The sequence below is a fragment of the Microtetraspora malaysiensis genome (assembly GCF_001528665.1).
GTDB classification, from domain to species: Bacteria; Actinomycetota; Actinomycetes; order Streptosporangiales; family Streptosporangiaceae; genus Microtetraspora_A; species Microtetraspora_A malaysiensis.
Map to the genome: position 1 here is coordinate 1 of NZ_BBYJ01000027.1, position 115343 is coordinate 115343.

General features: G+C 70.9%; 100 protein-coding genes, 1 rRNA gene, 1 pseudogene and 1 riboswitch (1 of these 103 running past the window's edge). Of the genes and pseudogenes, 60 read left to right on the forward strand and 42 right to left on the reverse strand.

All coding sequences use genetic code 11. The features are described from left to right. Positions 1-29: 29 nt before the first annotated feature. Positions 30-146: ribosomal RNA gene (gene rrf / locus AWQ71_RS31025) — 5S ribosomal RNA — on the forward strand. A 333-nt stretch (positions 147-479) separates the two neighbouring features. Then, positions 480-890 (forward strand): VOC family protein, encoded by a 411-nt coding sequence (locus AWQ71_RS31030; RefSeq protein WP_067140059.1) that lies wholly within the window; start codon positions 480-482, stop codon positions 888-890. Positions 891-937: 47 nt separating this feature from the next. On the opposite strand, the gene AWQ71_RS31035 is transcribed toward AWQ71_RS31030, so the two are convergent. Then, positions 938-1741: an aminotransferase class IV family protein gene (locus AWQ71_RS31035; protein WP_067139792.1), complete on the reverse strand. Its 804-nt coding sequence runs from the start codon at positions 1739-1741 to the stop codon at positions 938-940. A 108-nt stretch (positions 1742-1849) separates the two neighbouring features. On the opposite strand from AWQ71_RS31035, the gene AWQ71_RS31040 reads away from it, so the two are divergent. Beyond that, a complete protein-coding gene (locus tag AWQ71_RS31040; protein ID WP_067139795.1) occupies positions 1850-2194 on the forward strand; it encodes a MerR family transcriptional regulator in 345 nt (114 codons plus the stop codon). 41 nt (positions 2195-2235) lie between these two features. Here the strand turns inward: AWQ71_RS31040 and AWQ71_RS31045 are convergent, their stop codons facing one another. Next, positions 2236-2622: a winged helix-turn-helix transcriptional regulator gene (locus AWQ71_RS31045; protein ID WP_157570680.1), complete on the reverse strand. Its 387-nt coding sequence runs from the start codon at positions 2620-2622 to the stop codon at positions 2236-2238. 100 nt (positions 2623-2722) lie between these two features. Here AWQ71_RS31045 and AWQ71_RS44025 point away from each other — a divergent pair. Next, positions 2723-2998 (forward strand): annotated as a pseudogene (locus AWQ71_RS44025) (NAD(P)-binding domain-containing protein); the annotation flags it as partial. Positions 2999-3273: 275 nt separating this feature from the next. On the opposite strand, the gene AWQ71_RS31050 reads toward AWQ71_RS44025, so the two are convergent. After that, complete coding sequence (locus tag AWQ71_RS31050; RefSeq protein WP_067139800.1) at positions 3274-4173, reverse strand: PhzF family phenazine biosynthesis protein; 900 nt, start codon at positions 4171-4173, stop codon at positions 3274-3276. Positions 4174-4340: 167 nt separating this feature from the next. On the opposite strand from AWQ71_RS31050, the gene AWQ71_RS31055 reads away from it, so the two are divergent. Further along, positions 4341-4721 (forward strand): cell division protein SepF, encoded by a 381-nt coding sequence (locus AWQ71_RS31055; protein ID WP_067139803.1) that lies wholly within the window; start codon positions 4341-4343, stop codon positions 4719-4721. Between the two features lie 130 nt (positions 4722-4851). Here the strand turns inward: AWQ71_RS31055 and AWQ71_RS31060 are convergent, their stop codons facing one another. The 4 genes from AWQ71_RS31060 to AWQ71_RS31075 all read right to left on the reverse strand — a co-directional run bounded on the left by AWQ71_RS31060 (position 4852) and on the right by AWQ71_RS31075 (position 9863). Continuing rightward, complete coding sequence (locus AWQ71_RS31060; RefSeq protein ID WP_245658652.1) at positions 4852-6165, reverse strand: hypothetical protein; 1314 nt, start codon at positions 6163-6165, stop codon at positions 4852-4854. Between the two features lie 210 nt (positions 6166-6375). Then, positions 6376-8097 carry an arginine--tRNA ligase gene (argS, locus tag AWQ71_RS31065; RefSeq protein ID WP_067139806.1) on the reverse strand — a complete coding sequence of 574 codons (1722 nt, stop codon included), beginning with the start codon at positions 8095-8097 and terminating at the stop codon, positions 6376-6378. A 51-nt stretch (positions 8098-8148) separates the two neighbouring features. After that, positions 8149-9195 carry a phosphate acyltransferase PlsX gene (gene plsX, locus AWQ71_RS31070; RefSeq protein WP_281196334.1) on the reverse strand — a complete coding sequence of 349 codons (1047 nt, stop codon included), beginning with the start codon at positions 9193-9195 and terminating at the stop codon, positions 8149-8151. A 74-nt stretch (positions 9196-9269) separates the two neighbouring features. Further along, positions 9270-9863 (reverse strand): DUF1707 SHOCT-like domain-containing protein, encoded by a 594-nt coding sequence (locus AWQ71_RS31075; RefSeq protein WP_067139812.1) that lies wholly within the window; start codon positions 9861-9863, stop codon positions 9270-9272. 189 nt (positions 9864-10052) lie between these two features. Here AWQ71_RS31075 and AWQ71_RS31080 point away from each other — a divergent pair, with 189 nt between their 5' ends. After that, entirely contained in the window at positions 10053-11372 is a 1320-nt protein-coding gene (locus tag AWQ71_RS31080; protein ID WP_067139815.1) for a KamA family radical SAM protein, read from the forward strand. A gap of 375 nt (positions 11373-11747) precedes the next feature. Then, positions 11748-12704 carry a hypothetical protein gene (locus AWQ71_RS42095; RefSeq protein ID WP_067139818.1) on the forward strand — a complete coding sequence of 319 codons (957 nt, stop codon included), beginning with the start codon at positions 11748-11750 and terminating at the stop codon, positions 12702-12704. A gap of 161 nt (positions 12705-12865) precedes the next feature. On the opposite strand, the gene AWQ71_RS42840 is transcribed toward AWQ71_RS42095, so the two are convergent. The 4 genes from AWQ71_RS42840 to AWQ71_RS31100 all read right to left on the reverse strand — a co-directional run bounded on the left by AWQ71_RS42840 (position 12866) and on the right by AWQ71_RS31100 (position 15483). Then, complete coding sequence (locus AWQ71_RS42840) at positions 12866-13027, reverse strand: hypothetical protein (RefSeq protein WP_169806678.1); 162 nt, start codon at positions 13025-13027, stop codon at positions 12866-12868. A gap of 64 nt (positions 13028-13091) precedes the next feature. Continuing rightward, positions 13092-13628, reverse strand: a complete 537-nt coding sequence (locus AWQ71_RS31090; protein ID WP_067139821.1) for a YbhB/YbcL family Raf kinase inhibitor-like protein — start codon at positions 13626-13628, stop codon at positions 13092-13094. A gap of 90 nt (positions 13629-13718) precedes the next feature. Continuing rightward, on the reverse strand, positions 13719-14450 hold the full coding sequence (locus AWQ71_RS31095) for an ABC transporter ATP-binding protein (RefSeq protein ID WP_439650381.1): 732 nt from the start codon (positions 14448-14450) through the stop codon (positions 13719-13721). A gap of 127 nt (positions 14451-14577) precedes the next feature. Continuing rightward, complete coding sequence (locus AWQ71_RS31100) at positions 14578-15483, reverse strand: ABC transporter permease (protein ID WP_067139825.1); 906 nt, start codon at positions 15481-15483, stop codon at positions 14578-14580. Positions 15484-15956: 473 nt separating this feature from the next. On the opposite strand from AWQ71_RS31100, the gene AWQ71_RS31105 reads away from it, so the two are divergent. The 5 genes from AWQ71_RS31105 (at position 15957) to AWQ71_RS31125 (ending at position 21727) form a co-directional block, all read left to right on the forward strand. Further along, positions 15957-17651 carry a peptide ABC transporter substrate-binding protein gene (locus AWQ71_RS31105; RefSeq protein ID WP_067139828.1) on the forward strand — a complete coding sequence of 565 codons (1695 nt, stop codon included), beginning with the start codon at positions 15957-15959 and terminating at the stop codon, positions 17649-17651. Positions 17652-17843: 192 nt separating this feature from the next. Next, positions 17844-18770: an ABC transporter permease gene (locus AWQ71_RS31110; RefSeq protein ID WP_067139831.1), complete on the forward strand. Its 927-nt coding sequence runs from the start codon at positions 17844-17846 to the stop codon at positions 18768-18770. Further along, complete coding sequence (locus AWQ71_RS31115; protein ID WP_067139834.1) at positions 18763-19677, forward strand: ABC transporter permease; 915 nt, start codon at positions 18763-18765, stop codon at positions 19675-19677. Before AWQ71_RS31110 ends, AWQ71_RS31115 begins: the two co-directional genes overlap by 8 nt. A gap of 12 nt (positions 19678-19689) precedes the next feature. Continuing rightward, positions 19690-20724 carry an ABC transporter ATP-binding protein gene (locus tag AWQ71_RS31120; RefSeq protein ID WP_174550776.1) on the forward strand — a complete coding sequence of 345 codons (1035 nt, stop codon included), beginning with the start codon at positions 19690-19692 and terminating at the stop codon, positions 20722-20724. Beyond that, the gene (locus tag AWQ71_RS31125) at positions 20708-21727 is read left to right on the forward strand and encodes an ABC transporter ATP-binding protein (RefSeq protein ID WP_067139837.1); all 1020 of its coding nucleotides are present in this window, start codon (positions 20708-20710) and stop codon (positions 21725-21727) included. Before AWQ71_RS31120 ends, AWQ71_RS31125 begins: the two co-directional genes overlap by 17 nt. 17 nt (positions 21728-21744) lie before the next feature. On the opposite strand, the gene AWQ71_RS31130 is transcribed toward AWQ71_RS31125, so the two are convergent. Together AWQ71_RS31130 and AWQ71_RS31135 are read right to left on the reverse strand one after the other, a co-directional pair. Continuing rightward, positions 21745-22833, reverse strand: coding sequence for a S8 family serine peptidase (locus AWQ71_RS31130; RefSeq protein ID WP_067139840.1), 1089 nt, complete (start codon positions 22831-22833; stop codon positions 21745-21747). Positions 22834-22942: 109 nt separating this feature from the next. Next, on the reverse strand, positions 22943-23764 hold the full coding sequence (locus AWQ71_RS31135) for an SAM hydrolase/SAM-dependent halogenase family protein (RefSeq protein WP_245658633.1): 822 nt from the start codon (positions 23762-23764) through the stop codon (positions 22943-22945). A 94-nt stretch (positions 23765-23858) separates the two neighbouring features. Between AWQ71_RS31135 and AWQ71_RS31140 the strand changes: the two genes are divergently transcribed. From AWQ71_RS31140 to AWQ71_RS31150, 3 genes are all read left to right on the forward strand, one after another. Then, positions 23859-24161, forward strand: coding sequence for a DUF3263 domain-containing protein (locus tag AWQ71_RS31140; protein ID WP_067139846.1), 303 nt, complete (start codon positions 23859-23861; stop codon positions 24159-24161). 25 nt (positions 24162-24186) lie between these two features. Beyond that, complete coding sequence (otsB, locus tag AWQ71_RS31145; RefSeq protein WP_067139849.1) at positions 24187-25020, forward strand: trehalose-phosphatase; 834 nt, start codon at positions 24187-24189, stop codon at positions 25018-25020. A 184-nt stretch (positions 25021-25204) separates the two neighbouring features. After that, positions 25205-25693 (forward strand): hypothetical protein, encoded by a 489-nt coding sequence (locus AWQ71_RS31150; RefSeq protein ID WP_157570682.1) that lies wholly within the window; start codon positions 25205-25207, stop codon positions 25691-25693. Here the strand turns inward: AWQ71_RS31150 and AWQ71_RS31155 are convergent. Beyond that, entirely contained in the window at positions 25671-26846 is a 1176-nt protein-coding gene (locus AWQ71_RS31155) for an MFS transporter (RefSeq protein WP_067139854.1), read from the reverse strand. The genes AWQ71_RS31150 and AWQ71_RS31155 overlap by 23 nt on opposite strands. 65 nt (positions 26847-26911) lie before the next feature. Beyond that, the gene (locus AWQ71_RS31160; protein ID WP_067139857.1) at positions 26912-28339 is read right to left on the reverse strand and encodes an alpha,alpha-trehalose-phosphate synthase (UDP-forming); all 1428 of its coding nucleotides are present in this window, start codon (positions 28337-28339) and stop codon (positions 26912-26914) included. 101 nt (positions 28340-28440) lie between these two features. On the opposite strand from AWQ71_RS31160, the gene AWQ71_RS31165 reads away from it, so the two are divergent. The 5 genes from AWQ71_RS31165 to groL all read left to right on the forward strand — a co-directional run bounded on the left by AWQ71_RS31165 (position 28441) and on the right by groL (position 33491). Continuing rightward, entirely contained in the window at positions 28441-28992 is a 552-nt protein-coding gene (locus tag AWQ71_RS31165) for an RNA polymerase sigma factor (protein ID WP_067139860.1), read from the forward strand. A gap of 145 nt (positions 28993-29137) precedes the next feature. Beyond that, positions 29138-29277: riboswitch (SAM riboswitch) on the forward strand. A gap of 14 nt (positions 29278-29291) precedes the next feature. Continuing rightward, positions 29292-30554 carry a threonine synthase gene (gene thrC, locus AWQ71_RS31170; protein ID WP_067139863.1) on the forward strand — a complete coding sequence of 421 codons (1263 nt, stop codon included), beginning with the start codon at positions 29292-29294 and terminating at the stop codon, positions 30552-30554. A 38-nt stretch (positions 30555-30592) separates the two neighbouring features. Next, entirely contained in the window at positions 30593-30868 is a 276-nt protein-coding gene (locus AWQ71_RS31175; protein ID WP_067139865.1) for a MoaD/ThiS family protein, read from the forward strand. A gap of 360 nt (positions 30869-31228) precedes the next feature. Then, positions 31229-31432 (forward strand): cold-shock protein, encoded by a 204-nt coding sequence (locus tag AWQ71_RS31180; RefSeq protein WP_067139867.1) that lies wholly within the window; start codon positions 31229-31231, stop codon positions 31430-31432. A 433-nt stretch (positions 31433-31865) separates the two neighbouring features. Next, positions 31866-33491 (forward strand): chaperonin GroEL, encoded by a 1626-nt coding sequence (groL, locus tag AWQ71_RS31185; RefSeq protein ID WP_067139870.1) that lies wholly within the window; start codon positions 31866-31868, stop codon positions 33489-33491. 62 nt (positions 33492-33553) lie between these two features. Here the strand turns inward: groL and AWQ71_RS31190 are convergent, their stop codons facing one another. From AWQ71_RS31190 to AWQ71_RS31210, 5 genes are all read right to left on the reverse strand, one after another. Beyond that, a complete protein-coding gene (locus AWQ71_RS31190; RefSeq protein WP_084259490.1) occupies positions 33554-34393 on the reverse strand; it encodes a DUF4190 domain-containing protein in 840 nt (279 codons plus the stop codon). A gap of 566 nt (positions 34394-34959) precedes the next feature. Beyond that, on the reverse strand, positions 34960-36981 hold the full coding sequence (locus tag AWQ71_RS31195; protein ID WP_067139875.1) for a HelD family protein: 2022 nt from the start codon (positions 36979-36981) through the stop codon (positions 34960-34962). Between the two features lie 437 nt (positions 36982-37418). Then, positions 37419-39083: a DNA repair helicase XPB gene (locus AWQ71_RS31200; RefSeq protein ID WP_067139878.1), complete on the reverse strand. Its 1665-nt coding sequence runs from the start codon at positions 39081-39083 to the stop codon at positions 37419-37421. A gap of 312 nt (positions 39084-39395) precedes the next feature. Beyond that, complete coding sequence (locus tag AWQ71_RS43090) at positions 39396-39884, reverse strand: MgtC/SapB family protein (protein ID WP_067139881.1); 489 nt, start codon at positions 39882-39884, stop codon at positions 39396-39398. A 199-nt stretch (positions 39885-40083) separates the two neighbouring features. Beyond that, positions 40084-42513 carry a helicase C-terminal domain-containing protein gene (locus AWQ71_RS31210; RefSeq protein WP_245658635.1) on the reverse strand — a complete coding sequence of 810 codons (2430 nt, stop codon included), beginning with the start codon at positions 42511-42513 and terminating at the stop codon, positions 40084-40086. A gap of 275 nt (positions 42514-42788) precedes the next feature. On the opposite strand from AWQ71_RS31210, the gene AWQ71_RS31215 reads away from it, so the two are divergent. Continuing rightward, on the forward strand, positions 42789-43394 hold the full coding sequence (locus tag AWQ71_RS31215; RefSeq protein WP_369407226.1) for an HAD family hydrolase: 606 nt from the start codon (positions 42789-42791) through the stop codon (positions 43392-43394). Positions 43395-43483: 89 nt separating this feature from the next. Further along, positions 43484-43882, forward strand: coding sequence for a cold-shock protein (locus AWQ71_RS31220; protein WP_067139884.1), 399 nt, complete (start codon positions 43484-43486; stop codon positions 43880-43882). Between the two features lie 66 nt (positions 43883-43948). On the opposite strand, the gene AWQ71_RS31225 is transcribed toward AWQ71_RS31220, so the two are convergent. After that, positions 43949-45679, reverse strand: a complete 1731-nt coding sequence (locus AWQ71_RS31225) for an MFS transporter (protein ID WP_245658637.1) — start codon at positions 45677-45679, stop codon at positions 43949-43951. A gap of 89 nt (positions 45680-45768) precedes the next feature. Here AWQ71_RS31225 and AWQ71_RS31230 point away from each other — a divergent pair, with 89 nt between their 5' ends. Beyond that, positions 45769-46635, forward strand: coding sequence for a DUF3027 domain-containing protein (locus AWQ71_RS31230; RefSeq protein WP_067139887.1), 867 nt, complete (start codon positions 45769-45771; stop codon positions 46633-46635). Between the two features lie 182 nt (positions 46636-46817). Continuing rightward, positions 46818-49910: a sacsin N-terminal ATP-binding-like domain-containing protein gene (locus tag AWQ71_RS31235; RefSeq protein WP_067139890.1), complete on the forward strand. Its 3093-nt coding sequence runs from the start codon at positions 46818-46820 to the stop codon at positions 49908-49910. 61 nt (positions 49911-49971) lie between these two features. Here the strand turns inward: AWQ71_RS31235 and AWQ71_RS31240 are convergent, their stop codons facing one another. Continuing rightward, positions 49972-50196: a DUF2530 domain-containing protein gene (locus AWQ71_RS31240; RefSeq protein WP_067139893.1), complete on the reverse strand. Its 225-nt coding sequence runs from the start codon at positions 50194-50196 to the stop codon at positions 49972-49974. A 177-nt stretch (positions 50197-50373) separates the two neighbouring features. Between AWQ71_RS31240 and AWQ71_RS31245 the strand changes: the two genes are divergently transcribed. The 5 genes from AWQ71_RS31245 to AWQ71_RS31265 all read left to right on the forward strand — a co-directional run bounded on the left by AWQ71_RS31245 (position 50374) and on the right by AWQ71_RS31265 (position 55326). Continuing rightward, positions 50374-50901 carry a GNAT family N-acetyltransferase gene (locus AWQ71_RS31245; RefSeq protein ID WP_067139896.1) on the forward strand — a complete coding sequence of 176 codons (528 nt, stop codon included), beginning with the start codon at positions 50374-50376 and terminating at the stop codon, positions 50899-50901. A 192-nt stretch (positions 50902-51093) separates the two neighbouring features. Further along, the gene (locus AWQ71_RS31250; protein ID WP_067139899.1) at positions 51094-52566 is read left to right on the forward strand and encodes an NCS2 family permease; all 1473 of its coding nucleotides are present in this window, start codon (positions 51094-51096) and stop codon (positions 52564-52566) included. Between the two features lie 147 nt (positions 52567-52713). Next, positions 52714-53175, forward strand: a complete 462-nt coding sequence (locus AWQ71_RS31255; protein ID WP_067139902.1) for a MarR family winged helix-turn-helix transcriptional regulator — start codon at positions 52714-52716, stop codon at positions 53173-53175. An 80-nt stretch (positions 53176-53255) separates the two neighbouring features. After that, positions 53256-54572, forward strand: coding sequence for an MFS transporter (locus tag AWQ71_RS31260; RefSeq protein WP_084259493.1), 1317 nt, complete (start codon positions 53256-53258; stop codon positions 54570-54572). 88 nt (positions 54573-54660) lie between these two features. Next, on the forward strand, positions 54661-55326 hold the full coding sequence (locus AWQ71_RS31265; protein ID WP_067139905.1) for a 2'-5' RNA ligase family protein: 666 nt from the start codon (positions 54661-54663) through the stop codon (positions 55324-55326). A gap of 94 nt (positions 55327-55420) precedes the next feature. Here AWQ71_RS31265 and AWQ71_RS31270 read toward each other — a convergent pair whose 3' ends face one another. After that, positions 55421-56389: an aldo/keto reductase gene (locus AWQ71_RS31270; RefSeq protein ID WP_067139909.1), complete on the reverse strand. Its 969-nt coding sequence runs from the start codon at positions 56387-56389 to the stop codon at positions 55421-55423. Between the two features lie 190 nt (positions 56390-56579). Here AWQ71_RS31270 and AWQ71_RS31275 point away from each other — a divergent pair, with 190 nt between their 5' ends. Then, complete coding sequence (locus tag AWQ71_RS31275) at positions 56580-57740, forward strand: hypothetical protein (RefSeq protein ID WP_245658639.1); 1161 nt, start codon at positions 56580-56582, stop codon at positions 57738-57740. A gap of 289 nt (positions 57741-58029) precedes the next feature. Here AWQ71_RS31275 and AWQ71_RS31280 read toward each other — a convergent pair whose 3' ends face one another. After that, complete coding sequence (locus AWQ71_RS31280; protein WP_439650380.1) at positions 58030-58425, reverse strand: hypothetical protein; 396 nt, start codon at positions 58423-58425, stop codon at positions 58030-58032. A 74-nt stretch (positions 58426-58499) separates the two neighbouring features. On the opposite strand from AWQ71_RS31280, the gene lhgD reads away from it, so the two are divergent. The 3 genes from lhgD (at position 58500) to AWQ71_RS31295 (ending at position 61975) form a co-directional block, all read left to right on the forward strand. After that, the gene (gene lhgD / locus AWQ71_RS31285; protein ID WP_067139912.1) at positions 58500-59681 is read left to right on the forward strand and encodes an L-2-hydroxyglutarate dehydrogenase; all 1182 of its coding nucleotides are present in this window, start codon (positions 58500-58502) and stop codon (positions 59679-59681) included. A 69-nt stretch (positions 59682-59750) separates the two neighbouring features. Beyond that, on the forward strand, positions 59751-60464 hold the full coding sequence (locus tag AWQ71_RS31290; protein WP_067139915.1) for a response regulator transcription factor: 714 nt from the start codon (positions 59751-59753) through the stop codon (positions 60462-60464). A 2-nt stretch (positions 60465-60466) separates the two neighbouring features. Next, the gene (locus tag AWQ71_RS31295) at positions 60467-61975 is read left to right on the forward strand and encodes a sensor histidine kinase (RefSeq protein ID WP_281196343.1); all 1509 of its coding nucleotides are present in this window, start codon (positions 60467-60469) and stop codon (positions 61973-61975) included. A 65-nt stretch (positions 61976-62040) separates the two neighbouring features. Here AWQ71_RS31295 and AWQ71_RS44490 read toward each other — a convergent pair whose 3' ends face one another. Continuing rightward, positions 62041-64086, reverse strand: a complete 2046-nt coding sequence (locus AWQ71_RS44490) for an efflux RND transporter periplasmic adaptor subunit (protein ID WP_157570684.1) — start codon at positions 64084-64086, stop codon at positions 62041-62043. 165 nt (positions 64087-64251) lie between these two features. Between AWQ71_RS44490 and AWQ71_RS44495 the strand changes: the two genes are divergently transcribed. The 9 genes from AWQ71_RS44495 (at position 64252) to AWQ71_RS44045 (ending at position 75049) form a co-directional block, all read left to right on the forward strand. Beyond that, positions 64252-65442, forward strand: a complete 1191-nt coding sequence (locus AWQ71_RS44495; RefSeq protein ID WP_067139930.1) for an efflux RND transporter periplasmic adaptor subunit — start codon at positions 64252-64254, stop codon at positions 65440-65442. A 77-nt stretch (positions 65443-65519) separates the two neighbouring features. Beyond that, on the forward strand, positions 65520-66302 hold the full coding sequence (locus AWQ71_RS31320) for an ABC transporter ATP-binding protein (RefSeq protein WP_067140082.1): 783 nt from the start codon (positions 65520-65522) through the stop codon (positions 66300-66302). Next, positions 66299-67552 carry an ABC transporter permease gene (locus AWQ71_RS31325; RefSeq protein WP_067139933.1) on the forward strand — a complete coding sequence of 418 codons (1254 nt, stop codon included), beginning with the start codon at positions 66299-66301 and terminating at the stop codon, positions 67550-67552. Before AWQ71_RS31320 ends, AWQ71_RS31325 begins: the two co-directional genes overlap by 4 nt. A gap of 42 nt (positions 67553-67594) precedes the next feature. Beyond that, the gene (locus AWQ71_RS31330; protein ID WP_067139937.1) at positions 67595-68272 is read left to right on the forward strand and encodes a hypothetical protein; all 678 of its coding nucleotides are present in this window, start codon (positions 67595-67597) and stop codon (positions 68270-68272) included. Between the two features lie 75 nt (positions 68273-68347). After that, complete coding sequence (locus tag AWQ71_RS31335) at positions 68348-69037, forward strand: response regulator transcription factor (RefSeq protein ID WP_067139940.1); 690 nt, start codon at positions 68348-68350, stop codon at positions 69035-69037. Continuing rightward, positions 69021-70514: a sensor histidine kinase gene (locus tag AWQ71_RS31340; protein WP_245658645.1), complete on the forward strand. Its 1494-nt coding sequence runs from the start codon at positions 69021-69023 to the stop codon at positions 70512-70514. Before AWQ71_RS31335 ends, AWQ71_RS31340 begins: the two co-directional genes overlap by 17 nt. A 236-nt stretch (positions 70515-70750) precedes the next feature. Continuing rightward, on the forward strand, positions 70751-71335 hold the full coding sequence (locus AWQ71_RS31345) for a hypothetical protein (RefSeq protein WP_067139945.1): 585 nt from the start codon (positions 70751-70753) through the stop codon (positions 71333-71335). A 133-nt stretch (positions 71336-71468) separates the two neighbouring features. Beyond that, positions 71469-73241: a GTPase family protein gene (locus AWQ71_RS31350; RefSeq protein ID WP_245658646.1), complete on the forward strand. Its 1773-nt coding sequence runs from the start codon at positions 71469-71471 to the stop codon at positions 73239-73241. Further along, positions 73238-75049 (forward strand): GTPase, encoded by a 1812-nt coding sequence (locus AWQ71_RS44045; protein ID WP_169806681.1) that lies wholly within the window; start codon positions 73238-73240, stop codon positions 75047-75049. Before AWQ71_RS31350 ends, AWQ71_RS44045 begins: the two co-directional genes overlap by 4 nt. Before the next feature lie 62 nt (positions 75050-75111). Here AWQ71_RS44045 and AWQ71_RS31360 read toward each other — a convergent pair whose 3' ends face one another. The 7 genes from AWQ71_RS31360 to AWQ71_RS31390 all read right to left on the reverse strand — a co-directional run bounded on the left by AWQ71_RS31360 (position 75112) and on the right by AWQ71_RS31390 (position 81835). Continuing rightward, positions 75112-76200 carry an SPFH domain-containing protein gene (locus AWQ71_RS31360; protein ID WP_067139949.1) on the reverse strand — a complete coding sequence of 363 codons (1089 nt, stop codon included), beginning with the start codon at positions 76198-76200 and terminating at the stop codon, positions 75112-75114. A 14-nt stretch (positions 76201-76214) separates the two neighbouring features. After that, complete coding sequence (locus tag AWQ71_RS31365; protein ID WP_067139952.1) at positions 76215-76646, reverse strand: NfeD family protein; 432 nt, start codon at positions 76644-76646, stop codon at positions 76215-76217. A 52-nt stretch (positions 76647-76698) separates the two neighbouring features. Continuing rightward, entirely contained in the window at positions 76699-77997 is a 1299-nt protein-coding gene (locus tag AWQ71_RS31370; RefSeq protein ID WP_067139955.1) for a L,D-transpeptidase, read from the reverse strand. A gap of 188 nt (positions 77998-78185) precedes the next feature. Further along, entirely contained in the window at positions 78186-79349 is a 1164-nt protein-coding gene (gene fahA, locus AWQ71_RS31375) for a fumarylacetoacetase (RefSeq protein WP_067139958.1), read from the reverse strand. A 59-nt stretch (positions 79350-79408) separates the two neighbouring features. Then, positions 79409-80581: a homogentisate 1,2-dioxygenase gene (locus tag AWQ71_RS31380; RefSeq protein ID WP_067139961.1), complete on the reverse strand. Its 1173-nt coding sequence runs from the start codon at positions 80579-80581 to the stop codon at positions 79409-79411. 252 nt (positions 80582-80833) lie between these two features. Then, positions 80834-81541, reverse strand: coding sequence for an IclR family transcriptional regulator (locus tag AWQ71_RS31385; RefSeq protein WP_245658648.1), 708 nt, complete (start codon positions 81539-81541; stop codon positions 80834-80836). Positions 81542-81619: 78 nt separating this feature from the next. Beyond that, positions 81620-81835, reverse strand: a complete 216-nt coding sequence (locus AWQ71_RS31390) for an EF-hand domain-containing protein (protein WP_067139964.1) — start codon at positions 81833-81835, stop codon at positions 81620-81622. 193 nt (positions 81836-82028) lie between these two features. Between AWQ71_RS31390 and AWQ71_RS31395 the strand changes: the two genes are divergently transcribed. Then, positions 82029-85082 carry an AfsR/SARP family transcriptional regulator gene (locus tag AWQ71_RS31395; RefSeq protein ID WP_067139966.1) on the forward strand — a complete coding sequence of 1018 codons (3054 nt, stop codon included), beginning with the start codon at positions 82029-82031 and terminating at the stop codon, positions 85080-85082. Here AWQ71_RS31395 and AWQ71_RS31400 read toward each other — a convergent pair. Together AWQ71_RS31400 and AWQ71_RS31405 are read right to left on the reverse strand one after the other, a co-directional pair. After that, positions 85044-86564, reverse strand: coding sequence for an FAD-dependent monooxygenase (locus AWQ71_RS31400; RefSeq protein WP_084259504.1), 1521 nt, complete (start codon positions 86562-86564; stop codon positions 85044-85046). The two genes, AWQ71_RS31395 and AWQ71_RS31400, sit on opposite strands and share 39 nt — an antisense overlap. A 91-nt stretch (positions 86565-86655) precedes the next feature. Further along, positions 86656-87549: an alpha/beta fold hydrolase gene (locus AWQ71_RS31405; protein WP_067139969.1), complete on the reverse strand. Its 894-nt coding sequence runs from the start codon at positions 87547-87549 to the stop codon at positions 86656-86658. Positions 87550-87648: 99 nt separating this feature from the next. Between AWQ71_RS31405 and AWQ71_RS31410 the strand changes: the two genes are divergently transcribed. From AWQ71_RS31410 to AWQ71_RS31465, 12 genes are all read left to right on the forward strand, one after another. Further along, a complete protein-coding gene (locus AWQ71_RS31410) occupies positions 87649-88479 on the forward strand; it encodes a TetR/AcrR family transcriptional regulator C-terminal domain-containing protein (protein ID WP_067139972.1) in 831 nt (276 codons plus the stop codon). 644 nt (positions 88480-89123) lie between these two features. Then, positions 89124-89648 carry a DUF6609 family protein gene (locus tag AWQ71_RS31415; protein ID WP_067139975.1) on the forward strand — a complete coding sequence of 175 codons (525 nt, stop codon included), beginning with the start codon at positions 89124-89126 and terminating at the stop codon, positions 89646-89648. Positions 89649-90462: 814 nt separating this feature from the next. Then, positions 90463-91833 carry a cytochrome P450 gene (locus AWQ71_RS31420; protein WP_067139978.1) on the forward strand — a complete coding sequence of 457 codons (1371 nt, stop codon included), beginning with the start codon at positions 90463-90465 and terminating at the stop codon, positions 91831-91833. A 3-nt stretch (positions 91834-91836) separates the two neighbouring features. Continuing rightward, the gene (locus AWQ71_RS31425) at positions 91837-92745 is read left to right on the forward strand and encodes a terpene synthase family protein (RefSeq protein WP_067139981.1); all 909 of its coding nucleotides are present in this window, start codon (positions 91837-91839) and stop codon (positions 92743-92745) included. A gap of 11 nt (positions 92746-92756) precedes the next feature. Next, entirely contained in the window at positions 92757-94367 is a 1611-nt protein-coding gene (locus AWQ71_RS31430) for a prenyltransferase/squalene oxidase repeat-containing protein (protein ID WP_245658650.1), read from the forward strand. Between the two features lie 187 nt (positions 94368-94554). Continuing rightward, a complete protein-coding gene (locus AWQ71_RS31435; protein WP_067139984.1) occupies positions 94555-96993 on the forward strand; it encodes a sensor histidine kinase in 2439 nt (812 codons plus the stop codon). A gap of 46 nt (positions 96994-97039) precedes the next feature. Next, positions 97040-97471 carry a roadblock/LC7 domain-containing protein gene (locus tag AWQ71_RS31440; protein ID WP_067139987.1) on the forward strand — a complete coding sequence of 144 codons (432 nt, stop codon included), beginning with the start codon at positions 97040-97042 and terminating at the stop codon, positions 97469-97471. After that, positions 97468-97851, forward strand: coding sequence for a DUF742 domain-containing protein (locus AWQ71_RS31445; RefSeq protein WP_067139990.1), 384 nt, complete (start codon positions 97468-97470; stop codon positions 97849-97851). The genes AWQ71_RS31440 and AWQ71_RS31445 overlap by 4 nt, the downstream gene beginning before the upstream one ends. Then, positions 97832-98431: a GTP-binding protein gene (locus AWQ71_RS31450; protein ID WP_067139993.1), complete on the forward strand. Its 600-nt coding sequence runs from the start codon at positions 97832-97834 to the stop codon at positions 98429-98431. The genes AWQ71_RS31445 and AWQ71_RS31450 overlap by 20 nt, the downstream gene beginning before the upstream one ends. Before the next feature lie 90 nt (positions 98432-98521). Further along, a complete protein-coding gene (locus AWQ71_RS31455) occupies positions 98522-99034 on the forward strand; it encodes a DUF1275 family protein (protein ID WP_084259496.1) in 513 nt (170 codons plus the stop codon). A 79-nt stretch (positions 99035-99113) separates the two neighbouring features. Further along, positions 99114-99347 (forward strand): hypothetical protein, encoded by a 234-nt coding sequence (locus AWQ71_RS31460; RefSeq protein WP_067139999.1) that lies wholly within the window; start codon positions 99114-99116, stop codon positions 99345-99347. Between the two features lie 225 nt (positions 99348-99572). Further along, positions 99573-100679 carry a calcium:cation antiporter gene (locus AWQ71_RS31465; protein WP_067140002.1) on the forward strand — a complete coding sequence of 369 codons (1107 nt, stop codon included), beginning with the start codon at positions 99573-99575 and terminating at the stop codon, positions 100677-100679. 75 nt (positions 100680-100754) lie between these two features. On the opposite strand, the gene AWQ71_RS31470 is transcribed toward AWQ71_RS31465, so the two are convergent. After that, complete coding sequence (locus tag AWQ71_RS31470) at positions 100755-102677, reverse strand: AfsR/SARP family transcriptional regulator (protein WP_067140004.1); 1923 nt, start codon at positions 102675-102677, stop codon at positions 100755-100757. Between the two features lie 169 nt (positions 102678-102846). Between AWQ71_RS31470 and AWQ71_RS31475 the strand changes: the two genes are divergently transcribed. Together AWQ71_RS31475 and AWQ71_RS31480 are read left to right on the forward strand one after the other, a co-directional pair. Continuing rightward, a complete protein-coding gene (locus tag AWQ71_RS31475; RefSeq protein ID WP_067140007.1) occupies positions 102847-104064 on the forward strand; it encodes an MFS transporter in 1218 nt (405 codons plus the stop codon). A 115-nt stretch (positions 104065-104179) separates the two neighbouring features. Further along, the gene (locus AWQ71_RS31480; protein ID WP_169806682.1) at positions 104180-104803 is read left to right on the forward strand and encodes a pentapeptide repeat-containing protein; all 624 of its coding nucleotides are present in this window, start codon (positions 104180-104182) and stop codon (positions 104801-104803) included. 77 nt (positions 104804-104880) lie between these two features. Here the strand turns inward: AWQ71_RS31480 and AWQ71_RS31485 are convergent, their stop codons facing one another. Continuing rightward, entirely contained in the window at positions 104881-105336 is a 456-nt protein-coding gene (locus AWQ71_RS31485; RefSeq protein ID WP_067140012.1) for a carboxymuconolactone decarboxylase family protein, read from the reverse strand. 142 nt (positions 105337-105478) lie between these two features. Between AWQ71_RS31485 and AWQ71_RS31490 the strand changes: the two genes are divergently transcribed. Next, complete coding sequence (locus AWQ71_RS31490; protein WP_067140015.1) at positions 105479-106351, forward strand: sigma-70 family RNA polymerase sigma factor; 873 nt, start codon at positions 105479-105481, stop codon at positions 106349-106351. 185 nt (positions 106352-106536) lie between these two features. On the opposite strand, the gene AWQ71_RS31495 is transcribed toward AWQ71_RS31490, so the two are convergent. The 5 genes from AWQ71_RS31495 to AWQ71_RS31510 form a co-directional block, all read right to left on the reverse strand. Further along, positions 106537-108084 carry an amino acid permease gene (locus tag AWQ71_RS31495; protein WP_067140017.1) on the reverse strand — a complete coding sequence of 516 codons (1548 nt, stop codon included), beginning with the start codon at positions 108082-108084 and terminating at the stop codon, positions 106537-106539. 10 nt (positions 108085-108094) lie between these two features. Then, positions 108095-108349 (reverse strand): hypothetical protein, encoded by a 255-nt coding sequence (locus AWQ71_RS42115; protein WP_157570687.1) that lies wholly within the window; start codon positions 108347-108349, stop codon positions 108095-108097. 266 nt (positions 108350-108615) lie between these two features. Next, positions 108616-109530, reverse strand: a complete 915-nt coding sequence (locus AWQ71_RS31500; protein WP_067140020.1) for a sugar kinase — start codon at positions 109528-109530, stop codon at positions 108616-108618. 328 nt (positions 109531-109858) lie between these two features. Then, positions 109859-110746, reverse strand: coding sequence for a hypothetical protein (locus AWQ71_RS31505; protein WP_067140023.1), 888 nt, complete (start codon positions 110744-110746; stop codon positions 109859-109861). Between the two features lie 198 nt (positions 110747-110944). Beyond that, positions 110945-111490 (reverse strand): type 1 glutamine amidotransferase domain-containing protein, encoded by a 546-nt coding sequence (locus AWQ71_RS31510; protein WP_067140026.1) that lies wholly within the window; start codon positions 111488-111490, stop codon positions 110945-110947. Between the two features lie 93 nt (positions 111491-111583). On the opposite strand from AWQ71_RS31510, the gene AWQ71_RS31515 reads away from it, so the two are divergent. Beyond that, a complete protein-coding gene (locus AWQ71_RS31515; RefSeq protein WP_067140029.1) occupies positions 111584-112330 on the forward strand; it encodes a DUF72 domain-containing protein in 747 nt (248 codons plus the stop codon). Between the two features lie 40 nt (positions 112331-112370). Here AWQ71_RS31515 and AWQ71_RS31520 read toward each other — a convergent pair whose 3' ends face one another. Next, positions 112371-114218, reverse strand: a complete 1848-nt coding sequence (locus AWQ71_RS31520; RefSeq protein WP_067140032.1) for an AAA family ATPase — start codon at positions 114216-114218, stop codon at positions 112371-112373. A gap of 161 nt (positions 114219-114379) precedes the next feature. On the opposite strand from AWQ71_RS31520, the gene dnaK reads away from it, so the two are divergent. Beyond that, positions 114380-115343 carry the 5' portion of a molecular chaperone DnaK gene (gene dnaK, locus AWQ71_RS31525; RefSeq protein WP_067140035.1) on the forward strand. The gene runs 923 nt beyond the window's last position, so the window shows 964 of its 1887 coding nt (coding positions 1-964); its start codon is at positions 114380-114382; its stop codon lies beyond the right edge, outside the window.

Genomic DNA, 115343 nt, shown 5'->3' on the forward strand with positions numbered 1-115343 from the left:
TGGGTGGCTGGTTGTGTGTTTCATAGGGTTACGGCGGTTATAGCGGTTGGGAAACACCCGGTTACATTCCGAACCCGGTAGTTAAGCCTTCCAGCGCCGATGGTACTGCACTCGGGAGGGTGTGGGAGAGTAGGACGCCGCCGGACAATTTTTGTGAGGAAGGGCTGCCCCCTTGGGGGTGGCCCTTTCTTCGTTTTCGGGGTTGTTTCCTCGTGGTTGGTTGGTTGGGGTTGTGGTCGCCGCTCGGCTGGCGGTTGTGGGTGTTTTGAGGGGTCCGGTGGGGCCCCTTTTTTGTTTTGGGGCTGTTCCTTCCGGGGTGGTGCTGCCCTTAGCCGGAGCGCAATGGTCGAGCGGCTACGGCAGTGGCTTTGTGGCGGGGGTATGCATCCTGGGAAGGAACCGTCTGGTGAGGACGTCGTGGTGCTGAATGGCTGAGACGGGGTACCAGGCGCAGGCAGAGAATGACGGAGGGAACGCTCATGGCTGATCCGCCGACGACCGGGATGATGCACCACGTCGAGCTGTGGGTGCCGGATCTGCGCCGAGCTCTGGTCGGTTGGCAATGGCTGCTGGAAGTCATGGGCTACACGCTGTTCCAGGAATGGCCTGAAGGCCGTAGCTGGCGGCTGGGATCCGCCTACATAGTCCTGGAGCAGTCTCCTGCCCTCACTGACGGGCGTCATGATCGCTGGCGGCCTGGCCTGAACCACCTGGCCTTCCACGTCGAGAGCCAGATCCTGCTTGACGCTCTGGTCGAGCAGGCACCCGCGCACGGCTGGACGCTGTTGTTCCCTGAACGTCACCCCTACGCAGGCGGCGGTCAGCACTACGCCGCGTACTTGGAGGACGCGGACGGGTTCGAGGTGGAGCTCGTCGCCGGCGATTTCTGAGGCCCCGTTGTCACCCGGTGGAGACCGACACGAAGCGGGTTGGTGCCTCACGGTGCGGTGCGTGGCTCGGCGTGCCAGGCCTGGTGCAGCACTTCTTGGAACGACGGCGCTTCAGGCATGGGCACGGTGCCGATCCGGTGTACCGGCACCCCCGGCGTCCATGAGTTCATCACCACGGCCCCGGCCAGCCGCGGCAGGTCAGCGGGCGTTACCTCCTGGACACGCTGGGGTATGCCAAGGAGATCCAGCTGGCGGCGAACGATGGCCATCGTGGTCCCGATCAGCATCTCGGCCTCCGGCCACACCACCGCCGTGCCGTCCCAGAAGGCCAGATTCCAGATTGTCCCCTCGCTGAGCCGGCCCCGGCGGTCGACGAAGGCGGCGTCATCGAAGCTCTGCCCGACGGCCTGCCGAAGGAGGTAGGTCTTGGCCACCTCTCCGACGTGCTTCACCGCTGGGAGTACCCGTTCGTGCTCGACCACCGCCAGCGCGAGCGGGCCCTGTGGACCGTCTGCCGCCGGTCCGGTGCGTACCAGCAGTTCGGGCTCCAGAGCAGCGTCGGCTGCGGTGAACTCGCCCGCCGACGAGTACACGGTGGCCGTCAGCGAGAGGTCGACGGGTCCTGCCTCCAGGGCCTTCCGTAGGAGGGCCCGCACTCGGTCGTGGGGCAACGCGCGCCCGAACAGCTCCACAGAGGCTGAGCGCAGCCGGTCCAGGTGGAGGTCCAGTCCCCGGACCCGGCTCCCGCGTACCTGCATGGCGGTGAAGTGGGCGTAGCCCGCGAAGGCGAGCGGCGCCAACTCCGCAGCGCTCGCGGCCTGGCCGTTTCGTTGTACGACAAAAGACGGCATACCTCGCTCCAGTGGTACAGATTGCTTATGCGGACGGAATGCCCGCTCACGAGGTGACGTTAGGGCGTGACATCGGTGGCAGGGTCAACCGCAGGTGGAGTGAGCCGCATGCTGATCGGGGAGTTGTCCCGGCGTACCGGGGTCAGTCGGCGGCTGCTGCGCTATTACGAGGCGCAGGGCCTGCTTGATACCGAGCGCGGTTCGAACGGCTACCGCTACTACGACGAGGAGTCAGTCGTCACTGTGCGGCAGGTGCGTGGGCTGCTGAACGCGGGTCTGTCGACCGAGGTGATCCGTTCGGTACTGCCATGTGCGCGGGGCGAGCGCCCGGACTTCGAATGGTGCGCGGAACTGTGGGACATCCTGAACGGGGAGCTCGCGGTCATGGACGAGCGCATCGACGGCCTCCAACGTAGCCGCGGCAGGCTGGCCGACTACCTGACGCGCTCCTGATCATCAGGACAGCGGAGCCGGCCGTGGGTGCGCCCCTGTGGCTACCCGGGCGTCGACTGCGTCCGTGCGGCGTGTTCTTGGGCGTCGGAAAGCTCGTCACCGTGCTCGAGAATCCAGCGCCCGAGCGCCCGCATGGGGCCGTCAACCAGGCTCTCGCCCAGGTCGGTCAGGCCGTAGTCGACGCGAGGCGGGGCCGCGGAGTAGGCCCGTCGGTCGACCAGGCCGTTGGCGAGCAGGCGGTGCAACGTCTCGGTCAGCACCTTGTCGCTGATGCCGCCGATCGCGGAGCGCAGCTCGCGGCGTCGATGCGGACGCGAACGTAAGGCCGCGAGTACGACGGGATCCCATGTGTGGGCGAAGAGGTCGATGGCCGCGCGCAGGCGGCAATCGGCGACCAGTTCGTCGCAGTGCGCCTCGTGATCACTCATCCTGCCTTCTATTGTCGTGCGTTCGTCATGCACTGATCGGTGCGTAACGGGCTTACTACCGTGGCCCCAACGATCTCTGCTTGGGAGAGGAGAGAGACCGATGCGAATCGGGATCTTGGGGACCGGAACACTGGCGGAGGCGCTGGGTGAGGGCTGGGCCCGCGCAGGACATGAGCTGGTGATCGGTGGGCGGTCGCACGCCAAGGCGCGGACGCTCGCTGATCGGCTCGGCCGGGACGTACGCGCTGTCGCGCCGCGTGAGGCGGTCACCGGACGGGATGCGGTGCTGCTCGCGGTGTCATGGGACGGCGTCGATGAGATGCTGCGAAGCGCGGGCGCGTCCGAGGGCTTGTTGGCGGGGACCCCGTTGATCGATCCCACGAATGCCGTCGAGCACGGTGTCGGTGTGTCGCTGCCTGGTCGTGGTGAGGCGATGGCTGAGCGAATCGCCGCACTCGCTCCGGGAGCACATGTCGTCAAAGCCTTCCACCTGTTTCCGGCTGAGCAGTGGACCGGGGCGCCCGGCAAGGACGAGCGTCCGGTGACGGTGGCGATGTGCGGCGACGATCCGGCGGCGTTGCAGGTGGTCAGCACGCTGGTGCGTGATGTGGGCGGGGTGCCGGCCGTTTTGGGCTCGCTGGATCGTGTCCGTCAGCTTGAGGAGGTCGCGGGCTTCGTCATCGGGCTGGCCTTCGCGGGCGTTGATCCCGCCTCCGCCGTTCCGCGTGTCCCGTCACCGGCAACGCCACCACCTGCCACGGAATCTCTTGGGTAAGTCCGTGTCCCAGCTCGTAGTCCCGCCATGGGCTCAACGCCCATGGCGGCTCCGGTCGTGCGCATCGTGCCGGTGCGCGGCGAGAGCTGCTTGGCGAGGAGGCTCTCCTGTCCCAGCTTCGCCGACCAGTAGGGCGCCAGGACGCAGTGGGCCGAACCCGTCACCGGGTCCTCCGGGACGCCCACCCGAGGGGCGAAGAATCGGGAGACGTAATCAGCCTCGTCGGCGGGGCCGGCGGGAGCGGTGACGATGACGGCTCGGACGTCGAATGCGGACAGCGCGTCGATGTCAGGGGTCAGATCGCGTACCACTTGTGATGACTCGACCTCGGCGAGGAGATCGGTACGGCCCATTCCGGTCCACCGTACGGGCACTCCGAGGGCCTCGGTCAAACCGTTCGGCTGGGTGATTTCCGACGGGGAATGCGCCGGGAAATCCATCGCTATGGAGCCGCCTTCCGACTGACTGGCGGCGAGAATTCCACTCAGCGTCGTAAATTCGATCGTGTTTTCGGCGAGGCCGGTCGAATAGAGCACATGCGCCGCGGCGAGGGTGGCGTGCCCGCAGAGCGCGACCTCCACCGTCGGCGTGAACCAGCGCAGCGAGTAGCGTCCGTCAGCGTCCGGGCCGAGCACGAACGCGGTTTCCGAGTGGCGCATTTCGGCGGCGACGGACTGCATCCAGGAATCAGTCGCCGAGGCTTCCAGCAAACAGACGCCCGCCGGGTTACCCTTGAAGGGTTGGTCAGTGAACGAATCGACGGTGAAGACGCGCATAGGGGCGATGCTATCGACGCCTCGAATGCGGCCTGGCGCGGGGGCGTACGCCAGACAAAAAGAAATGCAAGTCGGGCGTGTCGCCCGGCTGGGGCCGAAATGGTTGGTTACCGTCCTTTCTATCGGGGTAGCCCAGTGCGGCCGGATCTCGGGGAGGGGATGTACCTATGGGGGCAGTGCGCAAGGTGGCGAGCTACCTTGGCCTGGGTGGCGTTGAGCAGTACGACGAGCCCTATGGCGACGAAGAATACGAGGATGACTGGATGCCGGCCTCGGAGCGGGCGGCCAGGCGCTGGCAGCCTACGGAACAGCCCGCGCGGATCGTGATGGTGCGTCCGCAGAAGTACGACGACGCCTTGACGGTGGGACGGCATTTCCGCGAGGGCCACACGGTGGTCATGGACGTGGTCGGTATGTCGACGGCCGAGGCGACGCGGATGGTGGATTTCGCGGCCGGCCTCGCGTACGGCTGCGAGGGCCGGATCGAGCGCATCGCGGAGAAGGTCTTCCTGTTGACCCCCGCCAACGTCGAAGTCTCCATGATCTGACGCCGAGCCGGGAACCCGGGCCGTACATTCGCCCGTCCCGGCTCGGCCGTACGGCTGGTGCGCAACCAGAAGCCCAGAGATCAAGCGCCCGCCGACGCACGACCCACAGAGACCCGAAACCCCGACGAGATCAGGCGGCCCGGGGGCCGCGGCGGAGCAGGCGGGTCAGCTCCGTGAAATCCTCGGTGGCGGCGTCGGCACGCTTCATCGACTCTCGCGCGTGCTCGTGCAGTGCCCACACCGCGCCTTCGGCGGTCTCATGAAGCTCGGCGAGCCGGGCCTGGACGTGGTCGAGATCGGCCTGCTCCTGGGCCCTGCGCCGCCACAGTAGGAATCCACCCCACAGCGCGATGGCGACCCCGGCGAGCGGGGCCGCCAGCGAGATCGCGAAGCCGACGCCGAGCAGGACGACGCCGACGGCGATCAGCACGTACCCCAGCCAGTTGCCGCGCCGTTCCGGCACTGACTCGGTGACGATGCCGTGCTCGGCCGCGTGCATGGAGTCGCGATCGGGCCCCTCGGGACGGAGGATCACCGAGTGCCCCAGCACGGGGACGGTCATCGTGTCGGGCGGCGGCTCCTGGGCGGCGCGCAGCAGCGTCTCCGCCGCCTCCTTCACCGCGGGAGCGGCGACGTGGAGGGCGAGCGCGGCCAGGTGGGGCTCGGCGCCGGGCTGGACGTCCTGGAGCAGATGGCCGCGAAGCGAGCTGAGCGGCCCCTCGTGGCCGTCCTGCCCGATCAATGCGCGGAGCACGGCGAGCGGCTCGGCGTCCGGCCACACGGAGCCGGACACGATCTTGGAGGCGGTGGCGGGCTGCCGGGAGGCGGTGATCTCGGCGCAGCGCTCGCGCAGCCGGTTCAACCGGCCGGCGGCCCTGACCGGGCCGCAGATCTCGGGGAGCTCGGCCAGTTGGGGAAAGCCGGTGAGCGCCTGCGGCACGACCGGCGCCGGCTCATCGGGGACGAGGGCCTCCAGCCAGCGCTCGTCACCGGCCGGTACGGCCACCGCGTCGAGCTTGCGGAGCACGAAGATCTTGCCGACCGGCCCGTACGCGCCGCGCGCCGCGGCGAGCCACACCGCGCGCTGGCCGGAGGTCACCGGGTGGTCGTCGCTGAGGTCGCCGAAGGCGGTGCCGAGCCAGGAGGCGTGGATGCGGTCGCCGTGACCGGCGACGGCGAGGGCGAGGCAGAGGAACAGCGCGGTGCGTCCCTCGTCGAGACCGGCGGCGCGGGAAAGCGGCTCCATGGCGTCCTCGCCGGCGAGCGTGAGGATGAGGGCCTGGACGGCGGGGGCGAGCCAGTAGCCGGGCATGTCGGCGATGTCGGGCGGCAGGCTGGGCGTGCTCCCGTCGGCGGCGAGGTGGACCAGGAGCGCCTCAGCGTACCGATGCAGCTCGGTGGTGTCGGCGAGACCCGCGACGTCGGGGTTCTTGCTCAGGTCCATGCTCAACGCAGAACGCTCCCCGAGAAGGTGACGAAGTGCCGCCGACTGACGACCGCTCCTGGCGATGGCCACAGGTTGCGGGATCGGAGGACACTCCCTTGACCGGGTCAAGACTAGACCGTCGTGGCGGCATATCTGGACGAGACGCGCCGAACGGCGACGCGGACTTGCGCCCCGCCCGGGGCTGGTCGCTCCGGGCGGGGAGGAGCGTCACATCCGCTCGGGGACCTCGATGCCGAGCAGGTGGAGGCCCTGGAGCAGAACGCGCAGGGTCAGGGCGGAAAGGGCCAGACGCGACTGCCGTACGGTCTCGTCCTCGGCCTTGAGCACCGGGCAGCTCTCGTAGAACGACGTGAACGCCTGGGCCACGTCGAAGAGGTGGTTGCACAGCCGGTGCGGCTCGGACAGCTCGGCGACGGTCTCGACGACCGAGCCGAAGCCGAGGAGCTGCAGCGCGAGGGCGCGTTCCGCGGGCTCGCCGAGGACGATCGGCCCGTTCACCGTGGCCGGGTCGATCGAGCCGTTGCGGAAGATCGAGCGGATCCGGGCGGTGGCGTACTGCAGGTACGGCCCCGTGTTGCCGGTCAGGGCGAGCATCCGGTCGAAGTCGAAGACGTACTCGCTGTCGTGGCTGACCGACAGGTCGGCGTACTTGACCGCGCCCATGCCGACCTGCTGCGCGATCGAGCGGCGGGTGGCGGCGTCGTAGCCGCGGTCGGCGATGACGGCCTCGGCCCGGACGACGGCCTCTTCAAGCAGCTCGGTCAGCTTGACCGACTCGCCGCTGCGGGTCTTGAACATCTTGCCGTCGCTGCCCAGCACGCTGCCGATCTGGATGTGCTCGGCGCTGGTGTCGTCGGTCAGCCAGCCGGCCATGCGCGCCGAGGCGAACACCATCTGGAAGTGCAGCGACTGTGTCGCGCCCACGACGTAGAGGATGCGGTCGGCCTTCAGGTCCCGTACGCGGTACCGGATGGCGGCCAGGTCGGTGGTGGCGTAGCCGTACCCGCCGTCGCTCTTGCGGATGATCAGCGGGAGCGGCTGGTCGTCGCGCCCGGTGAAGCCGGGCGGGAAGACGCACAGCGCGCCCTCGCTCATGACTGCGACGCCCGCGTGCTCCAGCTCGTCGCAGGCGTCGGTCAGCATCGGGTTGTACATGCTCTCGCCGGCGATGTCGTCGTCGGTGAGGGTGACGCCGAGCTGCCGGTAGACGCGGTTGAAGTAGCGCTGGGTGTATTCGATGAACTCGCGCCAGAGCCGGAGGGTGTCGGGGTCGCCGCCCTGCAGCATCGGCACCCGGCGGCGGGCGCGCTCCTCGAAGTCGGGGTCGCTGTCGAACTTGCGGCGGGCCTCCTGGTAGAAGGCGTTGCCGTCACCGGCGGCGAGCCGCTCCAGGGACTCCTCCTCGCCGATGTCGAGCAGGTGCTCGATCAGCATGCCGAACGGCGTGCCCCAGTCGCCGAGGTGGTTCTGCCGGATGACCCGGTCGCCGAGGTGCTCGTGGGTGCGCGCCAGCGTGTCGCCGACGATCGTGGTGCGCAGGTGACCGACGTGCATCTCCTTGGCCGCGTTGGGCGCGGAGTAGTCGATGACGACGGTCTTGGGAGCGGGCTGCGGCACGCCGCTCCGCTCGTCAGCGAGGAGGTGGTCGGCCTGTGCGGCGATCCAGCCGTCGTTGAGGGTCAGGTTGAGGAATCCGGGGCCGCTGATCTCGACGCGGATGTCGGTGGTGTCGAGCGCGTCCACCAGGGCCTGGGCGACCTCCCGCGGCGCACGTCGCAGCCGCTTGGCCAGGCTGAGTGCGACGTTCGCCTGGTAGTCGGCGAACTGGGAGGGCCTGATCAGCGGGTCTTCGCCTGAGTACTCCTGGCCGAAGGCGGTGCCCAGCGCCTGCTGGACCCGCGCGGCGAGTACGTGCTGCGGGTCGGTCATGCGCCAAGTTTATCGATGGTGGTCCACCGGTTTTCCAGGTCGCGAGGCCGTTCACCAGAGCCGATGGGATCTCGGGATCGAGGCGATCCGCTCTCCGATGCGGGTGACGATCTCTCCGGCGGCGAGCCGGGCGGCCAGCTCGCAGGCGGCGGCGATGCCCGCGGCCCTGGACGAGCCGTGCGCGATGACGACGGTTCCGTTCAGGCCGAGCAGTACGGCACCGCCGGTGGCCTCGGGGTCGAGCCGGCGGTAGAGGCGGCGCAGCCGCGGACGTTGAAGCACGCCGCCGAGCCGGGCCACGGCGCTCTCGTCGATCGTCTCCCGGAGCTGGCCGAAGGCGTATTTGATGCTGCCTTCGAGGGTTTTCAACGCGACGTTGCCGGTGAAGCCGTCGGTGACCACGATGTCGGCGCGGCCGATGAGGAGGTCGTGACCCTCCACGTTTCCGACGAAGTCGATGCCGGGCGTGGCGGAGAGCAGTTCGTGGGCCCGCTTGACGAGCTTGTTGCCCTTTCCGGCCTCCGAGCCGATCGTGAGTAGCCCGACGCGGGGGTGGGGGAGGTCGAGGGCGACCTGCGCGAAGGCCACGCCGAGGTGCGCGAACTGGACCAGCATCTCCGGCTTGGCGTCGGCGTTGGCGCCCGCGTCGAGGAGCACGGTGGGCGTCGGCTGGGTGGGCAGGGTGACCGCGATGGCCGGGCGTCCGACGCCCTGCTGCCCGCGCAGCCGCAGCTTGCCGGTGGCGACCACCCCGGCGGTCGAGCCGGCCGACACGAGGGCCGACGCGTCGCCGCGTTTCAGCAGGTGACAGGCGACCGCGATGCTGGAGCGGGGGCGGCGCAGGCTGGCGAGCGCGCCCTCGTCCATGGAGAGGGTCTCCTCCGCGCGCACGATCGGGATCTCGGAGGTCGCGTCGTGCGCGGCCAGCGCCTCGTAGAGCAGCCGCGGCTGGCCGACGAGGACCACCGAGACGCCGCGTTCCCTGACCGCCTGGACGGCTCCGGCCACGATCTCACCGGGGGCGTTGTCGCCGCCCATGGCGTCGAGGGCCACCGGAAGCCTGCCGACTGGAGCCGGGTCTGGCGCAACGCGGTCCAATCGGTTCACCTCACGAGTCTGCCACCTGCGCGGATCGTTGGCGCGAGCGTAGACCTTACGTGGGGGTGGGACGGTCAGCTGTGCCAGGGGGAGTGCACGTCGGTGACCACCCGGGACAGGATGATCTTTCCGAATCTGGCCTTCCCCGTCACCCGGATGAGCGGCCCGTCTCCCTCGTGGCCGCCCGAGACGTGGCGCTTGGAGAACAGCGCGCTGCCCTCGTCCACGATCCGCGCGTTCTCGGGGACGCGGACGATGAGCTTGCCGCAGAACGAGTCGAGCTCGAGGGTGATCTCGCGGCCGGGAAGCACGGCGTCACGCAGGTCCACGATCAGGGCGCCGAAGGTCGAGCGAAGCCGGGTGTGCCGCCCGGCGACCCAGCGGCCGCCCCGGATGACCTTGCTGAAGACCGCGGCCACTTCCTGGTGTTCGGTGGCCGGTGCCGGTGCCCGGGAGGCCTCGGTGAGGTCGGGGATGTCGCGGGTCAGGGGGACGAGGTCGCCGATCGTTACGGCGCGATAGGCCGCGTCGAGCCGGTCCGCGTGCTCTGTGGAGGTGAGACGACCGGTCGCCAGCGCCTCCCCGAGGGCGGCCGCGACCCTGTCCCGGTCGGCGTCCGAGGCCCGCTGACCTGCGTCTCTGTCGCCATGTGGGGTTAAGGAAGTCACATCCGCACGATACCCCTTTTCGCGATATGTCGCGAGATCTCGCCGGATGTGGCAGAACCTCACAAGGAAGTTTCCCGGGTGTGGAGCCTGCGGTGAGGCGGTCCCCTGGGGTTATATGAGAACCTCAGACGCGCGACGGGGGTAGTTGGTTTACACAGTTCCCAAAACCTACCTAGAAAGGAAGGCCGAGTGATCTTTAGCGAAGGCAGACGCGGCTTCCGGGCCTACACCACCAAACATCTCGACGAGCTTCTCGGCCGCGGCGGCCTCGACGAGCAGGCCCGATTGCGGGTGCGCGCCGTGGCGACGGTCCTGCCGTTCCGCACGAACGCCTATGTCGTCGACGAGCTGATCGACTGGTCGTCCATCCCCGACGACCCGATCTACCGGCTCGTCTTCCCGCAGGAGGACATGCTGCCCGAGGCGGACGTCTCGCGGTTGGCGGCCCTGCTGCGCGACGGCGCGCCGGCGGCGCGGGTCCAGGAGGCGGCCCGCGAGGTCCGGATGCGGCTCAACCCGCACCCGGCCGGACAGCTCGAACTCAATGTGCCCCGGGTGGACGGCGAGTCCGTCCAGGGGCTGCAGCACAAATACCCCGAGACTGTCCTGTTCTTCCCCAAGCAGGGACAGACTTGCCACGCGTACTGCACCTATTGCTTCCGCTGGGCGCAGTTCATCGGTGAGCCCGACCTCAAGATGGCCTCCGACGACATCGGCAACCTCGTCGAGTACGTCAAGGCCCACCCCGAGGTGACGAGCGTCCTCTTCACCGGCGGCGATCCGATGATCATGAGCGAGGCGGTGCTCCGCCGGTACATCGAACCGCTGCTCGGGCTGGAGCAGCTCGAGTCCATCCGCATCGGCACCAAGTCCCTGGCGTACTGGCCGGACCGGTTCGTCGGCGACCCGGACGCGGACGCCACTCTCAAGCTCTTCGCCGAGGTGGTCGCCTCGGGCAAGAGCCTCGCCTTCATGGCGCACTTCTCCCACCCCCGCGAGCTCGAACCCGACGTCGTGCAGAAGGCCGTCGAGCGGATCCTGGAGAGCGGGGCGACCATCCGCACCCAGGCGCCCCTCATCCGCTCCATCAATGATCGGCCCGATGTCTGGGCTCACATGTGGCGGCGGCAGACCACCATGGGCATGATCCCCTACTACATGTTCGTCGAGCGGGACACCGGCCCCCAGGACTACTTCGCGGTCCCCCTCGCCGACGCCCACCGTGTCTTCCGCGACGCGTACGCCCAGGTCTCCGGGCTGTGCCGTACGGTCCGGGGGCCGTCCATGTCGGCCACCCCCGGCAAGGTCTGCGTCGACGGCGTCACCGAGGTCGCCGGTCAGCGCGTCTTCGTCCTCCATTTCATCCAGGCGCGCGATCCCGAACTGGTCGGGCGTCCGTTCTTCGCCCACTACGACCCGGACGCGGTCTGGCTCAGCGACCTGAGACCGGCCTTCGCGGACCGTTTCCCCTTCGAGACCCCCGGCGCCCCCGGCCCGCTCAGCGCCTGATTCCGTCCGGATTCGGCATCGAGGGCGCTCCGTCGCGGGCCCTCGTAACGGCCTGAATCATCAAGCGCGAGGAAAATCTGTTCGCCCGGCCTGGGAGACGCGTTTACCGTGCCTTTCTCCCAGGCCGGGGATCGCTTCCTTTGATATCCCGATGAAACGGGATTCCTGGTGATGACTGGAAGGTGATCGCTAGTCCTCTGATTTCCGGAAATTCCGGTCATTTGCCCTGGTAGAGCCCTGGACCTGCATGACGGACCGATCGCCGAGAAGGGTGATAGAAATTCCGTCCGTAGCTGAGTCCTGACCGGCGACGTACGCCGGCACACGAGGGATAAATTCCCGCTCTCGTGAAATGGGCTATGAACCGGGGGAATTATGAATCGAATCATTAAGGCTGCCGCGGTCCTCATCACCGCCGGCATCGCGGGCATGTCCGCCCTGCCGGCCCAGGCCTCGGCCGCTGACACCGGCGACGCACAGCTCGCGGCCGTCACGAGGGTGCTCGCCGACGTCCGCGCCGACGTGGTCGCCGGCGCGACCGGCTCCCTCCAGGGCCAGCTCGCCGCCGTGGCGAACATCGCGGCCCACGCGGACGCGACCGTCAACGCGACGGTGGCGGCCCAACTCGCCGCGACGGCCAACGTGGCGCTCGGCGCGGTCGCCAACGTGAACGCGAACGTACAGGCCCAGCTCAACGCCGCCGCCAACCTGACGGCGGGCGTCTCCGCCGCGCTCGCCGCCAACGTGAACGCGAACGTGCAGGCCCAGCTCACGGCCGCCGCGAACATCTCCGCCGGCGTCGCCGCCACCCTCACCGCGAACGTCAACGCCGCCGCCCATGTCGCGGTGAACGCGCACGCATTCGTCGCGGCCCAGCTCGCCGTCGCCGCCAGCGCCGCCGCCAACGTGGCCGCCACCCTCTCCACCGCCGCCACCGTGCCCCTATCCGCCGGTGTGGCCGTCGTCGCGGGCGTCAGGATCCCCGTCGTCGTCCTCGTGGGCGACGTGCGGGCCTTCGTCGCCGCCCACGCCGCGCTCGCCGCCAACGTGAACGCGGCCATCAACGTCGGCCTCGTGGCGAACCTCAGCGCCCTCCTCAACGTGAACGTCTCCGTCAACGCCCTCGCCGGGGTCAGGGTGCTGGTCCCCGGCACGGCCACCACCCTCAACACAGTGAAGTCGACCTCGTCGACCGCCATCACCCGCGCCAACGGCTGGACCAGGACGGTGACCACGACCGTCGTGCCGTGGAACGCGGTGACCGTGGTCAAGAGCACCGAGACCACCACCCGCACCTCCCGCACGCCGACCTACATCCGGTCCGGCAGCTGAGCGATGAGGGAGTGCTGACAAGGCACTGAGAGCACGAGAGAGCCGGTCGGCGCCATCCAGGCGCCGACCGGCTCTCTCTTTGCCGCCCGCCTCGGCGGCGCCGTCCCCGGCCGTGATGGAAGAGCGGGGACGGCTACCGCGACGACGGGCGCGGGATCAGATCAGTTGTACGAGCCGCGCAGGCAGGTGCGCCGCCCTATCTCCGCCTGCAGCCGGGCCATCTGCCAGTGCAGGTCGATGAGCTGCTCGGCGATCAGATTGAACGGAAGCTCCGAGGGGTCTTCGTCGGCCAAGTGGTCGATCGCCGTCGCGAGGTCACCCATCCCGCCCTCCGATGTCCTGGTCGAATCTACGTTCGAATCATAGTGGAACGCCGGGCCGGCCGCATCAGGTTTCGTACGTCGGCGCGATGTAGCCGCGGGCGAGCGTGTTCGCCGTGATGTTGAAGCCCACCACCGCGGGCGGCGTGTCCTCGTCCACCCCGAGCTTCTCGACCTTCAGCGCGTGTACGGCGAAGAGGTAGCGGTGCGGCCATCCGGGCGGTGGGGCGGCGCCGCCGTACGTCCGCTGGCTGTAGTCGTTGCGCCCCTGCGCGGCACCCTCGGGGAGGCCCGCGAAGGCGGGGGCCGTCCCCGCGCCGGTCGGCAACTCGGTGACGTCCGCCGGGATGTCGTAGACCAGCCAGTGCCAGAACCCGCTGCCGGTGGGCGCGTCCGGGTCGAAGCAGGTCACCGCGTAGCTCTTCGTGCCCTCGGGCGCCCCCGACCAGCGCAGGTGCGGCGAGAGGTTCTGCCCGCCCATGCCCCAGTCGTTGAACACGTGGGCGTCGGACAGGCGCGCGCCGTCCCGCACGTCGTCGCTCTCGACGGTCAGGCTGGGCACCTGCGGCAGGTGATCATAGGGAATCGGCGGCTGCGTCGGCACGATCCGTCCTCCGATGGTGAGACGTCATGGTCGTCTCCCATCCTGGTACGGCCGCCGCCCCGGCCGCCACTGACCGCGCTCAGCGGCCGATCAGGCCTTGTTGTACGCGGCGAGGACCTCGGTTGGGTCGCCATCCATCTTGATCTTGCCCTTGTGCAGCCAGATCACGCGGCTGCAGGTGTCCTCGATGACGTCGAGGTTGTGGGCCACGAGGAAGACCGTGCCGGCGGACTCGCGCATCTGCTTGATGCGCTTCTGGCTGCGCTTCTTGAACTCGCGGTCGCCGGTGGCCAGGGCCTCGTCGATGAGGAGGACGTCGTGGGTCTTGGCCGAGGAGATGGCGAAGCGGAGCCGCGCCCCCATGCCCGAGGAGTAGGTGGACATCGGGAACTGCACGAACTCGCCGATGCCGGAGAAGTCGACGATCTCGTCGTACTTCTCACGCAGCTCGTCCGGGGACATGCCCATGGCGTAGCAGCCGAGAACGATGTTGCGCTCGCCGGTGAGCTCCTTCATCAGGGCCGCGTTGACGCCCAGCAGGGACGGCTGGCCGTCGGTGTAGACCGCGCCCTTGTGCGGCGGGAGGAGGCCGGCGATCGCCCGCAGCAGGGTCGACTTGCCGGAGCCGTTGCGGCCGACGATGCCGATCGCCTCGCCGTGCCGGGCCACGAAGGAGACGCCCTTGACGGCGTGGACCTCCTTCATCTGGGGACGGCCCTGGCGCCGGACGATGCGCATGAGCGCGTTGGCGGCGTTGCCCTTCTGGGAGTCGCTGGCGGCGCCGTAGACCTTGTAGACGATGTGGAGGTTGTCCACGATCACCGTGGGGGTCCCGAGCTCCTGGGCGGGCTTGGGCGCCGGTGGCTCCGAGGGCTTGGGCGCGGGTTTCTTCGAGGGCTTGGGCGCCGGGGATTCTTCCTGGGCCACGTGGGACGACTCCTTGGTCAGCTCAGCCACGTCCGTACCTCTCCTCGGCCCGCCAGAAGTACCAGAAGCCGACGATCAGTGCGAACACCGCCCAGAATACGCACGTTATCCAGGCCCAGCGCTCGGGGAACCTCTGGTAGATCAGCAGATCGCGCATGAACTCGATGTAGCCCGCGGCCGGGTTGAACTCCAGGGCCCAGCGGAGCACCTGCGGCAGGTTCGCGGTGCGCTCCGTGATGCTGTAGAAGACGCCGGAGGCGTACAGCCAGGTGCGGGTGATGAACGGGAGGAGCTGGTTCATGTCGCGGACGAACGCGCCGACGCGGGCCATGAGCAGGCTCACGCCCATGTTGAAGACCAGTTGCAGGGCCAGCGTGACCGGGATCAGCAGCCAGAGCCAGGTGATCGGCATCCCCATGAGGAGGATGAGCAGGAAGAGCACGCCCATCGACCAGGCGAGCTGTTGCAGCTCCTGCACCGCATAGGCCAGGGGAAGCGAGGCGCGGGGGAAGTGCAGCGCCCTGATCAGCGACAGGTTCGACGAGATGGACTTCGCGCCGCCGGTCACCGTCCGCTGGGTGAAGGTGAAGACCATGACCCCGGTGATGAGGAACGCGGGGTAGTTTTCGATGTGCTTGCTCTGCCCGAGGATGACGCCGAACATCAGCCAGTAGACGGCGGCGTTGAGCAGCGGGGTGAGCACCTGCCAGAGCTGGCCGAGCGCCGACTCGGAGTACTTCGACACGTTCCTGGACGTGGCATACGTCAGGATGAAGTGCCTTCGCGTCCACAATTGGCGCAGGTACGCGGGCAGGGTGGGGCGCGCGATGGCGCGTCGCAACCCGTGGCGCTTGGCGAGCGCGGCCAGCGACTCCGGCGCCCCGCCGCCCGCCTGGGCGTCCGCGACCGCGGAATCCGGCTGGCTCATGGGATGGACTCTATTGGATGGTGATGAGTAAGAGACCGGTGATGGTCATCCGTTGGTCTCTCATGGATGTCGGCCACGACCGTCGCGGGGTGCGGGGCCGCGGCTTGGTCAAAGGTAGCCCAGCGAGTCATGGTATGGGCGCAACGGCACGACGTCCGGTGCCATGAGGCGTCCGATGCCCCACCAATCGCGTCCTATGTGTACCTTATAGGGTGATTTAGGCTTCATAGCGGCATTTGGCCAGGCCTTGTTGGTATGCGTATGACGCCCCGCCGACGCACGTGTGACCGAACTGCAATGCGCCAGAGACTCCTCTGGTGCGCGGAGTGAGGGATGCTCGCGAACGACTGGCAGGGTGTCAGCAGGTTTGGCCATGTGTGCAATCGAGGGAACCTCGCCACCATCAGAGGGACCCCCGCGGGTGACGGGGCAGGCCCGCCAACGCCCATCCTTAGAGGGAGGATCAATCCACTATGCGCGTAGCTAAGGGCGCACAGATCGTCGCCGGCACTGCGCTGCTTGCGCTGGGTGTCGCCGCGTGCGGCGGTGGCGGCAGCAGCACTGGCGGCAGCGGTGGCGGAAGCAACCCGCGCGCGGCCGACGGCACCGTCTTCATCCGCGGGTGTGAGCCCCAGACCGGCTTCGTCCCGGGCAACATCAACGAGGTGTGCGGCGGTACGATCAACCAGTTCGTCTTCGACCAGTTGATCAAGTACAACAGCGACACCGCCGCCCCTGAGCTGAGCCAGGCCGAGTCGATCGAGAGCCCGGACAACAAGGTCTGGACGATCAAGCTCAAGCCGGGCCTGAAGTGGAGTGACGGCTCGCCGGTCACCGCCAAGAACTACGTGGACGCGTGGAACTACACGGCGTACAGCCCGAACGCGCAGAACGGCGGCTGGTGGTTCGGTGGCGTCGAGGGCTACTCGGACGTGGCGACCGAGGACCCGGACGGCCCGGACGGGCCGAAGGAGGCCCCGAAGCCCAAGAGCGACAAGATGTCCGGCCTTGAGGTCATCGACGACCTGACCTTCAAGGTGACGCTGACCGCTCCCGAGGCGGTGTTCCGCACCAAGCTGGGCTACACCACCTTCTCCGCGCTCCCTGACGCGTTCTTCAAGGACCCGAAGGCGTTCGTCAGCAACCCGGTCACGAACGGCGCCTTCAAGTTCGTGAAGTGGGACCACAACTCGCAGATCGTGGTTGAGGCCAACCCGGACTATGTGGGCACCGAGAAGCCCAAGGTCAAGAAGATCGTCTACAAGATGTACAAGGACGACGACGCGGCCTACGCGGACCTGGTCTCCAACAACCTCGACTTCACCGAGCTCATCCCGCCGTCGGCCCTCGCCGGCGACAAGTGGAAGAGCGACCTCGGCGACCGCGCCATCGAGGGCCAGCAGGGCGTCATCCAGACGGTCACCTTCCCGCTGTACGACAAGGAGTTCGGCGGCAACGCGGACTTCCGCAAGGCCGTCTCCATGGCGATCGACCGGAAGACGATCACCGAGAAGATCTTCAACAAGGGCCGCACCCCGCTGGACGGCTGGATCTCCCCGCTGGTCGACGGCTACAAGACGCCGGGCGCCTGTGGCGAGTTCTGCGCCTACGACCCGGCCAAGGCCAAGGAGTACCTCGACAAGGCCAAGGCCGCGGGCTACACCCCGCCCAAGGAATACCCGATCTGGTACAACGGCGACTCCGCGCACAAGGAGTGGGTGGACGCCACGGCCAACAGCATCAACCAGGCCTTCGGCCCGGACGCCGGCGTGACCTTCGTCGGCAAGGCGGTCCCGACCTTCGCCGAGTTCCGTGACATCATCACGACGCACAAGATGAAGGGCCTGTTCCGCACCGGCTGGCAGATGGACTACCCGCACATCGAGAACTTCCTGAACCCGCTGTTCAAGACGGGCGCGGGCTCGAACGACGGACTGTTCAGCGACAAGGAGCTCGACGCCAAGCTGCACGAGGCCGACACCGCGACCGACCCGGCCGACTCCATCGCCAAGTACCAGGAGGCCGAGGCCATGCTGACCAAGGAGATGAACGCCATCCCGCTGTGGTCCTTCGGTCTGCAGGCCGGCACCTCCAAGTGGGTGACCGGGGTTAAGGTCACGCCGTTCGGCGTCCTCGACCCTCTCTCCATCGCGATCAAGGAAGCGTAGGCTCGCCTCGCATGCGCCACGAGGCCGGTTCCTGACCGGGGCCGGCCTCGCTGGCTGTTTGTAATGATCACGCAACGTCACGTGATCATCACCGTCCAGCCTTCCTTCGGTCACCCGCACTCATCTACCTGCGGCATTGTGGACCGGTAGGGGATTGCGTGCACGACCTTTAGCGTCAGAGTGGAGGTGCGCATGGGCCGATATGCGATCCGGCGCCTGCTGCAACTCATACCCGTGCTCCTTGGCACGACCTTTCTCATCAATTACATGGTTTGGCAGCTTCCCGGCGACCCGTTCGCCGCGCGCTGCGGTCAGCGTCCCTGCCCGGACGCCTACATCAACGCCATGCGTGCGGAGTTCGGCCTCGACCAGCCGATCATCGTGCAGTACTGGCACTTCCTGAAGAACCTGCTGACCGGTGACCTGGGCGTCAACTTCAACAACGTCTCCGTCGCGTCGCAGCTCGCCGAGTCGTGGCCGATCACGGTCCGCCTCGGCCTGATGGCGGTCGCGATCGAGGCCGTCATCGGCATCGTGGCCGGCGTGCTTTCCGGCCTCAAGCGCGGTGGCTTCCTCGACAACGTGATCACGATCTCGACGCTGATCCTGCTGTCGCTGCCGGTCTTCGTCACCGGCTTCCTCCTGCAGTGGCTGCTCGGTGTGCAGCTCGACCTGATCAAGCCGACGGTCAGCGACGGTGCGCCATTCGTCGAGCTGATCGTGCCGGCGTTCGTGCTGGCCAGCCTCAACCTGGCCTTCACCGCCCGATTGACCAGAACGAGCATCATCGAGAACCGCAGGTCCGACTACGTGCGGACCGCGATCGCCAAAGGTCTGTCCAACCGCCGGGTCGTGGGAGTGCACCTCCTGCGCAACTCGTTGATCCCGGCGCTGACCTTCATCGGAACCGAGGTCGGCTCCCTGATGTCCGGAGCGATCATCACCGAGGGCATCTACAACATCAACGGCATCGGCGGCCTGCTGTGGCGCGCGGTCAACGACCACGACTTCACCATCGTGGTGCCGATCGCGTCCCTGCTGGTGCTGGTCTACCTGCTCGCCAACCTGCTCGTCGACCTCCTCTACGGCGTGCTCGACCCGAGGATCCGTTATGAGTGAACCGACCGCCGCGCCCGCCGCGCCCGCCTCGGCCGGAAAGCCTCGCAGCCTCTGGCAGGACACCTGGGACATCCTGAAGCACCGGAAGATCTTCTGGATCTCCTTCGCGCTGCTCATCATGTTCCTGGTGATGGCCGCCTTCCCGTCGCTGTTCACCAGCAAGAGCCCCGAGTACGCCACGCTGGCCAAGAGCATGGAGCCGCCGAGCTCCGACGCCTGGTTCGGGTACGACCTCCAGGGCCGGGACGTGTTCGCGCGCACCATCTACGGCGCCCGCACGTCGATCATCGTGGGCGTGCTCGCCACTGTGGGCACCGTCCTCCTCGGCGGCGTGGTCGGCGTGATCGCGGCCTACCGGGGCCGGTGGCTCGACTCGCTGCTGTCCCGCATCGGTGAGATCTTCCTCGGCGTGCCGTACGTGCTGGGGGCGATCATCATCCTCGGCTCGGTCGCGCCGGTGCAGTCCAACCCGGGCAAGACCATGATCATGACGGTTGTGATCGTCGTGCTGGCGGTGCTCGGCTGGCCGGTGCTGGCCCGCATCGCGCGATCCGCGGTCATCCAGGCGAAACACCAGGATTACGTGCAGGCGGCGCGGGCCCTGGGCGCCGGGCCGTTCCGGATCGTCTTCAAGCACCTGCTGCCCAACTCGCTGGCCCCGATCCTGGTGTACGCCACGATCACGGTCGGCAGCTACATCGGTGCCGAGGCGACGCTGTCGCTGCTGGGCATCGGTCTGCGCACGCCGGTCATCTCCTGGGGCATCGCGATCGCCGACCACACCCGGTACATCCGGACCGGCGCGCACGCGATGCTCTTCCCGGCCGCGTTCCTGTCCCTCTGTGTGCTCACGTTCGTCATGCTGGGCGAAGCCGTGCGCGACGCACTCGACCCCAAGCTTCGCTAGGAGGCACGTACCGTGACCGAAGTGCTTCCCGAGAGCAAGAGCAGCAACGGCACCTACGGCGGGGCGCTGCTCGAGGTGGACAACCTCCACGTCGAGTTCCACACCCGGGCCGGTGTCGCCAAGGCGGTGAACGGTGTCACCTACAGCGTGAACGCGGGGGAGACGCTGGCCGTGCTGGGCGAGTCCGGCTCCGGCAAGAGCGTCACCGCCCAGACCATCATGGGCATTCTGGACATGCCGCCCGGCAAGATCGCCAATGGGGAGATCCGCTTCCGCGGGACGGACCTGCTGAAGCTTCCCGAGGAGGAGCGGCGGAAGGTCAGGGGCGAGGGCATCGCCATGATCTTCCAGGACGCCCTGTCCGCGCTCAACCCGGTTTTCCCGGTCGGCTGGCAGATCGCCGAGATGTTCCGCATCCACCGCGGCATGTCCCGGGCCGACGCCAAGAAGAAGGCGATCGAGCTCATGGACCGGGTCCGCATCCCGGCCGCGAAGGAGCGGGTGAGCGACTATCCGCACCAGTTCTCCGGCGGTATGCGCCAGCGCATCATGATCGCGATGTCGATCGCGCTCGACCCCGAGGTGCTGATCGCGGACGAGCCGACCACCGCCCTGGACGTGACGGTGCAGGCGCAGATCATGGAACTGCTCGCCGAGCTCCAGCGCGAGAGCAACATGGGGCTGATCCTGATCACCCACGACCTCGGCGTCGTCGCCGATGTCGCGGACAAGATCGCCGTCATGTACGGCGGGCGGATCGTGGAGAACGCCGAGGTCCACGATCTGTACCGCAACCCGGCACACCCGTACGCGAAGGGCCTGCTGGAGTCGATCCCCCGGGTCGACCTCAAGGGCCAGGAGCTGTACGCGATCAAGGGGATGCCGCCGAACCTGCTCGACATGCCCACGGGCTGCGCGTTCCACCCCCGCTGCCCGTACCGGCAGGAGAAGTGCGTGACCGACGTTCCCCCGCTGCACACGATCAGCGGCACGCGCGGCAGCGCCTGCCACTTCTGGAGGGAGGTCCTCGATGGCGACGCCCAGTGAGGTCGTGCTCGAAGTCCGTGACCTGGTCAAGCATTTCCCGCTGACCCAGGGCATCCTCTACAAGCGGCAGGTCGGCGCGATCAAGGCGGTCGACGGCGTCTCCTTCGAGCTGCGCCGCGGTGAGACGCTCGGCGTCGTGGGCGAGTCGGGGTGCGGCAAGTCCACCCTGGCCAAGCTCCTGATGGCGCTCGAACGCCCCACCTCGGGCAAGGTCCTGGTGAACGGCAAGGACATCACCACGGCCAAGGGCGCCGAGCTCAAGCACATGCGGCGCAACATCCAGATGGTGATGCAGGACCCGTACACCTCGCTGAACCCGAGGATGACGGTCGGCGACATCATCGGCGAGCCGTTCGAGATCCACTCGGAGGTCGTGCCGAAGGGTGACCGGCGCAAGCGGGTGCAGGAGCTGCTGGAGGTCGTGGGTCTCAACCCCGACCACATCAACCGCTACCCGCACCAGTTCTCCGGCGGCCAGCGCCAGCGCATCGGCATCGCCCGGGGGCTCGCCCTCCAGCCGGAGATCATCATCTGTGACGAGCCGGTCTCCGCGCTCGACGTGTCGATCCAGGCCCAGGTGATGAACCTGCTGGACGGGCTCCAGAAGGAGTTCAACCTCGCGTACATCTTCATCGCCCACGACCTGTCGGTGGTGCGCCACATCTCCGACCGCGTCGCGGTGATGTACCTGGGCAAGATGGTCGAGGTCGGCACGGACAACCAGATTTACGACCGGCCGAGCCACCCGTACACGCAGGCGCTGCTGTCGGCCGTGCCCGTGCCCGACCCGGAGGGGCGCGAGCAGCGGGAGCGGATCATCCTGCAGGGTGACCCGCCCTCGCCGGCCAACCCGCCGTCGGGCTGCCGGTTCCGTACGCGCTGCTGGAAGGCGCAGGACATCTGCGCCGAGCAGGAGCCGCTGCTGGAGATCCGCGCGCAGTCGGGCGACCACCCGACTGCCTGCCACTTCGCCGAGGCGTCGGACGTCGTCCACGTGAGCTGACGCCGCCGCTCCACGGGTCACAGACGCCCGGCCGCCTCGATGGCGCGCCGGGCGTTTGCCATTCCCGTCCCGTACGCGTCGTCGCGGCCGCCGGGCGGCCGGAGGGAGGCGCCCTGCTGGAGCGCCCGGCGCACGTCCCGGGCGGGCAGGTCGGGGTAGCGGGAGCGGATCAGCGCGGCGACGCCGGCGACGAGGGCCGCGGCGGCGCTGGTCCCGTCCGCCGTCACGTAGGAGTGGTCGCCACGGGCGCTGACGATCTCCGTGCCCGGCGCCACCAGGGAGAGGTAGCGCTGCCGGTTGGAGAAGGGCGCGGGGCGCAGCGCCTGGTCCACCGCGCCGACCGCGATGACGCCGGGATAGGCGGCGGGGAAGTTCCTGCGGTTGGCCCCCGCGCCGTCGTTGCCGGAGGACGCGATCAGCACGACCTGGCGGGACAGCGCGTACCGCACGGCACGCTCCTCGGCCGGCGAGCCCCGATAGGCGCCGCTGCCGCCGCCGAGCGACATGCTGATCACCTGCGCGCCGTGGTCCACGGCGTATCGGATGCCCCGGGCGACGGCGTCGCGGCAGGTCGTGCGCGCCGTGTCGGTCCACCGCGGGTCGTCGTCGTCCAGGGTGACCTTGATCGAGAGGATGCGCGCCTCGGGGGCGACGCCGAGCACGCCGTAGGAGCGGCTCGGGCCGTGCCCGCGCCCGGCGATCAGTGCGGCCATCGCGGTGCCGTGCTTGCCGGACGCGGCCCGCGACGCGCTGCCGTCCGCCTTGCCATCCGCCTTGCCGCCCGTGCTGGCGCTCGGCCCGGCGCCGGTTCCCGCGTCGCAGGACGGTCCGGCCCCGGGCGCGGACGCCGTGCCGGTGAAGTCGGGGCCTTGGACGACAGCTCCGGAGAGGTCGGGGTGCCGGTCGTCGACGCCGGTGTCCAGTACGGCGATCGTGACTCCGGCGCCGCGCGTGGTCTGCCACGCCGTACGGACCTCCATCGCCTGGAGCGGCCACTGACGGGACCGGATCGTCGCGCCGAGGTTCTCCGAGGGGCCGGCCGCGCCGGTGAGCAGGAAGGCGGCCAGCAGGATCGGCACGACGCAGAGGAGCAGCGCCGACCTCATGGCCGTGTCGGTCCTCCTCCCCGGGACGGTGGATCAAGGAGGCCGATTCTCGCACGATCCGCCCGCCGGGGCCGTGACTTCCGTGAACGAACGGTCGCTTTCGGTTATGTCAGGATGGTGCCTTATGCGGCTGCGGCGACAGCCGTACGTGCGCGCCCGGGGGCAGTCCGAGCCGCTCGGAGGCGTCCCCGGAGTTGACGGCGAGCGCGACGAGCCCCGCCGAGTCGGTGAACGCGACCAGGTCGCCCGGCGGGACCGTCGCGAACGTCTCGCGGTAGGGCACGACGAGCTGGCGCCTGCCCAGCCAGACGCCGAGCGTGTCACCCGGACGCACGTTCAGGGCGGCGAGGTCCGCCCCGGTGATGGAGAGCTGCACGTTGCCGTGGCGGTCCACCGACAGCACCTCGCCCTCGACCACGCCGTCCCGCATGCGGGAGGTGGGCGCGGGCAGCGAGACCAGCCCGAGGACGTCGATCCGCGGGCCGACGTCGGACGGCCGGCGCCCGACGCACAGATGCGCCGCCACGGGCGCGAAGATGTCCCTCCCCGGGAAGGTCGGCGAGACCGGCGTGAGGAACAGCTCCTCGTTGGCGAGTTCGTAGGCCGCCTCCGCGCCGCCCGCCGCGTGGACCGCCCAGGACAGCACGCCGTTGTCGGGGCCGAGGAACACCCGCCCGCCCGCCTCGATCGCGATGAGCCGGCGGTTGCCGCCCATGGCCGGGTCGACGGCCGCGACGTGGACGCCCGCGGGCAGATAGGGCAGGGTCTGCGCCAGGATCGCCGCTCCGCGCCGCACGTCGCCCTCGTGCACGAGATGCGCGACGTCGATGATCCGAGCCTGCGGGGCTATACCGATGATCACTCCGTGGCACGCGGCGACGAAACCGTCTTCCAGCCCGTAGTCGGTGAGGAGCGTGATAACTGAGGTCACACCAGGTGACATTACGTCCGGCTCTCGGCTCTGAACACCCCGCCATACCGCGACTACCATGAGGGCGGGCCACAAGCCCGCTGAGGAGGAGAGCATGGATACTGCGCCGGTAGGCGGCGAAGGTCCCGCTCCCGAGAACGCCCCCCGACCTCAGGCACTCTCGGATCGCGATCGTCAGGTGCTCGCGTTCGAGCGCCAGTGGTGGCGCTACGCGGGAGCCAAGGAACAGGCCATCCGGGAGACCTTCGACATCTCCGCGACCCGTTACTACCAGATCCTGGGCGAACTGATCGACCGGGTCGAGGCGATGGAGCACGACCCGATGCTGGTCAAGCGCCTGCGGCGGATGCGGGCCGCGCGTCGGCGCGATCGCTCCGCCCGTCGCCTGGGCCCTTGAGGGTTTTGGGGGTATGTAGCCCGTCATGTCAGATGAGACGACGCCCGTCGAGGCGCTGATCAGGACCGAGACCGGGCGCGCCGGGCTGGCCGCCGTGCTGGAGGACCCCTCCGGCGCGGTGATCGGCCTCGACTTCGACGGCACGCTGTCGCCCATCGTGCCCGACCCCGCGTCCGCCCGGATCCACCCCGACGCCCCCGCCGTGCTCGTACGGCTCGGCGAGCTGGTGCGCTCGGTCGTCATCGTGACCGGCCGCCCGGCCCTCCAGGCGCTCGCCCTCGGTGAGGCGTCCGACGGCCCGTCCCTCGCCGACGTGCCGGGGCTGGTCGTCCTCGGCCACTACGGCATGGAGCGATGGGAGCGCGGCGAGGTCACCGCGCCGCCCCCGCCGCCCGGCCTCGACCGCGTACGGGCCGAGCTGCCCGCCGTCACACGAGGCTTCGACGGCGTCCTGATCGAGGACAAGGGCCGGGCGGTGGCCGTGCACACCCGGACGGCGGCCGACCCCGAGGGAGCGCTGCTCGCGCTCAATGAGCCGGTGGCGAAGCTGGCCGCGGCCTCCGGGCTGATCGTCGAGCCGGGGCGGCTGGTCCTGGAGCTGCGGCCGCCCGGCATGGACAAGGGGCGGGCCCTGCGCGGGTTCCTCGCCGAGCGTGCTGCGCGCTCCGTCATGTTCTTCGGGGACGACCTCGGCGACATCGCGGCGTTCGACGCGGTGGCGACCTGCGGCCTGCCGGGGGTGCGGGTGTGCAGCGGCTCGGCCGAGGTCACCCGGCTGGTCGAGCACGCCGACGCCGTCGTGGACGGCCCCGAGGGCGTCGTACGGTTCCTCAGCGCGCTCGCGTCCAGCGTCGGCTAACCTCCGGATCGGGGCGGGCCACCCGACACATCGGCTGAGATCAATCTGCAAGCGTCGATCCTTATGCTTGCCGACCATGGGGAAAAAAGCGCTTTCAATGGTTTTGGCCGGTCTCGCCGGCGCCGCCGTACTGGCCGCTCCTTCGGCGGCGTCGGCCACGGTCTCAGGTACCAAGGATCTGCACGTGCGCAATGGCCTGACGCTGCGAATCCCGAGTTCGTGGAAGGTGTACACGGTCGACAAGGACTGGACCCGCGTGGTGACCGGCTCGTGCCCGACGGCGGGCACGAACAGGTTCGGCTTCCGCGACTCGGAATGCCACAGCTTCTGGGTGCTGGGACCGAAGGCGATCGAGATCGGTCGCGAGTACTTCGACGCGTACACGCCGGAGAGCCCGTTCTATCCAGGCAGCGACGTGGGGCCCTGCGTGTACGACAAGAAGCTGTGGCTCGGCCGGATGAGGCCCGCGGGCAAGGGGTTGGCCCCGATCGGCCGCGGCCACCAGGCGTACTACCGCGCCTGGTCCGCCACGTGCGTCACGCCGAACACGTCCAAGGTCAAGGGGCGTTTCACCCAGCGCGAGTGGTACCTGCCCACGTCGAAGATCCTTTTCGTCGACCAGTGGAACACGCCGGGCCTGTCCGCGATCCTCAAGCAGGCGACCTGGAGCTGAGGATCCCGCCGCAGGCCAGCAGGATCAGCGCGGGGACGAGCAGGAACGCCGTGTGCGTGCCGAACCCGTCGCCCAGGGCGCCGAGGACGAACGGCCCGCCTCCGGAGCCCAGGCTGCCCCAGATCGACGCGGCCCCGGACGCCGCGTCGGGGCGGCCCCCCGACGCGGCGATGACCCGCGACAGCGCCAGTGGGAAGTGGACCGAGATGCCGAGACCGCTGAGCGCCAGCCCGGCGTAGGCCATCGGGACCGCCGTGGCCGTCCAGAAGATCGTCCACCCGGCCAGGGTCACCGCGAGCGCGCCGAGCAGTACCGCCGAAGCCGGGTGGCGCAGCGCGAGCCGGGCGCCGCCGAACCGCCCGGCGGCGACCCCGGCGAGCATCGCGGTCAGCCCCGTGGTCGCCTGGGCCGCCGTGAGACCGGTCCGCTGGGCGAGGAGCTCGGCGGCCCACAGGTTGAACGTGAACTCCAGGGCCACACAGCACAGCAGGACCGCGCCGGCCACGTGGAAGCGCCGGCCGTACGGTCGGCGCGGCGCCCCGGCGGACGGGGCCCGCGCCGGCCCCGGCGCGGGGGCGGGGGCGGGCACCCAGACCCGGCCCATGGCCAGCGCGAGGGCCGTGGTCGCGACGACCGGGATGTAGAGGGCCGCGCGCCACCCCAGCGCGGAGTCGGCCGCCAGGCTGAACACGTACGAGACGGCGATGCCGAAGGTGACCCCGACGGCGTTGGCCTCGCTGATCGCGGCGGGCCCGGCGGCGCCGTGGTGGTCGCTGAGGACCGCCATCGCGGCGTACAGGGACACCGAGGCCGATGCGCCGGCCAGCAGGTAGCCCAGCAGCGTCACGGGCAGGGCGTGGCCGAGCGCCACGGTGACCATGCCGATGTTCATGCCCGCGAGACCCGACCACGTGGCGGCCCGCCGTCCGAACCGCGACGTCAGCGCGGGCAGGGCCAGCCCGGCGGCGATCCCGCCGACGGCCATGGCGGTGCCGTGCAGCCCGGCGGCGGCCTGGGAGACGCCGAGTTCTGCCCTGATCAGGGGAAGCGCGGCCGCGAGCCCGTAGAGGTACGTGGCGAAGGTGGCGAGCTGGAGGTAGATCAGCCAGGTGGGCCGATCCCTGGTGAGCCTGGCTGCCGCGACGGTCGTCATGCCCTGATCCCCGCTTTCCTGGGAAACGCCGGCAGACCGTATCACCCGCGATCAGCGGCCGACAATCACGACAAAGCGCTGAGTTGCTCCGCCAGCCACAGCCGGGGCGGGAGCGCGGTGGCCGCCGCGCGGAGCCGGGCGCACCGCTCCCTGCGCTCGTCGTCGGGCATGATGAGCGCCTCGTGCAGCGCGGCCGCGGTGCCCGAGATGTCGAAGGGGTTGACCAGCAGCGCGTCGGCGCCGAGCTCGGCGGCGGCCCCCGCCTCCCGGGAGAGCACCAGCGCGCAGTGCGGCGACAGGATCGGGCCCTCCTTGGCGACCAGGTTCATGCCGTCGCGGATCGGGTTGACCAGCAGCACGTCGGCCAGCCGGTACGCGGCGAGCGAGCGGGGGTAGTCGTCGTGCACGTTGAGGATGAGCGGGTCCCATTCGTCGGTGGCGTAGGCGTCCTCGATCTCCTTGGCGCACCGCTGCACGGCCGCCGTGTACTCGCGGTATTCCGGCAGGTCGTGACGCGAGGGGTAGGCGAAGGCCAGGTGGACCACCTTGCCGTGCCACTCGGGATGCTCCGCCAGGAACTCGCGGTAGGCCATCAGGCCGCGGACGATGTTCTTGGACAGCTCGGTGCGGTCGATGCGGACGATGAGCCGCCGATCGCCCACCTGCTCCCTGAGCGCGGTCAGGCGCGACTCCACGTCCGGCTCGGCGGCCCTGGCCCGCAGGGCCGCGCCGTCCACGCCGAGGGCGTGCACCGCGATGCGCGTCGTCCGGCCCTCGTACGTGACCGTACGGGCGGCCCGGTCCACCCGCGCGCCCAGGACGGCGGCGCAGCAGTCCATGAACGCGTCCGCCCAGCGCGCGGTGAGGAACCCGGCGTGGTCGGCCCCGAGGACGCCGCGCAGCACCTCGGCGGCGACGTCGTCGGGCAGCAGCGAGAAGTACTCGGGCGGGGCCCAGGGCGTGTGTGAGAAGTGGGAGATGCGCAGGTCCGGCCGCTCGATCCGGAGCATGGCCGGAGCCAGCGTGAGGTGGTAGTCCTGGATCATCACCTTGGCGCCGTGCGCGGCCTCCTCGGCCAGGGCGCGGGCGAACGCCCCGTTGTACTCCTGGTAGGAGGCCCACTCCCGGCGGAAGCGCCGGTCGAAGACCGGGCTGGTCGGGGTGTTGTAGAGCAGGTGGTTGACGAACCACAGGGTCGAGTTCGCGATCGCGTTGTAGGCGCGCTGGAAGGTCGCCGGGGGGATGTCGAGCATCCGCAGCCGCCCGGTGTCGTATCCCGCCCGGTCGAGCCGCCCGCCCGGCGCGAGCCGGGCGGCGCTGCGGTCGCCGTCGGAGAGCGCGGCGCAGACCCAGAGCATGTCCGAGCCCTTGAACGCCTCGGACAGTCCGGACACGAGGCCGCCGCCGCCGCGGCGCATGGTCAGCGCGCCGTCGTCCGACAAGGTGAACGCGACGGGCCCCCGATTGGAGGCGATCAGCACGTTGCTGCTCATTACACCGGACCCTACCGGGCGGGACCAGAGAAAATCCTGATCGTCGCCAATAGGATGTCAAGGAACCGCGGGCTCCCCCGCGAGGCGGGATGAGAACAGAGATGGCACTGGACGAGACGACCGAGAACCTGGCCCGATCGGCCGCCCAGGGTGATCACCGGGCTCTCGGCGAGCTGCTGCGCCGGATCGAGCCGGACGTGCTGCGGCACTGCGAACGGCTGCTGCCGTACCGGCAGGACGCGGAGGAGGCCGCGCAGGACACCCTGCTCGCGGTGGCGCGCAACATCGGCAGGTTCGAGGGCCGGGCGAAGTTCAGCACCTGGCTGCACATCGTGACCGCCAACTGCGCCCGCACCACCTACCGCTCGCTGAAGCGGCGGTCGTCGGAGCAGGCGGAGGAGCTGCCGGAGCAGCGTCCCGACCCGCGCCGGGTCAGCGTGATCGCGGGCTCGCGGCTCGACCTGCTGGACGCGATGGAGGCGCTGGAGGCGGAGAAGCCCGACCTCGCCCAGGCGCTGGTCCTGCGCGACATCTGCCAGCTCGACTACGCCGAGGTGGCCGAGCAGCTCCGCATCCCGCTCGGCACCGCGAAGTCCCGCATCCATCAGGCGCGCAAGTACGTGCAGACGGCCCTGGGCGAGGCGTACGGCTGATCGTCTTGCCTGATAGTGCGGTTGGTCTCAAATGGTGAGACGCCGGATCGGACGCCGGGGACGACAAGGTACAGTGCTAGGAAACGTCCCCGGATGATCAAGCGGGGCGCCGCCCGCGGATCCCCGCCGGGTCACAACTGAATATTGCTCATCCAGAGGGGTGGAGGGACCGGCCCTGCGAAGCCCCGGCAACCTTCCCGGTGCCCGTACTCGTGACCACGAGGCCGGCCGGGACAGGTGCCAATTCCGGCTCGTGGCCAGGGTGGTCACGAGCGAAGATGAGGGAAAGGCCTCGCTTCATGGCGCTCGCAAGCACTGCAGACACCACTCTCGACTTCGGTCCCGCCTCCGCCCTTTCCTGTCGTGAATGCGGCACCCGCTACGAACTCGGCCCGATCTTCGCCTGTGCCGAGTGTTTCGGGCCACTTGAGGTGGCCTACGACTTCGGCTCGGTGACCCGCGAGGAGATCGCGGCCGGCCCGGCCAACATCTGGCGATACCGCAAGCTTCTCCCCGTCCCCGCGAACGTCGAGACCCGGCCGAACCTCCAGCCCGGCTGGACCAAGCTGGTCAAGGCCGACACCCTCGCCGGAGAGCTGGGCCTCCGCTCGCTGTACGTCAAGGACGACTCGGGCAACCCCACCCACTCCTTCAAGGACCGGGTGGTGGCGATCGCCCTGGAGGCCGCGCGCAACTTCGGCTTCCACACCCTGTCCTGCTCCTCCACCGGCAACCTCGCCGGAGCGGTCGGCGCCGCGGCGGCCCGCGCCGGGCTCGACTCGTGCGTGTTCATCCCCTCCGACCTCGAAGCGGCCAAGATCACCATGGCCTCCGTGTACGGCGGCCGCCTGGTCGCCATCGACGGCACCTACGACGAGGTCAACCGGTTCTGCTCGGAGCTGATCGGCGACGAGCTCGGCGAGAAGTGGGGCTTCGTCAACGTCAACCTCCGGCCGTACTACGCCGAGGGGTCCAAGACGCTGGCGTACGAGATCGCCGAGCAGCTCGGCTGGCGGATCCCCGACCAGATCGTGGTCCCGGTGGCCTCCGGCTCCCAGCTCACCAAGATCGACAAGGGCTTCCGTGAGCTGATCAGGCTGGGACTGGTCGAGGACAAGCCCTATCGCGTCTTCGGCGCCCAGGCCGAGGGCTGCTCGCCGGTCTCCGGCGCGTACAAGGCCGGACACGACGTGGTCCAGCCGGTCAAGCCGGACACCATCGCCAAGTCGCTGGCGATCGGCAACCCGGCCGACGGGCCGTACGTGCTGGACATCGCGCGGCGCACCGGCGGCGCGGTCGAGGACGTGACCGACGGCCAGGTGGTCGAGGCGATCCGGCTGCTGGCCCGCACCGAGGGCATCTTCGCCGAGACGGCCGGCGGTGTGACCGTCGGCGTGCTGCGCAAGCTCACCGAGAACGGCCTGCTCGACCCCGAGGCCGAGACCGTCGTGCTCAACACCGGCGACGGGCTGAAGACGCTCGACGCCGTCGCGGCCGAGGCCCGGCCCGCCGCGGTCATCCGCCCCTCCCTCGCGGCATTCCGTACGGCTTTCGCCAACTGACCGCGTTTTACCGACGAAGCAACGAAAGCGAGCGAAAAATGAGCGTATCTGTGCGGATTCCGACGATTCTTCGCACGTACACGGGTGGAGCCGCAGAGGTGTCCGGCGAAGGTGGAACCCTTCGCGAGGTGCTGCAGAAGCTCGACGCCGACTATCCCGGCATCGGCGCCCGCATCCTCGACGAAGCGGGTAAGATTCGGCGTTTTGTCAACGTTTATGTCGGCGAAGAGGATGTCCGTTTCGTCGAGGGGCTGGACACGGCGACCCCCGACGGCATCCAGATCTCGGTCATCCCCGCGGTCGCCGGCGGCTGACCGCCCGCGCCCTCGCGACACCCACGTGCCAGGCGCGGCACGTGGGTGTTTGCATGTTGACGTGCGGTTCTGGCTAATGGTGCTTAATGTGGACCTTATGGCGATTAGTGCAATTCTCAACTAACCAATGGTTAACCGAATATTGTCCTGATCCCGCTTTGGGGGAACGCCAAGAACGAGTTTGGGGATTGACTCTGTTGCCCTACGGCTTGACACGGGTATGGTCGAGGACGATCGACGTAACCGGGGGCCTCTTCGGTGAAGGCGGTCAGCACTGGTCTCGGTGTCTTCATTGAGATCAGGTGTTATGGATCGCGCGGGAATGAGCGTGATCTCCAGCCCAGCAAGAGGAGTCGGAAAGTGGCGCAGGGCACCGTCAAGTGGTTCAACGCGGACAAGGGCTACGGCTTCATCGCGGTAGACGGTGGTAAGGACGTGTTCGTCCATTACTCGGCAATCGTGATGGACGGGTACAAGGCCCTGGAGCAGGGGCAACGGGTGGAGTTCGACATCACGCAGGGTCAGAAGGGTCCGCAGGCCGAGGCCGTGCGCACCGTCCTTTGATTCGAGGCGGCATCTGGCGGTGCTTCGGCGGAGCACCGGCGTGGGGCCCGGTTCGCGTGGGGCGAGCCGGGCCTTCGCGTGCCTCGGCAGCGCGTCCTGCGCGGGGCCTTCGGGCCTCCCGGTGTGATCCTTAAGCCGGCCCTCGCGGTCGTCATGCGACGGTCGCGTGGCTCCGCGTGGTGGGACCGTCCGTACAGGCGGGGTAGATCCATGATGCGCGACGTGCGAAAAAGCGATGCGGCCAGCTCAGGCCCGTTGCAGCTTGCACTCACATGGGTAGAGTGCTAAACAGTTCGTTGGCACTCTGATGTCGAGAGTGACAGAAACACCGGGATCGAGGCGATGGGGTCTGCGAAGGGAATGCGGGCCCGATGCCGTCGCGGGCGTCGGCTCGGTCCTCGCAAGCCACCCTGCAACTGGGAGGTCTAGCCTTATGGCAGCCAAAATGATCGCGTTTGACGAGGACGCCCGGCGCGGTCTCGAGCGCGGTATGAACCAGCTCGCTGACGCCGTGAAGGTGACTCTCGGCCCCAAGGGCCGCAACGTCGTGCTGGAGAAGAAGTGGGGCGCCCCCACGATCACCAACGACGGTGTCTCCATCGCCAAGGAGATCGAGCTCGAGGACCCGTGGGAGAAGATCGGGGCCGAGCTCGTCAAGGAAGTCGCCAAGAAGACCGACGACGTCGCGGGTGACGGCACCACCACCGCCACCGTGCTCGCCCAGGCTCTGGTACGCGAGGGCCTGCGCAACGTCGCCGCCGGCGCCAACCCGATGTCCCTGAAGAAGGGCATCGAGGCCGCCGTCGAGCGCGTCAGCGAGGAGCTCTCCAAGCTGGCCAAGGACGTGGAGACCAAGGAGCAGATCGCCTCCACGGCCACCATTTCCGCCGGCGACGCCCAGATCGGCGAGATGATCGCCGAGGCGATGGACAAGGTCGGCAAGGAAGGCGTCATCACCGTCGAGGAGAGCAACGCCTTCGGCCTCGAGCTTGAGCTCACCGAGGGTATGCGCTTCGACAAGGGCTACATCTCGGGCTACTTCGTCACCGACCCGGAGCGTATGGAGGCGGTCTTCGAGGACGCCTACATCCTCATCGTCAACTCCAAGGTCTCGGCCAACAAGGACATGCTGCCGCTGCTCGACAAGGTCGTGCAGGCCGGCAAGCCGCTGGTCATCATCGCCGAGGACGTCGAGGGCGAGGCCCTGGCCACCCTGGTCGTCAACAAGATCCGCGGCCTGTTCAAGTCCGTGGCCGTCAAGGCTCCCGGCTTCGGTGACCGCCGCAAGGCCATGCTGGGCGACATCGCCATCCTCACCGGTGGCCAGGTCATCAGCGAGGAGGTCGGTCTCAAGCTCGAGAACGCCACCCTCGACCTGCTCGGCAAGGCCCGCAAGGTCGTCATCACCAAGGACGAGACCACGATCGTGGACGGCGCCGGTGACGCCGAGCAGATCGCCGGCCGCGTGAACCAGATCCGCGCCGAGATCGACAACACCGACTCCGACTACGACCGCGAGAAGCTCCAGGAGCGTCTCGCCAAGCTGGCCGGCGGCGTGGCCGTCATCAAGGCCGGCGCGGCGACCGAGGTCGAGCTCAAGGAGCGCAAGCACCGCATCGAGGACGCCGTTCGCAACGCGAAGGCGGCCGTCGAGGAGGGCATCGTCCCCGGCGGTGGCGTGGCCCTGCTGCAGGCCGGCGCCAAGGCGTTCGACAAGCTCGAGCTCAACGGCGACGAGGCCACCGGTGCCGCGATCGTCCGCAAGGCGCTCGAGGAGCCGCTGAAGCAGATCGCCGTGAACGCCGGCCTCGAGGGCGGCGTCGTGGTGGAGAAGGTGCGCAACCTCACCCCGGGTGAGGGCCTCAACGCCGCCACCGGCGAGTACGTCAACATGTTCGAGTCGGGCATCCTCGACCCGGCCAAGGTGACGCGCTCCGCGCTGCAGAACGCCGCCTCCATCGCGGCTCTGTTCCTCACCACCGAGGCCGTCATCGCCGAGAAGCCCGAGAAGAACCCGGCCGCTCCCGCCATGCCCGGCGGCGGCGACATGGACTTCTGAGCCTGCTCGTCCACAGAGAAGGGCGGTTCCCGCAGGGGAGCCGCCCTTCTCTGTGTCATGGGCTATGTGCCGCTGCTCCCGGAGCCGACCTTCTCGGTGAGCTTGCCGCCCTTCACGTCGACCACGAGGCACTTGACCGAGGGGTCCCGCTTCCAGGAGGAGGCGTCGGGCGGATAGAGGGAGAAGCTGGCGAGCCGGTCGAGCTTCGGGCTGTCCGCCAGGATGCGTGCCAGCCGTTCCTCGCATCCGGACGTCGCCTTGTCGCCCGCCGCGTCCGTGCCCGGCCACGCGTCGACGGACAGGACGAACTGCGTGATCACCTCGGCGTCGTGCGGTTCGGAACACGGCGTGGCGGTGACGGTGTACGAGACCTTGCCGTCGGCGATGCCGTTGAGGCAGTCACCCTCCCGCAGTTCGGCGACGTCCATGATGCCGCGGCCGGTGATCTCGCCGGAGTCGTCCCGCTTCACCGACGTCATCAGGCCGAGGGCCATGATGAGCGCGACGAGCAGCACCCACACGCCGGAGACCGCGAGTCCCGCGACGGCGAAAGCGCGGCCCTGCTCGCCCCGCTTCTTGATCTGCACCAGGGCGATGACGCCGAGGATGACGGCGATCGGCACGCCACCGAGGATCCCGAAGACGAGCGACGCCACGGCCAGGCCGTTGGTTTTCGCCGAGGGAGCGCCGCCCGGCGGATAGCCGCCCGGTGGGTACGCCCCGGGGCCGTAGGGGGCGCCGGCGTAGGGCGGAGGGCCATACGGGCCGGATCCGTATCCCTGGCCCGGTGCGCCCGGAGGGAGACCGGTGCCGGGCGCCGAAGGGTAGGGGGGACCCGAGCCGGGCGTCGGAGGATAAGGGGGACCCGAGGCTGGGGGAGGACCCGGGGGAGATTCGTTCACGTGACCCCATGGTGGCCTGCCGTCCTTATCCGCGGCAAGCGGTAAATGTCAGGCATGCGGTCAGGAGGCCTGGTCCACGGCGCCCCTCTCGGGTTCAGAACCGGGTCGGTACGGCGGCCGCGCAGACGTCCCACCGCCGCGCCAGCAACCTCCGGCACCCGGTCGTTCAGGCGCACCCAATCGGCGACTTCAGGCGAAAGATAGCCGAGCACCCGCAGCACGGTCGCGTGATCTGCGGTGAGATGCCGCCCGTGGATGGGTTCATAGTGCGCGGAGTCAGGTTGCTGCTGGAAGATCGTCTTCGCATGCTCTGAGATAGGGCCTGAATCGTTCGGCCGAGAACGCGTTCTGAATTCCGATCGTCACTTTCCGTATCCCTGCCGTATGCGTCTTGCTACTATCTGTCTCGGAAGCCCCGGGATGCGCCTCTGCTGAGCAAGCGCCCCTGGGCAAGCTCTTTCTTGGGGGATCCCGTCGCCCGGGTTCCGTTCTGTGATTTCGTCGCTACATAAAGTTAGCCCCCCGAACGTGCGTTCGGGGGGGCCTTTCGGGCATCCGTATGGGGGCTATCCGGCCAGTTCGGCGGGGAGGTCCTTCTCGTGGACGACGGTCAGCGACGTGACGGCGCGGGTGAGGACCACGTACAGCCGGGCCAGGCCGCGCTCCTCGGCCGCGACGATGTCGGCGGGCTCGACGACGACGACGTGGTCGTACTCCAGACCCTTCGCGAGGGTCGCCGGGATGACGAGCAGGCGGTGGTCGCCGGTCGAGTCGGGGCCGAGGACGGCGTGCTCGACGCCCGCCTCGGACAGGGCCGTCGACGTCGTGGGAACGGCGGAGTCGGCCACGATCACGCCGATGGAGCCCGGCTGCGCGAGGGCCCGTTCGGCCGCCTGCACGATCTCGGCGCGCAGGTCGGAGGCCCGCCGTACGGAGAGAGAGCCGGCGCCGGGGCGTAGCGAGCGCGGGACGGCGAGGTCGGGCGCGACCGAGGGGAGCAGGCGCGCGGCGTAGTCGAGCACCTCGCGCGGCACGCGGAAGCCCAGCGTCAGCTCGGTGACCTCGCCCGAGGGCTGGCCCAGGTGGTCGAGCACGTCCTGCCATGAGCGGGCGGACCAGGGGGTGGTGCCCTGGGCGATGTCGCCCAGGATGGTCGCCGCGCCGTTGCGACAGCGCCGCCCGAGGGCGCGCAGCTGCATCGCGGACAGATCCTGGGCCTCGTCGACCACGACGTGGCCGTGCGAGGGGGTGCGCTCGATGAGGTCGGCCAGCTCGTCGAGGAGGGCGGCGTCCGCCGCCGACCAGCGCGCCGACTTGTACGACCGGTACGGCTTGGGCCAGACCAGCGTCGCCTGCTCCTCCGGCGACAGGTCGGATTTGGCGGCGCGGGCGAGGAACTCGGGGTCGGACAGCAGCCGGAACAGGACCTGCTCGGGCACGAGTTTCGGCCACACCGCGTCCAGGACCTGCTTCACGGGGCGGGAGCGGGCCACGGCGTCCTGGACCCGGTCGTCGGGTGACTCGCCCCGGCGTTCCATCTGCACGAGTACGGCGTTGGCCAGCCGCTGGGCGAGGGCGGCGCGGCCGGGGCCGTACCGGGTGGTGCCGCGCAGCGAGGCGACGATCTCGCGCACCTCGTAGTCGGCCACGCGGTAGCGGTTGACGCCCTTGGTGTAGAGCACGCCCTCCTCGGGCTTGGCGACGTGCAGCCAGAGGGCGCGCTTCAGCACGCCGGACATCCGGGCGTCGCCCTTGATCGCCGCCACGACCGGGTCCTCGGGATGGTCGTGGTCGCCGAGGACGCCCGTCACGGTGGACTGGTCGACCTTCACCTCGCCCAGGGCGGGCAGCACGGAGGAGATGTAGGAGAGGAACGCGCGGTTCGGCCCGACGATCATCACGCCGGACCTGGTCAGCCGCTCGCGGTGGGTGAAGAGCAGGTAGGCCGCGCGGTGCAGGCCGACGGCGGTCTTCCCGGTGCCCGGCGCTCCCTGGACGCAGACGGTCACGCCCAGGTCGGAGCGGACGATCTCGTCCTGGTCCGGCTGGATGGTGGCGACGATGTCGCGCATGGGGCCGGTGCGGGGGCGCTCGATCTCCTCGGTGAGCAGTCTGCTCTGCCCCAGCTCGCGCCCGTCGAGGGTTTCGTCCTCGTACGCGGTGAGCGAGCCGCCCTGGTAGCCGAAGCGGCGGCGCAGCGCGACGCCCATCGAGTCGGCCGGGCTGGCCTGGTAGAACGCGCGGGAGACCGGAGCGCGCCAGTCGATCACGAGGGCCCGGCTGTCGTCGTCGTGGACGTGCCGGCGGCCGACGTAGATGGTGTCGGGGAGGTCGTCGGCCGCCGAACGGTTGAGCCGTCCGAAGAAGAGCGGGGTGTCGGGGTGGTCGGCGAGGGCGGCGACCCGCTGGTCGAGCAGCGCCTGGAGGATCTGCTGCGAGACCCAGTCGCCGGCCGCGTCGGAGGAGAGCGACGCCGCGTGGTCCCGCATCTTCCGCAGCGCGGCACGGGAGAGGGCCAGATGGGCGCGCTCGGCGGCGAGTACGTCATCCGGCGCGGATATGTCAGGGGCGAGCTGGTGTCCGGGCATGCGAAACTCCTCGCGGGTCGGTGGTGGTTCGCCGGATGGTGACGGCGGGTAGCGAAACGCAGAAGTCTACCGGCGCCGGAATGGGCCCCCAACCGGTTTTCCCGGCCTCGGACCAGCCGTGTCGGCGCTCTCGAACGCCATTCGCGATGATCTCCTGGTAATCACCTCGATACGGTGCGAAATCGAATAAACCGGCACGGCATCAATGCCGAAAAATCCCCGCAAATCGCGTGTCTTGAGCCAATGACGGGGTATGCCGCGACCGGTTGTGATGGGCACCGGTCGGCGTTGTGAGGGGGTGATGCGGTTGTCCCGAGCCCGCGGTCTTTCCTGGACCTAGGCCGTTACACAGCGCGACCGGACCGGGCCGACCCGGACCGGATCGTGAACGCAGGGGACGGCCGGGCCGTCCCACGCCGAGGAACTCCCGGCAAGGGTCACCTCGCCGGGTCCTCCTCCCCCTCGGCCAGCACCTCGTCAGCGTCGATGATCTGGTACGAGTACCCCTGCTCGGCGAGGAAGCGCTGCCGGTGGGCGGCGAAGTCCTGGTCGACGGTGTCGCGGCTGACCACGGAGTAGAACCGGGCGCCGCCGCCGTCGGCCTTCGGCCGGAGCACGCGGCCGAGTCGCTGCGCCTCCTCCTGCCGCGACCCGAAGGTGCCGGACACCTGGATCGCGATGGACGCCTCGGGCAGGTCGATCGAGAAGTTCGCGACCTTCGAGACGACCAGCACCTGGATCTCCTTGTCGCGGAACGCCTGGAACAGGCGTTCCCGCTCGCGTACCCGCGTCTCTCCCTTGATCACCGGCGCGTCCAGGTGCTCGCCCAGCTCGTCGAGCTGGTCGATGTACTGCCCGATGACGAGGACCTGCTCGCCCGCGTGCCGCCGTACGAGGGCCTCGGCGACGCGGTTCTTGGACGGGGTCGTGGCGCAGAAGCGGTAGCGCTCCTCGGCCTCCGACATCGCGTAGGCCAGCCGCTCCTCGTCGCCGAGCGTGACCCGGACCTCGACGCAGTCGGCCGGGGCGATCCAGCCCTGGTTCTCCATCTCCTTCCAGGGCGCGTCGTACCGCTTCGGGCCGATCAGCGAGAACACGTCGCCCTCGCGGCCGTCCTCGCGGACCAGCGTGGCGGTGAGCCCGATCCGGCGGCGGGCCTGCAGGTCGGCGGTCATCCGGAAGATCGGCGCGGGCAGCAGGTGGACCTCGTCGTAGACCACGAGCCCCCAGTCGCGGGCGTCGAACAGCTCCAGGTGCCGGTAGACGCCCTGACGCTTGGTCGTCATGACCTGGTACGTCGCGATGGTGACCGGCCGGATCTCCTTCTTGGTGCCGGTGTACTCGCCGATCTCGTCGGCGGTCAGCGACGTCCGCTTGATCAGCTCCTGCTTCCACTGGTGGGCGGAGACCGTGTTGGTGACCAGGATGAGCGTGGTCGCCTGGGCGTGCGCCATCGCCGCCGCGCCGACGATCGTCTTGCCCGCGCCGCAGGGCAGCACGACGACGCCGGAGCCGCCGTGCCAGAAGGCGTCCGCCGCCTCCTGCTGGTACGGCCGGAGCGTCCAGCCGTCCTCGGCGAGCGCGATGGCGTGGTGCTCGCCGTCGACGTAGCCGGCCAGGTCGTCGGCGGGCCAGCCCAGCTTGAGCAGTATCTGCTTGATGTTGCCGCGCTCGGAGGGGTGCACCATGACGGTCTCGGCGTCGATCCGCTCGCTCACCAGGGGCTGCACCTTCTTGGCGCGCAGTACCTCTTCGAGCACCGCCCGGTCGGTGCTGGTCAGCACGAGCCCGTGGGTGGGGTGCTTCTCCAGCCGCAGCCGCCCGTAGCGGGCCATCGTCTCGACCACGTCCACGAGGAGCGCGTGCGGGACCGGATAGCGGCTGAACCCGATCAGCGTGTCCACGACCTGCTCGGCGTCGTGCCCGGCCGCGCGCGCGTTCCACAGCGCGAGCGGGGTCACCCGGTAGGTGTGGACGTGCTCGGGGGCGCGCTCCAACTCGGCGAAGGGCGCGATCGCCTTGCGGCACTCGGCCGCCCGCTCGTGGTCGACTTCGAGCAGCAGCGTCTTGTCCGACTGAACGATCAGCGGTCCGTCATTCAATGCCTGCTCCCTTGTACGGCTACCGCCTATCAAACAAGGGATCGAGCGGAATCACTCCCAGGTTGACTCAATCGGCCGTGGGTCAAGGTGTGTCCCCGCACCCGGGTGGGCGTCCCCGGCGCAGCAGTGCGGCCCCGGAAGCCGGCCGTCCGGGTGTGCGGGGCCGGGAGCACCTGCTGCGGATCCGGGAACTCGACGTCGTGGAACGCCGCCCACATCGGCCTTCGGGGTCGTGTGCCCTCCGTGAGCGGCGCGTCTGCTGCGCGGTGAAAGGAGTTGTCCTTGGAAGCCGGACCAGGGAGTGCCTGTGACCTAGTCGAGGTAGCCGTTCACGCCGGCCCAGATGAGCACGCCGAACCCGATGACGAGCAGGACGACGTTGATGCCGATGGAGATCCACGTCCACTTCAGCATGCGCCGGGACGTGTCCGGCTCGGTGTCGATCTTGCTGAGCGCGACGCCGGACAGGATGGCGCCCGCGATGCCGCCAAGTGAGACGTAGCAGCTCAGCGCCAGCACGATGCTGATGACGAGGGCCACGATCGCGTGGGTGCGCGGGCCCTCCTGCCGGGGCGGGTACCCGTACGGCTGCTGGCCGTAAGGGGGCCCGTAGGGCCCGGGGTGGCCCTGGTACCCGTACGGCTGCTGCCCGTACCCCGGATCCCCGTACGGCTGCTGGCCGTAGGGCCCCTGGCCGTACTGGGAGCCGTACTGCTGGCCGTACTGGGGATCGGTCCCGTACGGATTCTGCGGGCTCTGCCACTCGTTGGGGTTCTGGCCCGGCTGGTCTGGGGTCGTCACCGTGGGTCGATCCTTTGTCGCGTTTCGCCGCAGATTGTCGGACTCCAGAAATATCACGGTATGGCGCTCCCCGTTCCGATGCTGAGGACGGCGTCGAAACGGGGAGCGCGGTGACCGCCCGGGGCCGGTCGCCAATCCGGACCCCATCGGTCAGCCGGATCATCGCCAAATCGGGCATCCGACGGCAACGGATTTAACGTCAGTTCACGTCCGCGATGCCGGTGATGCGGTGCAGCGCGAAGCGGTGGACCGCCGCCCTGGTCTCGTCGTACGCGGTCAGATAGCCGCCCTCCATCCGGGCCGGCTCCAGGATGCGGCTGGTGGCGTGCCCCTGCGAGTCGAGATAGCCGATCCACACCCGCGTCCCCTGGCGGATCGCCTCCTGGAGGGCGGTGATCGTCGCGGTCGACGGTGAGCGCGGGACCTGCCCGCGAGGCGCGTCCGCCGGCCCGCGGCGGGCGAGGTGGGCGTCGTCTCCGGCCCTGATCGCGCGTACGGCGGCGGCCACGATGTCGGGGTCGGGCGCGGTCGCGGCCCCGCCCCGGGCGAGCGGCTGGCCCTCGGTGCGCCGGGCGTCCGCCCGCGCCACCAGCATGTCTCCCTCCAGGGACTCGGCCACGGGCGCGTAGCCCATCGCCCGCAGCGTGTCCACCAGGGTCGCTCGCGACGTCTTGGACGCGAGCACGGTCGGCGCGAGCCTGCGCAGGCGTAGCACCGTCGCGCGCCGGTCGGCCACCACCTCGTCCAGGACCGCCGGGTCGTCGCAGCGGATGTACGCCGAGGCCGTGCCGACCCGGATCCGGCCGTGCCTGCGTGCCACGTCGGTGATCAGATAGCGCAGCGGCTGCGGCACCGGCGTGGTCGAATGCCGCTCAAGCGTCGCGAGCAGTTCGTCGGCCGACTGGCCCGCGTCGAGCGACCGGCGGATCGACCCCTCGCTGAATCGGTAGACGGTCGCGCCGCCCTTGGACTCGACGTCCGCCGCCAGTGCGAGCCAGCGGCCGAGGTCGCTGACGAGCGGCCCGGGGGCCACCGCGGTCAGGTCGGCCTGCAGCAGCACCCGGTCCACCGGCGTGGGCAGCAGCGGCGCGAGCAGCTCCGCCGGGCCGGCTCCGGCGCCGCCCTCCCCGGCCCCGTACGGAGGGAAGGCGCGCAGCAGCGCGCGGCCGTGGCCGGACAGGACGCCGAGCCCGGTGACGCCGATGTGCTCGGCCTCGCGCAGCGCGAACTCGGCCAGCCGGTCGCGCTGCGCGACCCGGCGGCGCGGCTGCTCCCAGGCGAGGCGGCCGATCACCGACGCCGCTGTGGGCGCGATGCCCGGGCCGGCCGCGGCGAGCACCGACAGCGTGCGCAGGCGCACCTCGGAGGCGGCCGACCGGCGCAGGTCCGGATGCAGCGCGTTGATCGGCCGGTCGCGCTCGTCCCGCTCGCCGATGAGGCCGGGGGCGCGGTCCATGCCCGCCCAGGCGGACACGAGCACGGCCCATCTGTCCTCGGTCGCTTTGATCCGCCACGCGTCGTACGCGGAGGTGGGCAGCCACTCGCCGTCGACCGATCCGCCGGAGGCGACGAGCCCGGCCGCGTGCGCGACCTCCACCACGAGTCCGGCCGTCCATTCGGGCAGGTCAAGGAGCTGTGCCGTCCGTTTCAGATCCCGTACGGCGAGGCCGCCCGCGCGCAGGACGCCCGGTGGATCGTGACTCCAGAGCTCGCACAGCTCCTCGACGGTGCGGACGAAGGTGAACGCCTGACCGGCGGCGGTCCGGTCGGCCAGCGCCTGGTCGCGGGCGACGCCGTCGATCTCGGGCGGCCCGGGGGACAGGTCCCGGTGGAGGCGACCCTCGCGCAGGACCAGCGCCACCTCGCGCGGCAGGGCGACGGTCTCTTCGCCGGTCGCCCCCAGGAGGCCGCGGGCGAGCAGCTCCTCGATCGGCGACCGCGCGGTGGCCGTGCGGATCTCGCGCCTGGCCCCCGCGACCCGGCCGCTCGGCGGGCCCCAGGCCAGCTCGTCCAGCGCCGCCCGCGCCTGCGGGGACACCTCGGCGACCAGCCGCTCGACGATGCCGGGCTCGGCGAGCAGCGCCGCCAGCCGTCGTACCGGAGGATCGTCCGCTTCTCCCGGGGCGATGTCGGCGAGCAGGGCGGTGAGGGCTTCGGGCGGGTGGTGCCGGAACACCTCGGTGGCGGGCGGCCCGAGACCCGCCGGCGGGTCGAGGGCTTCGGTGACCCCCGGCGCGGGCAGCAGCGCCTCGTCCGGGCCGAAGATCAGGCAGGTCGTACGCAGCCGGTCCACCGCGTCCCGGAGCGCGGCGTCCAGCGCCTGGGCCCGCCGCCGCTCCTCGGCGCGGCTCCTGTGCGGGAGCGCGCGGGTGAGGAGCGCGCGCAGGTCCCGGTACGCCGCGGGGCCGGGCTGGAGGGTCAGCGTCTCGACCACGGAGAGCGAGAACCGGTCGAGCCGGTCGAGCGCGCGGCCGATCGCGGAGGGGGTGCCGGCGCGTGCCGCCAGCCCCTCGATGTGCGGCGGGACCGGCATGACGAGCTCCGGACGGGCCGCCACCAGGGCGCGGAGCTGCTCGTCCGCGCGGCCGCGCAGCCACGCGGTGAAATCACCGCTCATCCCGTCGCTCATCCTTCTCATCGTAGGAGTACGGATACGAGGGTTTCTCCGGTGAAGGCGGCCGCTCCGAGGGCGGGCCGGCCCGGCGGGGATCGCGGCTCCCTGTCGGACTCCCCGTCGGACTCCCCGTCGGACGCCGCACCGGTGCCGGGCCCGTGCCGCCCTCCCCGGGCTCCGGGCGGCCGGATCCAGGGCCGCCGCGTCCCCGGCGGGTCCGCCCGTACGGTGCCGCTATATGCCGATGCGGTGCCGTGTCGGGCTTTGGCATCCTTTATCAGGTGAACTCGGTGGGATTTGACCTTGACCTGACTCTGGCGGACACGCGCGCGGCGATCGCGGCCGTGTACGAGGCGATGCTGCCGAGCCTCGCCTACCCCATCGACGTGGACGTGGTGGTCTCCCGGCTCGGGCCGCCGCTGGAGGTGGAGCTGGCCCACTGGATGCCGGAGGAGGAGGTGCCCGCCGCGGTGGCGCTGTACCGGAAGCTGTATCCGCGGATCGCGCTGCCCGCCACGGAGCACATGCCCGGGGCGCGCGAGGCGCTCGCGGCGATCCGCCGGGTGGGCGGCCGGATCATCGTGGTCACCGGCAAGAACGTGCGCGACGCCCGGCGCACCGTGGACCTGCTGGGCTTCGACGTGGACAAGGTCGTCGGGTCCGTTTTCGGCGCGGACAAGGGACGGGCTCTCGCGAGTTTCGGTGCCGGAGCATATGTTGGAGATCACGTAGCCGACATCGAAGCGGCGCGTGCCGGTGGCGCCACGAGTGTCGCGGTGGCAACCGGGGCGTTCACGGCGGATCAACTAGTCGATCATGGAGCTGACGTGGTGCTGGAGGACCTCACCCACTTCGCCGGATGGTTCGACTCCTGGACCGCCGCTTCCCCGTTGTAAAACACGGCCGTCAAGGCGATCCACAAGCGCCCTTCGCGGGCATAACCTACATCCATTCCTTTCACGACAGTCTGAACGAGGTCACCCCTGTGCCGAGTGGCAAGGTCAAGTGGTACGACGCCGACAAGGGATTCGGCTTCCTCACCCGCGACGACGGCGGTGAGGTTTTCGTGCATTCATCGGCGCTGCCCAAGGGCGTGGACGTCCTCAAACCCGGGCAGAAGGTCGAGTTCGGAGTGGCCGAGGGCCGTCGCGGCCAGCAGGCCCTGTCGGTCCGGGTTCTCGAGCAGCCGCCGACCCTCGCCAGGGCTGTGCGGGCCAAGGGCAAGCGCAAGAAGCCGGACGAGATGGTCGTCATCGTCGAGGACCTGATCAAGTTGCTCGACGACATCTCGACGTCCTACCAGAAGGGGAAGCACCCCGACACCGCGCACGCGAAGAAGGTCGCGAGCGTGCTGCGCGCCGTCGCGGACGACATCGAAGGCTGACCCTCCGCACGCCCCGCCGGGACGGCCGCCCTCAGCACGTACTCAAGCACGGGCTCAAGCACGGGCTCAGTACGGATTCGTCAGGGGCTTGGTGTCGTCCCGCCGGGGCCGCAGCGGCTCGCGCGGGATGACGGGGGTGACGTCGGGGTCCTGGTGCGGCGTCCACACCGGACCCTGCGGCGTCTCGCCGTCCTGCGGGATCGTCGCGCCGTCGCCCTGACCGTCGCCCTGACCGTCGTCCTCACTGTTGCCCTCACGACCGGCCGTCGCCGCCTCGCCGTCCGGCTCCGCCGGCGGCGTCCCGCCGGGCTCGGGGACCTGCCGCGCGACGGCGGCGAGCCGGCTGCGCCGCCGTACGAGGAGCCAGACGAACGTGGCGGCGAGCGCGGCGGAGACCACGGCGAGCCCGGCCGGGCCGTGCGCGGACAGCGACATCACCAGGCCGACCAGGCCGCCGAACACCCAGGCGATCTGGAGCAGCGCCTCGGTGATGCCGAACGTGGAGGATCGCACCTCCTCGGCGACCTCGCGCTGCACGATCGCGTCCAGCGCGAGCTTGCCGAGGCCCTGGGCGAAGGCCGCGACCAGCGCCACGAGCACCGCCGTCCACAGGGTGAAGAAGACCGCGGTGACGACCGTGGCGACGGTGGCCAGGGCGAGCGTGCCGAGCACGATGACCCGGGGAGAGCGCGACCGGGTCCACGAGGCGACCACCGCCCCGAGGAGGCCGCCTCCGCCGGCCGCGACCGCGAGCAGGCCGAGAGTGATGTGCGGCGCCAGGCCGGGGATCTTGCCGTCCTGCACGAGGAAGAGCAGGAAGAAGACGAGGAACCCGCCCTGCACGCGGATCGCGGTGTTCGCCCACATGGACTCGCCCACCACCGGTCCGAATTGGATCAGCTCGCGCCGGAGCAGCCGTGGCCGGGCCCTCCCCTGAGGGCCGCCCTGACCGTGTTCGCCCGGCCCCCGGTCCGCGCCTGCCGGGCCGTCCGGCGCGTACGGGCCGTCGGGGGAGCCAGGGGCATCGGGGGCCTCAGGGGCGAGGTCGGCCTCGAGATCCGGGGAGTCGACGTGCCGCGGCAGCCGTACCGCGGCGACGCCGGCGGCGAGGAAGAGCGCCGTGGTGGCGCGCAGGACCCAGTCGGCCCCCAGCCAGGCGGTCAGCCCGGTGGAGATCCCGGCCGCCGCACCGGCGGCGACCAGCGCGAACAGCGCCACCCGGGCGTTGGCCGCGACCAGGGTGATGTCGGCGGGCAGCACGCTCGGCATGATCGCCGCCCGGGACACGTTGTACGCCTTCGACAGAACCAGCACGGCGAGGGCGGCCGGAAAGAGCGTGAGCGCGTCGGACGGCCGGATCGCCGCCGCCATGCCCCAGCACAGAAGTCCCCGCGCGAAGAGTGTTCCCGCCATGACGTAGCGGCGGCCGGAGCGGTACCGGTCGAGCACCGGCCCCACGAAGGGCGCGACCACCGTGAACGGGATCATCGTGACCAGCAGGTAGAGCGCGACCTGGCCGCGCGCCTGGCCGACCGGCAGCTTGAAGAACAGCGCCCCCGCCAGCGCCACGGTGACGAGCGCGTCGCCCGCCGAGTGCGTGGAGGTCAGCTCGATCAGGCGGCCGAGCCCGGTACGGCCGGCCCCCTGGGCGTGGGTGAGCCTGCGCGTCGCCCGCCCCAGGCTCCGGGATCCCTGCCCGATTTTCCGTCCCGCGTGCGCGACCGACCGCGCCCCCCGCTGGGAGGCGTCGGCGGTGGCACGCGTCGCGCGACGCAGTCGGTTCCCGGCATTCCCCACGAAGAACGACTCCCTTCCCAGCCTGGGGAATTCCAGTCTTACCCACTGATCAGGGTGTCGTCCGCTCGCGGCGTGGGTGAAAATGGAGTGTGAGTCGCACCCGAACCCGAAGCGCCGCAGCGGACCAGGCATGCGTTGCGGCCGTCGACCTGGCCCGAGGGGCCGCCGATGAAATCGCCCGTCCGCAGGAGGTGGGCGCGCATCTCGGCTTCGACAATGAGGGCGACCGCATCGTCACGCACTACTTCGAGTGTCTTGATCGAGCGTACAAGGGGTGGCGCTGGGCCGTGACCGTCGTGCGCGCGTCGCGGGCGCGAGTCGTGACGGTGAGCGAGACCGTGCTGATGCCCGGAAAGGGCGCGCTGCTCGCCCCGAACTGGATCCCGTGGAGCCGGCGGCTACGTCCCGGCGACCTCGGCGTGGGCGACCTGCTCCCGGCCGAGGCCGACGACGACCGGCTGGCGCCGGGATTCACCGCCACCGATGACGACTCCGACCGTCAGATGATCTTCGAGTACGGCCTGGGCCGGGCCAGGGTGCTCTCGGCCTTCGGCCGCGACCTCGCGGTGCGCCGCTGGCACACCGGTGACTCGGGCCCGCACAGCCCCATCGCGCACGTGGCGCCGGCCCAGTGCTCCACCTGCGGGTTCTACTGGCCGCTCGCGGGCGCGTTGCGCCTCGGGTTCGGCGTCTGCGCGAACGAGTACGCCCCGGACGACGGGCGCGTGGTCGCCGCGGACCACGGCTGCGGGGCCCACTCCGAGGCCACCAAGGTGCCCTCGATGATCGGCGACCAGCCGCCGCCGATCCTCGACGACCTCGGATACGACCTGCTGCCCGCCGAGGCGGAGGAAGAGGAGGCCTGGGCCGGGGCCCAGGGCGTGCGGCCGGGTGGCCCCGCCGAGTCCGAGGGCTCCGTGGACGAGACCGAGTCCGAGCCCCTCGGCCACTCCTGACCCGGGCCGCTCGGGCCTTCTCCGTTCGCCTCGCGCTGTTCGAGGCCGGGCCACGACGTGGCGTGGTTCGCTGCTGCTCGCCCGCGTTTTCCGCGTGATCGCGACGGTACGTGGAAGTGGGCGCCAGTTGGCTAAGGTACGTCCGGACGTGGCGGCGAGATCTGGACCTGGGGGCTCACGAGATGAACGACTCCTTCGGCACCGCGCGGATGCGCGACACCGTTCTCGCGGCGTGGACGGCCTCTCCCGCCCGGTTCCGCGAGGACGCCAACGCGGAGGAGGATTTCGCGCTCGGCGGCTACCGCGACCGGCTGGTCGTCGAGCTGGCGCAGAACGCGGCGGACGCCGCGCTGCGTGCCGGAGCGCCCGGCCACCTGCGGCTGACCCTGCGCGACGGCGTCCTCTTCGCCGCCAACACGGGAGCCCCGCTGGACGCCGAGGGCGTGGAGGGGCTGTCCACGCTGCGGGTGTCCGGCAAGAAGGACGAGACCGGCGCCGTGGGCCGGTTCGGCGTCGGGTTCGCCGCCGTAGTGTCGGTCTGCGACGCGCCGTCGATCGTCTCGCGGGAGACCGGCGGCGTCCGCTGGTCCCGTGACGAGACGGCCGCCCTGGTCGCCGCGCGGCCCGAGCTGGCCGCCGAGCTGGCCGGGCGCGAGGGCCACGTCCCGCTGCTCCGGCTGCCCTTCCCCGCCGAGCCGGCCGACGTGCCGGACGGTTTCGACACGCTGGTACGGCTCCCGCTCCGGGACAAGACGGCAGAGCGGGCCGTACGGCGCATGCTGCGTGAGGCGGGCCCGGCGCTGCCACTGGCCATGCAGGCGCTCGCCGTGATCGAGATCGAGCTGGACGGCGAGACCCGGGTGATCTCCGCCGACGGGTGGCACTCCGTCACCGCCTCCGGCTCCTTCGACGCGGCGCAGGTGGCCGAGCTGTTCGCCGACCGGCCGACCGAGGAGCGGTCCCGGCCGTACTGGCAGGTCGGCTGGGCGGTGCCGGTGGCGGCGTCCGGCGAGCCGCGCCCGCTGCCGGAGGACGTGCCGCCCGTCGTCCACGCGCCGACGCCGAGCGACGAGCCGCTCGACCTGCCCGCGCTGCTGATCGCCACGCTGCCGATGGCCACCGACCGGCGGCACGTCGCCTCCGGCCCCCTCACGGACTTCCTGGTCGAGCGGGCGGCCGACGCGTACGTCGAGCTGATGGCGTCGCTGCCGCGCACGTCGCGGCTGCTCGACCTGGTGCCGGGGCTCATCGGCAAGGGCGAGCTGGACGCCCGGATCCGCCGCGCCATCCTGCGGCGCCTGCCGGACGTGCCCCTGCTGCCGGCCGTCTCCGCGCCGGACGAGGAGCCGCGGGACGGCCGGACGGACGCGGCCGCCCCCGTGCCCCGGACGGAGCTGCCGGACGGGCGTTCCGGGTGGCTGGTGGCCGGACGCGAGGCCAGGGTCGTGGCCGGTCCGGCGGAGTTCCTGGACGCGATCGCCGAGATGGTCCCCGGGCTGCTGCCCGCCGGCTGGCCGGCCCGCCACCCCGCTCTGGCGGCCCTCGACGTACGGCGGGTGGAGCTGGCCGATGTGATCGACATGCTCTCCGGTGACGCCGTGAAGGACCGGGAACCCGCGTGGTGGCGGTCGCTGTACGAGGTGCTGCCCGCGGACGACCCGGAGGCGATCGGCGCGGTCCCCGTGCCGCTCGCGGACGGCCGGCTGGTGCGCGGGCCGCGCGGCACGCTGGTCCTGACCGACGGCTCGGCCGCCGGGGCGGGCCCGCTCGACCCGGCCGTCCTGGCGCCGCTCGGCCTGCGCGTCGTGCATCCGGACGCGGCGCACCCGCTGCTGCTGCGGCTGGGGGCGGCCGAGGCGACGCCGCGTACCGTCCTGGAGGACCCGCTCACTCACGCCGCGGTGACCGAGTCGGCGGACAGCGCCGATCCTGAGCCGGTGGCGCAGGCCGTGCTGGCGCTGGTCGAGGCGGCCGGACTGGCGGCGGGGGAGGCCCCGTGGCTGGCCGGCCTGGCGCTGCGCGGCGCGGACGGCGAGCTGTACCCCGCGGGCGACCTGCTGCTGGCCGACGGCGCGCTGGCCACGCTGATCGACCAGGACGTGCCGTTCGGCGTCGCCGCGCCCGACCTGGTCGAGCGGTACGGCTCGCACGTCCTCGCGGCCACCGGCGTTCTGGACGGGTTCGCCGTGGTCAACGACGCCGATGTGCTGCTCGACCCCGAGGAGTGCGACCACGATCTCGACCGCGAGGACGAGTGGCTGGAGACGGTCCTCGACCTGCTGCCCGAGCTCGACGTGCCGCCCGTGGCCCGCGAGTTCACCGCCGTCCGCGACCTCGAGTACGTCGCGGAGTGGCCGTCGGCGCTCGCCCTCCTGTCCCGGCCGCCGCTGCGCACCGCCCTGCAGCCGCTGCGCGTGCTGGTGTCGGGTGAGGTCGTCGAGGTGCCGTCGTACACCTCATGGTGGCTGAGCACCCACCCGGTGCTGGACGGCAGGCGGCCGACGTCCCTGCGGCTGCCCGGCGGTGACCCGCTGCTGTTCGGCCTGTACGGCGACGCGCCCGCCGGGGTGGACGAGGTCGCGCTGACCATGATCGGCGTCCGTTCGTCCCTGGCCGAGCTGCTGGCGTCGCACGGAGGCCCGGACGAGCTGCTCGACCTGATGGCCGACCCGTCGATCGAGGTGGACCGCGCGCAGCTGCGCGCCCTGTGGATCGCCCTCGCGGCCGTCGACCCGTCCCGGGTGCGCCCGCCGTCGGCGGTGCGTGCCGTGCTGGAGGGGGAGATCGTGGTCGCGGACGTCGAGGACGGCCGCGTCATCGACGGCACGGGCGACAGCGGGACCGAGAACGCCGGGGAGCCGGTGGTGGTCGAGGCACCCGACCTGCTCGCCCTGGTGGCGGACCGGCCGCTGGTGCTCGCGCCGTTCGACCTGGCCGAGGCGCTGTCGGAGCTGCTCGACCTGCCGCTGGCGGGCGAGCTGGTGAGCGGCGCGGTCACGTCGTCCGGTGAGGAGCGCCCGGTGCCCCCGGAGGTGCGCTCGCTGCTGCCGACGGCCCCGTCGACGTACGTCGAGCACGGCGAGCTGCTGGTGGACGGCAGGCCGGTGCCGTGGCGCTTCTACGAGGGGAAGGTCCACGCGTCCGGTGTCGAGGGGCTGGCCCGCGGGCTGGCGTGGGCGTCCGGGCAGTGGGGCGATCGGCTCGCGGTCGCCGCGCTCCTGCGCGACCCGGGGCGGGTCCCGCTGCTGCTCGCCGAGGCGGACCTGGACTCCTGAGGACCGGGATTCGTGCGGGGCTGATCTCCGAGCCCCGGGGACTCCGGAGCGCCCGGACCGCTCAGGGGCGGCCGCGGCGGTCGCGGCGGTCGCGGCGGCGGATGTAGGCGAGGCCGAAGAGGCCGAGGCCGAACCCCGCCGCGCAGGTCCACAGCCACCGGGTCTCCTCCGGCCGCACGATGAGCAGCACGACCAGCGCGACCAGCCACAGCGCCGTACCGATGAGGATGGTCGCGGTGTCGTTCGTCCTGATCGGCTGGAGGTCCGGCCGGGGCTGCTGGCTCACGGGACCCAAGCTTAAAGCCCCCGCAAATCGCGGGAACAGCGGAGCGGGTCCGGATGCCGACGCCGGCCGGCCGGTCCCGATGGCCCCGTGGGGCGTCGGCGGGCTCCCGGTAATTCCGTTGCGCGAGAATCGCGGCTCTCGGTAAGCCTGTCCCAGCCGACCATGAGGAGATCACCCATGCTGACCGGAGAGCGCGTACACCTGAGGGCCCTGGAGCCGGCGGACAGCGAGCCGATGTGGCGCTGGTATCACGACCCCGAGGTCGGGCGATGGATGGACACCGCGCCTCCGATCTCGCTCGCGCAGAACATGAAGCGGGGCGAGGAGCGGCCGCGTAACACCTTCGAGCGGATGCTCCTGGCCGTCGAGACCCTGGACGAGCGGAAGTTCATCGGGTACGCCGCTCTCGGCGACACCAACTTCGTGAGCGGCGAGATCACCCTGGAGAGCTTCGCCCTCGGGGATCGCGACCACTGGGGAGCCGGGTACGCGACCGACGCCCTGCGGGTGATCTGCCGGTACGCCTTCGAGGAGATCGGGCTGAACCGGGTGATGCTCTGGGTGGTCGCGGAGAACGCCGCGGCGGTGCGCCTGTACGAGAGGGTCGGCTTCGTTGTGGAGGGCAGGCGGCGGGAGGCGTTCCGCCGCGGCGGCAGGCGCTACGACTACCTCATGATGGGGCTCCTCGCGCACGAGCTGCGGTAGCGGCAGGCCTCGCGGCTCCATCAAGGGGGCTGCCGCGAAAGGGAGATCGTTGGCCGCTGTACAGTTCCGAGAATGGGGCATCTCGCCCTAGGCCGTAAAATATGCACAAATCGGTCACGGAACCGTCACACTGATCACCAGACTCTTTTCGCAGGTGACACCGCCTGCCACTCTTCGCGCGTGAGTAACCCCATGAATCCTCGAGCCACCGGCTTTCTTGATCGTTTCTTCTTCATATCCGAGCGTGGCTCGACCATCGGCCAGGAGGTGCGCGGCGGTTTCGCCACCTTCTTCACGATGGCGTACATCGTCGTGCTCAACCCCATCATCATCGGCACGGTCGCCGACAAGACCGAGCAGGTGCTCGGGGGCGGCACCGTCCCGAACCTGCCGATGATCGCGGCGGCGACCGCCTTCGCGGCCGGCATCCTGACGATCGCGATGGGCATCTTCGGCCGGGTGCCGCTGGCCATGGCGACCGGGCTCGGCCTGAACGCGTTCGTGGCCTTCGGCATCGCCACCCACATGACCTGGGCGGACGCGATGGGTCTCGTGGTCCTCGAGGGAATCGTGATCGCGATCCTGGTGCTCACCGGATTCCGGGTGGCCGTCTTCAACGCCATCCCGGCGCAGTTGAAAACGGCGATCAGCGTCGGAATCGGCTTGTTCATCGCGCTGATCGGGTTCGTCGACGCGGGCTTCGTGCGGCGCATCCCCGACGCCGCGAGCACCACCGTCCCCGTGAAGCTGGGCGCGCTCGGCAACGGGTCGCTCACCGGTTGGCCCACGCTGGTCTTCGTCGTCGGCCTGATCGTGACCGCGTTCCTCATCGCCCGCAAGTTCAAGGGCGCCATCCTCTTGGGCATCGTCGGCACCACGATCCTGGCGGTCGTCGTCGAGGCGATCGGCAACATCGGTCCGCAGATGGCGCCGGGACAGCCGGTCAACCCGGACGGCTGGGCGCTGATCGTGCCCAAGCTGCCGTCGACCCTTCTGGAGCTGCCGGACCTGTCGCTGCTCGGCCAGTTCAATCTCTTCGGGAGCTTCTCGAAGATCGGCGGCGTCGCGGCGATCCTGCTTGTCTTCACCCTGCTGCTGGCCGACTTCTTCGACACCATGGGCACCGTCGTCGGCGTCGGCCGCCAGGCGGGACTGGTCGCCCCCGACGGCACCATGGAGCGGAGCCGCTCGATCCTGCTGGTCGACTCCCTCGCCGCGGCCGCCGGCGGCGCGGCCAGCGTCTCCTCGAACACCACCTACGTCGAGTCCGCCGCGGGCGTCGGCGAGGGCGCCAGGACCGGTCTGGCCAGCGTGGTCACCGGCTTCCTGTTCCTTCTCGCGATGTTCTTCGCCCCGCTGACCCAGGTCGTGCCGTCCGAGGCCGCGACCCCGGCACTGGTCATCGTCGGCTTCCTGATGATGACGCAGATCCGGGAGATCGACTTCAGCGACTACGAGATCGCGATCCCGGCGTTCCTGACGATCGTGCTGATCCCGTTCACGTACTCGATCACGGCGGGCATCGGCGCCGGGTTCATCACGTACGTGTTCATCAAGGCGCTGAAGGGTCACGCGCGGCAGATCCACCCGCTGCTCTGGGTCGTCGCCGCGCTGTTCCTCGTGTACTTCACCGTGGAGCCGATCAAGTCCGTCCTCGGTCTCTGATCCTGCCTCACCTCGTCGTACGCTGGCGCCGTACGCACGCGCGACCCCCGCGGGCCTTTCGCGAGGGTCGCGTTTTGCGTTTCCTTGACGAAGATCCGAACCGTGGAATACCGGCAAAGCCGGTATAGTTAGCAAAGGTAATGAGTCATGCTAACGAACCAACCCAAGACAGAGTCGATCGCGAATCTACGAACCGACGCCGGCCTGGCGTCCGCCCTGCGCGTCTCGCTGGCGCGGCTGAACCGGCGGCTGCGCAAGCAGGCCGCCCAGCATTCCTTGACCCCCACGCAGCTCGCGACGCTGGCCGCCGTCGAACGGCACGCCGCGATGACGCCCGGCGAGCTGGCGGAGCACGAGAAGGTGCAACCGCCCTCGATGACTCGCGTCATCGCAAAACTGGAGGAGCGCGGCCTGCTTGCGCGCAGCCCGCATCCCACGGACCGGCGACAGGTCACCGTGAGCGTGACGGCGGCCGGAGCGACGCTCCTCAAGGAGGAGCGGCGGACCAAGGAGGCATGGCTGGCCCGGCAGCTGAAGGGGCTGACGGCCGAGGAGAAGGCGACGCTGAGAGCGGCGGCGCCGATCCTGGAGAAGCTCTCCAAGACCTGACGGCGGCCGGCGAGTCGAGCCGGAGCACCGCCGTCGGCGAAGCGGACGCGGAAACGGGCCGGACGCCGCACGGCGGTGGGATGTTCCGGTCCCTGCGCAACTACAACTACCGGCTGTTCGCGGGCGGGGGCATCGTCTCCAACGTCGGCACCTGGATGCAGCGGACCGCCCAGGACTTGCTGGTGCTGCAGCTGAGCGGGAACAGCGGCGTGGCGCTCGGCGTGACGGTGGCGCTGCAGTTCCTGCCGGTGCTCCTGTTCGGGCTGTGGGGCGGGATGCTCGCCGACCGCTACCCGAAGCGCCCGGTGCTCATCGTGGCCCAGTCGCTCATGGGCGCGCTCGCCCTCACCATGGGGATCCTCACCCTCACCGGATCCGCCCAGGTCTGGCACGTCTACGTGATGGCGTTCGTCCTCGGTGTCATCGCGTGCGTCGAGGTGCCCACGCGGCAGTCGTTCGTCGTCGAGATGGTCGGCCGCGAGGACCTGACGAACGCGATCGCGCTGAACAGCTCGACGTTCAACCTCGCCCGGGTTTTCGGCCCGGCGCTGGCCGGCGTGCTCATCTCCTGGATGGGCACCGGACCGATCTTCCTGCTGAACGCCGTGTCGTTCGCGGCGGTGATCGCCGGGCTCGCGCTGATGCGCAAGTCGGAGCTGCGCACCCCCGAGCCCGTGCCCCGGGCCAAGGGCCAGCTCCGCGAGGGGCTGCGGTACGTCGCGCGGAGTCCCGATCTGCTGCTGCCGATCCTGCTCGTGGGGTCGATGGCGATATTCACCCAGAGCTTCTCGACCAGCATCGCCCTCATGGCCACCGGAGTGTTCGGCGCGGGCGCGTCCTCGTTCGGCGTCGCGTCCAGCGCGTTCGCCATCGGCGCGCTCGGAGGGGCGCTGCTCGCCGCCAAGCGGGTCAGGCCGAGCCGGCGCTTCTTGATCATCGGCGCGATCTGCTTCGGCGTTTTCCAGGCCATCGCGGGCCTCGCGCCGGGCTACCCGGCGTTCCTGGCGTTCCTGATCCCCGCCGGGATGGCCGTGGTGACCGTGAACACCACCGCCAACGCCACCGTCCAGATGGGCGCGTCGCCCGAGATGCGCGGACGCGTCATGGGGATCTACGTCCTGGTCTTCACCGGCGGCGCCCCCATCGGCTCGCCGCTGGTCGGCTGGCTGGCCGAGGCGGCCGGTCCGCGGGTGTCGGTGGTCGCGGCGGGCGTCCTCAGCCTGGTCGGCGTCGGCCTCGCCGTACTGGTGACCAGGATCGTGGCCGCGCGGATGCGGCCGGAGAAGGCCCTGGACGGTGCGCCGGGCGAGACGCCCGCGAAGGAGACGGCCGCCGCGGAGCGGACGCCCGCGAGGCGCGCACACGCGCTGGCGGCTGCGCCGGGTCGCGTGGCCTGAGCCGGGAGCCACCGGGGGCCGGCGGCGGGCGCTTCGCCCGCCGGGCCCTCCGGAGCCCTCGCGCGCGAGGGTGCGCGAGAATCGATGGGTGAGCAGGTTGTTCGTGGCGCTGTCACCGCCTGCCGGAGTGCTGGCCGAGATCGCCGCCGAGGTGGGCCCGAGGCGGGGGGAATGGCCGGGCCTGCGCTGGGTGGACGACGCCCTGTGGCACGTCACGCTCGCGTTCCTCGGTGAGGTGCCCGACGCCGTGCTGCCCGAGCTGGACGTACGACTGGCCCGCGCGGCCGCGCGCCATCAGCCCATGAGGGTGTGGTTCGGCTCGGCCGGCGCGTTCCCCTCGCTCAGCAGGGCGCGGACCTTCTGGGTGGGGCTCAACACCGTCCCTTCGGATCACGGAGAGACGGAGGTTTCCCCGAGCGCCGAGAGGCACGACAGCTCGCCGGGCGCGGAAACGCGGGAAGGCCCGCGCGGGCACTCGGGGGCGTTCGCCGAGCCGATGGTGCGGCTGGCGGCGTCGCTCGCCGCCGGGGCCCGGCGTGCCGGGGCGGCGGAGGTGGACCGGAAGCCGTTCCACCCCCACCTGACCCTGGCGCGGTCACGGCACGGCGACGACCTGCGGCCGCTGGTGTCCGCGATGAGCGCGTTCCGGGGGCGCGAATGGGACGCGGACGTCGTCCATCTGGTGTGCAGCCATCTGGGATCCCATGTTCGCTATGAGCAGGTCGCGGTCTACCCACTCGGCGGACGCGATTAGGCTCCAATGCGTGGATCGTCCTCGTCGCTGGTTGCTGCCCACGGTGCTCGCGCTGCTCGTGCTCATCGTGGTGGTCGGAGCGTTGCTCCGCTAGCTACCAGGCGTACTCCTCCGGAGACGTCTTGAAGCCGGGGAAGATCTCGTCGATGCGGGTGAGCGCCTTCTCGTCGAGCTTGATCTCCAGGGCCTTGACCGTCCCGTCGAGCTGCTCCAGGGTGCGCGGTCCGATGATCGGGGCGGTGACGGCCTTCTGGTGGAGCAGCCAGGCCAGGCCGACGTTCGCCGGGTCCTCGCCGAGCTCGTCGCAGAACGCCTCGTAACGCTCGATCTTGTCGCGGTGCTTCTCCAACTCCCGGACGATCGTCTCGGAGGCGGAGCGCCCCTTGTCGATCTTGCGGAGGATGCCTCCGAGCAGGCCGCCCGCGAGCGGGCTCCACGGGATCAGGCCGAGCCCGTAGTCCTCACACGCCGGGATGACCTCCAGCTCGGCGGCCCGGACGATCAGGTTGTAGTGGGACTGCTCGGAGACCAGGCCCAGCGAGTTCCGGCGGCGGGCCGACTCCTGCGCCTTGGCGATGTGCCACCCGGCGAAGTTGGACGACCCGACGTACAGGATCTTGCCCTGCTGCTTCAGGATGTCCATGGCCTCCCAGAACTCCTCGAACGGGGTGTTCCGGTCGACGTGGTGGGCCTGGTAGAGATCGATGTAGTCGGTCTGCATGCGCTTCAGCGACGCGTCGCAGGCGCGGCGGATGTTGAGCGCCGACAGGCGGCCCTCGTTGGGCCAGTCGCCCATGTCGCCGTAGAGCTTGGTGGCGATGACGGTGCGCTCGCGGCGGCCGCCGCCCTTGGCGAACCAGCGTCCGATGATGTTCTCGGTGATGCCCTCGCCCTTCTTCCACCCGTACACGTTGGCGGTGTCGAAGAAGTTGATCCCCAACTCGTGGGCGCGGTCCATGATGGCGAAGGAGTCGTCCTCCGAGGTCACGGGGCCGAAGTTCATCGTGCCGAGACAGAGCCTGCTGACTTGGAGACCTGTGCGGCCGAGCTGTCCGTAATCCATGCCCTCCACCCTAAGAACCTGGAGTGGACTCCAGTCGAGTACGTCCGGCTCGACTCGCTCGGCTCGCGGCGGAACCATGAGGACGTCCAACGAATGATCGACATAGCCTCTCGGCGGCCGCGCCGACGGCGTCGGCGCGGGTTCGGTCGGGAATGATTGGCGCATGCGGAGCGGGACGGGCAGATCGCCGATGCGGAGGACAAAGCGCGCGGACGGCACGGCCGGCGGGCGGTTGATCCGGCAGGTGGCGCCGGTGCTCGCCCTCCTCCCGGTGCTCGCGCTGTCCGTCGGAGCGCCGCCCGCCGCCGCCCGCTCCGTCTCTCCTACGGCGGCGGCTCCTCCGGCTGCGGCGAGAGCGGCGGCCGGCCGTCCGGCGGCGGAGGGGGACGAGGGGCGGCTGCTGTTCACCTTCAAGGACCCGCGCATCGACGAGTCCAGCGGGCTCGCCGTCTCGCCCACCCATGACGGCATCGTCTACACCCACAACGACAGCGGCGACAGCGCGCGGTTCTTCGCCGTCGGGATGGACGGGAAGACCCGGGCCACGTTCCGGCTGGCCGGCGTGACGGCGCGGGACTGGGAGGCCATGGCCGCCTCCGTGGACCCGGCGACCGGCAAGGGAATCCTCTGGTTCGCCGACATCGGCGACAACTTCGACGGCGCCTGGCCGGACGTCTCCGTCTACAAGGTGGCCGAGCCCGCGACCATGCGGTCGGCGACGCTCCAGGCCACCCGTTACCGCTTCCGCTACGAGGGCGGCGCCAGGAACGCCGAAGGGATGATGATCCATCCCAAGACGGGCCGGCTGTACATCGTGAGCAAGGAGTTCTCCGGCTCCGTCTTCATCGCGCCCAAGGTACTGCGTACCGACCGGGTGAACCTGCTCAAGCGGGTCGGACCGGCGCCGATCATGGCGACCGACGCCGCGTACGCGCCGGACGGGTCGAGCTTCGTCATCCGTACGTATTTCTCCGCCTCGCTCTATCGCGCGCCGGGCGATCTCATCGCCCGCCTCACGATGCCGCCGCTCAAGCAGGCCGAGTCCATCGCGTACACGCGGGACGGCACGGCGCTGCTGACCGGCTCGGAGGGGGTGAAGAGTCCGGTCTACCGCGTGCCGCTCCCGGCGGGCGCGGTCGCGTCGTCCGCGTCGGCGACCCCCGCCGAGGCGGTGGACGCCCCCGCCGGTACGGCCGGGGCCGGTGACAAGGGATCGGTCACCGCGTCGGGAGGCGGGCCGGATAAGGACGAGGGCGGCGGGATCCCGTTCTCGATGGTGGCGCTCTGGGTGGGGACGGCGGTCGGGGCGATCGGCATCATCGCCGTGATCGCCTACCGCACCGCCCGCTGATCGCTGTGCTTATGGCGCTCGCTTCGCTCGCGCGGGCTCGGGGCGCCTTCAGTCGATGTCTTCCCTCGTCACTCGGGGCCTCGTTCCTCAGCCCGCTCGTTCCTCAGTCCAGACACCGCCGCGCCCCTCGCTGTGCTTATGGCGCTCGCTTCGCTCGCGCGGGCTCGGGGCGCCTTCAGTCGATGTCTTCCCTCGTCACTCGGGGCCTCGTTCCTCAGCCCGCTCGTTCCTCAGTCCAGACACCGCCGCGCCCCTCGCTGTGCTTATGGCGCTCGCCTTGCTCGGCAGCTCACATTTTGGCGACGAACGGCTCGCCGCGCAGCGCGTGCTCGACCAGCTCGACCGACCGGGCCAGCCGTACCAGGCGGGCGCCCTCGCGGCGGTAGGTGTCGAGCACGGCCTCGACGGCGTGTGGCGGCAGGTGGCCCTTCAGGTCGACGGCGGCGCCGCGATAGCCGGTCCTGGCCGCCTCGATCTCCGCCTGGACATGGTGGCGGGCCATCCGGGCGAGCGCCAGCGGGTGCCGCCTGAGCACGCCGTACGCGCGGTAGTCGGGCGGGACGGCGTCGAGCAGCCACGCCGCCGCCGACTCCTCCCAGTCGGGCGTGTCCGGCGGGCGCACCTCCGACGGCCATCCGGTGGGCAGATACACGCCGACCAGCATACCGAACATGAGTTCGATCACGAGGACTGTCCCTCGGGGTGTCGCCTGCGCTAACTTGCGATGATGCGCGTTCTGGGGGCGAAAGCCGGACGATCATGAAGATCGGGGTGATCGGCGCAGGCATCCTCGGGCTGGCGGTCGCGCGTGAGCTCGCCTCCTCCGGCGCCGAGGTGACCGTGCTCGACAAGGAGAGCCGGGTCGCGGCGCACCAGACCGGGCACAACAGCGGGGTCGTCCACGCCGGCATCTACTACGCCCCGGGATCGCTCAAGGCACGGCTGTGCCGGGACGGCGTCGCCATGCTGCGCGAATACTGCGCCGAGCACCGCCTGCCGTACGACGAGGTGGGCAAGCTGGTCGTCGCCTCGACCCGGGCCGAGCTGCCCGCGCTGCGCCGGATCGCCGAGCGGGCGCGGGAGAACGGCGTTCCGGGCATCGTCGAGCTGGACGCGCTCGGGCTGCGCGAGGTGGAGCCGTTCGCGGTGGGCGCGGGGGCGGTGCACTCGCCCACCACCGCGATCACCGATTTCGCCGCCGTCGCCCGCCGTCTCGCCGAGGACGTGGTCGCCATGGGCGGCGCCGTACGGCTGTCGCATCCGGTCAGGGCGCTGTCCGAGATCGCGAGCGGCGTGGTGGTGGTCGCGGGGCGCTCCCGGTTGAGGTTCGACGCGGTGGTGTCGTGCGCGGGGCTGGGCACGGACCGGGTCGCCGCGCTCGCCGGGGCTCCGGGAGACGTGCGGATCGTGCCGTTCCGGGGCGAGTACCGGCGGTTGCGGGGCGCGGCGCGCGGCCTGGTGCGCGGGCTGATCTATCCGGTGCCCGATCCCCGCTATCCGTTCCTCGGCGTCCACCTGACCAGGCGGATCGACGGCGAGGTCCTGGTCGGCCCCAACGCGGTCATGGCCCTCGCGTTCGAGGGCTACCGGTGGCGGGACCTGTCGCCGGGTGATCTGCGCGAGATCCTCGGCTGGCCGGGAACCTGGCGGCTGGCCGGGCGGAACTGGCGCACCGGTCTGCGCGAGGTGTACGGCTCGGTGGCCCCGGACGCGTTCCTGAGCGCCGCGCGGCGGTACGTCCCCATGTTGGGGCCCGCGGATTTGGAACCCGCGGAGGGAGGCGTACGGGCCCAGGCGGTCGGCCGGGACGGGCGGCTGATCGACGACTTCGCGATCGACGTCCACGGCAGGATCGTGCTGGTCAGGAACGCGCCGTCGCCCGCCGCCACGGCGAGCCTCGCCATCGCCCGGCATGTCGTCTTAACGGTGCCTTTAGGATGATGCACCTACAGTGCTTGATGCCCTGAACGTCATCTTCACGTTGCCTTAAGGAAATTCGGTCAACATGTCATGGTGAGCGAATTCCCAGAAGCCCGGTTGCTGATCGTTGAAGACGAGCCCAACATCCTGGAACTGCTGGCGGCCAGCCTGCGGTTCGCGGGATTCGAGGTCACTACCGCCTCCAACGGAGGCGAGGCGGTCGCGGCAGCCCAGCGCCACCGGCCCGACCTGATCGTCCTCGACGTGATGTTGCCCGACATGGACGGGTTCGACATCGTCCGCCGCCTGCGAGGCGGCGGGACGCACACGCCTGTCGTCTTCCTGACCGCTCGGGACGCGACCGAGGACAAGATCCGCGGGCTCACGCTCGGCGGCGACGACTACGTGACCAAGCCGTTCAGCCTCGAAGAGGTCATCGCCCGCATCCGGGCCGTGCTGCGCCGTACGGCGGGCGACCCGATGGCGCCTCCGCCCCGGCTCACCTTCGCGGACATCGAGCTGGACGAGGAGTCCCACGAGGTGTGGCGCGGCGGCAGCGCGATCCCGCTGTCCCCGACGGAGTTCAAGCTGCTGCGCTACTTCATGGCGAACGCGGGCCGGGTGCTGTCCAAGGCGCAGATCCTCGACCACGTGTGGGACTACGACTTCCGCGGTGACGCCGGCATCGTCGAGTCGTACGTGTCGGTGCTCCGCCGCAAGGTGGACAACACTCACCCCAGGCTCATCCACACCCTCAGGGGCGTCGGATACGTGATGCGAACCCCGCCGTCCGGCACCGTGTGACCGTGGCGGGGAGGTGGTCGGACCGTACGCCGCTGCGGATCAAGCTGATCGCCGCGATGTTGGCGCTGGTCGCCGCGGCCCTCGCCGGCATCGGAGTCGGCAGTGTCTCGATCCTCAGCGGCTACCTCGTGGACCGGGTGGACGCGCAGCTCGACATGGTCGTGCACGACGTCGCCAGGCAGATGAAGCGCAAACCGGTGGAGCTCGTGCGGCTGCGCACGCCCCCGGACGGCTGGATCGCCGTCTACGACCACGAGGGCGTCCTGATCGCCACCCAGGCCGGGATGTCCGTCGAGGACATGCCCGGGCCGCGTTCGCCCGTCCGGGACCTGGACGTGCCGCAGACCGTCCCCGCCCGGTCGGGGAACGGCACATGGCGGGTGCGCGTCGTGAAGGAGCCCGAATCCGGCAGCGCGCTCGTCGCGATCGACCTGGCGTCCGTCCAGCAGATCACCACCCGGCTCGCGCTCATCGTGCTGCTCGGCAGCCTTCTCGTCATGGCCGTGCTCGCCGTGGTCGGCATAGTGACCGTACGGCGCAGCCTGCGTCCGCTGACCGAGATCGAACGGACGGCCGAGGCCATCGCGGGCGGCGACCTCAGCAGCCGCGTCCCCGACCGTCATCCGCGCACCGAGGTGGGACGGCTGTCCCGTTCGCTCAACGGGATGCTGTCCCAGATCGAGGCGGCCTTCCAGGCCAAGGCGTCGTCGGAGGCCGCCGCGCGCGAGTCGGAGGAGCGGATGCGCCGGTTCGTCGCGGACGCCTCGCACGAGTTGCGCACGCCGCTCACCTCCATCCGCGGGTTCGCCGAGTTCCACCGGAGGGTGCCGGGCAACGACGCCGACCGCCTGATGCGGCGGATCGAGGACGAGGCCGCCCGGATGGGCCTGCTCGTGGACGACCTGCTGCTGCTCGCCCGCCTGGACCAGCAGCGTCCGCTTCAGGAGCACCCGGTGGACCTGCTCGCCATCGCCGCCGACGCCGTCTACGACGCGCGGATCCTGGCGCCGGGCCGGGACGTCTCCCTCCTGGTCGAATCCGACATCGCCCTGATCGTCGAAGGCGACGAGGTACGGCTGCGCCAGGTCGTCGGCAACCTGATGACCAACGCCATGACCCACACGCCCCCGGGCACGCCGGTGACCGTACGCGTCGGGGCGGCCGGTGAGCGGGCCGTCGTTGAGATCGCGGACAAGGGCCCCGGCATGACGGCCGAGCAGGCGGAACGTGTCTTCGAGCGCTTCTACCGGGCCGACCTGTCCCGGGCGCGCAAGGACGACGCGGCCATGCGGGCGGCCGGGGGCAGCGGCCTCGGGCTGTCCATCGTCTCGGCGATCGTCCGCGCGCACGGCGGCGGCGTGACCGTGGAGACGGCGCCCGGCGCGGGTGCGGCCTTCCGCGTCGTGCTCCCGCTCACCCCCGAGGTCCTCACCCCCGGAGACGCCCGGGAGGAGGAACCGGACCCGGCCGAGGAGACCTCGCCCGCGTCTCAGGCGACCCGCACCGAGTAGTCCCCTCCGCGCGGAGTTGCTCGCCTCCGGCCTCGCGTCCGGCGACTCGCCCAGGGGAGTCCCAGTCAGGATCGAGCCGGCGTGGGGGACAGGCCGGGGAAGCTTCCGTCGGGGAAGGTGCCCGCGCCCGCCGTGCCGTCCGGCACGACCACCTCGTCGCCCTCGCCGAGACCCTCGACGATCTGGACGTACTGGTCTCCTTCGACACCGGTACGCACCTGGCGGCGGACGTCCTCGCCGCCGACCCGTACGGTCACCGTCGCCGTCCCGCCCGGTCCCGTCTCCACCGCACGTGCGGGGACGTAGACCGCGTTCTCGGCCGCGCCGGTCGTCACCGAAACGTACGCCGTCTGGCCGGCGAGCAGGTTCTTCGGCCCGCTGGACAGAGCGACGCGTACGCCGTACCGGACGAGCTGGTTGGCCGTCGTCGCGGTGATGTCGATGTGGGTGATGGTCCCGGCGAACTCCTGCCCGGGGTGGGTGTCCATGGTCACCGTGGCTCGCTGGCCGACCTTGAGCTTGCCGACGTCGGACTCGGTGAACAGCGCGTTCACCTGGAGCTCGTCGAGGTTGCCGAGGGTGATGAACGCGGCGCCCGCGTTCGCCGTGTCTCCGGCCTTGCCGCCGACGCTCATGACCGTTCCCCTGGACGGCGCCTTGATGGTCACTCCGGCCAGCGCCTCCTTGGCGCCCGACAGCTCGCGCTTGGCCGTGGCGACGTCGGCCTCGGCCTGCTCCACTGACACAGTCGCGCCGCCGGAGGGACCGCCTCCGTTGCGACCCTCGCCGACGGTGCCACCCGCGCCACCCGAGGACGCGCCTCCGGAGCCGCCCTTGGCCGAGCCCCGGCCGTTCGATGTGTCGCCGCCGGAGCCGTTCGAACCGGTGGCACGGCCCGCGGTGGGCTTCCCGGTGTCGGAGGTGGGCTTCCCCGTGCCGGTCCCGCAGCCCGCGGCCGAGCCCGCCGTCGCGGACGGCTTCGCGGACGCGTTCCCGTCGCCGCTGGCCGCCGCGGAGCCGCCGCCCAGGATGCCGCCCGACGTGTCGCCGGCCGGGTTCCCGCCGACGGTGAGCATCTTGACGATGGTCTCGATGATGCCCTGGGTGATCGTCACCGTTTCCCTGACGGTCACCCGCTCGGTGACGACGACCGTCTGGGTGACGGTGACCGTGGGGACGGGCTCGGGCGCCTGGGTCGGCTCAGGCGCAGGCGCCTGGGACGGTTCGGGGGTGGGCTCGACTCCCGAGGCCGTCGGCTCCGGGTGCGTCCCCCGTGCGGGCCGCCGTGCTTCGGATCGCCCGGACGTGCCGGTCTTGGCCGATTCGGCCTCGGATGTCGCCGCCCTGGCCGATCCGTCCCCGCTTCGGGACGCGGACGACCCGCCTCCCCCGGCGGAGCGCCGTACGGCGTCGCGTACGGGCTCGGACGTGGAGGTGATCGTGGTCGTGGCGATCGGCGACGGCTTCGACGTCGTCGTGGAGATGGGCGTCGGACGCGAGGTGGTCGTCGAGATCGGCACCGGCGCCGTCGTCACCACTGGAACGGGGGTCACCACGATCGGGTCGGCCGCCGAGGCCGAGGGGGCGGCCGCGGAGGGCCGGGGTGAGGCCGACGCGCTCTTCCCGGGCGGGCAGGAGGCCGCGGCCGAGGGCGTGGGGCCGGTGGAGGGGGTGGTGGACCGCTGGGGCGACGTCCGGTTCGGCGTGGAGGTGGTGGAGTCCGTGGAGGAGCTCTCCGCCTTCTCCGCGTTGTCGAGCGCCTCGTACGCGGCCGACAGCGCGGCGCGGGCCGCGAGGTAGCTCTCCTTGGCCTCGGTCGCGTCCACCCGGGCGAGGGCCTGTCCCGTCCGTACCTTCTGGCCGGGCTTCACGTACACCTTCCGCACCACGCCGGATGCGCCGAAGGACAGGTCGCGGCTGTGCGCGTCCACGGTGTTGCCGCTCGCGGAGACGACGGAGGTGACGTCGCCGCGTCTGGCGGCCACCAACTCGATCCTCGCGGTGGGGGCGGCATCGTCGCCGCCGCCGAGGAGGTAGACGCCGCCGCAGGCGAGTACGGCGCAGGCGAGAGCCAGACCTCCCGTGCGAAGGACCTTGGGCCGAACAGTCATGCGCAAAATGGTGATGGAGCCAGGTCATACCAGGCTCAGCCACGCCTGAGAGTTTTCTGTGCACGGCCGCGCCGCCGGACGTCAGGCGCGTACGAGCGGAGTTGTCAGCAAAGCTTCAGGCACGTCCGAAGTTGGCCCAAGCCCGGACCGGCAGGGTGAAGGCCCGTGAAGCTGTCGACCAGGCGCAGGGCGCTCATCGTGAACGGCACCCTCGGGGTGCTGGTGGCGGGTGGCGCGGTCGCCGCCTACCTCTCCCTCGCGGGCCCCGCCGGCCCGGCGAGCGCGTCCGGCGCCTCGACCGTGACCGTGGGGCGGGGAACGGTCCTCGACTCGGTCTCGGCCTCCGGCTCCCTGGAGAGCGCCCGGAGCGCGTCCCTCAACTTCCGCACCAGCGGGACCATCTCCTCGATCAGCGTCAAAGAGGGCCAGAAGGTCAAAAAGGGGCAGGTGCTGGCACGGCTGGACGGCTCCTCGCAGCGCGACGATCTCGCCGCCGCGTCCGCGAGCCTCAGCGTGGCCAAGGAGCAGAACGAGAGCCAGGCGACCGCCTCCAGCTATTCGCAGTACGTGAAGGCGCTCAACTCCTACAAGAGCGCCAAGCGGGCCCTGGCGGAGACCGTCCTCACGGCGCCGTTCAGCGCCACGGTCACCACGATCAACGGTGTGGTCGGGGACAACGCCGGATCCTCGTCCGGAGGCGGCGGTGGGGCCTCCTCCGGCGGCGGGGCGTCATCGGGCGGCGGCGGGAGCGGCGCGTCGGGTGGGAACTCGTCGGGCTCCGGACTGATCGAGCTGATCGACACCGCGAAGATGCAGATCGTCGGCAATTTCACCGAGTCCGACGTCACCAAGCTGAAGGTCGGTCAGGCGGCCACGATCTCCTTCGACGCTCTGGCGGGGGTGACCACCCAGGGCAAGGTCGGCATCATCAACCCGGTCGCCGCCACGAGCAACAACGTCGTGCAGTATCCGGTGACCGTCACCCTCACCGAGATCCCCGACGGTGTACGGCTGGGCCAGACGGCCACGATCCAGGTGGTGGTCGGCAAGGCGGAGAACGTCCTGACCGTGCCGACCTCGGTGATCACCACCGCCGGAGGCCGTACGAGCGTCACCGTGCTGCAGGACGGGCGGCAGGCCGCCCGGCCCGTGGAGGTGGGCGTCGCGGGCGACGGCGTCACGGAGATCAAGTCCGGCGTCGGGGAGGGCGACCAGGTGGTCCGTCCGGCCGTCACGCCGGGCGGGACCGGCGGATCCACCGGAGGCGGGGTCCGCCTGCAGGGAGGCTTCCCCGGCGGCGGTGGAATGCCCGGCGGCATGACCGGGCGCGGCGGCGGATCGGGTGCCGGCAGATGAGCAGCCCGATGAACGGCCCGATGGACGGAGACCGGTACGGATCCGCCGGATCCGCGAACCGGTGGGCGGGCGAGCCGATGAGCGAACCCGCCGAGGGGCCCGCGACCACGGCGGACCCGGTCCTTCTCATCCGCGACGTCACGAAGGTCTACGGCGAGGGGGAGGCGACCGTACGCGCCCTGCGCGGCGTCTCGCTGACCGTCGAGCGCGGCGACTACGTGGCGATCATGGGTGCGTCCGGCTCCGGCAAGTCCACGCTGATGAACATCATCGGTTGTCTGGACGTGCCGACCACCGGGACGTACCTGCTCGGCGGCGCCGACGTGGGCGCGCTCGACGAGGTCAGGCTGGCTCGCGTACGCAACCGGCGGATCGGGTTCATCTTCCAGTCGTTCAACCTGATCCCCCGGATGAGCGCGCTGGCGAACGTCGAGCTCCCGCTCGCCTACGGCGGCGTGCGGGCGGCCGAGCGGCGCAGACGGGCGCTCGCCGCGCTGGGCCTGGTCGGCCTTTCCGACCGGGTGGGACACCAGCCGAACGAGCTGTCCGGCGGCCAGCAGCAGCGCGTCGCGGTCGCCCGCGCGCTCGTCACCTCACCGACGCTGCTGCTGGCCGACGAGCCGACCGGCGCCCTGGACAGCACGTCCACGAAAGACATCCTGGCGATCTTCGATCGGCTGAACCTGGGCGGCAAGACGATCGTCGTGATCACTCACGAGGACGACGTGGCCGCGCACGCCAAGCGGGTCGTCCGGCTGATGGACGGCCGGATCGTCGACGACCGCAGGCAGGCGCCGGTGGACGGGCCGCCGCCGCTGGTCGACGACCGATCCCCGACGGGAGCGATGAGCGAGCGATGAACGTCCTGGAGATCAGCCGGTTCGCCGTACGCGGCCTGACCGCGAACAAGATGCGCAGCGTCCTGACGATGCTCGGCATCCTCATCGGGGTCGCGGCGGTGATCCTGCTCGTCGCGGTCGGCCAGGGCTCGTCGGACTCGATCAAGCAGCGCATCCAGAGCCTGGGCGCGAACACGCTCACCGTCTCCGCGTCGTTCTCGGGCGGGTTCGGCGGCCCGGCGGGAGGTCGCGGCGGTGGCGGCGGCGCGGCCGGCCCGCGTACGCAGGCGCGCGGCCTCACCCTTGAGGACGCCCGCGCCATCGCCGCCTCGGGTGACGCGCCCTCCGTCAAGAGCGTCTCGCCGGTCGTGACCTCCTCGTCCGCCACGACGACGTACGAAGGGGCGAGTCACAGCATTTCCCAGGTCGTCGGTACATATCCGAGCTATTTCGAGGCGACCAACAAGCCGGTGACCTCGGGGGCGTACTTCACGAACCAGGACGTCACGGCGGTCCGCAAGGTCGTGGTCATCGGGAAGACGGTCGCCGACGAACTGTTCGGCCAGGTCGATCCGGTGGGCAAGAAGGTCAACATCCAGGGCGCCGCGTTCACGGTCGTCGGGGTGCTCAAGGAGTCCGGTTCGACCGGCGGCCAGGACGCCGACGACATCGCCGTCGCCCCGCTGCCCGCCGTACAGCAGAGCCTGACCGGGTACGGCTCGCTGGGCAGCATCGTCGTGCAGGCCACGAGCGCCGAGGTGACGGACGTGGCCGAGGCGGAGATCACCGCGATCCTCGACCAGCGGCACGACGTCACGGGGAACGCGACCGCGGACTATCGGATTCTCAACCAGGCCAGCCTGCAGGAGACGGTGACCGAGGCGACCGGGACGTTCACCGTGCTGCTCGCGGCGGTGGCGGCGATCAGCCTGCTCGTCGGCGGCATCGGCATCACGAACATCATGCTCGTGACCGTCACGGAACGGACCCGCGAGATCGGCATCCGCAAGGCGATCGGCGCTCCCCGGGGCGCGATCCTCGGCCAGTTCCTCATCGAGGCGACCCTGCTCAGCCTGGTCGGCGGCCTGCTCGGGGTCGGTGTGGCCGTCGCGGGCAGTCAGTTCACGATCGCCGGGGTGCAGCCGGTCATCGTGCCGCAGTCGATCGTGCTGGCTCTTGGTGTCTCGGTCGCCATCGGCCTGTTCTTCGGCAGCTATCCCGCCAACCGCGCCGCGAAGCTGCGCCCGATCGAGGCACTGCGCTTCGAGTGACCCCGCGCGGTGACCGAGACGAGCACCAGACCAGGAGATGAAATGAGCAGAGCGAAGGCCGGGGCGCACGAGCCCGAGGCCGAGATGCCGGCGGCGGAGCTGCTGGACACCTCGCCGTTCGGCGACGAGCCCGAGCCGGAGCCCGAGGCGCGGCCGGCCAGGCGGGGGATGTCGAAGGTCACCCTCGCGCTCGGCGCCGGCGTGGTGCTCATGGCGGGCGTGCTCATCGGCATCCAGGCCCAGAAGGCGTGGGGGACGGCGTCCCCGTCCGGCGCCGCGTCCATGGCGGGGAACGGCGCCGCGCGCGGACTCGCCGGGGGCTTCGGCGGCGGCGGCGGCACGGGCCGCGGCTTCGGCGGCGGCATGCCCGGCGGCTTCCCCGGGGGCGGCCAGGGCTCCCAGCGGGGTCAGGGCCCGCAGGGGCAGGACGGCCAGGGCCCGCAGGGGCAGGGCGGCCAGGACCAGCCCGGCAGGGCCGGAGCGTCCGGCGGCATGACCGTCGGCACGGTCAAGCTCGTGGACGGCGCCAAGGTCTACGTCCAGACCGCGGGCGGCACCATCGTCACGGTCAGGACCAGCGGCGACACGAAGGTGCAGGTCACCAAGGCCGGAAAGGTCGCCGATCTCAAGGTCGGCGGCCAGGTCGTCGTCACCGGCCCCACCGACGACGAAGGAGCGGTGGACGCCACCTCGGTCGTCCAGAGCGCCAGGAACCGCTAGCGAGAGCCGGCCCTTACGCACCCCGCCGGCCCCAGCGGCAGGGACGCGGACCGACCCCCGAAAGGAGAACATCAGATGAAACCGGAGGCACGTCTGCTCGTCGTGGACGACGAGCCCAACATCAGGGAACTGCTCTCTGTGAGCTTGAGATACGCCGGCTTCGAGGTGGTGACCGCCTCCGACGGCCAGGAGGCCGTCCAGATCGCCGAGCGGGTACGGCCCGACCTGATGGTGCTGGACGTCATGCTGCCCGACATGGACGGCTTCGCGGTCAGCGGCCGGCTCAGGGACGCCGGACGGCGGATCCCGGTGGTGTTCCTGACCGCGCGGGACGCCACGGGCGACAAGGTCGCCGGGCTGTCCCTGGGCGACGACTATGTGACCAAGCCCTTCAGCCTGGAGGAGGTCCTGGCCCGGATCCGGGCGGTGCTGCGTCGTACGCGCGGGGAGGGCCCCCATTCCAGCCGGTTGCAGGTCGCCGACCTGGAGATGGACGAGGAGGCGCACCAGGTCTGGCGCGGCGGCCGGCAGGTACGGCTCTCGCCCACCGAGTTCAAGCTGCTGCACTATTTCATGATCAATCAGGGCCGGGTGCTGTCGAAGGCCCAGATCCTCGACCACGTGTGGCACTACGACTTCGGCGGCGACCGCAACGTGGTGGAGTCGTACGTCTCCTATCTGCGGCGGAAGATCGACACGGTGGATCCCAAGCTCATCCACACGCTTCGCGGCGTGGGCTATGTCCTCCGTGCGCCCCGTCGCTGAGATCAAGCGGCGGCTCGCCCGCACTCCTCTCTGGCTCCGCCTGGTCGGGGCCACGCTGCTGCTGGTGACGCTCGCGATCGCGCTCACCGGTGGCTTCGCCGTGCAGTTGCTGCGCGGCTATCTGATCGACCGGGTGGACCGGCAGCTCACGGCCTTCACCCGGCCCAAGGCCGTCCCGCAGGGGGACCAGGACCGGGTGACGCCGACCCCCGGCGGGACGCGGCCCCAGCGGCAGCCGGGCTTCTACTACATCGTTCTGCTGGACGCGCAGGGCCACGCCGTACGGACCGTGCAGGAGCCCCCGAACGTCGATCCGCCCGTCCTGCCCCGCCTCACGACCGGTGTCGCCGAGCGGATGCGCCGCACGCTGTTCACCGCCGTCTCGCGCTCCGGAGGGCAGTGGCGCGTGGTCGCCATCGGCGAGCCGGACGGCGTCACCCGAGTCGTCGCGGTCAGCCTCGCCGAGATCGAGGGGACCGTCTCCCAACTCGTCGTCATCGTGGCCGGGGTCGGCCTCGGGGTGATCGTCGCGCTCGGCCTGGCCTGCTACTGGCTCGTACGGCGCAGCCTGCGCCCCCTCGGCGAGATCGAGCGTACGGCGCAGGCGATCGCGGGTGGCGACCTGTCCCGGCGGCTCCCGCTGCGGCACCGCCGTACGGAGATCGGACGGCTGGGCCGGGCGATCAACGGCATGCTGTCCCAGATTGAGTCGGCGTTCCGCGACCGCGAGAAGTCGGAGGCGATGGCGCGCCAGTCCGCGTACGACGCGCGGCGGTCCGAGGAGCGGATGCGCCGGTTCGTGGCCGACGCGTCGCATGAACTGCGCACCCCGCTCACGTCGATCCGCGGGTTCGCCGAGCTGTACCGGCAGGAGCGCTCCCAGGACCCGGCCGTGGTGCTGCGCCGGATCGAGGACGAGGCGGCCCGGATGGGTCTCCTCGTGGACGACCTGCTGCTGCTCGCCCGGCTGGACCAGCAGCGCCCGCTGGAACGGCGGGCCGTGGACGTGCTCAGCCTGGCGGCGGGGGCCGCGCTGGACGCGCAGACGCTGGCCCCGGATCGTGAGATCGACTTCGTCCGGCTGGACGGCTCCGACGGCCCGGTGAAGGCGCTGGGAGACGAGCACCGGCTCCGCCAGGTGATCGGCAACCTGGTGGGCAACGCCCTGCGCCACACCCCGCCGGGCACGGCCTTCCGGGTCGGGGTGGGAACGCTGCCCGACGACGGCTCCGGAAGCGGCGAGACGGTCCTGATCGAGGTGGCCGACGAGGGGCCGGGCCTGCGCGAGGAGCAGGCCGAGCGCATCTTCGAGCGGTTCTACCGCGCGGATCCGGCGCGCAGCCGCGCCGACACGGGCGGCACGGGGCTCGGGCTGTCCATCGCGGCGGCCATCGTGCAGGCGCACGGCGGCACCATCACCGCCGAGTCCCCGCCGGGCGGGGGAGCCGTCTTCCAGGTCCGCCTCCCGGCCTGCTGAGACGCGCGCGGATCCCACCCGCGTCCGGTTCCCACCCGCACCCGGCTACCCCCGAGCCGGATCCCGCCCGCGCCCGGGTCCTCCCACGCATCCGGTCGGACCGGTTTACAGACGATCCTCAGCGGCGCCCGATGCGGCTCCAAGTTTTCTGCGCTGAAGTGGATCGCCGTACGCGAGCGGCGCGAAACCGGAGACCGCTCGCGTCACTTCTGAGGTGAAAGGCCGGGTGGATCACCGTGCGCTTCCTGTACGCCGCCGTGGCGGCGGCATCCCTGCTGGCCGTCGCGGGCTGCGGGGGAGACAAGACCGACGCGGGCGCCGCCGCCGACGGCGACCAGCGCGCGGCGTACCTGAACTGCCTCCGCGAGAACGGCGTCACCATGCCCAGCGGACGCCCCGGCGGCCGTCCGAGCCGCGCGCCCGGCGACGACGCGGGCCCCGGGGCCGCCGCGGACGGTCAGCCGGACCAGGGTGGCGCGGGAAGCGCGGGCGACACGCCCGGCCCGCGTCCGAGCCGGGGGCCCGGCGGCTTCCGCTCCATGTCCCCGGAAATGCAGAAGGCGATGGAGGCGTGCCGGTCGCTCATGCCCGAGGGCGGGCGCGGCTGGGGTGGGCGCGGTCCCGGCGGCGATGAGGGACGCGGTCCCGGCGCCGCCGACGTCGCCGCCATGCAGCCGTTCCGCACCTGCATGAAGGACAACGGCGCCGAGGTCGCCGAGGGCAAGAACTGGCGTGGCCTCGACCAGAACGACCCGAAGGTCGCCGCCGCCCTCAAGAAGTGCCGCACCCTGCTGCCCGAACCCGCCCCTCAGTCGTCGTAACGGCGACCGCCCGCGCGCGGCGGCCACGCGGGTCGGCGCAAAGCCGCAATACATCATCTTTTGTACGGCTTTGTGCCAGAAAGTTCCCGTATCACGGCATTTAGCAGGGGCTGGTGCGGGAAGGTCCGTGGGTATGCCGGGCAGTACGGGGTTGCTCGAAGCCCTTGGAGGGCTGCGAGATCAACTCGACCACGACCTGTTCCCCCTGGAGATCGGGGACGTCGCGGCAGACCGGCGTGCCCTCAAAGAGCTGACCGGGCAGCTCGACGACTACCTGCTGCCCCGGCTGGCCGCCATCGACGCGCCCCTGCTGGCCGTCGTCGGCGGGTCCACCGGCGCGGGCAAGTCCACCCTGGTCAACTCCATCGTCCGGGCAGACGTCACCGAGCCCGGCGTGCTCCGGCCGACCACTCTCGCGCCCACCCTCGTGGCAGGCCCCGAGGACGCGGACTGGTTCATGTCCGGCCGCGTGCTGCCCGGCCTGCCCCGGGTCACCGGCCCGGGGCCGGGCCAGCCGGGCACCCTGAAAGTGTCCGTGGTGGAGACGCTCACGCCGGGGCTGGCGCTGCTCGACGCCCCCGACATCGACTCGGTCGTCACCGCCAACCGCGAGCTGGCCGCGCAGCTCCTCGCCGCCGCCGACCTGTGGCTGTTCGTCACCACCGCCGCCCGCTACGCCGACGAGGTCCCCTGGAGCTTCCTGCGCAGCGCCCGGGAGCGCAGCACCGCCCTCGCGATCGTGCTGCAGCGGGCCCCACGGGAGGCGATGGCCCCGATCACGGCCGACCTGGAGCGCCTGCTCCGGGAGAACGGGCTGGCCGGTACGCCCCTCTTCGGCGTCCCCGAGCTGGTCCTTCCGTCGGAACGGGCCAGGTTGCCGGCCGAGGCCGTACGTCCGGTCACCGACTGGCTGGCCGCCCTGTCGGCCGACGCGCGTTCCCGCGCCCGGGTGGTACGCCAGACGCTGTCCGGCGCCCTGGACAGCCTCGTCGCCCGGGTGCCCGTGCTCGCCTCGCACGTGGAACGGCAGCGGGAGGGCGTCGCGACCCTGCGCGACGTCTCCGTGAAGGCGTACGACTCGGCGATGTCGGCCTTCGACGAGGGGATGCGCGACGGCTCGCTGCTCAGAGGCGAGGTGCTCGCCCGCTGGCAGGACTTCATCGGCACCGGCGACCTGATGCGCGCCCTGGAGTCCCGCGTCGGCTGGGTCCGCGACCGCGTCGTCGCCTTCGTCAGAGGACGGCCCGCCCCCGACCGGGAGCTGCGGGTGGCGCTGGAGAGCGGCATCGAGTCACTGATCCGCTCCTCGGCGGAAGGCGCCGCCGAACGCGTCGTGGAGTCGTGGCTGACCATGCCGGCGGGCCGTGACCTGCTCGAACGCGCGGGCGTCGCCACGGCCGGACGGCTCGGCCGCGCGTCACCCGAGCTGCGCGCCACCGCCGCCTCGGAGGTGCGCGCCTGGCAGGGAGAGGTGCTCGACCTGGTACGCAGCGAGGGCGCGGACAAGCGGATCGCGGCCCGGGCCGCCTCCTACGGCGTGAACGGCCTCGGCCTGCTGCTCATGTTCGGCGCCTTCGCGTCCACCGGCGGCATCACCGGCCTGGAGATCGGCATCGCGGGCGGCACCAGCGTGCTGAGCCAGAAGCTTCTTGAGGCGATCTTCGGCGACCAGGCGGTGCGCATCCTGACCTACGAGGCGCGCCAGGCCCTGCGCCGGCGGGTCCGGGGCGTCCTGGACCGGGAGCTGGCCCGGTTCACCGACCTGCTCGACGGCATCGCCCCGGACGAGGAGATCCCGGGGCGGCTGCGCGCCGCGGCCAGAGCCGTGGAGGAGCGGAAACGGGAGATCCCGGTCGGGGCGGTCCCGGGCGGTGGGGAGAGCGGGCCCTCCGGCGGTACGCGGTGAAGCTGAAGCGGAGAAGGGCCGCGCTCACCCTGGACGACCGCCTCGCGGCGCTCGCGGAGGCGACCGACCTGGCGGAGGGGCGGCTCGGGCACCCGCTGGTCGAGCGGGCCAGGGCCGTGGTGGCCCGGGCGGGCCTGCGCAGCGGGCTCTCGGTGGACCACACCGCCGTCGCCCTCGCCGGAGCGACCGGCAGCGGCAAGTCGTCGCTGTTCAACGCGCTGGCGGGCACGCCGCTCGCCGACGTGGGGGTGACCCGGCCGATGACCGCGCACGCCCAGGCCGCGCTCTGGGAAGGGGGCGGCGCGGGGCCGCTCCTGGACTGGTTCGAGGTTCCCCGGCGGCACTCGGTGGACGGCGGCGACCTCTCCGGGCTCATCCTGCTCGACCTGCCGGACCACGACTCGATCGAGCTGGCCCACCGGCTCGAGGTCGATCGCCTGGTCGCCGTCGTGGACCTGCTCGTGTGGGTGCTCGACCCGCAGAAGTACGCGGACGCCGCCGTGCACGAGCGGTATCTCCGGCCGCTGGCCCAGCACCGGGACGTCATGCTGGTCGTGCTCAACCAGATCGACCGGCTGCCGCGTCCCGCGGTCCGCCGCTGCCTGGCCGACCTTCGCGAGCTTCTGGCGGCCGACGGCCTGTCCGGGGTGCGGGTCGTGGCCGTGTCGGCGCTCACGGGCGAGGGCCTGCCGGAGCTGCGCGAGGCGTTGTCCGGCCTGGTGTCCCGCCGTACGGCGTGGGCGGCGCGGCTGGCCGCCGACGCCGCCGCGGCGGCCACCGTGCTGGCCGGGATCGACGACGCCGCTCCCGAAACGACCCCCGGCGCGGCGACGCCGCTCCGGAGGCTCGGTATGGTGCCGCCGCAGCGGCGGGCGGCCGAGCGTTCCGCGCGCTGGCAGGCCGGCGAACGGCCGAGGCGGTGGGAGCGGCCGCCGCGCCGGCCGGGCGAGGCGCTCCCGGGGCGGGAAGCGGGGGAGATGCCCACGGTGCCGCCCGCCGGGCCCCCGGAAGGGAGGCGGCGGCCGGCCCGGTCGTCGCCCGGCGCCCTGGAAGAGACGCTGGTCGAGGCCCTGCAAGAGGCGGCGGCGGTGCCGCTGGTCGTCCAGTCCGTGGCCAAGGCGCACCGGCACCGGTCCGTGGCGGCGACGGGGTGGCCGGTGACCCGCTGGCTGCGGAGGCTGCGCCCCGACCCGCTCCGCCGGCTCCACATCGGAGGCGCCCCCAGTACGCCGGGACGGACGTCCGTGCCCGCGGCGACCGCCGTCCAGCGGTCGCAGGTGGACACCGCGATCCGGGAGGTGGGCGCGCGGGCCGCCCGGGAGACGCCCGAGCCGTGGGCGGCCGCCGTCCGGCACGCGGCCCGCTCACACCTCGGCGAGCTGGGGGACGAGATCGACATGGCCGTGGCCCGGACGTCTCTCGGCGCGTCGCGCCGGCCGCGCTGGTGGCAGGCCGTGGGAGCGCTGCAGTGGCTGGTCTTCGCCGTGCTGGTGGCCGGGGCCGCCTGGCTCCTCGCGCTGTTCGCCGTCGCCTCGCTCATGCTGCCCGCGCCGCCCACGCCCAAGGTGGGCGAGGTGCCCTGGCCGACGGTGCTGCTGGTCGGAAGCGCGGTCGTGGGGCTGGCCGTCGCCCTGGTGAGCCGCCTGGCCGCCTGGTTGGGCGGCCGGCGCAGGGCGCGCCGGGCCGCCCGCGCCCTGCGCGCGAGCATCGACGCGGTCGCCCGCCGCCTGGTGCTCGCCCCGGTGAGCGAGGAACTGGACCGCTACCGCCGCTTCCTCGCGCTCATCACGATCGTGCGATCACGCTGAGCAGTCTGGGCGGTCTGGGCGGTCTGGGCGGTCCGGGCGGCCCGGTCCGCCCGATGGCACGCTCAGGTGTCCGTGGCGCGTTCCGCCTGCCTGCGGGCGGCGTCCAGCGGGTCGGGCAGCGGGTCCTTCGCGGTCTCGAGCTGCCGCGGGTGGCCGCCGGTCACCTCGCTGTCCTCGGCCGCCGCCTTCGCCTCCGCGGCGGCGCGCTCGGCTTCCCTGACGGCCTCGGTCCCCGCGGAGCGTTCCCGCTCGTCGGGCTCGCGGGTCGCCGCCGAGCGGGGCAGCGCCTCGGTGAACGCCCGGGAGACCCCCTGCAGCGCCGAGGTGACCTCGCTCGGGATCACCCAGAACGTGTTGCCCTGGCCGTTGGCGAGCTGCGGGAGGACCTGGAGGTACTGGTAGGCGAGCATCTTCGGGTCGGGGTCGTTGCGGTGCACCGCCTGGAACACCTCGTCGATCGCCTGCGCCTGGCCCTCGGCCTTGAGGATCTGGGACGTACGCTCACCCTCGGCCCGCAGGATCGAGCTCTGCTTCTCACCCTCGGCGGTGAGGATCTGCGACTGCCGGAGACCTTCGGCGGTGAGGATCGCGGCGCGCTTGTCCCGCTCGGCGCGCATCTGCTTCTCCATCGCCTCCTTGATGGTCTTCGGCGGGTCGATCGCCTTGATCTCGACGCGGTTCACCCGGATGCCCCACTTCCCGGTCGCCTCGTCGAGCACGCCGCGGAGCTGGCTGTTGATGGTGTCGCGCGAGGTCAGCGTCTTCTCCAGGTCCATGCCGCCGACGACGTTGCGGAGCGTGGTGACGGTGAGCTGCTCCACGCCCTGGATGAAGTTCGCGATCTCGTACGCCGCCGCCCGCGGGTCGGTGACCTGGAAATAGAGCACGGTGTCGATGTCGACGACCAGGTTGTCCTCGGTGATCACCGGCTGCGGCTGGAACGAGACCACCTGCTCGCGCAGGTCGATCAGCGGCCGCACCCGGTCCACAAAGGGGATGATGAAGTTCAGGCCGGGCCCGAGCGTCCGGTTGTACCGGCCGAGCCGCTCCACGTTGCCCGCGCGGGCCTGCGGGACGATCCGGACGGACCGCAGCACGGTGATGACCACCAGCACGGCGACGACGATTCCCGCGATCAAGGACAACTCCATGCTCACTCCTGCGTTCAATCCCGTGGGTAGACGAGGGCGGTCGCTCCCTCGATTTCGATGACGTCCACCGTGGCGCCCGCCGGGATGACGAGGGTCTCGTCGTAGGAGCGGGCCGACCACTCCTCACCGCCGATGCGTACCCGGCCGTCCCTGCCGGTCACCTCCTGGGTCACGTACGCGGGCCGGCCGACCAGGGCGGGGACGCCGAACTTGCGGGAGGGCGGCTGCCTGAGGTGGCGGCGGGCGATCGGGCGGATCCCGGCGATCCCGGCGATGGAGGCGGCGATGAAGACGATGAGCTGGAGGCCGACGGGAACCCCGATGGCGGCGACGCCCGCCGTGAGCAGGGCCGCGACGGCGATCAGTCCGAGGGCGGCGGTCAGCGTGAATATCTCGGCCACTCCCAGGCCGGCGGCCAGGATCAGCCATATGATCCACGAGTCCATTTTTTCGCCTCCAAAGCGATAAACGGATCCCGTTTCGTAGGGGTTCCTTCTTTCACGTTAACTCTGTCCGAGCGACGCCCGATGTTTCAAGGTTCGGCGGAATCATCGGGCCGATGAACGCGCGCACCGGTCCCGGCTCGCGGAGTGCGCTGCCCTTCAGCCACTCGTACCAGGAGAGTTGCCAGAAGCCCCAGCCGTTGTTCCATTCCAGCAAGCGGTCGGTGTCCGTGACGATGACCGGATCGCCGCGCAGCGCGTTGTCGTAGAACCAGGTGGCCTGGTCGGGGCGGGCGTTCACGCAGCCGTGGCTCACGTTGGCCCGCCCCTGCGCCCACACGTTGTTCTTGGCGTGGACGTATTCGCCGCTGTTGGAAATCCGCACCGCGTGGCCGATCATCACGTCGTAATATTCGGGATCGCCTTTCTTGCGGCCCGGCGAGATCATGCGGACCGGATCGCCCTTCTCCATTGTCAGATGGACGCCGCTGGTGGTGGTGTACTCCCTGGTGGTGGCCATGCCGGCGCTGATGGCCATGCGCTGGGCGACCTCGCCGTCCTGGCGCACCACCATCTGGTGGGTGCGCGTGTCGACCGTGCTGACCATGCGCCGCCCCACGGAGAACGCGATCGTGCGGTCCGCCGTGCCGTACGTGCCGGGGGCGGCGCGCACGCCCGCGAGGTGGGCGGTGAAGACGACGCTCTGCCGGGCCGGCCACAGCGTGCTGGTGCGGAACACGACCTGGCTGTCGCTGAACCAGTGCCACGCGCCGTCCACCGGCCCGCTGTACGACGCGGAGTACGCCCGGGTGTCGTGCTGGCCGTACTCCGCCGGGGTCGCGAGCGGGGTGGCGCGGACCTCCAGGGCCCGCTCCACCGCCCGCCTGTCCTCGACCGGCCGGTCGAACGTCAGGATGATCGGCATCCCCACGCCGACGGTCTCGTGGTCGTTCGGGGTGACGGAGAGGACGTCGAACGAGCGCCGCGGGCTCAGGGTGCGGAACCGGCCGCTGATCCGGGCGGTCGCGCCGCCGGAGGCGGCCGCCGTGGCGCTCACGACGTACTCGGTGCCGGGCGCCAGCGCCCAGTCGGACCGCCACACCGTGTGGGAGGCGTTGAAGCTGCCCGGCACGGTGGCGCCCCCCGCGTGCGCGCTGAGGGCGGTCAGCGTGCCGTCGTGCGCCGTGACGACCAGCCCCTTGTCCGGCCGGACGGCCGACGCGTCCGGCGCGGGAGACATCGTGATGCGCGGCATCGCGCGCGGACGCTCCGGGGCGGTCAGGGCCGAGCAGGCGGCGAGGAGGAGCAGCGCCGCCGTCGCGAGGAGAGCCGTCGTCCATGCCGCGAACCGCATCCGCCGCCTGCCTCCTCGGTGCCCGATCCAGGTGCCGCGCCGTGGACCTTCCCGGCTCGCCGCGCCCGCCGGGACGGCTCCTCACGGCGGCGCCGGGTCACCCGGGCGCCCCGGTGAACCCTCGCCGTGACGAGGATCCACAGGTGCCGTCGTCGCGCTGAGTAGCAGTATAGGTACTGATCGTGACTCTAGGTCGCCGGCGTGATCCTCCCGGTGACCGCGCCGAGCGCGATGCCGCCCGGCGCGACCGCGCTGATCGTCACGGTGTCGCCGTCCTCCAGGAAGGAGCGCGTGGTGCCGTCGGCCAGCTTGATCGGCTCGGCGCCGTTCCAGGTCACCTCGATGAGCGAGCCGAACGCGCCCTCGCTGGAGATCGTGCCGCTGGCGAACAGATCGCCCGTGCGCAGCGACGCGCCGTTGACGGTCATGTGGGCGAGCATCTGGTCGGGCGTCCAGTACATGTCGCGATACGACGGGGTCGAGATCGTCTCGCCGTTCAGCTCGACCCGCAGCGTGAGGTCGAGGCCCCACGGCGCGTCCCTGCGCAGGTAGTCCAGCGGGGCCGGGTCCTGCTCGCGCCCGGCGACCCGGGCCGGGCGCAGGGCCTCCAGCGGCGTGATCCACGGCGAGATCGAGGTGGCGAACGACTTACCGAGGAACGGGCCGAGCGGCACGTACTCCCACGCCTGGATGTCCCGCGCGCTCCAGTCGTTGACCAGGGTGACCCCGAAGACATGGTCGTCGAACGCCCCGGCCCGCTCGCCGAGCCGGGTCGGCGCGCCCACCACGTAGCCGAGCTCGGCCTCGATGTCCAGCCGCACCGAGGGGCCGAACGACGGCCCCGGCATCCGCTGCCCGCACGGCCGCCTGATCGGGGTGCCCGAGACCACGACCGTGCCCGCGCGCCCGTGGTAGCCGACCGGGAGGTGCCGCCAGTTGGGCTTCAACGGCTCCTCGTCCGGGCGGAATATCCGCCCCAGGTTGGACGCGTGCTCAAGCGAGGCGTAGAAGTCCACATAGTCGGCCACCTCGACCGGCAGGTGCATCGTGACCTGGTCGAGCGGGACCAGGTGCGGCTCGACGGCGGCCCGGTTCCCGCCCGCCTCGGCGGCGAGGATCGCCTGCAGCCGGGCGCGCGTCTCCTGCCATGCCGTACGGCCGCGGGCGAGGAAAGGGTTGAGGCTGGGCGCGGCGAACACCTCGTCGTCCAGCACGGGCGCGAGGTCGAGCACGTGGTCGCCCACGCGCACGCCCACCCGGGGCGCCTCTCCCTGGCGCGAGAAAACGCCATAGGGCAGGTTGTCCAGGCCGAAGAGCGACTCGTCCGCTCCCGGCACCCAGCTTCGCGTCACCGTCGTCCTCTTCCGTCGGAGCTGTGTGTGGTCTGTCCCGGTCGTTCTTTCCCCACCGGTCAGCGGCGGGGCGCCCACGTCCAGGCGTATGCCGGATCCTCGCATGCCAGGGCGGCCGAGCCCAGGTCGAGCGGGCGGAACGTGTCGATCATGACGGCCATCTCGGTCGTCTCCTTGTGGCCCTGCCGTACGGCCTCGACGACGGCCTCGACCGCGCCCGGCTGCGGCCCGTGCGTGAACCCGGCCGGGTGCAGCGAGATCGAGCCGACGTCGATGCCCGAGCCCCGCCGCGCGCTGTAGTCGCCGCCGACGTAGAACATGAGCTCGTCGGAGTCGACGTTGTGGTGGTTGTACGGGATCGGCACCGCGTCCGGATGGAAGTCCAGCGGCCGGGGGCAGAACGAGCAGATCACGAAGCCCGGGCCCTCGAACGTCTGGTGCACCGGCGGCGGCGCGTGCGTCCGCTTCACGATCGGTTCGAAGTCGTGGATGTTGAACGCGTACGGGTAGAGGTAGCCGTCCCACCCGACGACGTCGAAGGGGTGGTGGGCGTAGGTCAGCCGGGTGAGCCCGCCACGGGTCCGGACCAGCACCTGCACCTCCTCGCCGTCCACGAGCAGCGGCTCGGTGGGCGCGCGCAGGTCACGCTCGCAGTACGGCGCGTGTTCGAGGAACTGCCCGTACGCGGACAGGTAGCGCCGGGGCGGGCGGATGTGCCCGGCCGCCTCGACGACCAGCGCGGTGACCGGGCCCTCCGGGACCCAGCGGTGGATGGTGCCGGTCGGGATGACGACGTAGTCGCCCTCGCCGGCCTCGATCACGCCGTACGTGGACTCGAACCGGGCCCGGCCGCTCGCGATGTAGACGCACTCGTCGCCCATCGAGTTGCGGTAGAGGTCGCTGGGCGCGTCGGTCGCGACGTACGACATGCGGACGTCGGAGTTACCGGCGAGCGGCTGCCGCCCGGTGACGAGGTCGCCCCCGGGGATGAGGTCCTGGGTGCGGAAGTGCCGCGGCGAGAGCGGCAGGTTCGGCGTGAGGCCGGAAGCGCCGAGATCGACGGCCTCCGCCTTCACGATCGCCGTCGGCAGGTGGCGGTGGTAGAGGAGCGACGAGTCGGACGAGAAGCCCTCCTCGCCCATGAGTTCCTCGGCGTAGAGCCCGCCGTCCGGACGGCGGAACTGGACATGGCGCTTGCGGGGCACATCGCCCACGACACGGTAGTACGGCATTGGTCCTCCGCGTACGGAATGCGGACGTCGGTGTCCTCTATACGTACGACGATCGGTCATAGCCGTGGAGATGTCAAACCCTTTGGAGCACAAAAAGACGATTTCTCCAGGCATTGCGGTAGCGGCGATCGACGATGCCTCCTGATGTCGGTATCGATGCCGATACCGAGGAGACGGGCAGGCCGCCGGGTATCCGGCGACGCGCTCGCGCGCAGCCGTGTCCACCGCTTGTGGACAACCGCGGTGACGGGATTACTGGGCGAGGGTGTGGGCGAGGTCGCGGGCGGCCTCGGCGACGCGGGGGCCGACCGCGTCGACGTCGAGCAGGCCGAAGGTGACGACCCCGACCGAGGCCTCCAGCCAGGGAAGCCCGCGGAGGGGGACGGCGATCCCGCGCGCGCCCTCCTGCAACTGCCCTTCGGTGACCAGGAACGGCCGGGCCGCCGCGGTCTCCGGTTCCGCCTCGTCGCCCGCCGGCCGGGCGCCCGGGTGCGTCTGTTCCCGGGCCGTCTCCTCGCGGAGGGCCAGGATGGCGAGCCCGGCGGCTCCGCGCGTGAGCGGGTGGCGGGAGCCTTCCCGGTAGGAGAGGTGCATGTCGGTCCACGACGGCTCGACCACGGCGATGGCGACGCCGTCCTCTCCCTCGGCCACGGTCAGATGCGCGGTGGCGCCGACCTGCTCGGCGAGCGCGCGCAGCGCGGGCAGCGCCGCCGCGCGCAGCAGGGGTTGCACGGCCTGCGCCATCACGAGCACGCCGAAGCCCAGGTGGACCCGCCCCTGCGCGTCACGCCGGGCGAACCCCTCGTTCTGCAAGGTGGTGAGCAACCGGTAGACGACAGGGCGGCTCAGCCCGAGCTCCTGGGCCAGCTCGGTGGGGGTGCGCCCCCGGTTTCCGTCGGCGAGCAGCCGCAGCAACCGCAGCCCGCGCTCCAGCGTCTGCGCCGATTCCGCCGCCATCATGGAAGCGATTATCGCCACTCCACCCGCCGGACCGCCGTCCGCCCTGGCGGCGCGGGGGGTGAAGTGGCGATGACGCGGTCAGGCGAGCGGGCGGCCGCTCTGGAGCCAGACGCCGAACTCGTCGATGTTGATGAGGCCGTCACCGTCGGTGTCGACCTTGTTGATCACGGCCTGGGCGCTCTCGACGGTGATCCGCTCGCCGAGCACCTCCATGAGGCGCACCAGCTCTCCGGCCGAGATCAGGCCGTCGTCGTCGCTGTCGACGAGGTCGAACGTCGCCGCGTACTCGCTCATGTCTTTTCTCCTCGTCCGGCGGCTCGTCGGCGTCCGAGAGCGTTTCCGGCTGTCGGTTCTGGTTGGCGAGCAGCACGATAGTCGGACAAGTCGCGATCGGAGCTGTTTTGTGACAAGCCCGGATCGGTGTCTCGCCGCCACCCCGGCCCCGGCCGTTGAGCCCTTGTCGTCCAGCCGAGGGGAGAATGTCCGGGTGCGTGTCGGGATTCTGGGACCGCTACGTGTTTCCGCGGGGGAGGTCAAGGGGGCCCGGCTGCGCGCTCTGCTCGTACGGCTGGCACTCGACGCGGGACGCGTGGTCACGACGGGGCGGCTGATCGACGACCTCTGGGAGGACGACCCGCCGGAGAACCCGGTCGCCGCGCTGCAGTCGTTGGTCTCCAGGCTCAGGCGCCAGGTCGGAGGGCTCGTCTCCCACCCTTCCGGCTACCGCCTCGACGCCGAGGTGGACGCCGCGCTTTTCGAGAACCTGGCCGCGGGCGGCAGGCGGGCGCTGCGTGGCGGAGATCCGTTGGCCGCGGCCGACCTGCTCCGCGAGGCGCTGGCCTTGTGGCGCGGCGAGCCGTTGGCCGACGCCGCCGGGTCGCGCTTCGCCATCGCCGCCGTCACCCGGCTGGAGGAGATCCGGCTGCGCGCGCTCAGCGACCGGATCGAGGCCGATCTGGCGGCCGGCGTCCCCGGCGCCGCCCTTGTCGCCGAACTGCGCGACCTCGTGACGGAGCACCCGCTGCGCGAGCCGTACCATGTGCTCCTGATCAGGGCGCTGCTGGCGGCCGGGCGGCGGGCCGAGGCGCTGGCGGCGTACGAGAGGGTGCGCCTGCTGCTGACCGAGGAGCTCGGGGTCGATCCCGGCGACGATCTCCGCGCGGCCCATCGCGTGGCGCTCGGCGGCGGTCGGGAGCCGATGCGGACGCGGCGCGACAACCTGCCTGCCCGGTTCACCACGTTCGTGGGCAGAGCCGACGACGTACGCCGGGTGGGCGGGCTGCTGGAACGCCACCGGCTGGTCACCCTCACCGGCACCGGGGGCGCGGGCAAGACCCGTCTGGCGATCGAGGTGGCCGCGGGTGCGACCGAGGACGCGGTGAACCGGGAGCGTGAGGCGGAGAGCGGGTCGGGCGGGGCCTCCCTGTTCCGCGACGGCGTGTGGCTGGTCGAGCTGGCCCCGGTGGGCGCGGACGCCGTATCGGCGGTCGTGTCCAACACCGTGGGGCCGATCTCCGAGCTGGCCGAGCGGCGGATGCTCCTGGTGCTCGACAACTGTGAGCATGTCGTCGAGGCGGCGGCGGAGCTGGTGGAGCAGGTCCTGGCCGTGAGTCCCGGCGTGCGGATCCTGGCCACCAGCCGCGAACCGCTCGACCTGCCCGGTGAGACCCTCCACCCCGTACGGCCGCTGGATCTCGCGCCCGCGATGGCGTTGTTCGCCGATCGGGCCGCCGCCGTCAGCCCGGACTTCGTGCTCGACGGCTCGACCGAGGGCGACGTGGCCGCGATCTGCGCGCACCTCGACGGCGTGCCGCTGGCCATCGAGCTCACCGCGGCCCGGCTGCGTTCGCTGCCCCTGCCACGGCTGGCCGCCGTGATCGGGGACCGCCTGCTCGACCGCGGCAGCCGTACGGCACAGCGGCGGCATCGCACTCTGCGCGCGGTCATCGGCTGGAGCTGGGACCTGCTCGACGAGGAGGAGCGCACGCTGCTGGCGCGGATGTCCGTCTTCGCGGGCGGCGCCACGGCCGAGGCGGTCGAGCGGGTCTGCGGGGCCGGACTCGACGTGCTGGTCTCGCTGGTCGACAGGTCCCTGGTCCAGGTGAGCGCTGATCGCTACCGGCTGCTGGAGAGCGTCCGCGCGTTCGCCGCCGAGCAGCTCGCCGGGAGCCCGTACGGGCATGGCGGCGGCCTCACCCCGGAAGCCCGAGCGGCGGCGGAAGGCGCGGAGGCGGTCGGGGCGGTCGAGGCGGTGCGGCGGGCCCACCTGGCGTACTACCTGGAGTTCGCCGAGGCGGCCGACCCCTTGTTGCGCACCGGTGACCAGGTGCGCGTGCTGGGGGAGGTGGACGCCGAGCGCGGCAACCTCGACGCCGCCCTGCGGCACGCGGCCGCGACGGATCGGCGGGCCGCCCTGCGCATGTTCGCGGCCCGTACCTGGACCTGGATCATGCGGGGACAGCGGCGCGAGGCGGCCGAGTGGGCGGCGCCGCTCGGCGCGGGGGAGCCTCCCGAGGGGCTGGCCCCGGAGCACGCGCTGTGCCTGGTCATCCGACCCGACGAGCGGTTGGAGGACGCGTTGCGGGTGCTGCGCGGCTCGGACCGGCCGATCGCCCTCGTGGCGTGGTCGCTCGGGGACGGACACGCCGGGGACGTCGCGGAACGGGCCGGGTCCGCGACCGAGGGTTTCCACGACCATCCGGATCCCTGGGCGCGCGCCACCTGTCGCCTGGTGCGGGGGCTCGTCACGCTGGAGTTCGTCCCCGGCGGCGCCGCGACCGCCGAGAGGCTGCTGGACGAGGCGCTGGCCGGATATCTGCGCGTCGGCGAGCGGTGGGGGCTGTCGATGGCGCGTTACTGGCTCTCGCTCGCCCTGGAGAACAGGGGCGACGCGGCGCGGGCGCTGGCGGTGCTCGAACAGGCCGCCGAGAGCGCCGCCGAGATCGGCGCGCCCCAGGTGCTGCCCGCCCCGGGGATGCTCGCCGTACGGCTGGCGCAGCTCCGGGGGCGTACGGGTGACCTGGCCGGGGCCAGGGCGGGGCTGGCGGCGGCTCGGGAGGGCGTGGAGCGGACCGGGGACGGGTCCGCCCTGGCGCGGATCGAGTACGTGCTGGGCGAGCTGGCCCGCCGGAGCGGTGATCGGGGGGAGGCGCTGCGCCGGCTGGCCTCGGCACGGGAGCTTCTCGACGGGCAGGCCGCGCCGCAGCAGTTCCGCGCCCTGCTGGAGGTGGAGCTGTCCCGGTCCGCGGAGCCCGCGGAAGGCCGCGCGCTGCTGCGTGCCGCCCTCGGCCGCGAGTTCGACGACGACATCGCGAGAGCGGCGGTGTGGGAGGGCGCCGCGGAGTGGTGCCTGGCCGCCGGCGACCCGCGCCGGGCCGCGGTGTTGCTCGGCGCGGCCCGGCGGCTGCGCGGCATCGAGGAGACCGCCGACGAAGAGATCCGAGCGCTGGAACGCCGATGCGCGGACGCGCTCGGCCCGGACGGCTTCGCCGCCGCCTGGAGTTCACACCAGGGCCAGATAGGCGGTGAGTTCCTCGACTGACGAGGTGGCGACGCCGACATACCCGTCCGGACGGACCAGGACGAACCGCTCGTTCGCGTACGGCTCGTTCGGGTACGGCTCGGCGAGCCGGTAGGCGCGGATCTCCCGGCCGGGCACATTGTGGGACACCTCGTCCGGCCCAGGCAGGGCCCCTGTCGACAGCAGCGTGAAGTGCGGTCCCCGGAACAGGTCGAACAGCCGCACGGGGGTTCCGTCCGCGAGCCGGTGACGTCCGTCCGGCGCCCGATCGCCGCCGTGCCGCGCCAGCGAGCCACCCCGGTAGCCGAGCTGGAGCTGCTCGGTCTTCTCGTCGCGCCGGTAGGTCTTCCCGTCGTGCAGCGCCGTGCTGAGGCCGAGCACGTGGGCGGCGATGGGCAGCCGCTCCTCCTCGTAGGTGTCCAGCAGCACCTCCGGCCCGCCCGCCAGCACTCGGGCGATCTTCCAGCCGAGGTTGTACGCGTCCTGCACGCCGGTGTTGAGCCCCTGACCGCCCGCCGGCGAATGGACGTGGGCGGCGTCACCCGCGAGGAAGACCCGGCCGACGTGATACCGCTCCGCCATGCGGATGTTCACCCGGTACAGCGAGGCCCACAGCAGGTCGTCCACCCGAAGGCCGCGCAGCAGGGAGCGTTCGCGGAGGACCCGCCGGTAGCCGGACAGTGTCATGTCGGGCTCGACTCCGGGCCGGAGCGGGGCCATGAACTGGAAGGTGTCGGTTCCCGCCATGGGAAACAGTGAGACGATCCCCTTGCCCGGCATGACCCAGACGTGGATGTGCCGCCGATCGAGACCGGAGATCCGGACGTCGCCGACGAGCATCCGCTCTTCCTCGCGGGTCTCCCCGGCGAAGCCGACGTCCAGCGCCTTGCGTACGAAGCTCCGGCCTCCGTCGGCGGCCACCAGGTAACGCGCCCGCACGGTTTCGCCGGTGCCCAGAACGGCGGTCACCCCGGCTTCGTCCTGGTGGAGGTCCACCAGCCCGGCCCCCCACTCCACCGCGCCGCCCAGCGCGGCCAGCCGCGCGCGGAGCACCTTCTCCGTACGCCACTGCGGCTGCATGATCACCATCGGGTACGGCACGGCCGCCGTGGGGGCCTTCATCTTGTGCATCCGTCCCTGGTAGACGGGCACCCGGCCGATCTTCACCCGGAGCGGCGGATAGACCGTGCCGGTCGCGAGGATCTCGTCGATCACGCCGAGATCGTCGAACACCTCCAGCGTGCGCGGCTGGAGCCCCTTGCCCCTGGATCCCTCGAACGGCCGGGACGCCTTGTCGACGACGCGGAAGCGGACGCCGCGCCGGGCCAGGTCGACGGCGAGCGTCAGGCCGGTCGGCCCGGCGCCGATGATGAGGACGTCCGTGTCGTCGCCTTGTCGCTGCTTCCTCTCGCGGCCGTGCTCCGGGCGGCTGCCCGCCCGGTGGCCGGCGCCGGCCGTGCTCGTTGTGTCGTGCTCGGGCGCGTACTCGTTCGCGTGGTCCATGGCGGTCACTGTCGTGGCGCCCGCTGCCGGATCGCTGTCACGCGCGTTCGCCGTACTGTCACGGCCCGTGCCGCCGCATTGGGGCCGCCGGTCAGCGGCCGATCTGTGCGAGGAGCCACGGCCGCAGGACCGGCAGGACATGGGTGGGCTGCATGGCCTGCGTGTGGTCGAGCCCGTCCAGGACGCGTACGTCCCATCCGAGGGCTTCCAGTTCGGCGCGTCGGTTGATGATCGGGCCGGCCAGGCTGACGTGGACGTCGCCCCAGCGTTCGCCGTAGGAGATCTCGTCCGCCGACCCCACGAAGCACAGGCGGGGGCAGGCGATCAGCGGTTGGGCGGCTCGGTCGTCGAAGCCGCGCAGTGCCTCGTACAGGGTGACGAACTGACGGGCCTGCGGTTCTGAGATGGTCACCTCGGCGGTGTCCCAGTCGTAATCGTCGGCCGTCTGCCCGTCTCCGGGCTGTTCCGCCGGCTCCTGCTGGTCCTGCTGGTCCTGCTGGTCCTGCGGGGCGTGCGCGGCCGCGGCCGCGAGCTCGTGCGTGGCGGTGGTGACCTTCAGCATCCCGTCATAGGGCCCGCCCAGGGGTGGGAACCCGCCCATGACCAGCGCGGACAGGCGATCCGTGCGGATGGCCAGCTGGAGCCCGCTGAGGGCCAGCCACGAATATCCGTAGTAGGCGAACCGATCGGCGCCGACCGCGTCGGCGACCGCCAGCAGATCCGCCGTGATGGCGTCCGGTGTCAGGGTGTCCGCCTTGGGCGTGGCCATGAGGTGGCCCTCGTAGTCGAAGGCGGCGACCTGGAACGCGTCGCCGAGCCCCTCGACGAGGGAGCGGCCGAGCGCCGGGTCCATGCCCCACTTGCGCATCTCGTCGGCTTTGGGGCCTTCGGCCGGCCGTGGGTTGACCGGGAGCAGCACCGTGGGGCCGGCGCCGTGCACCTCGATCTCGATCGTGCTTCCGTCGTGCAGTTTCGCTTCGGGCATGAGGTTCTCCCCTCGTACGCCGCCAGGAGAAGCTAACTCCATATGGCATAAACTGATGGCGCGGAAGACCATACCTTATGCCATAAGGAGTTCGTTGTCGTGACCGTCTTCGCAGGCCAGGGAGATGCGGCCCGCTCGATGGCCTTGTTGTGGGGCGGGCAGGACATTCCCGCAGCCCAGGCCGGTGGCCGGCGCAGGGCGCCGGGGCCCAAACGCGCGCTGAACATCGACGTGATCGTGGAGGCGGCGATTGCGGCGGCCGACGCGGACCCCATGACGGCCGTCTCGCTGCGCGCCGTGGCCGACCGGCTCGGCTGCACCTCCATGGCGCTGTACACCTACGTGCCGGGCAAGGCGGAGCTCCTGGACCTGATGTACGACCGCGCGCACGCCGAGCTGTCCGCCCACCACGACCTGAGCGGGGGATGGCGCGCGGCGGTGACCTCCTGGGCGGGAGAGCTGAGGTCGTTCTACCTGCGGCACCCGTGGGTGCTGCAGGTGTCGCACGCCCGCCCCGTGCTGGGCCCGCACGAGCAGGCCGTCATGGAAACACTGGCCGGCATCGTCTTCCGGACGGGGCTGCCCGCCGCGACGCTGCGCGGCATCGTGGCCGCGCTGTTCCACTTCGTGCGCGGCAACGCCCAGGCCGCCGCCGAGTCACGGATCGCTTCGGCCGCGACCGGGATGTCCGACGAGGAGTGGTGGGCCGGCCGCTCCGCCCTGCTGGGACGCCTCGCCCCCGACTTCGCCGAACGCTTCCCCATGTCGATCCGGCTCTCGGCGCGTGAGCGGGACGCCCCCCGCCGCGACGGGGCCACGTACGTCGAGGACCAGGCCGACGAGGCGTTCGCCACCGGGCTGGCCGTCCTTCTCGAAGGAGTCGACGCCACCAGGAAGACCCTGCTCCCCCCGCCCTCCGCGTCGGAGTAGCCCCAGGCGTGGCGGTGTCTGGCTTGAGGAGCGAGTGCCCAGCAATCGTTACGGCGCCCAGCCATCACGCGAGGGGCGCGGCGGTGTCTGGACTGAGGAGCGAGTGGGGAGCGAGGGACGAGCGACTCCGAGTGACGAGGGAAGACATCGACTGAAGGCGCCCCGAGCCCGCGCGAGCGAAGCGAGCGCAATAGACACAGTGACGAGGGAAGACATCGACTGAAGGCGACCCGAGCCGCGTGAGCGAAGCGAGCGCCATATACACAGCATGGGGGAGAACCCAATATGCTGGCGCTACGTCAGTTTCATATCCCTAGAGGGAGAACTTTGCGATGTACAAGGAATTCGCCGGCGAGGTCGTGATGTGGCTGATCCCCGTCGTCGTCCTTCTGGGGCTTGCCGTCATGATCACCACGACGGCCTGACACGAGCGTCTGCATCCGGCAGTACCCCAGCACGTCCACGGCGGGCGGTCGCCCGCTGAAGAGGCCGAGCCCTGTGAGGGCTCGGCCTCTTCGCATTTCCCGGCGGCCCGGGACCGGCCCGATCGGTGCCGGGATGCCGGGCACGGCTGTCGACCTGGGGCGCGAACGCCCCGGGGAGGAAACTCTGGGAAGATCGCCTTCTGCGAAGTTAGGAGCGATATGCCGACGTTTGCGGTAGCCGTAGCCGACCACCCTTACCCGCTGATCCGGGGAGGGGGCCTCTTTCTCATTTTCATCGGCCTGGGTTGCCTGGGAAGCTGGGCGTTCAACAAGTACTGGCTCCAGTTTCTGATCGGTGGGTTCATCACGGGGTTCACGGCGAGCGGTCTCAGCGCGCTGTTGCCCAGCCTCGGCAGCCCGTCGTTCGTGCACATCGCCGGGTTGGTCGGCGCGATCGTCATTGAGATGGGCCTGATCTATCTGGTCCTCACGAAGACCAAGGGTGCGGATGAGCGGACGCAGATCCTGAGCATCCTGTTCGTGGTCGGCTTGCACTTCCTGCCGATGGGCCTCGCTCACGGCCCGTTGATCGCGATTCTGGGAGTCCTGATCGCGATCAACGCGTACGCCGGCCTGCGCCTGACCCGCGTGCCGGCTCTCGCGTTCGGTGTTACTGACGGGCTGCTCAAGCTCGGCTTCGGCTGTGTGATGCTCTTCGCCTACCCGGTCCTGACGTTCACCTGAGTCCGGCGCGTCGCGCGCGCCGGCCCCCACACCGTCCCGAGGGAACGGCCGGACGGAAACGGATCACGATCTCCCGAGGCCCAATACGGGTTGCGATCACGATGGTGGGGATACGCCAGCGCGGAACTGATCCCTGAGAAGGCGGACCGGGCGGCCAGCCGCGAGAAGCGCGACTCGCGAGGCGGCCGCCCCGTCAGCCACGTCCCCGATCTGGGCAAGGAACGCCCCGCGTCAACCGGATCAAGGAGTGGCGCGGTCCGGTCTTCCGCTTCGGCGATACCCGGAGAGCTGTCTCGTCGGCCTCCACCTGCGAGGCGCCATCGTGTGGACCCGAAGCCGCCAGTGGTTGTCCGCACACGTCCGCACACGTCCGCACACGTCCGCGCACGTTCACCGAGATCGAGGGAGCGAAGCGGGCTTCGCGAGGACCGCGGACTCCTCCCGGCGAAATGACCGACCCGGCCAAGGTTCGTGGACACCCCGGCCCTGGTGCAGCAACCATGACGAATCCCCGCGATATCCGCATGTCGCTCAATGGCTCACAAAACTTCAGCCCGACGACCTTGATTCTGGCGATTTGATCATGTGATACTTCCGCGCAGGGTGTCGATGATGCCTGGGGGAATTCGCAGCATTGGTGAGACGGGGGAGAAACCGGAGGTATCCGGGCTGAAGAACGTCATAGCAGCCTGAGCCGAGTACCGGCCACGTGCCGGCCCACGTCACAACCCTTTGGATGACGTTGCCCGTCCGCCTGAGTGCGTTCTGTCGACGTCGCGCGCGTTGTGCGAATTCCAGCTAGGAGAAGGTCAGAATGTCAACCGCGGTCGCCGAATCCGATCACGGCGTCAGATCCCTTCCCATCCACCGGCTGCTACCCGAACTGCTGCGGGATCCGGCCAACGTACTGGCGGGGATCGGGGACGACGCCGACGGGGAGATCGTCAGGTTGAACCTGGGCCCCGTCCGGCATTACCTGGTCAGCCACCCCGACCATGTTCAGCACGTGCTTCGCGGCAGCTCGGCGAACTTCACGCGCAGCGGCTCCTTCTGGCGGCCTCTGCACCGCCTTTTCGGGACCAGCGTCATGAGCGACGGGGAGACGTGGGCGCTGAGCCGCGGCATCCTCCAGCCGGTGTTCACTGCTCGCAACGTGAACTCGCTCACCGGTCGGATGGCCGAGGCCATCGCCGAGGGGGTCGCCGAGTGGGAGGAAGCGGTCGAGGCGGGGCAGCCGATCCACGTGCCCACCCGGATCGCGGACGTGGTGAACAAGACCGTGATCAGAATCCTGTTCGCGGACAAGATCACCCTCGCGGAGGCCGAGCGGATCGCGCCCGCCTTCGACTCGGTCGCCACGGCCACCATCCTGCGGGCCGTGCTGCCGTTCGTGCCGAACGTCGTGCCGATGCCTGGTGACCGCGCGTTCCGCCGCGCGTTGCGGACGGTCGACGACGTCGTCTTCCCTCTCGTCCGCAAGTACCGGGGGCGGCCCACCGACGACCAGGACATCTTCTCCGTACTCGCCCGCGCGCGGGACGCCGACGGCGGCGAGCTGGACGAACAGTGGATGCGCGGCAACCTGGTGGCGATGTTCGCCACCGCGACGGAGACGACGGTCGGCGCGCTCACGTGGCTCTGGCCGCTCCTCGCCCGCCATCCGGAGGTGACCTCACGGCTGTACGAGGAGATCGACCGAGTGGTGGGGGACGGCCCGGTCGGCCCGTCCCACCTCGCGGACCTGGTGTACACCAAGCAGGTCATCCAGGAGGTGCTCCGCCTGCATCCCGTCGGGTGGCTCTTCCCCCGCGCGGTGGTCGAGCCGGAGGTGATCGGCGGGGTGCGGTTCCGGAGCGGGGACACCCTGCTGATCAGCCCGTACGTCACGCACCGGCTCACGAGGCTGTGGGACCGGCCGGAGGAGTTCGATCCGGACCGATTCGCGCCCGAGCAGACCGCGCACCGGCACAGGTACGCCTACTTCCCGTTCGGGGGAGGCCCGCACCAGTGCCTGGGGATGCACCTCTTCAACCTCGAGTCCCAGCTCATCGTCGCGACGATCCTGAGCCGGTTCCGGCTGACGTCGTGTGTCCCGACGATCGCGACCCCCCAGGCGGCAGCCTCTCTGCGGCCTCGCGAAGAGGTCGAGATAACGCTGCGGCCCACTACCCGGCTGGAGAAGTAGGACATGGCACCATCCGTCGGCGACGCCGATGAGCTCCTGGCGGCGACCCTGAACGGGAAAACCGCCGCCGTGGCCGCGAAATGCCAGCGCGACCTGCGCGCGTGCGCCACGGAGTACCCGGATCTGTTTCCCGGCAGTCCCTTCGACGACACGCTCTTCGGCACCGTAGCGCTCGCGAACGCGTTCGGTTCCCCAGGGGAGCCGGCCGACCGGCTGCGGATCGCGTGCCGTACGGCCTTGTGGATCTTCGCGGCCGACTGGCTGATCGACTACGTGGCGAAGTCGAAACACGAGATCGACGCCATCGTGGAAGGTTGCCTGGCGGTGGCGGACGGCGGCGTGCCCGGCACCCCGCTCACGCGATTCCTCGCGGACATCCGGGCCGAGCTGGCGGAGGCGCCCGCGTTCGAGCCGCTGGGCACGCTGTGGCGGGACGAGCTGGAGCGGATGCTCGTCGCCATGGCGCGCGAGTGGGACTGGAAGACGGGACTCGGCGCCGGGACCGACGCGGCGCCGCCCGAGGCGCCGACGTTCGAGCAGTATCTGGACAACGCCGACAACTTCGGTTCGACGTTTGTGAACGTCTCGCACTGGATCTTCCTCGGCGAACCGGCGGCGCTCGGCCGCCTGGACGAGCTCCGGGAAGCGAGCGGAGAGGTGCAGCGGGTGCTCCGGCTGCTCAACGACCTCGCGACCTACGAGCGTGACCGCACCTGGGGCGATCTGAACGCCCAGATGCTCGGCGTCACACGTGAGTACGTCCGTGAACGGGTGGCGTTCCACGCCGCCGCCGCACGTAAGCGGCTCCAGCCGCTTACGGACGTCTGCCCCGGCGAGGTCGTCTACCTGGAACGGCAGATCGGCTACAGCGCCGGATTCTACGGAATCACTGACTATTGGGGACATCTGTGAGCATCGGCGATGTGACCCTTCCGAGCGCGGCAGAGGGCTTCGACATACCGGCGGCGTCGGAGGAACTGCTCGCGGGCCTCATGTCCCGGCCGTGGGGAACGGTCTCCCCGTCGGTGTATGAGACCGGGCGGCTGACCAGCATGGCCCCCTGGCTCACCGGCCACCGCGAGCGGGTGGAGTACCTGGTCGCGGCCCAGCGGTCCGACGGCGGCTGGGGTGCCCCGGAAGGGTACGGACTCGTCCCCACGCTGAGCGCCACGGAGGCGGTCCTGTGCGTGCTCGGCCGCGGTGACTCCGATATGGACCGGGCAGCCCTGTTGGGGGCGGCGCGCCGCGGCCTGGAGGTCCTGTCTCGAGAGCTGGCCGCCGACGTCCAGGCGCGTCCCGACATGCCGGCGATCGAGCTCATCGTGCCGTCACTGGTCAGCCGGATCAACGAGCATCTGGACCGGATGCCGGAGATGCGGCGGGCGGAGTGGGAGGACGGGTTGCCGCTTCCGCCGGACATGAGCCACGCCCGGCTGGAACTGGTCCGCGCCATGGTCAGGTCCGGCGCCGAGCTGCCGGAGAAGCTGCTGCACGCGCTCGAGGTGGCGGGCGACGTGGCGAGCGGCGCGCCGGCCGTCGTCCCCACGCCGATCGGCACCGTCGGGGCTTCGCCCGCGGCGACCGCCGCGTGGCTGGGGGACCGCGGACTCCTCGATCCGCTCGACCCCGCACGCCGCCACCTGGAGGCCGTCGCGCGCCGGCACGGCGGCCCGGTCCCGGTGGGCCTGCCGATCACCGTGTTCGAGCGGAGCTGGGTGCTGAGCTTGCTGGCCCGGGCGGGGATCCCCTGCGACGTGCCGGCGGAGATGATCGCCGACCTGCGAGCCGCGATCGGCCCCACCGGCACCCCCGCCGGATCGGGCCTGCCCGCCGACGCCGACACCACGTCCGTCTCCCTGTACGCGCTGGCGCTGCTCGGCATGCCGTACGAGCCGGAGAGCCTCCTCGCCTACGAGACGGAGACGCACTTCTGCACGTGGCAGGGCGAGCAGGGGCGCTCGTTCAGCGTCAACGCGCACGTCCTCGATGCCTTCGGGCAGTACGCGCTGAGCCGGCCGTTCGCCGCGCCGCGCTATCGGGCGGCCATGGAGAAGGTGACGGGTTGGCTGCTCGACGGGCAACGGGCCGACGGGGGGTGGGAGGACCGGTGGCACGCGTCCCCCTACTACGCGACGGCCTCATGCGCGCTCGCGTTGCACGAATTCGGCGGCGACGCGGCGGCGCCGGCCGTACGTCGGGCCGTCCGATGGGTGCTGGAGACGCAGCGGCCGGACGGCTCGTGGGGCCGCTGGTCCGGGACGGTCGAGGAGACCGCGTACGCGATGCAGGTCCTGTTGTGTACGCGCGAGGGGGCGGGGGAGCCGGACGACGAGCCCGTCGTCGAGGCGGCGGCACGGGGCTACCGGTACCTGCTAGAGGCGGACGGCGTTGAGGACGGCACGCCTCTGTGGCTTGACAAGGACCTTTACCGACCGGACGCGATAGTTCGCGCGGCCGTTCTCGCGGCGCGGCACCTCGCGCGGGCCGCGGGGATCGAGGCCGGGCCGGAACGCGATATGCGGTCGTCGGGCTAATTTTCGTATTTGCCCATATTTTGGATGTTATGTCCGTTGTGACTTCGACAGCTTGAGAGGGTTTCCTCGCCTTTGCTAGGGTTTCCGGGCGTTGACGTGACTAGTTAACGAGATGCATTTCCGCCGGTGCAGTTAAGTATGGGCTAATCGCCGGGAAACTCTAGAGACTTCATGCAGGGTGGGTGCTATGCGCTTCCGCAACTCCCGTGTGCGGACGAAGGTAACAGCGCTGCTGCTGTCGCTCATCGCGCTTTGGGGATTCGCCGCGTGGGTCACGGTGCGGGACGGTTTGAACCTCCTGTGGGTGTCCGTGTACGACAGCAAGGTGTCGAAGCCGACCGAGGAACTGGTGGCCAGGCTCCAAGAGGAGCGACGGCTCTCCCTGGTCAGACTGGGGAACCCGGCGCTCGTGGGCGCCGACCTCCTGGCGGCGCAGCGTGCGCGCACGGACGCCGCGGCTGCCAAGTACCGCAGCCTCGCCGACGGCGGCGACGTCCACATGGCGGCGGGCGCCGCGCTTCGGGCGCGCATCTCCGAAACCTTCAAGCAACTGGACGAGCTGCGCTCCGACCGGCAGGCGATCGACTCGGGCCGGGCCGGCCGGGAGAAGGCGCTCGCCACATACAACGAGACCATCGCGATTTTCTACCGGACCTATGACTCGCTGGCGACCCTCGACGACCAGGAAATCGCCAGGGACACCCGAACGGTCATCGTGCTGAGCCGTGCGGTGGAAATCCTCTCGCAGGAAGACGCGTTACTCGCGGGAGCCATCGCGGCCGGGCGTTTCAGCGAGGGAGATCTCGCGCTGTTCGCCCAGACGGTGGGCGCGCAGCGGTTTTATATGAACCAGTCCTCGGCCGAATTGCAGTCGGCGGACAGTTCGGCGTACGCCCGGCTCACCAGCAGCAAGGCGCTTTCGCGCGCACGCAGCCTGGAGAACCTGGTCATCCGCCAGGGCAGGCCGGGCGCGGCCCCGCCGGTCAACGCCGAGCAGTGGCGCGTGGCGGCCCAAGCCGCGCTGACTGACCTGCAGAGCGTGGTCTCCACGGCCGGTGGCGCCCTGGTGGACAGGGCCGCGCCGGTCGCCGTCGGCGTCGTCGCGCGGCTGGTCCTGGCCGGACTCCTCGGCCTCTTCGCCGTCGTCGCCTCGATCATCCTGTCGATCACCACGGCCCGCGCCCTGATCCAGCAGATGGAGAAGCTCCGAGACGCGGCGCTCGAACTCGCCCACGAGCGGCTGCCTGGCGTCGTCAACCGGCTCGGCCACGGCGAGAAGGTGGACGTCGCCGCCGAGGCGCCGCCCCTCGAATTTGGCGGCGACGTCGTCGGCCAGGTCGGCCAGGCGTTCAACGCCGTCCAGGAGACCGCGATCCGCACCGCGGTCGAGGAGGCCGAGCTGCGGCAGAGCATCCGCGACATCCTGCTCAGCCTGGCCCGCCGCACGCAGTCGCTCGTCCACCGGCAGCTCACCCTGCTCGACGTCATGGAGCGGCGCGAGAACGACGAGGACGAGCTGCGCGACCTGTTCCGCGTCGACCACCTCGCCACCCGCATGCGCCGCAACGCGGAGAACCTCATCGTCCTGTCCGGCGCCTCCCCCGCCCGCGCCTGGCGCCGCGCCGTCCCGATGGTCGACGTGGTGCGCGGCGCGCTCGCCGAGGTCGAGGACTACACCCGGGTCACCGTGCTCCCGATGGGCGACGTCGAGCTGAGCGGACGCGCGGTCGGCGACGTCATCCACCTGCTCGCCGAGCTGATCGAGAACGCCGTGTCGTTCTCCCCGCCGTACACGATGGTGCAGATCAGCGGGCAGGTCGTCGCCAACGGCTACGCCATCGAGATCGAGGACCGCGGTCTCGGCATGACCGAGGAGGATCTGGCCACGGTCAACGAGCGGATCGCCGATCCCCCCGAGTTCAACCTGTCCAGCACGGCCCGCCTCGGCCTCTACGTGGTCAGCAAGCTCGCCGAGCGGCACGCCATCCGCGTGGTGCTCAAGAGCTCGCCGTACGGAGGGACGACGGCGATCGCCCTGCTTCCCCACGAGCTGATAGGCGACGGCATGAACCAGCAGAGCCCGTCCGAGTCCGCGGCCGCCGGTCGGCCGGTCGGCGAGAACGCCTTCGGCGCGGCGGACGACGAGCAGGAGAACCCCTCGTTCCCCGTCTCGCGGATCGCTCTGGTGGGCGGCCGGGAGCCGTCGGTGCAGGCTGTGCGGACGATCCCCGACGCCGCGGCGTCCCCGGCCCCGGAAACGGCCGCGGACGCGCTCGACGTCACCGGGCCACACACCGGCCCACTCACCGGCCCACACACCGGGCCCGTGCCCGGTGCGCGACCGGAGCCGGAGCCGGAGCCGGACGGCGAGCAGGGAACGCCGCCCGAGCCGGCCTTCACGCCGTCCGGCCTGCCGTTCCGGGTGCCGCAGGCGAGCATCGCCCCCGCGCTGCGCGACGACACGCCGACCGGGGCCGCCGACGAGGACGAGGACGACGACCGTTCTCCCGAGGAGATCCGCAAGATCATGGGGTCGTTCCAGAGCGGCACCCGGCGGGGCAGGACTGACGCGTCGAAGCTGGCAGATGAGGACACCGGCCCCTTCGACGGCCGGCCGTCGGCGTGACCGCCCCGCCCCCCAGCCGTTCACCCCGCAATAAGGAGATCTCCTGGTGACGCAGAAGACCAGCGCGTCCGCCGACCTGGCCTGGTTGCTCGACGACCTGGTCGGGCGGGTGCGCGAAGCCGAACACGGCATCGTCCTGTCCAAGGACGGCCTGCTCATGGCGTCGTCCGATGGGCTGGACATCGACGACGCCGAGCACCTGGCCGCGGTGGCGGCGGGCGTCCAGAGCCTCGCCTACGGCGCCAGCGAGCGGTTCGGCGGCGGCAACGTCCGCCAGACCATCATCGAGATGAAGTCGGCCTACCTCATCGTCAGCGTGGCCGGCCCCGGCGCCTGCCTGGCCGTGCTGTGCGCGCAGGACGCCGACGTCGGCCTCGTGGCGTACGAGATGGCCATGCTCGTCGTCCGGGTCGGACAGTATCTGACCTCTCCCGCGCGAACCGTCGAACCCCCAGCCAGGAGCGAAGTGCCGCGATGAACATGGAGCGAAGTCCCGGAGAGTCCCCGGAGGAGTGGCTGCTCGACGAGCCGACCGTCCGCCCGTACGTGATGACGCGCGGGCGCACCGACGCGAGGGGCAAGTTCGACCTCGTGACCATCGCGGTGGCGATCCGCTCCACCACGGGAGCCGAGGTCGGCCTCGACCCCGAGCACCTCACCATCGCCAGGCTGTGCCGCAGGCCCCTGTCCGTGGCGGAGATCGCCGCCCACATGGACCTGCCCGCCGGGACCGTACGCGTGCTGCTCGGTGACCTGCTCGAAAAGGGCTTCGTCGCCGTTCAGCAACCCCAACCGGAGATGGACGTGCTCGACGAGAGAACTTACAGGGCGGTGCTCGATGGCCTCCGGGCACTCTGACCCGCCCAAGCTGCCCAAGGCGATCAAGTTGCTGATCGCGGGCGGCTTCGGGGTCGGCAAGACCACCATGGTGGGCGCGGTGTCGGAGATCCGCCCGCTGCGCACCGAGGAGACGCTCACCGACCGCAGTGTGGGTGTGGACGACCTGTCCGGGGTGGAGGCCAAGAGCACCACCACCGTGGCGATGGACTTCGGGCGCATCACCATCGGCGACGAGTTCATGCTGTACCTGTTCGGCACGCCGGGCCAGGAGCGGTTCTGGTTCGTCTGGGACGAGCTCGCCCGCGGCGCCCTCGGCGCGGTGGTGCTCGCGGACACCCGCAGGCTCGCCGACTGCTTCCCCTCCGTGGACTACTTCGAGCGCCGGGGCACACCGTTCGTCGTGGCCGTCAACTGCTTCGACGGCTCCCCGCAGTACGACCTGGACGAAGTGAAGCTCGCGCTCAACCTCGGCCCCGAGGTCCCGGTGCTGCTGTGCGACGCGCGCAGGCGTGAGTCCGGCAAGGAAGTGCTGATCGCCCTCATCGAGCACGCGTACAGCAGGCGCCCGGCCGCGGCCCAGGAGGCCTCGGTCCGCTGACCGCGCGGTGGCCGTGCCGACACGGCCACCGTCCGTGACAGGGAGTGACGGGGCAGGTAGGAACGCGGCAGGACCTCGCCGCGGCTCACCCTGTTCGCCGTCATCCTCACCTTCGGCACGGGAGCCGCGCTCGGCACACACGTCGCGGGCCGGCCCCGGCCGGACGAGCCGGTCTGGCCGGGCCGGGTCACCGTCACCCTGGCGATCGAGCTGGGGGTGATCGCGTGCTTCGCCGTCGGCTGGGAACCGGCGGGCGGAAGGCCCGGGATCGTCGCCGAGCACGTTCTGCTCGCGCTCGCGGCGCTGGCGATGGGCATGCAGAGCGCGGCGATGCGCGGCCTCGGCGGGCGGGCCGCCCTGTCCACGACGTACCTCACCGGCACCCTGACCGGGGTGGTGGCCGCCCTGCTCACGCCCCGGGAAGGCGCGCGATTCGACCTGCGCGGCATGGCCATCCTCGCCGCCCTCACTGCCGGGGCCGTCGGCGGGGCGGCGTTCGTCTTCTTCGCCCCGGCGCTCCTTCCGGCCATCCCCCTGGCCGCGCTCACGCTGGTCGTCGTACTCGGCTGGTTCACCGGGCCGCGCGGCGCGGCGGCGGGATGATCGGCGTCCTGAGGCTCTGGCCGACGAAGGCGGACAGAGGCAGAATCATGGTGAGATCGCCTGATAAGTGGAGGCTGCCGTGCGCACGAGGCCGGGGGAGAACGACGAGGAGCCGCCCGAGATCATTCGTGGTCACACGGAGGAGGTGCACGAGTACGTCGTCGAACAGGTCAGGGACGTGACCCGCGGCGGGAAGATCGTGCTGGAGACCGGCGGCGGGCGCGTGGACACCGGCTTCCGCCAACTCTTCCCTGTCACCTACGACATCGTCATCGAGCACCCCGAGGACAAGACGACCGGCGAAGACAAGTAGCCGCCGAGCGCGGGTCGTCACGACGGCGTTCTCCGCAGCCCGGTTCTTGTGCTCTCCCCGTGATCCGGGGCCCGAGATCCGGACATCCGGGTGAGGATGTTACGCGTCGTGAACGGTGTCGTTCCGGTGCCGTGGGTAGGTGAACCTCCCGACCAAGCAGCGGCACCCGGCACGTGTGGCCGGCCGCGAGCGGTCGCCGAGCCGATACCGAGCCGGTGGGGGAGCATGAGCCGCCTGCGCGACGTCCAGTGGATCGATGCCCTGAGATACGCCGTCCCCGTGCTCGCGGTCGTGACACTCGGGCTCGCGTGGGGACGCGTCCTGCCGCCCGTCGTCGTGGTCATCGTCGCGCTGCTGCTGGCCGGGGCCGTGCTGTCCGCCGTTCATCACGCGGAGGTGGTCGCGCACCGGGTGGGCGAGCCGTTCGGGTCACTCATCCTCGCGGTGGCGGTGACCGTCATCGAGGTGGGGCTGATCGTCAGCATGATGGTGTCCGCCGAGGGTGGGTCAGCGTCGTCGCTCGCCCGCGACACGGTCTTCGCGGCGGTCATGATCACATGTAACGGCATCGTCGGGCTCTCGCTGCTCGTCGCCACGATGCGTCGTCGTGTCGCCGTGTTCAACGCGGTGGGCACCGGGAGCGCGCTCGCGACCGTGGCGACCGTGGCGACGATGTGCCTGGTGCTCCCCACCTTCACCACCACGGCGCCGGGTCCGGCCTTCTCGCCGCCGCAGCTCTGGTTCGCCGCCATCGCCTCGCTCGCGCTGTATGTCCTGTTCGTCATCACCCAGACGATCCAGTATCGCGAGGATTTCCTGCCGGTGACCGAGGAGGGCAAGGTCATCGACGTGACGGAGCACGACGGCCTGCCCTCGACGCGGCTGACAATGGGCAGCCTCGTCCTGTTGCTGGTGGCGCTGGTCGCCGTCGTCGGCCTGGCGAAGGTCGAGTCCCCCGCGGTCGAGGCCGCGGTGCGCGCGGCCGGGCTGCCGCAGTCGGTGGTGGGCGTCGTGATCGCGCTGCTGGTCCTGCTGCCGGAGACGCTCACCGCCGTACGGGTCGCCCGGCGAGGCCATGTGCAGATCAGCCTCAATCTCGGGTTCGGCTCGGCCATGGCGAGCATCGGGCTGACCATCCCCACCATCGCCATCGTCTCGATCTGGCTGAGCGGGCCCCTGCTGCTCGGCCTCGGCCCGATGCAGATCGTGCTGCTGGCCCTGACGGTCGCCGTGGCCACCCTCACGGTCGCTTCCGGGCGGGCGACCCTGCTCCATGCCGGGGTCCACCTGGTGGTGTTCGCCGCCTTCCTCTTCCTCGCGATCAGCCCCTGAGTTCCCGCCGCGTCGGCCGTCCACCTGATCCGCGACGCGAGGCCCGCGCGGCGGCGACACCCGCGTCCGCCGTGGTCAGGGCCGCGTCCGCGTCGCCGGATATCCATAAGTGGCCGCCCAGCGCAGGACATGCGAGTAGAGCAGGTCGGCCGCGCTCTCCGCGCCGGACAGGTACCACCGGTAAACCCGCCGGACGGCCTCGCCCCGCTCATCGTCGCTGTCCTCCGCGCGGGCCTGGGCCTGTGCGTACAGCCGGACGAGGTCCTTGAAGGCGAAGCGGCCCGCCACCCGCTCATCGAGGAGATGCGCGGCCGCGAGTCGATCGAGCAGCCGCACCGTCTGTTCCGTGCTCCGGTCCGAAGCGGCGGCGGCCGTCTCCATCGTGAAGTCCGTGCCAGGCGCGATGCCGAGCAGGCGGAACATCCGCCGCTCCTCCGGCGCCAGCGTCTCGTACGACTCGTCCAGGGCGGCGCGTACGGCGGTGCCGCTGTCTCCGGAGATCTCCAGTGCGGCGAGCCGGTTGCCCTCGGCGAGCTCCGCGGCGTAGTCGGCGATCCGCCGCAGCGGGCGATCGGCCAGGTGGGTGGCCGCGATCCGCAACGCCAACGGCAGCCGCCCGCACAGTTCGGCGACTTCCGCGACGGCCTCCGGCTCCGCCGTGACCCGCCGCTCACCGAGGAACGAGACGAACAGTTCCCGGGCCTCCGCCGGGGTGAGGACGTCGAGCGTGATCCGCCGCGCGCCCTCCCGGACGATCAGCCCGCTGAGGCGGTTGCGGCTGGTGACGACCACGAGGCAGCCGAGGGTGCCCGGCAGCAGGGGGCGGACCTGCTCGGCGGACGCCGCGTTGTCCAGCAACACGAGCATGCGCCGGCCCGCCATGAGCGAACGGTAGAGGGCCGCGGCCTGCGCCGTGTCGGACGGCATCCGCTGCGGGGGCGTGCCCAGCGCGCGCAGCAGCGCCGTGAGCGCCTCCAGCGGACGCAACCGCGGCTCCGCGGAGTACCCGCGCAGGTTCAGGTAGAGCTGCCCGTTTGGGAACCGATGCATGATCCGCTGTGCCCAGTGCACCCCGAGGGCGGTCTTGCCGACGCCGGCGGGCCCGGCGATGACCGTGAGGGCGACCGGCCCCCCGGTCCCCCCGTGATCGCCGGCCAGCGCCTCGTCGAGCGCCTCGATCGCGTCCGCCCGGCCGGTGAAACCGTACGTGCCGACGGGGAGCTCCCGAGGGACGGGCGGCGACGACGGGCGCGGCGATGGCCAGAGGTCCACTTCGCCGCGCAGCATCGCCTCGTGCAGCAGCCGCAGCTCGGGGCCCGGTTCGATGCCCAGCTCCTCAATGAGCAGGGCGCGGGTCCGGCGGAAGACCTCCAGTGCCTCGCTCTGCCGGCCGGACCGGTAGAGCGCGAGCATCAGATGGTGGCGCGGGACCTCCCGATAGGGATGCTCATCCACCAGCAGGGTCAGCTCCGGCACCACTTCGGCATGCCGGCCGAGCGCGAGGTCGATGTCGGCCCGCTCTTCGACGGCGCGCAGGCGTTCCTCTTCGAGCCGGGCCGCGGTCTCGCGGATCAGCGGGGTCTGGGCGATGTCGCCGTACGCCTTCCCCCGCCACAGTGCCAGTGCCTCGGTGAGCAGCTCGCCCGCGCGGTTCAGGTCACCGGACTCCCGGGCCCGTCCCGCCTCGGCGGCGAGCTCGCCGAACCGGTCCGCGTCCAGCTCGCCGGGACGGACGGCCAGCAGGTAGCCGGAGCCGTGGCTGGTGATGCGCTGGGGCGCTTGGAGCGTGCGGCGCAGCCGGTGCACGTACAGGCGCAGGTTCGCCGTGGCGGACGCCGGCGGCTCCTCCCACAGCGCCTCCATGAGTCGCTCCAGGGAGACCGGGGCGTTGGCGTGGCAGAGCAACGCCGCGAGCAGGGTCTGCTGCTTGGCGGCGGTCAGGCGCATCGCCTCGCCGTCGCTTCGCACGGCGAGTGGGCCGAGAACCCCGAACTCCACGGCGGACTCCCTGCACTTCGAAGCCGTCGATGCCGAACGTATACGGCCGAAGTGGGATCCACAAGATCGGCTATGCCGCGCGTATACCGCGCGTATACCGACTTGTCCGATGCTGTGATCTGAAGCGAACGAGTTCGCGGGGGAGTGATCGGCAGGAGAGGACGGGCGAATGGCCGCGACAGGGGAGCGCTCCGCGACGTTCCGTGACGTGCTCGCCGTGCCGGAGTACCGGAGTCTGTGGCTCTCCGGCCTGATCTCCCGCGCCGGAGACCAGCTCGCCCGGGTGGCGCTCGCCGTACTCGCCTACAGCCTGACCGGGTCCGCGACGGTGACCACGCTCACCTATGCGCTGACGTTCGTCCCCTCGCTGATCGGCGGGCCGCTCCTCGGCGGCCTCGCCGACCGGTTCCCGCGCCGGCGGCTGATGATCGCCTGTGATGTGGCCAGAGCGCTGCTGGTGGGGATCATGGCCATTCCACAGGTCCCCTTCCCGGTGCTGTGCGTGCTCCTCTTCGTCGTCCAGCTGATCGACGCGCCGGAGAAGACCGCGCGGATCGCCACCACGCCCGACGTGCTCGACGCACGGTTGTACGTCACAGGGGTCACGCTCTCTCAGATGACCTCGCAGCTCACCACGCTGGTCGGGTTCGGGGTGGGCGGCCTGATCGTCACGGCCATCGGCCCGCACGCGGCGCTGGGCCTGAACGCTCTCTCCTTCGCCCTGGCCGCGCTGGTGGTGGCGACGGGCGTCAAGGAACGGCCCGCTTCACGGACCGGCCGGGTCGTCTCACTGGGTGAGATGGCGACCGGCGTCGGTCTGATCGTCAGGGACCGGAGGCTGCGCGGTCTGCTCGCGTTCGCGCTCCTGGCCACCTTCTCCATCGCCCCCGAGGGGCTGGCCGTACCGTATGCGGCCGCCCTGGGCGGCGGGACCGTCGAGGCCGGCATCCTGCTGTGCGCCATCCCCGCCGGCAGCGTGGTCGGGATGTACCTGGTCAACCGGCTGTCCGCCGGGTTGCCCGCGCTGGCGCCGCTGGCGGTGGCCTCCTGCCTGCCGCTCGTGGTCAGCGCACTCGAACCAGGCATAGCGGTCTCCGCCACCGCCTGGTTCCTGACCGGAGTCCTGTCGGCCTACCAAGTGATCGCCAATGCCGAGTTCGTCCGCGTCGCCCCACCGGAGCGGCGCGGCCAGGCGGTCGGCGTGGCCGCCTCGGCGCTCACCGCGGTGCAGGGCATCGGCGTGCTGTTCAGCGGCCCCCTCGCCGACCGCACCGGCCCGCCGGCCACGATCGCGGTGTACGGCCTGGCCGGCACGATCGTGGCCCTTCCCCTCGCGGTGGCCTGGCGCCGGGACCGTGCCGTCGCGCCCCAACCAGAGAGCCGGTAGCCGTCCGCCGCGCCACTTCCGTACGCCGAAGCGTGCGGGGCCGTAGGCTCCGCCCATGCATCCCTCCGACTCTCGTTCTCAGCGGAAGCGGCCGAAAGAACCGGCCGCGCCCAAGATGCCCAGGTCACTCGCCGTCGCGCGGTGGCCCGAACACGACCTCGAAGACGACCGCACGTACCGCTCGATGGCGTTCACGGGCATCGACCTGTCGAACCGTGATGTGGAGATCGCCGACTTCGAGGGATGCCGGCTCGTCGACACCCGCTTCGCGGGCACCCGGCTGCACCGGGCGGGATTCGTCGACGTGGAGTTCGAGCGCTGCGACCTGTCGACCATGGCGGCCAGGATGTCGACCGTGCAGCGCGGCCGGGTGTCGTCGAGCCGCTTGACCGGAACGGCCTGGACGGAGTGCGCGTTCCGCGACGTGCTGTTCGACGGGTGTCGTGCCGATCTGGCCAGGTTCAGATTCTCGACGTTCGCCGGCACCGTCTTCCGGGACTGCTCGATGCCGGAGGTCGACTTCCAGAACGCCGACCTGCGCGGCGTTCGCTTCGAGCGCTGCGACCTGACGAGAGCGCAGTTCTCCCAGGCCCAGATGGACGGAGCCCGCTTCGCCGACTGCACCCTGGTGGGGATCGGCGGCGTGACCAGCCTTAAGGGGGCGGTCGTCAGGAGCCAGGACGCCCAGGGCCTGCTCTACGTCCTGGCCGGGGCGATGGGCATCACCATCGAGGAATAGACCTGCCGGCGGCCCCGGGATCCTCGGCATGCGGGTGATCGCCGGTGCCGCCGACGTGAAAGATCGCAGGTCCGGCGTCAGTCCCAACTGGTCCCGGCGGGCACCCGGAGGGTGGTGTTGATGCGGTTGAAGAAGTTCGTGATCGCCACCATCAGCACCAGGGCCCCGAGCTGCCGCTCGTCGTAGTGCTTCGCGGCCTCGGCCCAGATCTCGTCGGTGACCGCGCCGGGCCGGTCGGAGAGCCGGGTCGCGGCCTCGGTCAGTGCCAGCGCGCCCCGCTCGGCGTCGTCGAAGAACGGGCTCTCGTACCAGGCGGCGAGGGTGTGCAGCTTCTCGGAGCTGACACCGGCCTTGGCCGCGCTCGTGGCGCCGGCGTGGACGCAGGCGCTGCAGCCGTTGATCTGGCTCGCGCGCAGATGCACCAGCTCAAGCGTGTGACGCGGTACGCCGCCGGCGTACACCTCCTTGAAAATGTGCTGGACGCCTGCCGTGATGTCGGGCTGGCTCGCCGCGTTCTGGATGCGTGCTGTCATCTTTCCTCCAGGGGCCGGGTCGTCGGATCGGCGGACGGCACTACGACGTCCGGCCGCGGCGGGAGGTAACGCCGGGCCGGTGGTTACCTCACCGGCGCGCGACGCGTCGTGGTAGTGACACCGCCGTACACCGAGGAGAACCGTGACCGAAGAGGAAGAGCTCGCCGCGGAGTTCGAGGCCCAGCGCTCCTATCTCCACGCGATCGCGTTCCGCATACTCGGCTCGCACGCCGACGCGGACGACGCCGTGCAGGAGGCGTGGCTGCGGCTTGCGCGGACCGGTCGCGGTGACATCGAGGACCTGCGCGGCTGGCTCACCACGGTGACCAGCCGGGTCTGCCTGGACGCGCTCCGCAGACGCGGAGTGCGGGGCGAGCAGCCGCTCGAGCTCGACGTCGGCGCACTCGCACGGGAGGCGGCCGGGGACGCCCGGACCGATCCCGAGGCGGAGGCCGTGCTCGCCGACTCCGTCGGCCTCGCGTTGTACGTCGTCATGGACGCTCTCACCCCGGCGGAACGGGTGTCGTTCGTGCTCCACGACGTCTTCGAGGTCCCGTTCGACGCGATCGCGGCCATCCTCGGCCGGAGCACCGCGGCCACCAAGATGCTCGCCAGCCGGGCCAGGGGGCGGCTGCGGCTGGGCGCGCCCACGGCCGACGCCAACGCCGCGGCCCGGGACGTCGTCGACGCGTTCCTGGCGGCGGTCGGCAGGGGCGACATCGCCGGACTGCTGGCCACGCTCGCCCCCGAGGTCGAGCTGCGGGCACAGGGGCCGTGGGGCACCGCCGTCATCCGCGGCGCGGGCGAGGTCGCGACCCAGGCGACGACGTTCGCACGTCGGGACGGGGTGGCGCATCCCGCGCTCGTGGACGGCGTTCCGGGCGCTCTCATCACCGTTGGCGGACGACCGGTCGTGGTCCTGGCCTTCACGGTCGAGGACGGCGCCGTCACCGCGATCAGCGTGCTGACCGCCCCGGCCCGGCTGGCCCAGATCGTCCCGTCGTGGGTCGCGTGACCGTGCGGAGGCGCGGGCGTTCCGGTGGCCGATGGCCGGGAGCCTGAACGCCCGGCGTCGCTACGTTGTCCACAGGGTTCGGGCACATGTCCACAGGCATATCCACAGGGCGGCAGCGCATTGTCCACAGCCCGTACGGCCCACGCCGGAGGGCTGTGGACCGTACGGGGGGAGCCTGTGGACGGTCAGGCGACCGGCTTGGGCTCGTCCAACTCGTCGACGGTGCGGCGGGGGCCGGTGAACCACTTGCGCGCCGAGAGGGTCCACCACAGGCCGATGCCCAGCAGCACGGCGCCCACCGCGATCGGGGCGTAGTTCACGGACGTCCAGGCGAAGTCCTCGTTGCCCGGCACGCCCTCGGGCGCGATCGGCAGCACGAAGTACACCGAGATCACCGCGATCTCGATGACGGAGATCCAGCCGAGGACCTTGTACTTGCGTCCCAGCGTCCACGGGCCGGGCTGGAAGGCGTCACCGGCGCGCAGCCGGAGCCAGATGGGGATGAGGAAGGCCAGGTAGAGGCCGATCACCGCGATGGAGACCACGGCCAGGAACGCGACCGGCGTGGCCGTCCCCTCCGGGGCGTACAGCGCGGGCAGCGTGATCAGCAGCGCGACCGCGCAGCCGCCGATGATCGCGTTGACCGGCGTCCGGTTGCGATCCACCCGCGCCCAGAGCCGCCAGCCGGGGACCGCGCCGTCACGGGAGAACGCGTACGCCATGCGGGACATGGAGGTCACGCAGCTCATGCCGCAGAAGAACTGCCCGATCGTGGAGATCCCGAAGATCACCGTGGCCAGTGTGGACGAGAGCGACGAGGTGAAGATGGCGCCGACGAACCCGCCTTCGTTGTTGACGGCGGCCACGTCGGTCGCCGCGAACAGGAACGACAGCAGCAGGATCCAGCCGCCGATCGCCGAGTAGAAGATGGATTTCCACAGGCCCTGCGCCGCCGTCCTGGCCGCGCCGTGGGTCTCCTCGGAGACGTGCGCGCAGGCGTCGAAGCCGGTGATCGTGTACTGGGTGAGCAGGAATCCGAGCGGCAGGACGTAAAGCCAGAACGTGGGGCCGGAGTCGCCCGAGCCGAACCCGGAGTTGTTGAAGCGCTCGAACAGGAAGCCGACGCTCTGGTGCTCCGACGGCCCGAAGATCAGGATGAGCACGACCGCCGCCGCGCCGAACACGTGCCACCACACCGAGACGTTCTGCAGGATCGAGATCAGCCGGTGGCTGAAGATGTTGATCAGCGCGTGCAGCACCAGCACGATCGCGAACAGCAGGAACGTCTGCCGCAGCGCGTCACCTCGTGCCCAGCTGTCGCTGAACCGGCCGATGGTGATGTTGAGGAACGTGGCGCAGCCGTAGTCGACGCTGGCGGTCACCGCGATCAGGCCGATCAGGTTGAGCCAGCCGGTGAACCAGCCGTGGATCGGCCGCCCCAGCTTGGTCGCCCACCAGTAGATGCCGCCCGCCGTGGGATAGGCCGAGACCAGTTCGGCCAGGCAGAACCCGATGATCAGGATGAACGCCGAGATCAGCGGCCAGCCGACCGAGATCGCGAGCGGTCCGCCGTTGTTCCACGCCTGGCTGAACGTCGTGAAGCAGCCGGCCAGGATCGAGATGATGGAGAAAGAGATGGCGAAGTTGGAGAACCCGCTCCAGGTGCGCGCGAGTTCCTGCTTGTAACCGAGTTCGGCGAGTCGTCGGGCGTCGTCGTCGAGGGCTTGCGCCATGTGGCCTCCTCTAACCGGTGGGGGGTGTCCGGCCGTCGCCGAGGTCCCGTACGTCCCGCATGTACGTCTTTGTGGGGATGCGGGGGCGGTCTCGGCGGCGAGATCGAAGTCGGGCGGCGGCGGGTCGTGGACGCGGTGGCCGGGCGATCGGGACGGTGTCCCGTGCGACGGGGTGGTGAAGACCGCCCTCGACCGTCGGGTACGTGACCGGACGGCCGACCTGACCGGTGACGAGCCCCAGCGCGTCCCGGACGAGGTCTGGCATGGGCCCGCTCCTTTGGTCTACGTTCAGACCATTGATCCGATTGTGCGGGCCGGACGTTACGGAAATCAAGCAGTCTTGTGTGACATCTGAGGCGTGGTCGCCGGGTGGGGCATGCGGCCATCGGTCGAGGGCGGCGTCGGGCATCGGGATCGACCGCTGGCACGGGGTCTCTCCACGTAAACCGGGAAAGGAATTCGGACCGGCCCCGGGGTCAGGGCGGCCTCCGGTGGAGGTTGTCGGAAAAGAGCCGTTGGATCAGGCCGGTGTCACGGCGGCAGCTCGCCGCGGGTGGGCAGGCCCTGCCACGAACTGGGGCTCGCCACGGCGAAGGCGGTCACGGAGATGCCCCGCTTGAGCCGGTCGGCCGGGTGCAGTCCGTCGAGCAGCGCGCTGAGATATCCCGCCACGAAGGCGCCGCCGACCTCGGTCGCGTCCACGGCCGTGACCGGGGCGGCCTGGGTGTCGTAGCGCAGCCCGTCCACCGTCGCGCTCGCTCCCTTGGAGCCCCGGGTGACGACGAGCTCGGGGATCCGGCCGATCACCGATTCGACGAGGCCCAGCTCGTCCTGGTTGGCGAAGAGGATGTCGGCGGACGCGGCCAGCTCGGTCAGCCCCTGCCGCGCCTCGTCCAGGCTCTCCCAGAGGTACGGCCGGTGGTCGACGTCGACGGAGATCGTGACTCCCGCGTCCCTGGCCAGCTTGACCGCGTGGTGGACCGCGCTCCAGGAGAACCCGCTCAGCGCGAGGGTGATGCCGGTGACGTGCAGGATCCGCGCCGACTGCACGGGCTCGGCCGGCACGTCGCCGGTGGAGAGGCGCGACCCCGCCGACCCCGCGCGGTAGTAGACGGCGTGAATGGACCGCCCGATCCGGCGTTGCCGTACGACCAGGCCGGTGGAGGCGGTCTCGTCGACCCGGACGGCGGAGACGTCCACGCCCTCCCCGCGCAGTGTGGTCAGCGCCCGGGCGCCCAGCTCGTCGGAGCTGACCCTGCCCAGCCAGCCGACGGAATGGCCCAGCCTCGCCAGCCCGACGGCCATGGTCAGCTCGGGCCCCTCAAGGTCCAGCCGGGCGGTGCCGTCGTGCCGGAGCCGGTCGGCCGACATGACGCCCAGAACCTCACCAAGTGTGAACACCTCGGCCCCGCGGTTCGGCAGCGCGTTGCCGGAAGAAGCAGTCATCTGTGTCTTTCTCCGCGATCGATCGCGATCGATGCGGAAAGCATGGCAGAGGCGACTGTGTGCGGGAAGCGATATCCGATCAAGAACGCGGTCATATGCCGCGAATCACACCTGATCCGAGGTGCCTGCCGGCCCCAGAGAGAGATCCGTCGTCGACGGCGATGTCAGAAGGCCCCGCGCTTCGCCGGGTCTGATCGGCAGCCTCTTATCGAACTCTCGGCAGTGCGCCCAGGGCCGGCGTTGGAACCCGAAGAAGGTCAGCTCTATCGGGCCCGGTTCTGGTTCTTGGGGTGGCGACCCGCCTCCTCTCCGTCGATGAAGGCGTGTCCTAGACGTTGAGCAGGTCGCGGGCCGATTCCACGGTGACGGCTGCCTGGACCCAGGCGTCGAGCCGTTCGAGGTCGGAGCACTCGCTGATGGCCGTACGGACGTCGTCGGGCACGTCGAGGCCGCGCGCGGAGAGCACCCTGAAGATCGACTTGGCCAGGCCTTTCGCCTCGCCTTTCGCCTCGCCTTTGGCCACATTGTCGCGGGCCCAGTCGCTCAGGAATTCACGGGGTTCGGTCTGCATGAAATCCTCCAGGTGCTCCCAGATCTTGTCGGGCAGCGCCGCACGTACCATGTCAGCGTATCGGGCGCCTCGTTCGGGATCGAGCTTGTGCACTGCGGTGAGCAGCGCGTTCAGGATGTCGGGTCCCTCCGGGGTCGTCGCATGAGTGATCACCGAGAGGACGGCGAGTTCCGGGTCGTCGGCTGCGTCCAGAGGGTTGACGATCACGGGGACGTCGGTCGGGCCGGCGACGAGCGGGCTGAGGACCAGGCCGGGGTGGCCCAGTGGGATGGGCTGCCGGGACCAGTTGGCCGCCTTCAGGTCCGGGCAGATGACCAGTAGGACCGACGGGCATTTCATCCGTGCGCGGAGGCTGACGAGGTACATCGGCCAGCTCCAGCGCTTGTCGGGATCCGGGCTCCTTTGCACCTCGACGACGATGGCGAGGACCGGCTTGGGGTGAGTGTCGGCGCGTTCACGGGTGAGGACGACGACCGAGTCGGCTCGCAGCTCGGCGGGGGTAGCCGCGGTGAGGTCTCCTGATTCGACCGCCGCGTGATCGTAACGGGGGAGCGGAACGTCCAGGTTTTCGGCCAGGAGTTCGGCCGCCAACTGGGGACGTTCGTGGAACAGGCGCACGATGGCTTCATGTTGGACGGAGGGCATGGCGAGAAGGTAGAAGCGGCAGCCTGCTTGGAATGCCGATTTCTGAACGTCCGTAATTGAATGGTTACTTTAAGTGACCATTATAATCCGATATCAACGCCTTGGTCTGGGGTTCCTGATCGGACGCCGCGAGCCCGTCGCGCGCTGGTTCGACCGCTGTCGGCGTCGGGCACGTCGCGTCGATCGCGTTCTCAGACCTCAGCCGCCGAAGGCGTCGAGCACGGCCTGGCAGAACGCCTTCAGGTCGTCCGGCCTACGGCTGGTGACCAGCGTGTTCCTCCCGTCGGAGTCGACCTGGACCTCCTGGTCCACCCAGGTGGCCCCCGCGTTGCGCAGGTCGGTCTTCAGGCTCGGCCAGGAGGTGAGCGTACGGCCGCGGACCACGTCGGCCTCGATCAGCGTCCACGGGCCGTGGCAGATGGCGGCGACCGGCTTGCCCTGGTCGAAGAACGCCCGCACGAACTCGACGGCCTTCGGTTCGGTCCGCAGCGTGTCAGGGTTGGCAACCCCGCCGGGCAGGATGAGGCCGTCGAAGTCCGACGCGGAAACCTGGTCGAGCGTCGCGTCGACCGGGAACGACTCGGCCTTGTCCAGGTGATGGAAAGCCTGGATCGTGCCCGGGTCCGTGGAGATCAGCCGAGGGGTGCCGCCCGCGTGCTGCACGGCCTTCCACGGCTCGGTCAACTCGATCTGCTCGACGCCCTCCGGGGCGACGAGGAAGGCGATCGTCTTTCCCTGGATCATGTCGGCTCCCTGGTTTAACGGTGATTTCGCCGATACGCGACCGACCTGCCCGCCGATCGGGGATCTATGCGGGAACGCGGGTAGAGGAGCGGCATGCCCCTGTTCGTCGGCACCTCGGGCTGGCAGTACGCCGACTGGCGCGACCTGCTCTACACCGGCGTGCCGCAGCGGCTGTGGCTCGAACGGTACGGCGAGGTGTTCGCCACGGTCGAGAACAACAACGCGTTCTACCGCCTGCCGTCGCGCGAGACGTTCGAGTCCTGGCGCGAGCGCACACCCGGCGACTTCGTCATGGCGGTCAAGGCCAGCCGCTTCCTCACCCACATCAAGCGGCTGAAGGACCCGGAGGAGCCGGTGGGGCGGCTGATCGGGGTGGCGGAGGGGCTCGGGCCCAAGCTCGGTCCCGTCCTGGTGCAGCTCCCGCCCACGATGTCGGTGGACTGCGAGCGGCTCCGCCACTGCCTGGCCGCCTTCCCCACGAGCGTCCGCGTGACGGTCGAGTTCCGGCACACCTCCTGGTGGACTGAGCGGGTACGCGAGACGCTGTGCGAGTTCGGCGCCGCCCTCTGCTGGGCGGACAGCCGCGGCCGTTCGATGAGCCCGCTCTGGCGGACCGCGCCATGGGCCTATCTCCGGCTGCACGAGGGCCTGGCCCGGCCGTTTCCCTCGTACGGTGACCGCGCGCTGCGCACCTGGCTGGAGCGGCTCGGCGACGTCCCCGACGCGTACGTCTACTTCAACAACGACCCGGGCGGCGCCGCGGTGCGGAACGCGCTGCGGTTCGCCGAACTCGCCCGCGACGCCGGACGCGGCGTGAGCCGTACCGGCCTGCCGGACTGACGCCCCGTTCCCACGGTGCGGGGCCGACACGACCGGCGGCTCAGCGCGAGGCGGGGTGCGGGCCGGTGGTGTGCTCGACGGCCAGGCGGGTGAGCTCCACGCGGGAGCGGATGTCCAGCTTGCGGAAGATCTGCCGCAGGTGGAACGCCACCGTGTGGACGCTGATGAACATCTGCTCCGCGACCTGCCGGTTCGTCCACCCCTGGGCGACCAGCATGGATACGGCGTGCTCGGTGTCGGTGAGGCTGTCCCACCCGGTGGCCGGCCGGTCGGCGTAGCTCCAGTGGCGGTGGCGCACGCCCTCCTGGCGCAGCCGGTGGCGCAGCCGCGCGGTGTCCCGCGTGGCGCCCGCCTCCTCGTACCCGGCGAGCGCGCGGTTCAGGCTCTCGATCCCCGCGGTCCGGTCGCCGGTACGGCACAGCAGCACGCCGAGGTCCTCCTCCGCCGACGCGCGGGACCAGGGGTCGGCCGCCCGTCCGGCGGCGAGGGCGAGCGCGCGCGGATCGTCGTCGAGCAGGCCGCGGGCGTGTGCGGCCTCGTCGTCGAGCACGTCGGCGGGCAGGCGGTTCAGAGCGGCGCCGACCAGCTCGGCCCGCGCGCGGTCGCCCGTACGGAGCGCGAGGCGGACCAGCCAGGCGGCGCAGCCCGGCTCGACGGCGAGCACCCAGGGGTGGCGTCCCAGCGCGGAGTAGACGTCCGCATCGGCCAGATGCTCCATGGCCGGCTCCGCGCCCTCGCCCGCCTCGATCACGCGCGCCGCCGTCACAGCGCGGATCACCTCGTCGGCGGCGGGACAGGCCCGTACGGCGGGGCGGGGGGAGCGGCCGCGGGCGTCCGCGCCGTCGTGGGTGGCCGGGCGAAGACGATCAGTGGGCCGGGACGGCTCCGGGAGGCGTTCGGCCTGGTGGCGCAGGGCCAGCCGCAGCGGGCGGGGCAGGCCGGCGAGGACGGCCCGCCAGACCAGCTCGGGACGGAAGGTGAGCATGTCTCCGGCCGCCGCCAGCAGCCCGGCCTCCAGCGCCTCCTCAAGCGCGGGGAGCAGCGTCGCGGGGCCGGCTCCCAGCAGCTCGGCCACGTCTCCCGGGGAGAACGACCGGCCGAGCACGGCCGCCGCCTCCACCAGGTGCCTGGCCTCGCGGCTCAGCCGGTCCAGCCGGCGCCGCACCAGGACCCGTACGCGCTGGGGGAGCACGGGGGACACCAGCCGGGCCCGGCCGCCCGCGATCTCGATCGCGCCCTCGTCGCGCAGCCCGTCCACCAGCTCGGCGAGCAGGAACGGGTTGCCGCCCGCGCCGGAGGCGAAGTCGAGCAGGCCGGGGTCGGGGCGGGCGCACAGCATGTCGGCGATCACCCGGGCGACGGCGTCCTCCGGCAGCGGGCCGAGTGTCACCCGGCGCGCTCCCTGCCGTTCCAGCAGGTCGAACAGCCGCTCGGCGTCGTGGTCGCGGCCGCCGGTGGAACGGGCGAGCAGCCAGGCGAGCGGCCGGGACGACAGCCGGCAGTGCAGTGTGCGCACCGCCATGAGCGTGGCCGGGTCCGCCCATTGGAGATCGTCGAGGGTGACCAGCAGCGGTCCGGCGGCGATCCGCTTCTCCATGTGGGTCCGCAGGCGTTCCACCCGCCTTTCCAGCGACTCCGGCGCGGGGTCGCTCTCGCCCGGCAGGTCGTCGAATGCGGACAGGAGCGGGTTCAGCGGGATGAGCCGGTCCAGCTCCTCGGCGCCGCCCGCGGCCAGGCCGAACCCCCGGGTGGCGGCCCGTTCCGCGGCCCGGGCGAGGAGCGTCGTCTTGCCGGTGCCGGGCTCGCCGTCGATCAGCAGGGTGGCGCGCTCGCCGGTTCCGGCCCGATCCAACAACTCGGCGACGGCGGCCAGTTCGCGTGCCCGCATCGAAAATCCCCCGAAATGTGTTATCTAGCGAATCGCCTGGTCAGTTGATGTGACGGCTACCCGTATCCGGCACGACTACACGATCTGACGATGTGCCCGGACAGCCGCCGGGGCGACGCTCGAAAGAAGGCCCGCGCGCAGTCAGGTTGGGGGAACACCGCATGGCGAAGGCAGTCGGCATCGATCTGGGCACCACGAACTCCGTGATCGCCGCGATGGAAGGCGGGCAGCCGTCGGTGATCCCCAACGCGGAGGGATCACGGACGACCCCCTCGGTGGTCGCGTTCACCGAGCAGGGGGAGCGGCTCGTCGGCCAGCTCGCCCGCAGGCAGGCGATCCTGAACCCCAAGGGCACGATCTACTCGGCCAAGCGCTTCATCGGCCGCCGCTACGACGAGGTGACCAGCGAGATGAACGCGGTCTCCTTCGACGTGGTGGAGGGGCCGGGCGGCTCGGTGCGCTTCCAGGTGCGCACCAAGCAGTACGCCCCCGAGGAGATCTCCGCCCTCGTGCTCAGGAAGCTGATCCAGGACGCGGGGAAGTTCCTCGGCGAGAAGATCACCGAAGCCGTGATCACCGTGCCCGCGTACTTCAACGACGCCCAGCGGCAGGCCACCAAGGACGCGGGCCGGATCGCCGGCGTCGAGGTCCTGCGCATCATCAACGAGCCGACCGCGGCCGCGCTGGCGTACGGGCTGGACCGGAAGGAGAACGAGACCGTCCTCGTCTTCGACCTGGGCGGCGGCACGTTCGACGTGAGCATTCTGGACATCGGCGAGGGCGTGCTGGAGGTCCGGGCCACCTCCGGCGACACCCACCTCGGCGGCGACGACTTCGACCGCCGGATCGTGGACCACCTCGCGGACGAGTTCCAGCGGCAGGAGGGCATCGACCTCAGGCGGGACCCGCAGGCGCTGCAGCGGCTGTTCGAGGCGGCCGAGAAGGCCAAGGTGGAGCTGTCGTCGGTCACCCAGACCACGGTGAGCCTGCCGTTCATCACCGCGGACGCGAACGGCCCCAAGCACCTCAACACGACGCTCATGCGCTCGACGTTCGAGCAGATCACCGCCGACCTGGTGGAGCGCTGCACGAAGCCGGTCGAGCAGGCGATGACCGACGCCAAGC

Excerpts from the sequence above, each read along its gene's own strand:
- AWQ71_RS31480 (WP_169806682.1), top strand. The coding sequence starts at position 104,180 with ATGCCCAGGTCACTCGCCGTCGCGCGGTGGCCCGAACACGACCTCGAA.
- AWQ71_RS31030 (WP_067140059.1), top strand. The coding sequence starts at position 480 with ATGGCTGATCCGCCGACGACCGGGATGATGCACCACGTCGAGCTGTGG.
- AWQ71_RS31255 (WP_067139902.1), top strand. The coding sequence starts at position 52,714 with ATGCTAACGAACCAACCCAAGACAGAGTCGATCGCGAATCTACGAACC.
- AWQ71_RS31130 (WP_067139840.1), bottom strand. The coding sequence starts at position 22,833 with ATGAGGTCGGCGCTGCTCCTCTGCGTCGTGCCGATCCTGCTGGCCGCC.
- AWQ71_RS31250 (WP_067139899.1), top strand. The coding sequence starts at position 51,094 with ATGAATCCTCGAGCCACCGGCTTTCTTGATCGTTTCTTCTTCATATCC.
- AWQ71_RS31415 (WP_067139975.1), top strand. The coding sequence starts at position 89,124 with ATGCCGACGTTTGCGGTAGCCGTAGCCGACCACCCTTACCCGCTGATC.
- groL (WP_067139870.1), top strand. The coding sequence starts at position 31,866 with ATGGCAGCCAAAATGATCGCGTTTGACGAGGACGCCCGGCGCGGTCTC.
- AWQ71_RS31210 (WP_245658635.1), bottom strand. The coding sequence starts at position 42,513 with ATGAGCGACGGGATGAGCGGTGATTTCACCGCGTGGCTGCGCGGCCGC.
- AWQ71_RS31235 (WP_067139890.1), top strand. The coding sequence starts at position 46,818 with ATGAACGACTCCTTCGGCACCGCGCGGATGCGCGACACCGTTCTCGCG.
- AWQ71_RS31100 (WP_067139825.1), bottom strand. The coding sequence starts at position 15,483 with ATGAGCCAGCCGGATTCCGCGGTCGCGGACGCCCAGGCGGGCGGCGGG.
- AWQ71_RS31325 (WP_067139933.1), top strand. The coding sequence starts at position 66,299 with ATGAACGTCCTGGAGATCAGCCGGTTCGCCGTACGCGGCCTGACCGCG.
- AWQ71_RS31370 (WP_067139955.1), bottom strand. The coding sequence starts at position 77,997 with ATGCGGTTCGCGGCATGGACGACGGCTCTCCTCGCGACGGCGGCGCTG.
- AWQ71_RS31505 (WP_067140023.1), bottom strand. The coding sequence starts at position 110,746 with ATGCCCTCCGTCCAACATGAAGCCATCGTGCGCCTGTTCCACGAACGT.
- AWQ71_RS31500 (WP_067140020.1), bottom strand. The coding sequence starts at position 109,530 with ATGACTGCTTCTTCCGGCAACGCGCTGCCGAACCGCGGGGCCGAGGTG.
- argS (WP_067139806.1), bottom strand. The coding sequence starts at position 8,097 with ATGACCGACCCGCAGCACGTACTCGCCGCGCGGGTCCAGCAGGCGCTG.
- AWQ71_RS42840 (WP_169806678.1), bottom strand. The coding sequence starts at position 13,027 with ATGGGTGACCTCGCGACGGCGATCGACCACTTGGCCGACGAAGACCCC.
- AWQ71_RS31400 (WP_084259504.1), bottom strand. The coding sequence starts at position 86,564 with ATGGACCACGCGAACGAGTACGCGCCCGAGCACGACACAACGAGCACG.
- AWQ71_RS31165 (WP_067139860.1), top strand. The coding sequence starts at position 28,441 with ATGGCACTGGACGAGACGACCGAGAACCTGGCCCGATCGGCCGCCCAG.
- AWQ71_RS31515 (WP_067140029.1), top strand. The coding sequence starts at position 111,584 with ATGCCCCTGTTCGTCGGCACCTCGGGCTGGCAGTACGCCGACTGGCGC.
- AWQ71_RS31450 (WP_067139993.1), top strand. The coding sequence starts at position 97,832 with ATGGCCTCCGGGCACTCTGACCCGCCCAAGCTGCCCAAGGCGATCAAG.
- AWQ71_RS31385 (WP_245658648.1), bottom strand. The coding sequence starts at position 81,541 with ATGATGGCGGCGGAATCGGCGCAGACGCTGGAGCGCGGGCTGCGGTTG.
- AWQ71_RS31520 (WP_067140032.1), bottom strand. The coding sequence starts at position 114,218 with ATGCGGGCACGCGAACTGGCCGCCGTCGCCGAGTTGTTGGATCGGGCC.
- AWQ71_RS31365 (WP_067139952.1), bottom strand. The coding sequence starts at position 76,646 with ATGGACTCGTGGATCATATGGCTGATCCTGGCCGCCGGCCTGGGAGTG.
- AWQ71_RS31155 (WP_067139854.1), bottom strand. The coding sequence starts at position 26,846 with ATGACGACCGTCGCGGCAGCCAGGCTCACCAGGGATCGGCCCACCTGG.
- AWQ71_RS31510 (WP_067140026.1), bottom strand. The coding sequence starts at position 111,490 with ATGATCCAGGGAAAGACGATCGCCTTCCTCGTCGCCCCGGAGGGCGTC.
- AWQ71_RS42115 (WP_157570687.1), bottom strand. The coding sequence starts at position 108,349 with ATGCCAGACCTCGTCCGGGACGCGCTGGGGCTCGTCACCGGTCAGGTC.
- AWQ71_RS31195 (WP_067139875.1), bottom strand. The coding sequence starts at position 36,981 with ATGCCCGGACACCAGCTCGCCCCTGACATATCCGCGCCGGATGACGTA.
- otsB (WP_067139849.1), top strand. The coding sequence starts at position 24,187 with ATGTCAGATGAGACGACGCCCGTCGAGGCGCTGATCAGGACCGAGACC.
- AWQ71_RS31045 (WP_157570680.1), bottom strand. The coding sequence starts at position 2,622 with ATGAGTGATCACGAGGCGCACTGCGACGAACTGGTCGCCGATTGCCGC.
- AWQ71_RS31125 (WP_067139837.1), top strand. The coding sequence starts at position 20,708 with ATGGCGACGCCCAGTGAGGTCGTGCTCGAAGTCCGTGACCTGGTCAAG.
- AWQ71_RS31270 (WP_067139909.1), bottom strand. The coding sequence starts at position 56,389 with ATGGATTACGGACAGCTCGGCCGCACAGGTCTCCAAGTCAGCAGGCTC.
- AWQ71_RS31260 (WP_084259493.1), top strand. The coding sequence starts at position 53,256 with ATGTTCCGGTCCCTGCGCAACTACAACTACCGGCTGTTCGCGGGCGGG.
- AWQ71_RS31445 (WP_067139990.1), top strand. The coding sequence starts at position 97,468 with ATGAACATGGAGCGAAGTCCCGGAGAGTCCCCGGAGGAGTGGCTGCTC.
- AWQ71_RS31360 (WP_067139949.1), bottom strand. The coding sequence starts at position 76,200 with ATGGAGTTGTCCTTGATCGCGGGAATCGTCGTCGCCGTGCTGGTGGTC.
- AWQ71_RS31475 (WP_067140007.1), top strand. The coding sequence starts at position 102,847 with ATGGCCGCGACAGGGGAGCGCTCCGCGACGTTCCGTGACGTGCTCGCC.
- AWQ71_RS31110 (WP_067139831.1), top strand. The coding sequence starts at position 17,844 with ATGGGCCGATATGCGATCCGGCGCCTGCTGCAACTCATACCCGTGCTC.
- AWQ71_RS31050 (WP_067139800.1), bottom strand. The coding sequence starts at position 4,173 with ATGCGCGTCTTCACCGTCGATTCGTTCACTGACCAACCCTTCAAGGGT.
- AWQ71_RS31055 (WP_067139803.1), top strand. The coding sequence starts at position 4,341 with ATGGGGGCAGTGCGCAAGGTGGCGAGCTACCTTGGCCTGGGTGGCGTT.
- AWQ71_RS44490 (WP_157570684.1), bottom strand. The coding sequence starts at position 64,086 with ATGACTGTTCGGCCCAAGGTCCTTCGCACGGGAGGTCTGGCTCTCGCC.
- AWQ71_RS31330 (WP_067139937.1), top strand. The coding sequence starts at position 67,595 with ATGAGCAGAGCGAAGGCCGGGGCGCACGAGCCCGAGGCCGAGATGCCG.
- AWQ71_RS31275 (WP_245658639.1), top strand. The coding sequence starts at position 56,580 with ATGCGGAGGACAAAGCGCGCGGACGGCACGGCCGGCGGGCGGTTGATC.
- AWQ71_RS31380 (WP_067139961.1), bottom strand. The coding sequence starts at position 80,581 with ATGCCGTACTACCGTGTCGTGGGCGATGTGCCCCGCAAGCGCCATGTC.
- thrC (WP_067139863.1), top strand. The coding sequence starts at position 29,292 with ATGGCGCTCGCAAGCACTGCAGACACCACTCTCGACTTCGGTCCCGCC.
- AWQ71_RS31140 (WP_067139846.1), top strand. The coding sequence starts at position 23,859 with ATGGATACTGCGCCGGTAGGCGGCGAAGGTCCCGCTCCCGAGAACGCC.
- AWQ71_RS31115 (WP_067139834.1), top strand. The coding sequence starts at position 18,763 with ATGAGTGAACCGACCGCCGCGCCCGCCGCGCCCGCCTCGGCCGGAAAG.
- AWQ71_RS31465 (WP_067140002.1), top strand. The coding sequence starts at position 99,573 with ATGAGCCGCCTGCGCGACGTCCAGTGGATCGATGCCCTGAGATACGCC.
- AWQ71_RS31060 (WP_245658652.1), bottom strand. The coding sequence starts at position 6,165 with ATGGACCTGAGCAAGAACCCCGACGTCGCGGGTCTCGCCGACACCACC.
- AWQ71_RS31420 (WP_067139978.1), top strand. The coding sequence starts at position 90,463 with ATGTCAACCGCGGTCGCCGAATCCGATCACGGCGTCAGATCCCTTCCC.
- AWQ71_RS42095 (WP_067139818.1), top strand. The coding sequence starts at position 11,748 with ATGAATCGAATCATTAAGGCTGCCGCGGTCCTCATCACCGCCGGCATC.
- AWQ71_RS31035 (WP_067139792.1), bottom strand. The coding sequence starts at position 1,741 with ATGCCGTCTTTTGTCGTACAACGAAACGGCCAGGCCGCGAGCGCTGCG.
- AWQ71_RS31405 (WP_067139969.1), bottom strand. The coding sequence starts at position 87,549 with ATGCCCGAAGCGAAACTGCACGACGGAAGCACGATCGAGATCGAGGTG.
- AWQ71_RS31485 (WP_067140012.1), bottom strand. The coding sequence starts at position 105,336 with ATGACAGCACGCATCCAGAACGCGGCGAGCCAGCCCGACATCACGGCA.
- AWQ71_RS31350 (WP_245658646.1), top strand. The coding sequence starts at position 71,469 with ATGCCGGGCAGTACGGGGTTGCTCGAAGCCCTTGGAGGGCTGCGAGAT.
- AWQ71_RS31160 (WP_067139857.1), bottom strand. The coding sequence starts at position 28,339 with ATGAGCAGCAACGTGCTGATCGCCTCCAATCGGGGGCCCGTCGCGTTC.
- AWQ71_RS31320 (WP_067140082.1), top strand. The coding sequence starts at position 65,520 with ATGAGCGAACCCGCCGAGGGGCCCGCGACCACGGCGGACCCGGTCCTT.
- AWQ71_RS31290 (WP_067139915.1), top strand. The coding sequence starts at position 59,751 with ATGGTGAGCGAATTCCCAGAAGCCCGGTTGCTGATCGTTGAAGACGAG.
- AWQ71_RS31495 (WP_067140017.1), bottom strand. The coding sequence starts at position 108,084 with ATGGCGCAAGCCCTCGACGACGACGCCCGACGACTCGCCGAACTCGGT.
- AWQ71_RS31105 (WP_067139828.1), top strand. The coding sequence starts at position 15,957 with ATGCGCGTAGCTAAGGGCGCACAGATCGTCGCCGGCACTGCGCTGCTT.
- AWQ71_RS31175 (WP_067139865.1), top strand. The coding sequence starts at position 30,593 with ATGAGCGTATCTGTGCGGATTCCGACGATTCTTCGCACGTACACGGGT.
- AWQ71_RS31335 (WP_067139940.1), top strand. The coding sequence starts at position 68,348 with ATGAAACCGGAGGCACGTCTGCTCGTCGTGGACGACGAGCCCAACATC.
- AWQ71_RS31245 (WP_067139896.1), top strand. The coding sequence starts at position 50,374 with ATGCTGACCGGAGAGCGCGTACACCTGAGGGCCCTGGAGCCGGCGGAC.
- AWQ71_RS31425 (WP_067139981.1), top strand. The coding sequence starts at position 91,837 with ATGGCACCATCCGTCGGCGACGCCGATGAGCTCCTGGCGGCGACCCTG.
- AWQ71_RS31435 (WP_067139984.1), top strand. The coding sequence starts at position 94,555 with ATGCGCTTCCGCAACTCCCGTGTGCGGACGAAGGTAACAGCGCTGCTG.
- lhgD (WP_067139912.1), top strand. The coding sequence starts at position 58,500 with ATGAAGATCGGGGTGATCGGCGCAGGCATCCTCGGGCTGGCGGTCGCG.
- AWQ71_RS31040 (WP_067139795.1), top strand. The coding sequence starts at position 1,850 with ATGCTGATCGGGGAGTTGTCCCGGCGTACCGGGGTCAGTCGGCGGCTG.
- AWQ71_RS31390 (WP_067139964.1), bottom strand. The coding sequence starts at position 81,835 with ATGAGCGAGTACGCGGCGACGTTCGACCTCGTCGACAGCGACGACGAC.